This is a genomic window from Halomonas denitrificans, assembly GCF_003056305.1.
Classification (GTDB): domain Bacteria; phylum Pseudomonadota; class Gammaproteobacteria; order Pseudomonadales; family Halomonadaceae; genus Halomonas; species Halomonas denitrificans.
This window is the reverse complement of sequence record NZ_PYVX01000003.1, coordinates 277,343-392,224: the sequence shown is the minus strand read 5'-3', so window position 1 is coordinate 392,224 and position 114,882 is coordinate 277,343. Positions and strand designations below refer to the sequence as shown.

Here is a 114,882-nt window from a genome sequence, read left to right as displayed (position 1 = left end):
GCCCGGATGCCGAGGGAGTCGGCCACCAGCACCCCCACCACGCCGAACAGGAGGATGCCGCCTATCTTGATGCCCCCCAGCACCGACGCGACGCCCTGGATCAGCGTGTTGGCGGAGAGGTTGATCAGGAAGGCGGCGATCAGCAGGCCCACCCCCAGCGACGGCACCCACAGCGACCGGTTGACGCCATCGAACAGCTCCAGGGCGTAGGAGCCGAAGGTTCTCGCCAGGAAGCTCTGGGCGATCACCATGGAGAAATACATCAGCAGCGCATGGAAGGCGGTGGGCAGCCTGGGCCCGTAGGCCTTGTGGAGGTACATGCCGATGCCGCCGGCGGACGGGTAGGCGTTGGACAGCTTGACGTAGGAGTAGGCGCTGAAGCCGACGATCATCGCCGCCGAGAGGAAGGCCAGAGGGAACAGCTCGCCGGTCATGTCGGCCATCTGGCCGGTCAGCGCGAAGATGCCGGCGCCGATCATCACCCCGGTTCCCAGGGCGATGGCCCCGGTGAGCGAGAGGCTGTCGGCCTGATACTCGGGCAATCTATCCATGCACACCTCATCTCGTCATGGGACGCGGCACCGCCCGCGTCCGAATGACCCGCGTGGCCGCCGACACGCCCGGGCGATGTTCCCACCTCGACATGCGGCACCCCCCATCATCGACGACCGGGGCGGCTTCGCGTCACAGGATGAGCGACTTCAGGGGCATCCACAGCCCCATGCCGATCATGACCAGGTTCTCGGTCAGCGAGACGAAGCCCAGGGGAACGTTGCTGTTGCCGCCGACGCAGGCGCACTTCAGCTCGCGCTTGTCGAGATAGACGGCCTTGAAGACAGAGACGGCGCCCACCGTGCCGATGAACAGCGCCAGGGGGGCGGCGAGCCAGATCAAGGCGCCGGCCAGCATCAGCACCCCGGCCAGGGTCTCGGCGAAGGGGTAGACGTAGCCGTAGCGGACGTGGCGCAGGGCAAGCAGGTCGTAGTTGAGGAACATGGTGCTGAAGCTTTCGACGTCCTGCAGCTTCTGGAGCCCCAGCAGGGCCATGGCGGTGGCGACCGCATACTCCAGCATGCGCCCCGAGACGAGGGTGCCGTCGGCCGTCCAGCTCACCGCCAGGCCGATCAGCAGGGCGGTCGCGAAGATGGCGATGACCGGCTGGTAGCTGGTCTCCTGCTCGCCGGGCACGCGCATGCCGAGATACTCGCGGACCTCCTCGTAGCCCCCCACCCGCGTCTCGCCGATGTAGACCTGGGGCGTGGTGTCGACGCCGGCCTCCTCCTTGAACGCCTCGATCGCCTCGCGCGAGTCGAGGGTATGGTCCTCGACCCGATAACCCTTGCGCTGGAGCAGGTCCAGGGTCTTCAGGCCGAACGGGCAGAGGTGCTCGTCGGTCTGCATGCGGTAGAGGCGCGCGGTCTCGAGCGTGGAAGACGATGCCGAAGTAGCGTGGCTCATGATCATCGGTCTCCTTGCCAACACGAAGTGCTCGACGGGGCGCGCTTCTCGCCACCAGGGGGGCACGACTCGCCCCCGGCAAGAGCGGCGCCCGTCACGATATCCCTAGCCTAGAACCCTTGTGTGACCCAAGGGTCAAGGCGGGGCGCGCCGAGGCGGGTCACAGCAGCAGCCGGACCCCGGCGACGAGGCCGCTGTCCTCGGTGGCATCGCCATCGGCCCGGGACAGGTCGGCAGTATCGCCATACTGCTTCTCCCAGTAGGCCCCCAGGTAGGGCGTGACGCGGCGCATCACCGCATAGCCCAGGCGCAGGCCGAGACGCACCGAATTGAGCCCCTCGCCGACGCCGAATTCCTCGACCTCGCTGGCGGCCAGGAGGATCTCGGTGCGCGGCTGCAGGCTGAGGCGCTGGGTCAGGTGCAGGTCGTACTCACCCTCGAGGCTCGCCGAGAGATCGCCCGCGTCGCTGAGGCGCAGTGCCACGTCGGTCTCGATGCCGTAGGGCATCACCCCCTGCAGGCCGACCACGCCATAGCCGCGCTCGGCGTGGTCGTCCGAGACCACCCCGCCCTGATAGCCCAGGCCGCCCTGCAGCTCCCAGAAGTCGGCGATCAGCCGGCTGTAGCGCAGCTCCAGCGATTCGAATTCGGCGTCCTCGCCGTCGCCCTGGACGTTCTCGCCCTCCGACTTGAGGTAGACCCGGTTGACGTCGCCGCCGTACCAGGCCTGCAGATCCCACACCAGGGCCTGCGGCCCCTCATCGGGCAGGGCATACTCGAGGCGGTCGACCAGCACCATGCCCAGGGGATGCTTGACCATGGGGGGCGGCCAGTCGGCGGGCGCGGCATAGCCATCCTCGGCCTGGGCGGCGGGCAGCGCCAGCAGGGCCAGGGCGCCGCCGGCCGCGATCATGACGTGTCTGGTGTTCATGCGTTCTCCTTGCGAAACCTGATGGACGAGAGCGGGCTCACGAGACCTGGACGACCCGGAACATGCCGGCCTTCATGTGATAGAGCAGGTGGCAGTGGAAGGCCCAGCTGCCCTCGGCATCAGCGGTGATCAGCGCCGAGACGCGCTCGCCGGGCTTGACGTTCAGGGTGTGCTTGCGGGGGATGAGCGCGCCGTGGCCGTTCTCGAGTTCCATCCACATGCCGTGGAGGTGGATCGGGTGCTCCATCATGGTGTCGTTGACCAGGACCAGGCGCAGGCGCTCGCCGTGCCGGAAGTGCAGGGGCCCGGTCATCTCGCTGAAGGTCTTGCCGTCGAAGGACCAGATGTAGCGCTCCATGTTGCCGGTGAGGTGCAGCTCCAGCTCGCGCTCGGGCTCGCGGCGGTCCGGCCAGGGGGTGAAGGCCTTGAGATCGCCGTAGACCAGGGTGCGACGCTCACCCGGCGTGATGCCGATGCCCGCCTGGCCATAGCGCGAACCCGGCTGTGCCGTGCCGGCCGCCAGCAGGCCGTTGGCGCCCAGCCGGCGCCGTTCCCCGGCCATGCCCGCCATGGTGCCGTGATCCATGCTCGGCATGCCCTGGGCGCCGGCGGTGCCCGTGCCCGCCATGGCGCCGTGGTCCATGCCCGCCATGCCCTGGGGGCCGGCATCGCCCATGCCCGCCATGGCGCCGTGGTCCATCCCCGCCATCCCTTCGGCACCTGAATCCTCCATGCCCGCCATGGCGCCATGATCCATGCCCGGCATGGCGTGGGCGCCCATCGCCTCCATGCCGCGATCGGCGATGGTGCGGCGCTCGGGGAGTGGCGCGCTCATGCCCTCGCGGGGCGCCAGGGTGGCGCGGGCGTAGCCGCTGCGATCCATGGTCTCAGCGAAGATGGTGTAGGCCGTGTCGTCCTCGGGGGCGACCAGCACGTCATAGGTCTCGGCCACGGCGATGCGGAACTCGTCGACGGGGACCGGCTGCACGGGCTGGCCGTCGGCCGCCACCACGGTCATCTTGAGCCCCGGGATGCGCACGTCGAAGTAGGACATCGCCGAGCCGTTGATCACCCGCAGGCGGATCCGCTCGCCGGCCTTGAACAGCGCCGTCCAGTTCTCCTCGGGGGCGTGCCCGTTGAGCAGGTAGCTGTAGGTGCTGCCGGTGACGTCGGCGATGTCGCGGGAGCTCATGCGCATCTTCGCCCACATGCTGCGCATCTCGGCGGTGGCGGCGAAGCCCTGCTCGCGCACGTCGGCGAAGAAGTCGGCGACGGTGCGCTCCTGGTCGTTGTAGTAACCCTCGGCGGTCTTGAGGTTGCGAAAGACCGTCATCGGATCCTCGAAGGTCCAGTCGGTGAGCAGCAGCACGTGCTCGCGGTCGTAGCGGAACGGCTCGCGCTTCGCGGCATCGATGATCAGCGGACCGGCATGGCCCAGCTGCTCCTGCAGGCCGGAGTGGCTGTGGTACCAGTAGGTGCCGTTCTGGCGTACCGGGAAGCGGTAGGTGAAGGTCTCGCCGGGGGCGATGCCGGCGAAGCTCACCCCCGGGACGCCGTCCATGCCGGGCGGCAGGATCAGGCCGTGCCAGTGGATGGAGGTGGGCTCCTCGAGCAGGTTGGTGACCTTGAGCACCGCCTCCTGCCCCTCCCGGAGGCGGATCAGCGGCCCGGGACTGGTGCCGTTGATGGTCATCGGCCGGGCCGAGCGGCCGTCGATCGGCAGCGTCTCCTGGCGGATGGCCAGCGCCACCTCGGGCCCCTCCTCGGCGCCCTGGGCATAGACGCTGCTGCGCCCCCAGGGGTCGGCCCAGCTCGGACCAACCCCCAGGGCGGCGGCCGAGCCCAGGCCCAGCGCCGCCCCGCCCTTGAGGATCTGCCGACGCGTCAGCGGGTGATGGATGACTCCGGAACCTGGCATGGGGGGAACTCCCGTCGATGGCTGATGCCGCCATCCTGACGGGCCAAGCTGAATCGCCGCTGAATCGCGCGCGACGAGACGATCAGGGCCGGCTCGCCTCGAGCGGCACCCGGATCGTCACGCGCAGCCCGCCCAGGGGGCTCGGCGCGAAGTCGACCCGCCCCGCGTAGCGGGCCAGCAGCTGGTGCAGGATCGAGAGCCCCAGGCCGTAGCCGGGACGGCGCTCGTCCAGGCGGGTGCCGCGCTGCCCCAGGCGCGCCAGGTCCGCCTCGGCCACCCCCGGCCCGTCGTCCTCGACGCGCAGGGTGAGGCCCTGCGCCAGGCACAGCCGGCAGTGGACCTCGCCGGCGGCCCACTTGCCGGCGTTGTCCAGCACGATGCCGAGCATCTCGGAGAGGTCCTGGGATTCGATCGGGACGCGAAGATCCCGCTGGGCGGGCAGGTGCAGGTCGAAGCGCGTGTCGGGATAGAGGGTGCGGAACATCTCGACCAGCCGCGTGCCGTCGCGGCGAAGCTCGGCCATCTGCCCGGCCTGGGGGCCGGCGATTCGCGCGCGGCGCAGTTCGGCATCCAGCTGGCCGTGCACCGCCTCGAGCCGCTCCACCATCCGCCGGCGACGGGTATCGTCGATGGGGCGCGCGCCGCGCAGCACCTGGGTGACCGCCGCCAGCGGCGTCTTGAGGGCGTGGGAGAGGTTGGCCACCGAGTCGCGGGAGCGCTGCAGGCGGGCGTCGATCTCGTCCATGAAGTGGTTGAGCTGGACGACCAGGCCGTCCAGCTCGGAGGGCACGTCCGGGGAGAGCCGCTCGCGCTCGCCGCGGCGCAGCTCCCCCAGCTGGTCGCGCAGCCGCGTGAGGGGGATCAGCCCCCGATTGACCGCCAGCAGGTTGAGCGCCACCAGCATCACCAGCACCGCCGCGGCGATGCCGCCGACCCACCAATGCAGCCGGTGGAGGCCCGCCTCGACCTGGGAGAAGTCCTCGCCGATCAGCAGCACGCCGGGCTCGCCGTCGAGCATGAACGCCTGACGATGGACCAGCAGGTGCTGGCCATCCTCGCGCACCTCGACCAGGCGCCTGGTCGAGGTCTCGAGCAGCGGCTCAAGCGCCGCCTGCCAGTGCGGGTCGGAGGCCGACAGCTCGTCACCGAGGCGCAGCACGTAGAGGTGGTGGAAGACCTGGAAGCCGCGACTGGCCGACTCCAGCACGCCGGCAATGCCGCGCTCCTCGCGGCGCAGCTGCTCGATGGCGTGGGCCGCCTCGCGCTCCAGGCGCGCGCCGAGGAAGTCGCGGGCCAGGTCGTTGAGCAGGATGCCGTGCAGCAGCCAGGTCATCCCGGTCACCACCAGGGCGATGCCCGACAGCCAGGCGAGCAGCCGAACGCGCAGACTGCGCCGATCAACGCGCCACGAAGACATAGCCCTGGCCGCGTCGGGTCTGGATGATCGCCTTGCCGAGGTAGCGCCGCAGCCGCGCGATGTAGACCTCGATGAGGTTGGGTGCCGCGGCGTCCTGCTCCAGGGCGTAGAGCTGATGGAGCAGCTGCTCCTTGGAGAGCACCCGCCCGGGATGGTGCATGAAGTAGCGCAGCAGCAGGAACTCGGTGCCGGTGAGCGACTGCCAGGGGCCGTCGTCGAGGCGCACGCAGCGATTCGCCTCGTCCAGCGAGACGCCGCTCCGGGTCAGCTGCTGGGAGAGTCGCCCCGACTTGCGGCGCAGCAGCGCCATGATCCGGGCGATGAGCTCGGCGTCGTGGAAGGGCTTGGTCAGGTAGTCGTCGGCGCCGCTCTCGAGGCCGATCACCTTGTCTTCCCAGGTGTCGCGGGCGGTGAGGATCAGCACCGGCAGATCATGCCCGGCCTGGCGCCACTGCTTCAGCAGCGCCAGACCCGAACCGTCCGGCAGGCCGAGATCGAGGATCGCGAGCTCGTACTGCTCGGTGGCCATGAGCGAGCCGGCCACGTGCAATGACGTGGCCAGATCCGTGCGATAACCGTTGTCCCTGAGGCACTCGACCAGGCTCTCGGCCAGCAGGTCGTCATCTTCGAGAAGCAACAGTTTCATGGATGGTGCATCACCCCTGGAGATCGATGTTACCCGACATGCCGGACTCGTAGTGGCCGGGGATGTTGCAGGCGTATTCGAGGCTATCCACATTCTCGGGGGCGGTCCAGACGAGTTCGGCGCGCTCTCCCGGGGCCAGGGTCACGGCGGGCATCTGGCCGCCGTGCTTTCCCTCGGCCATGTCGTGACCGCCATGCCCTTCGTGGCCATGGCTACCGCTCATCTGCTGCATCATCTCGCGGTGAGCCGCCTGCGCCTCGGCGTCGCCGATCACGAACTCGTGGGCTAGATTACCGGTGTTGGTGATCTCGAAGCGGATCGTGGCGCCGGGCGCCACGTCCAGCGATTCGGCGTCGAACCACATGTCGCCCGCCTCGAGCTGGATGGTGCGGTCGATCTCGGCGTTGCCGGCCGGCGCATGGGAACCACCGTGCTCGCCGGCGGCGAAGGCGGTGCTGGTGACGAGCCCCAGGGTCAGGGCCAGTAGCGTCTTGCGCATCGCGGGTACCTCTCGCGTCGTATCGGGGAGTGTCCGTTGTACCCTAGCAACCTGAAACGAGACTGAAACCGGGTATCGACATCGGGCCCCGCGAGATCCTTGACCTCTGGGCGACCCAATGGTTGTAAGCTCATAACGAAAGTTGCCAGCGTCTTCCCCTCAGGGGGAGTCGACGTTCCTACCATACGCACGATGAGGAGAACGATCATGGTCAGATACCAGCGGGTCATCGCCATCGCCCTGGCTGCCGGCCTCGGCATCGCCGCCAGCGGCGCCGCTTCCGCTCACGGTTCGTCCCAGGGTCACCCGGGCGCTGGCGGCATGATGGGCTACGGCCAGCAGGGCGGAATGGGCCCCGGCATGATGGGCCACGGCCAGCAGGGCGGCATGGGCCCCGGCATGATGGGCCACGGCCAGCAGGGCGGCATGGGCCCCGGCATGATGGGCCACGGCCAGCAGGGCGGCATGGGCCCCGGCATGATGGGCTATGGCCAGCAGGGCGGCATGGGCCCCGGCATGATGGGCTATGGCCAGCAGGGCGGCATGGGCCCCGGCATGATGGGCTACGGCCAGCAGGGCGGCATGGGCCCCGGCATGATGGGCTACGGCCAGCAGGGCGGCATGGGCCCCGGCATGATGGGCTACGGCCAGCAGGGCGGCATGGGCCCCGGCATGATGGGCTACGGCCCGATGCAGGGGCTCGAGCTCGAGCCGGAGCAGCGTCGCGAGATGCGTGAGCTGATGCAGCAGCATCGTCCCGCCCAGTTCGATCGCATGGGGCAGATGATGGACCTGCGCATGGCGCTGATGGAGGAGCTGCATGCCGAGGCGCCCGACCCCGACGAGGTCCAGTCGCTTCAGCGCCAGCTGGCCGAGCTGCAGGGCGAGATGATGGCGGAGCGGGTGCGCCTGCACAATCAGCTGCAGGACCTGCTGACCGACGAGCAGCGCCAACAGTGGCGCCAGGGTGGCCTCAACCACCACTACCAGCCCTGACGCGAGGCCCGGCCACGCCGGGCGATGCCCGCTCTCTTGCGCTGGATCAAGGTGGCGGATCGCCCGGCGGGCGCACAATGAGGCGGCCACCACGAGGTAATCCATGACCGCACCGGCTCGACATCCGCATCCCCGACCCGGCCAACGCCTGCTGGCGCTGCTGCTCGCGGTGCTGCTGTCGGTGGCGAGCCTCTCGGGCCATGCGACGACGGACGCCTGCGCCAGCGACTGCGGGATTCCCCAGGCCGAGATGCTGGCGGGGGGCGATCTGGATTGCGGCACCTGCGCGGCCGTGGCCACGGCGCCCGTCGTGGCCGCCCTGCCGGCCGCCACGCCGCTCGACGCCACCGGCCCGGCGCTGGTCGATCACGCGCCCCTGCCGGCCCGGCCCCCTCCCAGACCCTGACGCGACCTCCGCCTTGACCGGGGCGCCGGCCTCTCGCCCGCCACCGGCCCCTTTCGCACTCTCGTCAGGAGTCACCTCATGATGACCACCGACTGCTTCGCCCTGATGGGCTCCATGGGCTGGATGGGCTGGCTGATGCCGCTCGCCGTCCTGCTGCTGCTGGGCCTCGGCATCGCGGCCCTCGCCAAGTACCTGTTCACGTCACGCCGTTCCCAGGAGGATCGCTCATGAGCCGCCATGCCACGCCGCTGCTGCTGTCCGCCGCCCTGCTGCTGGGCGCCGGCAGCGCCCAGGCCGCCCTGCCGTCCCAGGCCACTCTCTACAAGAACCCGCAGTGCGCCTGCTGCGACGGCTATGCCCGACACCTCGAGACGCTGGGCGTCGAGGTCAGCGTGGTCGATGACCGGCCGCTCGGCCGGGTCAAGCAGGCCACCGGCGTCCCCTACGGGCTCGGCTCCTGCCACACCATCACGATGGGCGACTACGTGATCGAGGGGCACGTGCCGATGGCGGCCGTACAGCGGCTGTTCGAGGAGCGCCCGGCGATCGACGGCATTGGCCTTTCGGGCATGCCCGTCGGTACCCCCGGCATGCCCGGCCCCCAGCGCTCGCCCTACGAGGTCTACCAGTTCACCGACCGTCAGGACGCGCCCTTCATGACGCTCTGACGCGGTCGTTCACGCCCCCAACGAACTCGCCCCGGCAACTGCCGGGGCGAGTTCGTTATCGCGTTCACCGGGGGCCTCAGGCCTCGGCGGTGATCCGCCGGCGGCGCCGGGCGCGCTGGATCATGCGGTAGCGCGAGCGGATCTCGTCGCGCTCCATGTAGCAGCCCTGCAGCCAGCGGCGGCCGGTGCTGCCCTCGAAGGCGTCCCGGGCATGCAGCAGGCGACGGTTGTCGAAGATCACCAGGTCCCCGGGGTGGTAGGTGAAGCGGATCGCGAAGGCCGGATCGCCAAGCAGGCGCTGCAGGGTCATCAGCGCCTCGTAGGCCGGCTCGACGTCCTCGAAGGCGGTCTGCAGCGGGCCGCGCAGGAAGTCGGCGATGCGCACCTCGAGCAGCTCGCCCCGGGCATCCAGGCGGATCATCGGCTCGAACCAGACGTAGTCGGTGGTCTTGGCGGTGTTGGCGTAGCACCAGCGCACCCGGGTCAGGGTCGCCCAGGCGTCGGGGTGACGCTCGCGCAGCGCCTCGGCCACGGCGAAGCCGTCGAGCATCACCGCCTGGCCGCCTTCCACGCTGTTCTCCAGGCAGTGCAGCATCTGCAGGCCGGGATGGTACTCGCGGGTCGGCAGGTCGGTGTGCGGCGGCAGGGCGATGGAGGTGTAGGCGTTGGAGTCCGGGTCCGGCTTGGCCTGGACGTTGAACAGGCCGCCGAAGTTGGTGTCGCGGATCGGCCCGATGCGATGGGCGATGGCCTCCAGGGAGCCCGGCTCGGTGGGCAGGTCACGCAGGCGCACCAGGCCCTTGGCGAGCACGCTCTCGAGCGCCGGGGCGAGGATCGCCTCCTCGGCCTCGCTGTCGGGCGCCGTGTCGAGCAGCCCGGCGGCGGAGAGGGTGTCGGGGCCGGCCTCGGGGCCGCCCTGCCAGTGGGTCACCGGTACCAGCGGCGCCTCGGGATCCTGGAGGTTGTCGTAGTCGTGGGCGCGCAGCCAGCCGGGGTGGAAGCGCAGGCGGCGATCCTCCACGGCGAAGTCCACGCAGAGCGCGCCGGCATCGTCGATCTCGGCGCCCTCGACCTCCGGCCAGGCGGGCAGCGTGGAGAGGTCCAGGATGCGCTCCCGGGTCGCCGGGTTGACGGTGGTGTCGTCGGCGGCGTTCTCGCGCAGCCAGACGCTGTGGTAGCGGCTGACCCGGCCGTCGCTCCACTGCACCGTCACCAGGCGCGGCGTGAAGGAGACGCTCTCGAGGTCGGCCTCGATGGGCCAAGCGTCGTAGTCGGGGGTAAGCGGTAGCGTGGTCATGTCGTGACTCCCGTTGGCATTGAGCATGCCCACAGGATGACAGCCGACGCAGGATGCGATGCGACCCGATTCGACACCCACTGTGCACGATTCGACAATCAGGCCGGATCGGCCCCCCGGCGCAGCTGGCTCGGCGTCACGCCGTGGTGGCGGCGGAAGGCGCGGGTGAAGCTCGAGGCGGAGGCGAAGCCGCTGGCCAGGGCGATCTGGGTGATCGGATGGCGCGTCTCGCGCAGCAGCCGGTGGGCGTGGGCCAGGCGGCGCTCCACGTAGAAGCGCTGGGGGGAGCAGGCGAGGTCCCGCTCGAAGAGGCGCTCCAGGCGGCGCCAGCCGAGCCCCAGCTCGTCGGCCAGCGCGCGGATGCTCAGCGGCGCCTCCAGGTGATCCTCCATCAGCACGATGGCACGATGGATCAGCGGGTCGAGGCCCTGGCCCGGCAGGCCGCGCTGGCGACTCGCCGGCTGGCGCCCCTGGTGGTGGACGAGCTGCTCGCGGACCCGGTCGGCCAGGTCGTCGCCGTGGCGCCGGCGGATCAAATCGAGGCTCATGTCGATGGCCGCGCTGCCGCCGGCACAGGAGAAGCCGGTCGAGGTGACCTCGAAGACCGACTCCACCGCCTCGATCTCGGGGAAGCGCTCGCGGAACTCCGGCAGGCTCTCCCAGTGCAGGGTCACCGTCTGGTCGGCGAGCAGGCCGGCGGCGGCCAGCACGAAGCAGCCGGTGTCCATGCCGCCCAGGGTGACGCCCTGGGCGGCCCGCTCGCGCAGCCAGTCGAGCAGCGCCGCGTCGATGGCGGCCTCGGGGGCGAAGCTCGCGCAGACCGCCAGGCTCGGCGACAGCGGCGCGTTCTCAAGGCTCGCGTCGGCGGCCAGGGTCATGCCGTTGGAGGCCTCCACCGGCCCGCCGTCGCGGCTGATCACGTCCCACCGGAAGAGCGTCTGCCCGCTGATGCGGTTGGCGATGCGCAGCGGCTCGATGGCCGAGAAGAAGGCCACCATGGCGAAGCGCGGCAGCAGCAGGAAACCGAGACGCTCCGGGGAGAACGCGGGGGGCTTCAGTCGCATGGAGCACCTGGGAAGCGGGATCGAGGGCCGATTGTAGGCGGCCGGGACGCCACAACGGAAGCGGCCGAGATCCCGGGGGATCTCGGCCGCCTTCCTCGCATCGCGCGCTCGCGCGACGTCAGGTCACTGGCGCTGGGTCGCGCCGATGCGGCGTCGCGACTCGCGAAACAGCGAGAGCAGCACGCCGGCGGTCATCACCAGGATCACCACGCTGAGCGGCAGGGCCGCGGCGATCAGCGCGGTCTGCAGCGCCTTGAGGCCGCCGGCCAGCAGCAGCGCCGCGGCCACCAGGCCGATCACCACGCCCCAGAACACGCGGAAGCGCTGCGGCGGCTCCTCGTTGCCCAGCGACAGGATGGTGGTCAGCACCAGGGTGCCGGAGTCCGAGGAGGTGACGAACCAGCTCATCAGCAGAAACACCATCAGCGCCGAGAGCACCCAGCCGAAGACGCCGGTGCCGGCGATGCCGTCGGCGCTGGCGAACAGCGCGGCCGGCAGGTTCCAGGCGTTGACCAGCTCGATGATGCCGCCGCTGCCCGGGCCGCCGGCGGCGGTGAGCTCCTGGTGCAGGGCGTTGCCGCCGAAGATGATCAGCCACACGAAGATGATCATCGTCGGCACCAGCAGCACGCCGAGCACGAACTCGCGCAGGGTGCGGCCCCGGGAGATGCGCGCGATGAAGATGCCGACGAACGGCGCCCAGGCGAGCCACCAGCCCCAGTAGAAGATGGTCCAGCCCTGCTGCCACTCGGTCGTGCCGGGATCATCGGCGAACCACAGCCCCATGGGGATGAAGTTGATGGCGTAGTCGAACAGGGTCTCGCCGAAGGCGCTCACCAGCCACAGGGTCGGGCCGCCGATCAGGAAGACGCCGACCACGAACACCGAGGTCCAGATATTCATCTCCGAGATGATGCGGATGCCGCGGCGCACGCCGGTGACGGCGGAGACGATCGAGACCACCGAGATCAGGGCGATCAGGATCAGCTGGGTCGGCAGGCCCGAGGCGACGCCGATCAGGCGCTCCAGCCCCACGGCCATCTGGCTGACCCCGAGCCCGAGCGAGGTAGCAACGCCGAACACGCAGCCGAGCACGCCGAGGATATCGACCAGGTGCCCCATCGGGCCGAAGATGCGCTCGCCGATGAACGGGTGGAGCGCTGAGCGCAGCGCCAGGGGCAGCCCCTTGCGGTAGGCGAAGTAGGCCAGCGACATGCCGACGATCACGTAGATCGCCCAGCCGTGCAGCCCCCAGTGGAACACCGAGACGCGCAGCGCATCGATGGCCCGCTCGTGGTTCATGGCGGCGGCGCCGGCCATGTCGGCGTGGGGGTTGTTGGGGTAGCCGAAGGCGCCGGTGTTGTCGAAGTAGAAGACCGGCTCGGCGACGCCGAAGAACAGGATGCCGATGCCGATGCCGGCGGAGAACAGCATCGAGAACCAGGCGAAGTTGCTGAAGTCGGGCCGGCTGTCGTCGGGGCCCAGGCGCACGCTGCCGTGGCGGCTGAGCACGATGTAGGCGCAGACCACCAGCAGCAGCATCACGGTGATCAGGTAGTAGCCGCTGAAGGTGCTCTCGATCCAGGCGCGGGTGGTGCCGAACAGGCCACCGGCCAGGTCCGGCATCACGCCGGTGAAGAGCACGAAGCCGAGCACCAGCAGCGCGGCGGTGATGGTCATGCCCTTGTGCATGCCGCTGAAGAAGCCCTCCTGGGAGAGCTCGGTGACCATGTAGTCGGTGGAGGTCTCCACCTCATGACTGGCACGGCGTGTCGGCGGGTTGGGGGGAGTTGAAGTAGCGATAACGTCATCCTCTTGAGCCGGGCCTCGGGCCGGCGATCCCGTTAGCCGCCCGGCCGAGGCCGGGCGGTACCTCTTTGTTGTTCTTGGCGTCGGTGCCGAAGACGCTCAGCGCTTGGGGGGCAGCCCGATGCGACGCCCGGCGAATTCCGGCCAGTCGCCCTCGGCGGCGGTGGGCAGCGTCTCGATGACGCTGGCCACCGCCTCCGGGAACGGCGCCGGGCGACCGGCGTCGCTGTCGATGCCCATCAGCATCTGCTCGCTGGTGGCCAGCAGGGTGCCCTCCGTGTCGTACATCTCGAAGAAGACGTGCAGGCGCTTGGCGTCGCGCGCCAGCACCGTCACCTCGACCGCCAGCGGCTGGCCCTCGTGGGCCTCGCGCCGGTAGCAGAGATGCGTCTCCAGGGTGTAGATCGTGTAGCCGTGGCGGGTCCGACCGGCCTCGTCGAGGCCGATGGCGTCCATCAGCGCCTCCACGCCCAGCGAGAACACCCGCGCGTACTCGGCATCGTTCATGTGGCCGTTGTAGTCGACCCACTCCGGGGCGACGCGGACTTCCATCAGGGCCATCAGATGCGTCCTTCCAGGCCCTCGGCCTCGGGCCAGTACTTCTGCACCAGGTCGAGCAGTTCGACCAGGAAGTCATCGCGGCGACGATCGAGCTCGGCGACCGGGCGGTCGGCGGCCTGATACTCGCAGCCCTCGACCACCTTGTCGATCAGCTCGTCGGTGAGCTCCGGGGCCTCGAGCTTGGTCCAGGGCAGCTTCAGCGCCGGGCCAAACTGCTCGAGCATGTGGCGCATGCCCTGCTCGCCGCCGGCCAGGTGGAAGGTCAGGAAGGTGCCCATCAGCGACCAGCGCAGGCCGCAGCCGTAGACAACCGCGGCATCGATCTCCTCGGTGGTGGCGACGCCATCGTTGACCAGGTGCAGCGCCTCGCGCCAAAGCGCCTCCATCAGGCGGTCGGCGATATGGCCCTCGATCTCGCGACGCACCACCAGCGGGCGCATCGCCAGGTCCTGGTAGAGCGCCTGGGCGGCCTCGGTCTGAGCGGCCTCGGTGGCCTCGCCGCCGACCAGCTCGACCAGCGGCAGCAGGTAGACCGGGTTGAAGGGGTGGGCGACGATCACCCGGCCCGGGGCCGTGGTGCAGTCACGCTGCAGGTCGGTCGGCTTGAAGCCCGAGGTGGAGGAGCCGATGATCGTGCCCGGCGCGGCCGCGGCGTCCAGGGCGGCGAGGATCTCGCGCTTGAGCTCGAGGCGCTCGGGGACGTTCTCCTGGATCAGGTCGGCGCCCTCGACGGCCTCCTCGAGGCTCGCGACGAAGCGCAGCCGCTCGGGGCTCGCGCCCTCGGCCAGGCCCAGCTTCTCGAGCGAGCCCCAGGCGTTGTCGACGAAGGCGCGGGTGCGCGCTTCGGCGCCCTCGGCCGGGTCGAAGGCGACCACGTCCCAGCCGCGGGCCAGGGCCCGGGCGATCCAGCCGTTACCGATGACGCCGGTGCCGATGACGGTCAGCTGCTGGCTCATGCTTCACCTCCCACGATCTTGCCGGTGTTCGGGTCGCGCAGCTTGAGGTGCGCGCGGGTCTCGGCCGGGGTCATGATGCGACCGCCGAGGTTCTCGATGATGGTGCCGGCCTTCTCGACCAGGCCGCCGTTGGTGGCCATCACGCCCTTCTCGAGGTAGAGGTTGTCCTCCAGGCCGACCCGGGCGTGGCCGCCGAGCAGCATCGCCTGGGCGACCATGGGCATCTGGTGGCGACCGATGCCGAAGGCGGCCCAGTTGGCGTTCTCCGGCAGCTTGTTGCGCATCGCCAGCATGGTCTCGGGATCGGCCTCGGCGCCCCACGGGATGCCCAGGCAGAGCTGGAACAGCGGGTCGCCGTCGAGCAGGCCTTCCTGCTGCAGCTGGCGGGCGAACCAGACGTGGCCCAGGTCGAAGCACTCGAGCTCGGGCTTGACGCCGGCGGCCTGCACCAGGCGGGCGTGCTCGCGCAGCCAGTCGGCGGTGTTGACGTAGACCATGTCGCCGAAGTTGAGGCTGCCGCAGTCCAGGGTGCAGAGCTCGGGCAGCAGCTCGCCCACCGGCGCATGGCGCTCGGCCGGGGTCTGGATGTCGGTGCCCGGGCCGCCGCGGGTCGGGTCCTCGGCGTCCGGCACCCAGTCGCCGCCGCCACCGGCGGTGATGTTCATGACGATGTCGACGTCGGCCTCGCGGACGCGCTCCATCACCTCGCGGAAGTGCTCGGTGGAGTGGCTGATGCCGCCGGTCTCGGGGTCGCGCACGTGGATGTGGGCGACGCTGGCGCCGGCGCGGGCGGCCTCGATGCAGTTGTCAGCGATCTGCTGCGGCGTGACCGGGACGTTGGGGTTCTTGCCGGCGGTGTCGCCGGCGCCGGTGACGGCGCAGGTCAGGATGACGTTGCGGTTCATGATCGACCTCCAGGGTTCTGGGCTAGGAATGGCCACAGTGTGGGGGCATCCCGCCGGGCTGACTCGACTTAAAGCGACCATAAATACACACAAAGCGACATCACCACCCCGAAATTCCCCGTTCGCCACGGAGCGGCGGCCGCAAACTCGGCAGCTCGCGCGCCCTCCCGTAGAATGGGCAGCGTCGCGACGGCGCGAGGGCGAACGACGATTCCCGCGATCGCGGGCGGCCCAGCCCCGGCCATTCTCGACATCGAGCCACATCACCACGGAGCGCCGCATGGCAGCACGGAAAGGCCCCAAGTCCTACGTCGTCTGGGTCGGGCGACAGACCGGCATCTTCAGCACCTGGGACGAGTGCAGTCGCCAGGTGAAGGGTTATCCCAAGGCCCGCTACAAGTCCTTCCCCTCCCGCGAGGAGGCCGAGGCCGCCTTCGCCAAGGGGCCGGGCGGCGCCGCCCCGGCGCGCAAGCCCCGGACGGCGAGCGCGACCGTCACCAAGCCCGCGACCTCACGCCGCCCCAAGGCGACGCCGTCCCAGGACGCGCCGGCCCAGCGCTACGACATCGAGATCTACTGCGACGGCGCCTGCGAGCCCAACCCCGGCGATGCCGGCTCGGGCATGGTGGTCTACCGCGAGGGGGTCCTCGCCGAGCTGTGGTACGGGCTGCACAACCCCCAGGGCACCAACAACACCGCCGAGCTGAACGCCTTCCACCAGGCGCTGCGGGTCGCCGAGCAGGAGATCGCCCGGGGCGCCTCGGTGCGCATCCACTGCGACTCCACCTACACCATCAACGCCATCACCAAGTGGGCCGGCGGCTGGAAGCGGCGCGGCTGGAAGAAGGCCGACGGCCAGGCGATCAAGAACCCGGAGATCATCCAGCCGACCCACGCCCTCTACGAGCGGCTCAAGGCGAAGGTCGCCATCGCCCACGTCAAGGGCCACGCCGGAGTGGAGGGCAACGAGCTGGCCGACCGGATGGCGATGTACGGCGCCGACCAGCGGGAGCCCGCCTTCACGCGCTACCAGGGCAACCAGGACGTGGCCGAGGTGCTCAGGCTCAAGCGCGGCTGAGCGCCCCCGCGGGGATGGCCCGCGGCGCGCGATCCCGGCAACGAAGAAGGGCCTGCGACGATGTCGCAGGCCCTTTTGCTTCTTCCTCACCTCTTTAGCCGCCCTGGTCGGTCGGGCGGCGTCCCTACTCGGCGGTGGCCAGCAGGCTGGCGTTGCCGCCGGCGGCGGTGGTGTCGATGCAGAGGTGGCGCTCCACCGCGTAGCGCTCCGGCGCGATGGTCTGGGTCTCCAGCGGCACGATGGGCCCGTCGCGCTCGGCGAGCGCCAGGCGCAGCTCGCGGGTCCAGTCGCTGCTGCCGGCGGCGGCCACCGCCACGATGCCCTCGAGCGCGGTGAGCGTCTCGGCCTCGACTCGGCCGTCACGCCCGGCGACCGGCGCCCCGGCCTGCTGGAGCGGCTGCACGGCCTCGGCCGCCCCCGGCGCGACGATCAGCGCCGGGCAGCCGGCCCCGAGGGCCTGCACCGCCTGGGCGACGGCGATCTCCAGCGTCGGGCCGAGGCAGAGCACCGGCCCCTTGGGGTACATCGCCAGCCGGTTGCTCTCCCCGGTCGGCCCCGGCAGCGTCTGCGGCGTCATGTCCAGGGACGCGGCCTCGGCCAGCGCCTTGCGGATCACGCCGCGCTTGCCGGAGAGCGCCCGACGCAGCACCTCGACCCGATCGGGCCGCGCCGCCCAGTTGCGCGGGTCGAGCCCGTCGAGGGCCGACTGCAGCTCGCCGAGCGCCACGGCCTTGCCCGTCGGCGCCTCGTGATGCTCGACCTCGGCGGTGCGACGGAAGCGGGTGACGTAGAGCGGCCCGCCGGCCTTGGGCCCGGTGCCCGAGAGCCCCTCGCCGCCGAAGGGCTGGGAGCCGACGATGGCGCCGATCTGGTTGCGGTTGACGTAGACGTTGCCGACGTGGATCCGCTCGACGATCTGCTGCACGCGATCGTCGATGCGGGTGTGCAGGCCGAAGGTCAGGCCGTAGCCCTTGGCGTTGATCGCGTCGACCACCTCGTCGAGCTCCCGCGCCTTGAAGGTGGCCACGTGCAGCACCGGCCCGAAGATCTCGCGCTCGAGGTCCCCGATGCCGCCGACCTCGACCACCGCCGGGGTGACGAAGGTGCCGACGTCCGGCGCCGGCAGGGTCTTCAGCAGCTTGCCGGCCTTCCGCTGGGCCTCCACGTAGGCGCCGATGTCGGCCTGGGCCTCGGCGTCGATCACCGGCGAGACGTCGGTGTCGGTGTTCCAGGGGTCGCCGATCACCAGCGCGTCCATGGCGCCGTCGAGCATGGTCAGGAGCCGCTCGCGCGCCTCCTCCTGGACGTAGAGCATGCGCAGCGCCGAGCAGCGCTGGCCGGCCGACTGGAAGGAGGAGATCAGGATGTCGCGCACCGCCTGCTCGGTCAGCGCGCTGGAGTCCACGATCATGGCGTTGAGCCCGCCGGTCTCGGCGATCAGCACCGCGTCGGGCCCGGCGTTCTGGGTCAGCGCCTTGTGGATGATCTGCGCCACCTCGGTGGAGCCGGTGAAGCAGACGCCGGCGATGCGCGGATCGCTGGTCAGGGGGCCGCCCACTGTCGGCCCGTCGCCGGGCAGCAGCTGCAGCGCCGCCTCGGGCAGGCCGGCCTCGCGCATCAGCTCGACGGCTCGGGCGGCGATCAGCGGGGTCTGCTCGGCGGGCTTGGCGAGCACCGCGTTGCCGGCCCCCAGCGCGGCGGCGATCTGGCCGGTGAAGATCGCCAGCGGGAAGTTCCAGGGGCTGATACAGACGAAGATGCCCCGCGCGCTGCCGGGCTCCTCGACCTCGAGGCGCTCGCTCTCGTTGGCGTAGTAGCGCAGGAAGTCCACCGCCTCGCGCACCTCGGCGATGCCGTCGAACATCATCTTGCCGGCCTCGCGGGTGGCGATCACGGTCAGCTCGGCGATGTGCTCCTCGTAGAGATCGGCGGTGCGACGCAGCACCTCGGCGCGCTCGGCCACCGGCCGGGCCGACCACTCCTTGAAGCCGTCCTCGGCGGCATCCAGCGCGGCCGCCACCTCCTCCTTGGTCGCCTCATGGACCTGGCCGACCACCCGTGACGTGTCGGCGGGGGAGAGCGCATCGCGCGCCTGCCCCTGGGGCGACGGGCTGCCGGCGAGCATCGGCCCGGCCGTCCAGGTGGTGTCGGCGAAGGCCTCGCGGGCGGATATCAGCGGCAGGATCGAGGCCGGCTCGTTGATCCGGTAACCCCGGGAGTTCTTGCGCTCCGGGGCGAACAGCTCGCCGGGCTGGCGGATCGTCGGGCTGGCGATGGCATCGCCCAGGCGCTCGAGCTCGGCCACCGGGTCCTTGGAGACCTCGCTCGGCGGGATCGAGTCGTCCACCACCTGGTTGACGAAGGAGGAGTTGGCCCCGTTCTCCAGCAGGCGGCGCACCAGGTAGGCCAGCAGGTCGCGGTGGGCGCCGACCGGCGCGTAGATGCGGCAGTGGGTGCCCTCCGCCTGCTTGACGATATGGTGCAGCGACTCGCCCATGCCATGCAGGCGCTGGAACTCGTAGCTCTCCTTGTCGTTGCCGGCCATGGCGATGATGGCGGCGCAGGTGTGGGCGTTGTGGGTCGCGAACTGCGGGTAGATGCGATCGCGCCGCTCGAGCAGCATCCTGGCGCAGGCCATGTAGCTGACGTCGGTGTTGACCTTGCGGGTGAACACCGGGAAAGTCTCGACGCCCATCTCCTGGGCCAGCTTGATCTCGGTGTCCCAGTAGGCGCCCTTGACCAGGCGCACCATGATCTTGCGGTCGTAGCGCTCGGCCATCTCGTGGAGGGCCTCGATCACCGGCGCGGCGCGGCGCCCGTAGGCCTGCACCACCACCCCGAATCCGTCCCAGCCGTCGAGACCCGGATCGGAGAGCAGCTCCTCGATGACGTCCAGCGACAGGTCGAGCCGGTCCTGCTCCTCGGCATCGATGTTGAAGCCGATGTTGGCCTTGGCGGCCTGCTTGACCAGCTCCCGGGCGCGCGGCACGAGGTCGCTCATCACGGTGTCGCGGTGGGTGTACTCGTAGCGCGGGTGCAGCGCCGAGAGCTTCACCGAGATGCCGGGGCTGCCGCGCACGTCGCCCTTGGCCTGCTTGGCGATGGCGCGGATCGCCTTGGCGTAGGCGTCGTGATAGCGCAGGGCGTCGTCGTCGGTGCGCGCCGCCTCGCCCAGCATGTCGTAGGAGTAGGTGTAGCCCTGCTTCTCGAGCTCGCGGGCGTTCTTCATGCCCTCCTCGATGGTCTGGCCGAGCACGAACTGGCGGCCGAGGATCTTCATCGACTGGCCCACCGCGGTGCGCACCACCGGCTCGCCCATGCGGCGCACCAGGCCGCGCAGTGCGCGCACCGGCCCCTTGGGATCGTCCTCCAGCACCTTGCCGGTGAGCATCAGCGCCCAGGTCGAGGCGTTGACCATCGACGAGGAGGACTTGCCGAGGTGCGCGCCCCAGTCGGAGGGCTCGATCTTGTCGTGGATCAGGTCGTCGATGGTCTCGGCGTCGGGCACCCGCAGGAGCGCCTCGGCCAGGCACATCAAGCCGACGCCCTCGGCGGTGGAGAGCCCGTATTCGGCGAGAAACGACTCCATCATGCTCGGCGAGGTCTCCTTGCGTACCCGCGCCACGTAGTTGGCACCGGCCTCGGCGACCCCCCGGCGCTCCTCCTCCGACAGCTCGATACGCTCGACCAGTGCCTTGAGCACCTCGGCCTCACCGGCCGCATAGTGGGCGCGAATCCGTTCACGCAGCTCGTTCACGGGCCTTTGCTCGTTGCCGTCCAGGCCTCTGATTGCGTCATTCACATCGATTCTCCTGCCGCTGCGACGTGGCGCACGGCCGGTGACCCGGCGCGCGCAGCCATCGCCATTGTCGAAAGCCATTCACTAAGCGTAGGCGCCATGGCTCGGCTTGCCTAAGGCGCCGAGGGGCGCGTAACGACACTGAATAAACGCTCGACGCGCCGCTAGTCGTCGATCGACAGCGGGCGATGCTCGGCGAGAAAGTCGATGAGCGACTCGAGGGGCATGGGATGGGCGAAGTGGAAGCCCTGGAAGAGATCGCAGCCGTGGGCCAGGAGCAGGCGATGCTGCTGCTCGTGCTCGATGCCCTCGGCGACCACCCTGAGCCCGAGGTGGTGGGCCATGGAGATGATGCCCTGGATGATCGCCGCGTCCTCGGCGCTGTTGGTGACCTCGCTGACGAAGCTGCGGTCGATCTTGATCCGGTCGATGGGCAGGTTCTTGAGGTAGCTGAGGCTGGAGAAGCCGGTGCCGAAGTCGTCGATGGCCACCCCCACCCCCATCGTCCGGAGGGCATGCAGGATCTCGATGGCGCCCTCGGTATCGTCCATCAGGATGCCCTCGGTCAGCTCCAGCGACAGCTGGGGCGCCGGCAGCCCGGTGACCGCCAGGGTCTCGCGCAGGTTGCCGAGAAAGCTCGCGCGGTGGAACTGCAGCGGCGAGAGGTTGACCGCGACGTTGAGGCTGCCCTGCCCCACCCGGTCGAGCTGACGCAGGTCCCGGCAGGCCCGGGTCAGCACCCACTCGCTGATCGGGATGATCTGACCGGTCTCCTCGGCCAGGGCGATGAACTGGGCGGGCGAGACATAGCCCCGCATGGGGTGGCGCCAGCGCAGCAGCGCCTCCACGCCCGCCACCTGCCCCCCGCGATCGATCAGCGGCTGGTAGTGGAGCTCGAAGGCGTGCGTCTCGATCGCCTCCTGGAGCTCGTTGCGCAGCGCCACGCGATCGCCCATCCGGTGGATGATCTCGGGCGTGAACCACTGGCAGGCGTTGCGTCCCTGCCGTTTGGCCCGGTACATGGCCATGTCGGCCTGCTGGATGAGTTCGAGGGGCTGGGCACTCTCGGCGCCGCTCACGGCGATGCCGATGCTGCACGACAGCGAGAGCTCGTGCTCGCCGACCCGATAGGGCCGGCTGACGATCGACAGCAGCCGCTCGGCCACCTCCATCGCCTGGCCGCCGTCGTGCAGGTCCGGCAGCAGCACCACGAACTCGTCGCCCCCCAGGCGCGCCAGGGTATCGCCCGGCCGCATCGCCGCCGACAGGCGCCGCGCGACCCCGCGCAGCAGCTCGTCGCCGACGGCATGCCCGAGGCTGTCGTTGATCGGTTTGAACTCGTCGAGGTCGAGGAAGAGCACCGCCAGCCGCTTGCCCTGGCGCCTGGCCAGATCGACGTCATGCACCAGCCGGTCCTCGAGCAGGGTGCGGTTGGCCAGCCCCGTCAGGGCATCGTGGCCGGCGTGATAGGCCAGGTGCGCCTCGTAGGCCTTCTGTTCGGAGATGTCGTGCTGGATGCCGACATAGTGGGTGACCGCTCCCTGCTCGTCGCGAACCGGGGAGATGTAGAGATCGTTCCAGAACGGCGTGCCGTCCTTGCGATAGTTGCACAGGGTCACGTGCACCTCGCGCTGCTGCGCCAGCTCGCGGCGAATCTTCTGCACCGCCGCCGAATCGGTCTCGCTGCCCTGCAGGAAGCGCGCGTTGCGCCCGATCACCTCCGCCCGGGCATAGCCCGTCATGCGCTCGAAGGCGTCGTTGGCATAGATGATCGGCAGGCCGGGCACGCCCGCATCGGCGATCAGCACGCCGTTGACGCTGGCCTCCACGCCGCGCTCCAGGATCCGCAGCCGGGTCTCGTACTCGCGCCGCTGGGTGACGTCCTTGGCGATGCCGTAGATGCCGGTGATGCAGCCATCGACCACCACCGGCAGGGTGGTGAGGTCCAGCCGACGCAGGGTGCCGTCGCGATGGGGCACCTGCAGCTCGTAGCGGCTGGGCTCTCCGGCCCCCGCACGCTCGAAGGTCTGCTGCACCTCCGCCAGGTCCTCCGGGCGCAGGAACTCGGAGAAGTGGCTGCCCAGCAAGGCGTCGAGGGCATGGCCGGTCAGTGCGGCACAGGGGGCGTTGGCGGTGACGAAGTGGCCCTCCAGGTCCATGGAGAAGACCGCATCCGGGTTGTAGGTGAACAGCGAGCGATAGCGCTGCTCGCTCTCCCACAGCGCGCGGCGATCCTGGGCGCGCTCCATGGCCAGGGCCACCAGGTCCACGGCCTGGGCGATGCGCTCGAGCTCGTGGCTACCCGGGGTCGCCGGGCGTCGGTAGTAGGTGGCGAAGGTGCCCAGCAGCCGGCCGTCCCGGGCGATCACCGGGTAGGACCAGCAGGCCCTAAGCCCCTCGCGCTCGGCCAGGTCGGCAACGCCCGTCCAGCGGGGGTCCAGGGCGAGGTCCTCGCAGACCACCAGCTCGCGGCGATGGGCGGAGCTGCCACAGGCCCCGACGTCCGGTCCGATGGCCACCGTGGCGATCGCCTGCCGGTAGGCGGCCGAGAGGCGCTCGCCGGCGACGAGGTGCAGCCGCCTGCCCTCGCCGTCGGCCCGCATGATCGAGCAGATCCCGCCCTGCAGCTGGGCCTCGAGCATCTGGCAGATGGCCTCGAGGGTGCGATCGAGCGGCACCTCCTCGACGATCATCGCCTGGATGGCCTGCTGCTGCTCGAGCTGTTCCCGCGCCGCCATCAGCGCCCGGGAGCGCCCGACCACCAGGCGCACCATGCCCAGGCTGAAGACCAGCAGGTAACTCAGCGTCAGCCCGCCCATCGCCACGGCCGCAGGCACCATGCCGACCTGCCACCCTTCGATGCCGGGCCAGGTCTGCACGGAGGGACTGAGCATCGTGCCCCCGGGCAGGCCGAGGTGGCGAGACGCGAGGACGGGCGCGCCGCTCACGTCGCCCGCGACCCGGCCCGAGCCGGCCAGGGCGGTGAGCACCTCGCCGTCGCGGGCCAGGGTCAGCTGGAAGTCACCCAGCTGCACGCGCAGCTCGCGATCCAGCAGGGTGGCCATGTCGAGCACGGCCACCAGCTGCTGGTCGCGGCTCGGGATGGCGATCGCCAGGATCGCCAGATCCGGGGTCGCCGCGTCGGGCACCATCATGCGCGGCTGGGGAAAGGGCAGGCTCAGCCAGTCGGCGACGCGCTCGGTCCGGGTCCAGCGCGACAGCCGGCGCCGCACCTCGTCGCTGCGCGACTCGAGCCAGTGCCAGCCGCGGCGAGCCTCCAGCAGACCGATGACCTGGAGGGTGGGGATATCACGCAGGTAGCTCGCCACGTCGCGCGTGCGCACTGCGGGCTCCAGCCCCCCCACGGACGCGTCCAGCCGCTCGGCCATGCGCTGCATCTGCTGCAAGTGAGAGCGCATCAGTTGCTCGGCATTGAGGCGGACGTTGTCGAGCACGTGCTCCGCCTGCTGGTGCATGCGCTGCTGCTGCTGGCCGCTGAGCAGGAACCAGGCCAGGCTGCTGACCAGGACGCCGGCCAGGCCGGCCATGACCGCCGTGCGTCCCAGCTGCAGCGGCGAGCCGTGCCGACGGGCGCTCGCCGCCAGCATGGCGGCGCCATAGAGCAGCGCGAACGGCGCCACCAGCCAGGGCGAGGCGGTCAGCGTCGGCAGGCCCCATCCCGCCTCGGGCGCGACCAGTCGACCGCCCGCCACCAGGCACCCGAACCCCAGCAGCAGCAGGCCGACCAGCCGCCAGAGCCCCGGTCGCCATCCTCCTGCTCGGCCGAGGCCTGGCCGACCGGTCCCCGCGACCACACAGAGGGCCGCCATGACCAGCATGGCGGCCGACCAGGAGGAGACGCGCGTGCCGCCCGACAGCCAGGAGACGCCCTCCTGGCTGTCGCCGAGCAGCGCGTTATGAAACAGGGTGTAGAGCATCAGGGCCAGCAGCGCGCCACCGGCCGCCAGGCGCAGGTGCCGCCACTGCTGCACCACGGCCAGCAGGCCGGCGCCGGCGAACAGCGCCGCCAGCGAGGCATCGAGCACCAGCAGGGTGGGCATCGGAAAGGCCGCTACCTGCACCACGCCGATCAGCCCCATCACGATGAAGGCGGCCGCGACCATCAGCAGACCGCTGTCCAGGGCGATGTCGCGGGTCTTGAAGGGCATGACGGAGTGCTCCCTGCACGTGGCATCGGCCGGCCTGGCGCGGCGCGACCCGGTCACCACCCTATCCCGGTGGTGGGCGGGATGAGGGGCGGCGGCTGGGCGCCGTCTCATCCGATCGGCGAGGGCGTCTCCCTGCCGCTCGCTTCACCCGAGAATCGTCGGGCATCTTCGCGGTATCGTAGCCGAACATCGCTCAGGATGCTCGCTATCCGGCCACCTCGTGGCCAACGCAAGGAGAGGGCGGCTCAGCAGGCCTCGAGCCGGCGAATCGCGCAGAAGCGTCCGGCCTCGGTGAAGGTCAGCCGGAAGCGGCCGTGCACGCCGTCGCGGGTCACCACGCGCCGCAGCGCCTCGGCGGGGAACGCCACCCGGCGCCCATCCAGGCTACGGGTCTGCACCTGGGTCACCTGCCCGGTATAGTGCGCCAGGCAGGCCTCGTAGGAGAGCTCGATCACCACGTCGATGCTGGGCATGGGGTCCGCCGAAGGGTCGTTCTCGCTGGATTCGCCACTACTCTAACACTCCTAACGGCGCCGACCGCGGGCACCCCGGCCGCCTCAAGTTCCCAGGCGATCCGCCGAAGAAGGGAGCGATATCCTTTCCGGAGACGCCACCATCATGCTCACCCCCCTGCGCCTGGCCTGCCTGCTGCTGGTCCTGCTGAGCCTGACCGGCTGCGCCCACCAAGAGCGCGCGCTCCACAACGCGCCCCCCGCCCCGGGGCTCGACGAGGCCCTCGAGACGGCCGCGCACGAGCTGGTCGAGGCCTTCCCCGACCTTCCGGACCAGGGCCCGATGATCACGGCCTCGTTCATCGACGTGGCGGGCGGCGCCCCCTCGACGGCATTCAGCCGCATCGCCGCGGAGCTCTCGGCCGCGGCACTGGCACGGGCCGGCATGCCGGTGCGCGAGGTGCTCCTCGACGGCGGGCAGCTGCTGGTCATGGAGGGCGGCGACGGCCTGCTGACGCGCCGGGTGAGGAACCAGGGCGCCAGCGCGGGCGCCCGGACGATGCTGCTCGGCACCTACGCCCGCGGCCAGGAGCGCCTCTTCCTGGCGCTTCGCGTGGTGGAGCTGCGCACCGACCGGGTGCTGGCGAGCCGCGGCCTCTCGCTGCGCCTCGACGACGACCTGCGGACCCTGCTGCGCGCTCGCTGAGCCCACGCGACTCCCGAGCTGCGCCCACGCCGACTCCGGGTCAGCGCGCCTGGATCACCACCTCCACCCGACGGTTGCGGGCGCGCCCCTCGGCGGTGGCGTTGCTGGCCAGAGGCCGGGTGTCGGCCAGGCCCACGGCGCGCAGCCGGGTCGGGTCGACGCCGGCCGCCACCAGCGCCTCGACGATGGCGATGGCGCGCGCGCTGGAGAGCGCCCAGTTGGAGGGGAAGCGCTCGGTGCGGATCGCGCGACTGTCGGAGTGGCCCTCCACCGCCACCTCGCCCGGGTGGCGCCGCACCATCTCGGCGAGCCGCGACGCCACCAGGGCGCGACCCTCCTCGGTCAGCTCGGCCTCCGCGGTCGGAAACAGCAGGCGATCCTCGACCCGCAGCCGCACCCCCTCGGGAATCCGCGACACCTCCATGCCGTCGAGATCCGCCAGATACGGGGCCTCCTCGAGCGCCTCACTCACCGCCCGCGCGCCCTCGATGGCGGCCGCATTGACCGCCTCGACGCCCAGCGGCGGCGCGTCGGTGAGCACCACCAGGTAGTCGGACAGCGGCCGGGTGAGATCGACGCCGGCCGACATCAGCCACTGCGGCCCGTCGACGGGGCGCGCGCCCTGCACCTCACCTTGCCCCCCCGGCCGCACCAGCAGCGCCGGGGGCGGCGCGGGACGCGCCGCCGGCAGGCCGGCCACCCCGAGGGCGGCCGTGATCGCACGGGCCGACAGGGCCCCGGGCGCGGCGGCCTGCGCCTCTCGCTCGGCGTTGATTCGCCGCAGCGGTTCGGGCAGCGGCACGCCGAGTTCGAGCGTCGTCGCCGGCTCGGCGGCCTCCGGGGACGCGGCCCCGGCGCCCAGCTCGCCGAAGGTGATGATCAGCACCAGCAGGGCCACCAGCAGGGTCATGATGTCGACGTAGCTGACCATCCAGCCGCTGGCGTCATCCTCCGCCGGCAGGGGACGCATCAGGGAGTCGTGGCGGCCTGGCCCGCGGTGCTCGTCGATCATGGGGTCCCCTCCGGGCGCTCCAGTGGCGGATGACAGAAAGCCGCCAACCTTAGGCCCGGGCCGCCGCGGACACAACCGTTCGCGGCGAGGGCGAAGGACGAGCCGCCACTCTTGTACAAGACCTTTACGTTTAATTTGCTCATATAAAGTCTGCCGACAGTCGGCCGATAGAAGAAGGCGTCATGCCCAGTCCTCGACCATCGCCCCACGACCACGCCACAAGGAGTCCCGCCATGCCCTCGTCTCGGACCTCTCCCCCTACGCTCCAGGCCGGCGATGATCACCGCCAGCGCATCGACCAGCTGATGTGGCTGCTCGCCGGCCTGCACCTGGCCCTCTGCCTGGCCGTGGGCCTCTTCAACGGCACCCTGGCGCTGGCCCTGGCCTTCGGTGCCATCGCCTTCCCGCTGGTGGCGCTGCTGCAGTGGCGACTGCCGACGGGGGCCGGCGGCTTCCTGATGGCGGCGCTGTTCATGGGGCTCTCGGCGCTGCTCATCGAGCAGAGCGGCGGACGGATCGAGGCCCACTTCAGCATCTTCATCATGCTCTCGGCGCTGATCCCCTACAGCGAATGGCGCGTGATCGTGCTGGGCGCCGCGGTCATCGCCGTGCACCACGTGCTCTTCACCTGGCTCCAGTACCTCGGCGTGGTGCACCTCTATGCCGGCATGGCGCACCAGGACGCGACGGCCCTCGTCGTCTGCCTGCTGCAGCACGCCGGCGCCGTGGTGGCACAGGCCGTGGTGCTGGGCTACCTCGCTCGCATGCTCGATCGCCTGGTACAGGACGGCCTGCGCGTCGCCCGCTTCGCCGAACAGGCCGGCCAGGGGCGGCTGGACATCCTCTTCAGCGACGCCGAACGGCGCCGCGCGACCCTCTCCGCCGTCGCCACCATGCAGCAGCGAGTGGCCTCCACCCTGCTGACGGCCCAGGCCACCGGCCGCGAGGTACACACCCTGAGCGATGCGCTGTTCGCCGGCCAGGCCGACCTGCGGCGCCAGGCCGAGCGCAACGCCGCCCAGGTCGAACGCGTCTCGGCCAGCGCCACCGAGCTCAGCGCCACCACTCGCGAGAGTGCCGGCGAGGCCAGCCGGGTCCGCGAGCTGGCGGGCGAGGCCGCCGAACATGCGCGCGGCGGCCATCAGGAGGTGCTCGCCCTCGAGCACTCCATGCAGGAACTCTCCACCAACGCCGCCGGCATCGCGGCGCTGCTCGGCGACATCGACGAGATCACCTTCCAGACCAACCTGCTGGCGCTCAACGCCTCGGTGGAGGCCGCCCGCGCCGGCGAGCAGGGACGCGGCTTCGCGGTGGTGGCCGGCGAGGTGCGCCAGCTGGCCCAACGCACCAAGGAGACGGCCGAGCAGATCCGCTCACGCATCCAGCACAACGACGAGAGCGTGCAGGCGGGCGTCAGTCGCACCCGTGTCGCGGGCGAGGCCATGACCCGCGTGCTGGGCGCCTTCGACCAGGTCGCCGAACGGCTGCGCGAGATCGACGGCGCCAGCCAGCAGCAGCACCGGGGCATCGAGGAGCTGGAGAACAGCGTGCTCGAGATGCAGGGCTCCCTGCGACACTCCGCGAGCGCGCTGGACGAGGCCCACGCCACCGCCGAGAAACTGGGCGAGGCGGCCGGCGCACTGATGGACGCGGTGGGCTCGTTCCGCCTCGGCGCACCTGCGGCGGGCGATCAGCGGCAGAAGGGCCAGATCTCGAGCAGCCCATCGCAGCGGAACTCCGCCTCGCAGGCGGCCAGCTGACTGCGATAGCGGGCGGCGGTGCGCGCGACCTGGCCGGCCGCGCGCTGGACGGCGGGCTTGCCCCGCCAGGAACCGCGCCGATAGCCGCCCAGCCCCTCGTGGTAGGCGAGGTAGAGGTGGCGAGGGTTGTGCAGGGAGACGCCGGTCATGCGACGGGTGCGGGCGTTGTACCAGCCGATGAAGTCGGTGGCGTGCTTCATGTGGGTGCGTCGCGCGAACAGCCGCCCGGCGTCCGCCTCGTACTCGCCCCACACCGGGTCCTGGGCCTGGGCATAGCCGTAGGCCGACGAGGGCCGGGTCCAGGGGATGAAGCCGAGCAGTTTCGTGCGCGGCGGCTTCACGTGGCTGCGAAAGCTGGACTCCCGCTGGATGAAGGCCATCTGGGTGGCGATGGGCGTGCCCCACTTCTGCTCGGAGGCCCGGGCGTAGTCGTACCAATCCGGCTGCTCGCGGAAGATCTCGCAGACGTTCGACTGACGCTCGGGCGGCGCCGGCGCCAGCATGGCGCAGCCGGTGAGCGACAGCAGCAGCGCGAACGCCGCCAGGGGCCTCAGGCCCGTGATCCACAACGTCTTGCCTCTCATGATCCTGACCTGTCTCCCATGACGGTTCTGGCTTTCGGGGCGCGTGCGCGGTCGCGCCTATTCTTCAGCCCCTCGCTGCCCCGGCTCGGCCTATCGGCCCATGCGCCCGAGGCGTGAGGCGGCAGCAGGCATCGAGACGCTCTCTTGCGTCTTCCGATGCACACGGTAGCACTGCTTGCCGGCCTCCTTGGCCCGGTACATGGCCTGGTCGGCGTGGCGCAGCAGTTGGTCCTCATCGCCGCCGGCGGCCGCGTCGTAGTAGGCCACGCCCAGGCTCGCGGAGACCTGGAGCGGGCACCCGGCGATCTCCACGGGCGCCGCGGTGGCCGCCAGCAGCCGCTCCAGTACCCGCTCGCCCTCCTCGTCGCTCGCCAGGTCCTGCAGCACGGCCACGAACTCGTCGCCGCCCAGGCGAGCCAGGGTGTCGCTAGCGCGCAGCTCGCCCTGCATCCGCTCGGCCAGGGCCACCAGCAGGCGATCGCCCATGTGATGGCCGTGGGTGTCGTTGATCGCCTTGAAGCCGTCCAGGTCGATGAAGACCACGGCCAGGCGCTGGCCGCCGCGGTCGACCTGGGCCATGGCAACGCGCAGCCGGTCGGCGAGCAGGGTGCGATTGGGCAGGCCGGTGAGGGCGTCGTGCTGGGCGGCGTGGGTCAGGGCGCGCTGATGCTCCTTGAGGCGGGTGATATCGGAGAGCAGGCCGACATAGCGCTGTACCTCCTCCGCGCCGTCGGTGACGGCGCTAATGGTGAGCCGCTGGGGGTAGATCTCGCCGTTCTTGCGGCGATTCCAGACCTCGCCGTCCCAGTGACCGGTGCGCTGCAGCTGCTGCCAGAAGTCCGCGTAGAAGGCCTGGGGATGACGGCCGGCGCCGAGCAGGCTGGCGTTGCGCCCTACCGCCTCGTTGCGGGCATAGCCGGTGATCTGGCTAAAGGCGTCGTTGACCTCCAGGAGCTCGCCGTCGGGCGAGGTGATCATCACCCCCTCGTGGGAGTGGGTGAAGACGCCGGCGAGCAGGCTCAGGCGCGCCCGCTGCTGGCGGAGCTGCCGATTGCGCCGGGCGAGCATCAGCAGCAGCACCGCGACCAGGGCACCGGCGGCCGCGAGGCCGAGCAGGAAGCCGGCGTAGCGCTGCCAGATGTCATGCCAGGTGAAGTCGGGCACGGCCTCGAAGGGGGGCAGGCGCAGGCGACGCGCCAGGTTCTCCACGGGCAGGTAGTCCTGGGGCGGAGCGAAGCCGGCGATCATCGCCGCCCGGGCGGCAGGATGCTCGGGCTCGAGGGTGAACAGCGCCACGGCGATCCGCCGCACCGTCTCCGGCGCCACCTGGGGCATCACCACCAGCGGCCACTCGGGATAGAGTCGCGTGGAGACGGCGAAGGGAAAGCTCGCCAGCTGCTGGGCATGAATCACCTCCAGCTGGCCCGGGGCGAGTTCCCCCTCGGCGATCAGCCGCTCGAGGATGCCGGTGCGAATGAAGCCGACCTCCGCCTCGCCCGCCAGCACCGCCGCCACCACGGCATCATGACTGCCGGCGATCACCGGCGTGATGTCGCGTCGCGGATCGATGTCGGCATCCATGAGCTCCAGGGCGTGGGTCTGGTAGCCGCCCAGGAAGCGCCGTCCCGGCATGGCGATGCGCCGCCCCGCGAGATCGTCGAGCTCCTGGATCGCCGCGTTGCCCGCCGCCTTGATCATCGTGCCCCCCAGGCTGCTGACGGGCTGGCCGTGCTGGGCGTTGATGACGGTCGCCAGCGCCCCGGTGAGGCTGTTGCGGCTGCGGATCTCGAGGTAGTGGCTGGGGTTGGTCATCAACAGGTCGAGGCGACGATGGGAGATCGCCTCCTCGATCTCGTCCAGGCTCATCACCTCGAGCGCGACGCGGTGATCCGGCAGCCGCTCGCCGAGGTACTCGGCCAGCGGGCGATAGCGCGCCTCCATCACCGCCTCGGGCCGATAGGCGAAGACGCCCAGCCTGAGCGTCTCCTCCGCCAGGAGCGGGGCGGGCAGCAGCGTCAGCGCGACGAGCAGCAGGCGGCGACCGAGGTTCATGCGACCGCGCCGATATCGGGCAGGTAGCGCGGGGTCGAGAGCGCCTTCAGGTCGTCCGGCCGCGGCAGCTGCCCGTTGGCCACCATGACGTCGTTGAGCAGCCGCGCTGCCCTTGCCAGATCACCTTGCGGTCCGAAATAGTCCCGGTTGCCGCCAGGCCCCGGCAGCTCCAGCCCGGCATAGGAGGCGCGCACCTCATCGAAGCCGAGCCCGCGCCAGGCGCCGATGCGGCGCATGGCATCCTGGGGGCTGATCCGCAAGTGATCGAGCCCGCGAAAGTGGCCGGCCACCAGCGCGCTCACCGCCCCCCTGCGCCAGCGAAGGCGGTCCTGGCGCACCGCCAGCACGTCGAGGATGACGTCCGGGAACTGGCTGCTGTCATAGAGGCTCACCGCCCCCTCACGCAGCAGGCGGCTGGCGGTGGGCTCATAGGTGATGGCCGCCTCGATCTCCCCCGCCCGCCAGGCGTCCAGCTGCTCGTTGGGGGCCAGGTCGACCACCTGGAGATCATCGCGTCGCAGGCCGGCGGCGGCGAGGAACTGCGACAGCACCAGGTTGCCCACGGCCGTGCGCTCCACGGCGATGCGCCGGCAGGCGAGCCCCCTCGGGGACGCGATGCCCGGCCGGGCCAGCACCATGTCGGCGCCCACCGAGTCGTCGCAGACCGCGACCACCGTCAGTGGAATCCCTTCCGAGCGCGCCACGAGCACCTCGTCCAGGGTCAGGGCGGCCCCGTCGAGCTCACCACGGCACAGTCCGGCCAGGGAAGCCCCGGCATTGCCCCCCTCGCGGAGCACCACCTCGTCCGACAGCCAGCCGAAGGCCCGCGCCAGGTAGAGCGGTTCGTAGCCGGGCCAGGGATGGAGGCCGATGGTCAGCGGGCCACCGGGCGAACACCCCGCCAGGCACAGCGGGGCGGCCGCCAAGGCGGTCAGGATTTTCAGGAGGTCACGTCGATGCATGGGGTGTCATCCGCGGAGTTCCGTGGTGCCGAGCGGGACGGTCAAGGATATTCGCTGAACATGGCTCTCTATCCGACGAACACCTCTAAAGCACCGGCGTATATTACCCATACAGGCCCTTTGATTCGCATTCACCTCAATTAGATATAGCATCTAGAGAAGCGACGCTCACTGCTCGAGCATGCGCAGCGTGTGCGCGCTCTGGTCCCTGACGGCGCGAGCGAGAATGGTGTGACGCCGCTCGATATCCTCCAGCATTTTTTGGACGGCATGCCGGTTTCTTCGCTACGTGTAGGGTCCCGGATGATCAACATGCCGGGATATCACAGCTAGCAGAGGATAACTCCTGTAGCTCAGCTGATCATCCGGGACCCCGCACTATATTTACCAAGCGGTTAGGCGATCGTGGAAATTCGAAAGCTATGAAAAATCTCTAATCCTAGGTATTTATTCAAAAAAACTCATAACCAAACTTAAAAACTCACCTCCAAAATAGTCATTCATGACCTTCAACTGTCTTGAACTACAAACCCCACCTAGAGACAACCGATTTGACATCAATCCTTTTTTGCATTAGACAGCAAAGAAGGGGTCTTCACCCCCAAGTCGTTAATGCAAAATCCGTCAAAGTCTTCATGAAGGTTTTCATACCTCAAGAAAGCTGCCTTATGTCTCTCGCCGCCAGAATATATATCTATATTCTTAGCTATCAGCATCCCGCCACTCTCGACCTGCTTAGCAAGAAAACGCCTCATCTGAGCTATCTCAGCCAACACCTCACTTCCCAACTGACACCCTCTAAAACTTAGCTGCATATTCGCCAAAGAAAGGATCTTGCTGTATGGTGAACGCTCCACATAAATAACAGAAACATTTTTGCCAACCCCGCCACCCATACTTTAATCAACTTACCGGCAAGGCATGTAGTTATAAAAATGGGCATACGAACCCCCTGCAACAACACCTCTCTCAACTTTCTCTAAATACTTACTTTCCGCAGACTTATCGTAAGAAAAGTTGCGACCCCCTCTTCCTTTTTTAAGCCTTGCCTTTTCATCAAAGGGGGTGATCGGCGTGACGATATTTCCCTCAGAATACAACTCAGCAAGGGCCAACTCCACACTGCCCCTCCAGCCTTCCTAGCTTTTAAAAACTGTGTTTCCTTGAAAAAACCATATCATTTACTCACACTCAGACCAAAGACTTCCTGATAGATTCTATGCGGAGATATTCAGATAAAAACTCCGAATTACCATCAATCGCTTTCTTTACATCCTCTAGGGGGATGTTGCGTCGCTTTTCCTCGACACGCTCATTAGCATGTTCGATCTCGGAAATATCGACTCCTAAAAACTCTTCCACACTGTCTTTTTCACCATTCTCGATATCAAAAAAGATGAAAGATCCGTGCCGCCCCCTCAGCATGTCGAATGCCAAGCGGTTCCACCCAAGGCAATAAGCCACAGAGTTATAGAGCTCATCGTTCGTCGTCATTTCTGGAAGCAGGCTCTGCGCAAGGCGTATACTCGGCGAGTAGGACACCTCAGCCATAGCACCAAAGTCATAAAACGACTTTATGACCTTCAAGGGGTCTCTAAGCAAGTAGACAATCTTGGTTTCGACTGGGAGCTTGTCGATGAACGGTACGATCATCCAGGATGACTCCCCCTCAACGACCTCATCTATCGTCATGTTATCAACATGCTGGTGAAGCTCATGGACTGGCACATCAGACAGCTTCCAGTTAAAAATCTCTTCATGCCCTATCTTCATTCCAGAGGAAGACAGCATGCTCGCCATAGCCTTTGTCCCACTGCGACCACACCCAGTGACCACAACACCCAAGTCAGTTGCAGATTTTTTCCCGTCTCTGGAGACCGTCACCTTTCCACGTTTCTTCTCGAAGATATAAAAGTCAGCGAATGATGTTTCATTTTGATCGCTGCCTTCAGAAAACGGATATCTGTTGGGGATATGCTTGATCATTTTCCAATCATGAGCATAGGCGTCCACCCAATCCGTAAACCTTCTTTTACGCACGTGCTTGGACGATGTCAACTCTTCCTTATTGGCCGAATAAATCACACAATATCTAGTGGAGGAAGAAAACAGCCTCTCCATATAATCATGATAAATCTCATCGTCGACCAAGTGGTAAATCACGTCCAGAGAAAGCACCAACTCGGCAGTCTCGGGCAACGCAACGAAGTCATCTAGAACAAGAAACCTCTTACGGCTGTCGCTGACGTATTTTCTCTTGCAGATATCGACAGCTGTCGGTGAAACATCCACCCCTAGGTAATCAACAGGCTTGATCAATCCAATTTGATTACCATCACCGCAGCCAAACTCTATGACATTGTTGATCGAGTTTCTTGCGATAAAACCATTAATCACTTCAGCCTTGAAAGATGCCAATCTACCGTAAGATCCTGCGCCGGAAGTCCCCCCCATCCTGTAGCGCTGATCCCAATAGCGGGAAACAGAAAACTCTTGCGAGGATGTCTGTTTATGCACCCCCTCCCACAGCCCACCATATGCATTCAGCATCTTCCTTATTTTTTCATCATTTCCTCCGCCCTGCAGATTTGTTTTCCAAAGGGGTTCAGCACCTTGGCGAGGCCATTCTATTAAATTAAATTTGTAGCTCGACTTCTTCGCTTTAGCGCCATTAAGCGACATCATCCAATACAGCCAAACGTCATCCGCATCCGGACAGAGTTTCATGAAGGAACTGGACTTGATGACATCATCGTGGAAAACGCCTGGAGGATACAGCGCCCCGGCACCACAGGTGGGGAAAATCATTCCATCAACGACTTCATCGTTCCCCACCTGCCACTTCCAGTGACGATAGGAAACTGGTTCGCCCTTTCCATCAAGCTTTATTTTATGAGCTCGATGACTGACGACGGTTTTATAACTTCCATCCCAGCTAGCGACAAGCCCATCGAGCCAGCCCGGCTCGTAGTAGAGATCATCATCCGCCGTCACGATGAAGCTGTCAGTAAACTCTCTAAGCACCGGCACGATCTTCTTGTAAGAGCGTAGATCCTCACAGAACCTGATGCTTAAGCCATACAGCTCAAGTTCCCAGACCTCATCAGGCAGATCACCTTTTTCCTCTTCAGCGATCCATAGAATCAGAAGGTCAGGGCTGGATCTCTGCAACAATAAGCTGCGCAATGTCAGATGTAGGTTGTCAAAACGTGCCTTGTAAGATGTCAGAGATACCACCAAGTGGCCCGGCAAGCCATGACTGGCGATCATGACGGGCACCTGAATCTGGTCGAGGTGGCTCATGAGCTCTCTAACATTTCCAAACTCATACGCCCTTTTTCCAGGTTTTTTGGAAGAAGCATTTACCAAGCCTTCCTCCTCGAGATATGTCCTGGCGATGTCCTTTCCGACTTCAGCTAGCAGTGCATAGGCCATATCCTTGATCCCCAGAATGGCGTGCGACAGGTAGGCAAGCTTTTTACACTGACCGGCCGTCAGACCCTTCGCACGCTCTTGACTCGGCAAGAAAAGTATATCTGCGCTATGCAGCTCAGAGGCTTGTTGTTTCTCCTTAGCCACCTCGTCAGGAAAGCGGCTTTCATTATGTCCATTGATAAAACAGTGAAAGCGAAATCCATAACGTTTGAGAAGGGCATGGACTCGAGAGAAGTCAGGCTGATTCTCTAGGGTTGGCTGAAAGGCGACATGCACTTGAACAGCCAAGGTGTTCCGTAGCGCCTTAGCGGCATTCCTCAAGATGCTTACGCTATCGTGACGAGCATCCAGTGCTAGCAGGTCGATGTTGGGGAGCCCCTCGATACAGTCGAGAGCCACAGTGGGAATTGCGTGAGCTTCGAGTTCACCCTCATGTCCAAGCGGGCTCAGCGATGTAGGTTCAAGCCCTTCCCCAACATGCAGTGTCGCGGGCTGCCCATCGCCCAGTGCCGTATAGGGGAAGTGTTGAATCTCACCATACTGGGCGAGGTGATCCACCGACTCCAACTTGCCGGCAGGATCGAAGCTCAGCATAGCCACCTGACCACTGCCCAGCAGCTCACGGGCATCAGGCCTGGAGGCCAGAACAGCGCCATTATCCACGGAGAGGATGGGACTCTCGAGCTGCCAATCGAAGCCCTGATTAGAGGGCGCAAGGGTCAGCTTGGTAGGCGCCTCCTCATCGGCAAACTGAGCCGCACCGCTCTTGTTAAAGCTCAGAGCTTCAGGAGCCTTGCCTTCACAATGGCGCTGCCAGATGGCACGCAGTGCCGTGGTCAGATGCTTGGCGAAACGAGGTCCGTCGCAGACAGGCGAATCCAACAGTATGGTGCGAAGAGCAGCGCGGATATACGCCAGGTTTGGTAGGTCATCGGCCAGCTCCTTCGCTCGAGCACGGAAATCCTCCCAGCTATCGGTGACCAACTCGGACAGCCCCGCATTAACCAGGTGGGTAGCGCTATGTCGGCCGGCGAAGGTCGGGCCCGTCTTCGTGACCACCGGCACCCCCATCAACAGCGCTTCGCAGGTCGTCAAGCCCCCGGAGTAGGGCCAGGTATCCAATGCGATGTCGATACGCTGATAGGTCTCCATGAACTCCTGATGCTGGGCGGGCCCTTCCATAAGGAGTCGGTCCTCGTCGACACCAAGTTGGCTGAAGGCTGCAGCGATCTTGTTGCGGAATCTTTCACTCTCGAACTGGATCCCCCGCAGTAGCAGCTTGCTGCCGGTTACTTCCTTAAGCAGCTTCGCCCACTCTTTAAGCAGTGGAGCCGAAAGCTTGGCAGGGTTATTTAGACACCCGAAAGTGATATATCCATTGCCTAGAGCAGGCAGCCCGTTGCAGTCCGGAGTATAATCGGGCACCTGATAGCAGATATAATCGTCCGGCAGTCGGATCAACTTCTCCACGTAGCGCCCGTCTACATCTGCTGGCGTCTCGATGTGGTCGCTCAGCAGATAATCGACGCTATCTAGCCCAGTCGTATTAACGAGACAACCTACCCATTTAACAATAAGCGGAGCAGGCTCTCGAGTCAGAGTACGATAGCGGCTCCCATCCCCCGCACCGTTGAGATCGATCAGGATATCGATTTCATCATCGCGTATCTGCTGATCCAGCTGACTATCACTCAACCCCTCGATAGATTTCCAACGATGTGCCAACACCTGTATTTTTTGGGTCAGAGTATCGATGTACTGATTGGTACTATAGAACACCAATTCGAACTGATCGTAGGGTAGTCTCTGGAGTGCAGGAAGGATCATCTGCCCGACCGGATGCATTCTGAATCCGCCGGACAAGAGACCAATACGCAATCGCTTTCTGGAATCTATAGTCGTCGTGGCTCGACCTTGAGATGACCGTTCTGCGAAGTTATCGTCCCACTCGACAGCCATACGGAATAGCGAATCGGCATCGTATTCGGGATTATAATGCGACGACATCCAGAAATTAGAGTGCACCTTCCCATTTGAAGGATCGAGTTCTATTTCATTATGGTAATGTTTTTCAGCCTCATCATACTCCCCCTCTTTGGTGAAGAGAGAAGCAATATGATTATGAACTCCCACTCTACGAGGATTGACGTCTTGGAGCTTACTCAAGGTGGTCAGCGTTTCGTCATGCTTCTGTAGCTGATCTAGGATCCGAGACCGCCACAGCAAGGCCTCCTCATGGCGTGGGTCCAGTGCGATAGCTTGGTCATTGACCTCCAGGCCTCGACTATTTTGACCGAGCTGATGGTAGGCACGGCTTAGCCACGCCAGCGCCATGCCGTGCTCGGGCATTTCTTGCACCACCCCTTCCAAAACAGTAACGGCTAAAGAGGCCTTTCCCGCCAGTACCTGATATTGAGCGAGTTTTAATCGCTGCCCAGCACTGGGGTGCTCGAGCAGATCGACCGCCTTCTGCATCGCCTCGACCGCCTCCACCAACCTGTCCAGTCGCCCTAGGGCATTGGCATGCAGCTCGTGGACTTGGGGAGATGCCGGAGAACGCTGGACCAAAGCCTCAGCGATCTCCAGCGCACGCGGATAATCCTGCTGCGTGAAAGCGGACTCGAAGCCCCCCAAATCAGCATGCCTGCTCACATCATGCCGTTCATGCAGAACCTTGTGCTTTGAGGGGCGACTCGCCTGTGTCTTGGCCATGAGAGCATCACCTTGCCGGTCGATTTCGAAGGGTATGGGGGTATGCTGTCTACGGTAGCGCCTCTAGGACCACGGCACTCACGCGAATAACCCATAAGACTGGCCACTTTTCCGTTGTTGCCCTGCGCCTCAGTCTCTCCACAACGAAACGAGGCTGGCCCAAAGGGCCAGCCTCGTAACTCAACGGCTCTGCGCCGCGCTGCTGGGAAACGCTTAACCCAGCAGGGAGAGCACGCTCTGCGGCGTCTGGTTGGCCTGCGCCAACATAGAGGTACCGGCCTGCTGGAGGATGTTGGCCTTGGTCATGTTGGACACCTCCTTCGCATAGTCGGCGTCCTCGATGCGCGAGCGCGCCTCGGTCAGGTTGGTGCTATTGCTCTCGAGGTTCTGGACCACGGAGTCGAAGCGGTTGAGGGTAGCACCCAGTGTTGCGCGCTGGTCATCAATCTGCTGCAGCGCGGAGTCTACGGCGGTGATGGCGCTCTGTGCGTTCGTGAATGTGTCAACGGTCAGGGCGTTGACACTCAGGTTAGTAGCGGTCATCGCCACTGTACTAACATCGATCTGGTCAGCAGCGGTAGTATTGGCACCAATCTGCATGCTCAGGGTGGCAGAGTTGCTCAGCAGCTCAGTGCCGTTGAACTTGGTAGACTCGGCGATACGGGTAATTTCTGCAGTACGCTCGTCGATCTCCAACTGGATGGAGGAGCGGTCAGCCGCGGAGTTGGTGTCGTTGGCCGCCTGAACCGACAGTTCGCGGATACGCTGCAGGTTGTCGCTGATCTGGTCCAGGCCGCCTTCCATGGTCTGCACCAGGGAAATGCCGTCATTGGCGTTGCGGCTGGCTTGGCTCATCCCGGTGATCTGGGCGCTCATGCGGTTGGCAATGGCCTGACCGGCGGCGTCGTCGGCGGCGCTGTTGATGCGCATGCCGGAGGAGAGGCGTTCCTGTGCCTTGGCCAGCATGCTCTGTGATTCACGCAGGTTGTTCTGGCCGATCAGGGCGGTGATGTTGGTATTGATCACGGACATGGTGAGTACCTTCCTAGCAGTTGAGGGCTCCAGCGGCGGAGGCCCGCTTCGGGTCTTGGTTGACGGCCCGATGTTGGGCCCTGCCACAACGGCGCCGTTGGCCGTTACTCTCTATAACGGAACGTGGCGAGGAAACTTTAGGGACCGGCAAGCATTTTTTGGTTTTTCGCAGAGAGCTAGAGAATGGGGCGCTCCCGAACCAGCCAGAAGGCCTGGCCAAGGCGGCTGTTGCGCAATATGAATGGCTTCTGCAGGGCAGCAGAAGCCACTAAACGCATCGCCCCGGCCATCGTCACGATGGCCGGGGCGATGCGTGCTCATGGGGGCAGTGTCTTCATGACTTCTGCTGGTTGAGCGCACTCAGCTGCTGGGAGAGATAGGCACTGGTGGAGTTCATCTGCGCGATGAGGCCGTCAAGCTGGCTGAACTGACTCCGATAGCGCTCCAAGGTGCGATTGATGTGTTTCTCGGTTCGATCATAGCGATCCTCGATGCGATCGATCCGGCTCTCGCCGCTGTCGATGGCACGCTCGATCATGCCATCGGTGTCGAGCATGTTGTCGAGGCTGGACGCCAGACGCCCCGCGAAGCCGCCATCCTCGGTAGTACCGGCGAAGAAGCCCTGCAGCCCTTCGGGGTTGTCGGCGATCACCTGATCCAGCTTGTTCTCGTCGAGTTCCAGACGTCCGCTGTCATTCAGGGAGATACCCACCGACGACATGATCTCCAGGTCGCCGCTGCGGATCGGGTTGGTCAGGTCGCGGTTGAGCCGCGACTCGATGGTACGCACCGTGCGATCGCCCACCAGCTCGCCGGCGGTTTCCACATCGCCGGTAGCCTTTGTCATGCGGCCGACAGTCGACTTCATCTCGTTGTAGGCCGAAACGAAATCCTGCACCGCTTCCTTGAGCGACTCGGTATCGGGAGACACCGCCAGGCTGAAGGTCTCGCCGGAGGCTGCGGGCTCCAGCTGCAGCGTCACGCCCTCGATGGCACCTTCCACGGTATTGCTGGCGCTGGTGATGGCGATGCCGTTGATGTCCAGCTCGGCATCACGCCCTGCCTGGAGGGTCGCGGCATCCTCGGCCAGGGAAGCATTGGCGAAAGACATGCTTTCAATACCGGCATCGGCACCACTCTCTTGCGAGCTGAGCACCAGCCGAGAGCTGGTACCATCGTTGATGATGGAAGCATCGACTCCGGCAGTATCATCCGCGTTGATGGCATCGCGGATATCTTCAAGGGAATCCCCTTCCGCTAGACTGATAGGGCCGCTGGTGCTGCCATCGCCGAAAGTGAGCGTCAGGCTATCTCCCCCGGCTCCAACCAGGGCGGCGGTGGGATCACTCACACCCGTGCTGGCCAGGCTGCCGGTGCGGGCGGTCTGGTTCACGGTGATCTCGTAGCTCCCGGGGCTCGCCTGATCGCTGACGGTAGCGGTCATGCCCTCACCCAACACGTTGGCGGTCAGGTTGCTGAAGGTGGATGCGTCGTTGAGCGTATCCACCGCCGCCTGGAACTTCTCCAGACCGGACTGCAGGCGACCGAAGGCCGAGATCCTGGCCTCCTCTTCCGCCTTCTGCTCGACGATCGGAGCGAGCCGCTGCCGCTCTGCCGAACGCAGCTGATCGAGCAAACTGCCGAGATCGAGCCCCGATCCGACGCCAAGCGCTGAAATGCTTGCCATGAAATAGCCCCTTCGTGAGCGATGATGATGGTCTGATCAGGGATATCGGCCACCACAGCACTAACTTTAGCTCTCTCGTCTCGACGCCAGCGGCGCTGCCAACCGTAGGCCAAGTGCGCCGCGCTGCGCGTCATCCGGAAGCAGGTTAGCCTGCCCTTGCTGACGGCACCAAACACGACGACGCCCGCGGCGGTGTGCCGCGGCGGTGTGCCGCGGGCGTCGTGCATCGGGCCAGTGTCTCAAGCTGCGGCGGGTGCTCAGGCCCGCTCGGCCTCACGGTCGGAGTGGTTGGCCGAGCCGCCCAAGCCCGCCGTATAGCGCTGGCTCAGCGTGAAGCCGCTCACCGTCTGGGCGAGGCGGTTGGCCTGCTCCTTGAGCTGCTCGGCGGCGGTGGTGGACTCCTCCACCAGGGCGGCGTTCTGCTGGGTCATGCGATCGAGCTCGCTGACGGCCACGTTGACCTGGCCGATGCCGTCGCTCTGCTCGCCGGTGGCGGCGGTGATCTCGCCCAGCACGTCGGCGACCCGTGTGACGCTCGCCACCAACTCCTGCATGGTCTCGCCGGCGGCTCGCACCTGGCTGGCGCCCTGCTCGGTGCGCTCCGCGGAGGTGTCGATCAGTTCCTTGATCTGCTTGGCGGCGTCGGCCGAGCGGCTGGCCAGCTGGCGCACCTCGTCGGCGACCACCGCGAAGCCGCGTCCGGCCTCGCCGGCCCGGGCGGCCTCCACCGAGGCGTTGAGCGCCAGCAGGTTGGTCTGGAAGGCGATGCCGTCCATCACGCCGACGATCTCGCTGATCTCCCGGGAGGAGTCGGTGATGCCCTGCATGGTGGTCACCACCTGATCGACGGCCTCGCCACCACGCTTGGCCGTGTCGGCGGCCGACTCGGCCAGACCGTTGGCCTGACGGGAGGACTCGGCGGTGTGCTCCACGGTGCTGGTGATCTCCTCCATGGAGGCGGAGGTCTGCTGCAGGCTGGAGGCGGCGTTCTCGGTGCGCCGAGAGAGATCCTGGCCGCCCTGGGCGATCTCGGTGGCCGCCACGTGCACCGATTCGCTGCTGTCGCGAATCGTCAGCATCACCGTCTCCATGCGCGAGACGAAGCGGTTGAAGGCGTTGGCGATCTGCGCCACCTCGTCGCGCCCCTCCTCGGGCAGGCGCCGGGTCAGGTCACCGCTGCCGCTGGCCACGCTCTCCATGGCATCACGCGCCGCCAGCAGCCGGCGGAAGACCACCTTGAGCAGCGTCCCCAGCAGCAGCGCCGCCAGCAGGCCGACCACCGCGAGGGTGATCGCGGAGGCGCTCATCACCCCGCGCAGCCCGGCGGTGGCCTCGTGCTCGTCGAGGACCACGCCCAGTTCCCAGTCACTGCCGGCGATGGGGGTCACGGCGAGACGCTTGTCGGCCCCGTCGACGACCACCGGCTGCCAGGCCTCCTCGGCCCCGCCCAGCGTGGTGATGAAGCCGGGCGTCATCGCCGCGCTCATCCGGGTCAACGGCTCGAGGGTCAGGTCACCATCGGGGTGGGCGATCAGGGTCTCGCCCTGGCTGCTCAGGAAGGCGAAGCTTGCGGGCGTGGGGCGGATCGCGGCGACCTGCGCGATCAGCTTATCGATCACCACGTCGCCGCCGATCACCCCCACCAGCCGGCCATCACGCTCGACCGGGGTGGCGACGGTGACCACCATGCCGCCGGTGTTGGCGTCGACGTAGGGCAGCGAGACGATGGTCTCGTCGCGCTCGGTGGCGGCGAGGTACCAGCCGCGCTGGCGCGGGTCGTAGTCGTCGGGCGGGACCCAGCCGTCGGAGGAGACCAGGGAGCCGTCGGGCCGGCCGAAATAGGCCGACAGGAAACCGCCGGACTCGGCCAGCTGGATCAGCGCCTGGGTCGAGGCCTCGCCCATGACCGGCTCGCGGGCCGCCTCGACCATGCGGGTGCGGGCGGCGATCCACTCCTCGATGGCCTGGGCATTGCCGCGGGCGACGGAGTCGAGCTGCTGGGCGATCTGGCGATCGTTGTGGGATTGAACGGTGAAGTAGCTAGCCGCGCCGTTGGCGATCAGCGCCACGGCGATCACCGCCAGGGTGGCAAGGAGGATGCGCAGTCTCAGGGAAGTCAGCATGATCACTCTCGTGGAGGGGTTATTGTTCACGCCGGCCCCGGGTGCCAGAGCCGGCGTCCTCCGGCTTATCGGCGCTTCCCGCCGAGACTTGAACGAGGCCAGGGGCCTCGACGCCGCGGCGAAAACTACAGAAAAGACTAATAAATTCTGCCACTGGGGATTGGAGGCCGCGCCGCGGGCTGGCAACATGCCTGTCTACGCCTGAACGGCGTCGCCACCTTCGTGAAGACGAGCACAACCCGAGCGGTAACCAGCCTGACCTTCCTCGAGCCCCTGACAGCCGCCCTGCGGCGCCACCTGCTCTCCCTGCGCGGACGCCTGCTGCTGGGCGTCGCGGCGGTGTGGGGGGTGCTGTGCGTGATGCTGCTGGCCTTCGGCTGGCAATCGGGCACCCTGCTGGTCGAGGAGTCCAACCGGGTGCACCTGCGCTACGAGGCCGAGCTGGTGCGCAACGCCATCACGCAGAAGATCGAGCAGCGCCTGGAGGCGCTGGAGCGTCTCGCCGCGCAGTTTCCGCACGCCGCACCCGGCGACCTGGCCAAGCGCGGCCACGAGGAGATGCTCACCCTCTTCGAGGGCCTGGTGCTGGTCGATGACCAGAACACCATCGTCGACAACTGGCCGACCCTGGCCGGGCGCAACGGCCTCGACATCGGCCATCGGGCCTATGCCCGCCACATGCGCCACGTGCAGCGCCCCCACGTCAGCGACCCCTTCGTCGGCATCGTCTCCGGCAAGCCGATCGTCATGATGCTGGTGCCCCGCCGGGACGCCCAGGGCCGCTACACGGGCTTCCTGGGCGGGCTGGTGGAGATCGAGCGCAGCGAGCTGTTCGAGGACTTCAAGCGCCTGCGCCTGGGCGATGCCGGTCACGTGGTGGTGGCCACCGCCTCGGGCCAGCTGCTCTACCATCCTGACCAGCGCGGCGGCCAGCCCGCGCTCACCGCGGCGCTCAACGATCCCGGTCTCGACCTCGCCCTGCTCGGCTGGGAGGGCGAAGCGCTCGGCGAGGCCGGCCAGGACGGCGAGGCCCTCAAGGCCTATCGACAGATCTGGCCCGCCGACTGGGTGGTCGGCGTCTACCTGCCCCTCGACCAGATCTACAGCCCTCTGGCCAACGTGATGCGGAGCATCACGCACCGGGCCTGGTGGGCCCTGGGCCTGCTGCTGCCACTGATGGGCGCGCTGATCTGGCTCTCCCTGCGCCCGCTGACCCGCCTGGCCCAGCAGATCCGCGAGCTGAGCCTGGGACGCCGTCGCCGGCTTGAGATCCCCACCCAGATGACGGAGCTGCGCCGCGTCATCGATGTCTTCAACGAGCTGGAACAGCAGCGGCTGCAGACCCTCGAGGACCGGCAGCAGCGCGAGGCCTTCCTGAGAGGCATCCTCGCCGCCTCGCCCCAGGGCATGTTCGTCACCGACACCCGCGGCCGGCTGACCTTCGTCAACCAGGCCCTGAGGGCGATGCTGGGCCTCACCCCGCCGATCCGGCTGGCCACCTGGGCCAGGCGCCTTCACGAGCAGGATCGCGCCCCGGTGCTGGAGGCCTGGCGGGCGAGCCTGCGCGAGCATCATGACCTTGAGCGCCAGTTCCGCTACGTCGCCGAGAGCGGCGAGATGCGGTGGCTCGACGTGCATACCAAGGCGATCCACCTGGACGGCGAATTCATCGGCCTGGTCGGGGCCGTACGCGACATCACCCAGCGCCAGCACGAGGACGCGCTGCGCCGCTGGGAGGCGGAGCACGACCCGCTGACCGGCCTGCTCAACCGCCGCGGCTTCGAACGCCGCCTGGAGGAGGCCTTCGCCGCCTGGGAGAAGGCCGACACCCCCTCGGCGCTGCTGCTCTTCGACCTGGACCACTTCAAGACCATCAACGACGAGGGCGGCCACGCCCTGGGCGACAGCATGCTGCGCCAGGTGGCCGCCGCGATGGGAGCCGTGACCCGCAGCAGCGACCACGCCGCCCGCCAGGGCGGCGACGAGTTCGCCCTGCTGCTGCCGGGCTGCGAGTGGCCCCGCGCCATGCGCATCGCCGAGGCGCTGCGGGCACGCATCGCGACCCAGGGCCTCGAACAGCACGGCCGGGTCTGGCGAGTCACCGTCAGCATCGGCGTGAGCACCTTCCAGCGGGGCGACGAGAGCGTGGACGACGCGGTGCGGCGTGCCGACGCCGCGAGCTACCGCGCCAAGGCGCAGGGACGCGATGCCGTGATCAGCGACTGACCCGGTCCCCGCGCCGCTCGACGAAGAGGCTGTTGCCCGCCAGGCGCTTGGCCTGCCCCTTGAGCTCGGCCAGGGCGTTGGCGATCTCCATCGCGGTCAGCCCTGACCCCTGCGGCACCGGGTAGTAGGCCATCGAGAGCGTCATCAGCGGCACGGCCTCCTCGGGCCGGTCGCGACCGGAGAGCCCACCGGCCCGGCGATCCACCTCGTCATAGAAGGTCGGAATGAAGTGCGCGAAGCGCTCGAGGATCGCCTCGCAGCTCACCCGGGCATCCTCGGGGTCGAGCACCAGCATGAAGTCGTCGCCGCCCACGTGGCCGACGAAGCCCGCCTCGCCGACCACCTCCTGCAGCAGCCGCCCCAGCGCCAGGATCACCTGGTCCCCCTGGGCATAGCCGTAGGCGTCGTTGTAGGCCTTGAAGCGGTCCAGGTCGGCATAGACTGCGACGAAGGGCCCGCCGCCGGCCAGCCGCGCCGCCAGGGTGTCGTTGATCGCCTCGTTGCCGGGCAGTCCGGTGAGCGGGTTGGCCTGGCGGGCGCTGCGCACCTGCAGGGCGGTGATCTCGCGCAGCAGGTCGATCACCTGGCCGAGCCCGCGATAGCGCCCGTCGGCATCGACGATGACGAAGTCGTCCTGCCCGCCCTGGGTCGAGCCGGTGATGTGGCGGCTGAGTGCCTCCAGCGGCATCGACTCCTCGGCAACCCGCAACCGCCGGTCCATCACCGCATCGATGGGCCGGCGGGCGTGCAGGGAGTGACTGAAGGGGTTGGTGAAGAGCGACAGGAAGGCATGCTGGCGCACCACGCCCACCGGGCGCTGCTCGGCGTCCAGCACCGCCAGGCAGCGCAGTTCGGGATCGCTGCGAAAGCGTGCCACCACCTCCGGCACCGGCGTGCCCTGGGCCACCGGCGCCAGGTGGCGGCAGAGCATGGCGGCGCTGCCGCCGACGCCGCCCGACACCGCCGCCGGCCTCGGCGCGGGCTGCTCGAGCCGTCGCGGCGGCTCCCGAGAGGGTCGCGCGAAGTGATAGCCCTGCATCAGCCCGCAGTTCATGCCCCACAGGCAGCGCTGCTCGCCGGCGGTCTCGATGCCCTCGGCGATCACCCGGCAGCCCAGGCTGCGCGACACCTCGAGCAGCGAGTGCAAGAACTGCCCCTTGCCGGGGTCGCGGTCGACCTCCTGGACGAAGTGGCGATCCACCTTGACGAAGTCGGGGCGCAGCTCGGCCCAGTGGCGCAGGCTGGAGTAGCCGGCCCCCAGATCGTCCAGGGCGACCTGGAAGCCCATGCGCCGGTAGTGATCCACGGCCTGGCGCATCAGCGCGTAGTCGTGGATCGGCAGGTGCTCGGTGAGCTCGATCACCACCCGCTCCGGCGACAGCCCGACGCCGGCGAGGAAGGCGCGGGTCAGCCCCTCGCGAAAGTCCTCCTCGAGCAGCGAGGTCGGCATGACGTTGAGGAACAGCCGCCCCGGGAGGTCCTGGGCGGCGAAGGCCTCGATGGCCAGGCGCCGGCAGAGCAGGTCGAGCTCCACCAGGCGTCCCGTCAGCCGCGCCGTGTCGAACAGCGTCACCGGCGAGCGCAGCGGCGAGTCCGACGGCCCACGCGACAGCGCCTCGTAGCCGAAGATCCCCTGGCAGCCGGCATCGACGATCGGCTGGAAGAGCGGAGTGATGGCGCCCTCGCGCAGGATGCGGTCGAGCTCCCGGGCCTCGCGATCGATCATCGCCTCAGCGGCGCTGCCCGGAGTCGCGGCGCTGTCGTGCATGGCGGGCTCGTCCATCAGGCGGGCTGCGCCATCGGGCTCTGGACGGTGCGCGTCTCGGTATCGTCGAGCGTCGGCGCGGTATCCGAGGCGGCCTCGTCGTCCGGCGCGCTCACCATCGGCAGGCAGAAACGTGCGGTGAAGGCCCGCATCCGCTCGGCCTCCTCCTCGAGGGCCAGCGCGGTGCGCCGCGCCTCGGCCACCCGCTCGGTATTGCGCTGGGTGACGATGCCCATCTGGTGCATCGCCTGGTTGATCTGGTCGAGCCCGCGGTGCTGCTCGGTGGCGGCGTGGTCGATCGAGCCGATGCGCTCGCTGAGGCCGCGGATGGCGGTGACGATGGCCGCCATCTCCTCGCTGGCCCGGCGCGACAGCTCGTCGCCCCTTGCGACGCTGGCCCGGGAGGCCTCGGTGAGCCCGCGAATCTCGCTGGCCGAGCGGGCGCTGCGCGAGGCGAGCTGACGCACCTCGTCGGCCACCACCGCGAAGCCGCGACCGTGCTCGCCCGCCCGGGCGGCCTCCACCGAGGCGTTGAGCGCCAGCAGGTTGGTCTGGAAGGCGATGTCATCGATCAGGCCGACGATCTCGCCGATGCGGGTCGAGCGCTCGCGGATCTCGCCCATGGTCTCGATGAAGGCGCTCATCCCCTCGCTGCCGCGGTGGGCGCGTTCGGTGGCGTGGTCGGCCAGCTCGTTGGCCTCGCGCACATGGCCCGCGGTATCGGCGACCGAGGCGGTCATCTCGTCCAGGCTGGCGGCGGTCTGCTCCAGCGACGCCGCCTGCTGCTCGGTGCGTGCCGAGAGCTCCTGGTTGCCCTCGTTGAGGCGCGCCGCCGTCTCCAGTACCGCACCGCCGCCGTCGCGGATGCGCTCGACGGTCTCCGCCAGGGCCCGGCGCATGCCGCCGAGCTCGGCATAGAGCTGGCCGATCTCGTTGCTGCCCCGGGCCTCCACGGGGGTCGAGAGGTCGCCGTCGGCGATGCGCCGGAAGTGTCCGGTGATGCGCGACAGCGGGCGGATGACGTTGGCGCGCACGCCCCAGACCACTCCCAGCACCAGCGCCAGCGCCCCCGCCAGGGCGGCGACCAGGGCCAGGTTGAGCCAGCTCGCCATGGCGTCGAAGCGCTCGGCCTGAGCGTCACCGCGGGCGGCCGACGCATCGAAGAAGGCCTCGGCACCGTCCATGAAGGCCTGGCTCATCTGGGCCAGCCGCGCCTTGCCGGAGTCGTAGCCGCCCAGATCCTCCTCCTCCAGCAGCATCAGCTGCAGCGAGAGCCCCGTACCGAGCAGCGAGTGGAAGCGCTCGGCCAGCGCCTCGACGTCATCGTCGCCGGCCGCGGCCTGGAAGCGCTCGAAGGCCGCCCTGGCCGCGTCCATGTCGGCCCGGGCCTGATCGATGACCGGCCCGGGCCGGTCGAAGGAGGGCACCCTCAGCAGGTGGGCGGCGCGCTCCATGGCGACCTGGGCCCTGAGGGTTGCGATATAGGCCTGGTGGAGCGCCCGGGACTGCTGCCCCTGGACCTCGCGCAGGTCGGCGAAGGCGGTGCGGCCGTGGTGGTTGGCGTAGAGGCCGAGCGCCCCGGTGCCAAGGATGATCGCGCCGAAGGCGATCAGCACCAGGCTCCAGCTGAGCCGGATGGTCAGTCGATCGAGCAGTCGCATCGGAAGTCCTGTCGCTGGGGGTCGGGCGGCCGGCGGGCGGCCTGGCACGGGTTATATCAGCGATTTATGACATTCCGATGGCATGGCCACCGCGGCTGCGCGCCCCTCAGGACGAGGTGCCGGCGCGCAGCAGGTAGCGCTCGGCGAAGGTGGTGGCCTCGACCGGGCGGCCGGTGAGGTAGCCCTGGATCAGGTTGACGTGATAGCGGGAGAGCGCCTGCAGCTGCGCCTCGGTCTCCACGCCCTCGGCCACCACGCGCAGGCCGAGCTCCTTGGCAAGGCCCGTCACCGCGGCGACGATGGCCGAGCTGCCGCGGCTCTCGCCGAGCTTCTGGATGAAGCTGCGGTCGATCTTGAGCGTCGTCACCGGCAGCTCCTGCAGGTAGCTCAGCGACGAGTAGCCGGTGCCGAAGTCGTCGATGGCGATGCGACACCCCAGTTCGCGCAGGCCCGTCAGGGTGTGGATCGCCTCCTGTTGCTTGTCGAGCAGGATGCTCTCGGTGAGCTCGACCCCGAGCTGCCCCGGCGGCAGCGCATAGGTGGCATAGAGGCCACGCATCTGGGCGACCAGGTCGCTCTGCCAGAACTGGCGCGCCGACAGGTTCACGGCGACCCGCGGCGGCGCGAGACCGGCGGCCAGCCAGTCGCGCAGCTGGGCGGCGACCAGGTGCATCAGCCGCTCGCCCAGCGGCAGGATCAGCCCCGAGCGCTCGGCCAGGGGAATGAAGTCGCCGGGGGAGACGTGGCCAAGCGTCGGATGGTGCCAGCGCAGCAGGGCCTCGGCGCCCTGCACCTCGCCGCTGTCCCGGTCGATGAGCGGCTGATAGTGCACCCCCAGCCCCTCCCCGGTCTCGGCGGTATTGCGCAGCGCGGTCTCGAGCTCCAGGCGCCCGCGATCCTCGCGATGCATCTCGGCGCGAAACAGCCGGTAGGTGTTGCGGCCCTCCTGCTTGGCGCGATACATGGCGGAATCGGCCTGGCGCACCAGCGTCTCGACCCGGTCACCGTCGTCCGGATAGAGGCTGATGCCCAGGCTGCAGCCGACGCGGAAGACCTGCCCTCCGATCTCGAAGGGGGAGCTCACCGACTCGACGAGGCGGCGCGCCACCCGGGTGACCTCTTCCACCTCCTCGACCTCGTTGAGCAGCACGATGAACTCGTCGCCGCCCTGGCGGGCCAGGGTGTCGTCCTCGCGCAACTGGCCGCGCAGCCGCTGGGAGACCTTGAGCAGCAGCTCGTCGCCCACGGCGTGGCCCAGGGCGTCATTGACCTGCTTGAAATGGTCGAGATCGAGGAAGATCACCGCCAGCCGCTGGCGATGACGACGCGCATGGCGGATCGCCAGCTCCAGGCGGTCCTCCAGCAGGCGTCGGTTGGGCATCCGGGTCAGGGGGTCATAGTAGGCCAGGCGACGCACCTGCTCCTCGTTCTCACGGATATTGGTGATATCGCTGAAGAGCGCCGCATAGTTGCTGATCTCGCCCTGGTCGTCACGAATGGCGGTGATGGTCAGCAGCTCCAGGTAGAGCTGGCCGTTCTTGCGGCGGTTCCAGACCTCGCCGCGCCAGTAGCCGTGTTCCTGCAGGGCCTGCCACATGCGCTGGTAGAAATCGGGCCCGTGACGGCCCGAGGAGAGCATCGCCGGCGTGCGCCCCGTGGCCTCCTCGAGGCTGTAGCCGGTCAGGTGCGTGAAGGCCGGATTGACGAACTCGATGCGGGTCCGGGCATCGGTGATGATGATGCCCTCCAGGGAGGAGTCGATCACCCGCTCCGCCAGCTGCAGGTTGCGCCGCGACTGGGCCAGGGCCTGGTCGCGCTGCTCCAGGGCCTCGCGCAGGTCCTCCAGGTAGAGGTGCTCGGCACCGGCCAGCAGCTCCTGGAACCCCAGCAGGCCGACGACCTCCCCCGCGCCGTCGAGCACGCCCAGGTGACGCACCCGCCGGTCGATCAGCAGGTCCCGAGCGTGGATCAGCGCCTCATCGACGCCCACCGTCAGCAGCGGCCGGCTGGCCAGCTCCCCGGCGGCGGTGGCGCCGGGGTGGCGGGCCACGAAGCGCACCAGGTCGCGCTCGGTGAGAATGCCGAGCTCGCCGTCACGGCAGGTCACCACGGCGGCGTCGCAGCCGCTGCGGCGCATGCGCTGCGCGGCCTCGCCCAGCGACAGCTCGCCCGACAGCAGCAGGGGTCGCTTGCGCATCGCACCGCCCACCTCGCGCAGGCGCAGGTAGGGCTCCAGGCCCTGGTTGAGGGCCATGTCGGTCTGGGAGAGCAGGCCCAGGGGGCCACCGTCGTCGTCCACCACCAGCAGGTGGCGACGCTGCCCGGTGCTGAAGCGCAGGGCGGCCTCCCCGACCGGCGTGCTCCGGTGGATCGTCACCACCGGGTGGCTCATCACCGCCTCGATGGGCCGCTCGACCTGCTCGGGGTGAGCGAAGTCGACGAACAGGCTGTCGTGTTCGGTCCAGATGCCGACCGGCTGGCCAGCGCGCACCACCAGCATGGCACTGAAGCGACGCTCGGCCATGCGGGCCGCGGCCTCGCACAGCGGCGTCTCCGGCGCGCAGGTCAGCAGGCCGGTGTTCATGATCCGCTCGACGGGAAGCTCTTGCGTCATGGGATCTCGTTCCAGGAGGCGGCGCGCCGTGAGGCAGCGCGGCCTGATATTAAAAAAAAGCGATAAAACTTACCCAGCACGACCGGGAAAGTAAACGCCGCAGCGGCCGAGCACGCGATTAAAGTCGCGGCGCCCCCTGGTCGATAGGAACAGTAGTGCGTCATGGCCGGTCGGCAGGCATGACGCCGACATCATCAGGTGATGACTTTCGAACAAGACCACAAGAGTAGCCACTCATGACCTCCCCCCTTTCCGAGCTCACTGCCTCAGCCCAGGGCGCGCCCACCTCACTGACGGCCCGCCAACGACTGGAGAGCCTGCTGGGCAACCTGCCCTCCCAGGGGGGCACGGTGACCCGGGGCGGGACAGGTGGTGCGCAGGTCATCGGCCGAGACGCGCTGGTCGCACCGATCCAGCGCATCAACGAGGTGATGCGCCCCTACGGCGTGGAGTTCGAGCTGAGCGAGGCGACGTCGCGGCTCGTCACGCGCATCGTCGATCGCGAGAGCGGCGAGCTGATCCGCCAGATTCCGTCGGAGGAGGTGCTGCGGATCGCCGAGCGCCTCGACGAGCTGCAGGGACGACTGATCCGCCTGGAGGCGTGATCAGATCTGCATGTTCATGATGTCCTTGTAGGCCGTGACCAGGCGGTTGCGCACCTGGATGCCCATCTCGGTCGCCACGCTCGCCTTCTGCATGTCGACCATCACATCGTTGAGTTCCACCCCCGGGGTGCCGGCCTGGAAGGCCTCGGCCTTGGCACCGGCCTCGAGCTTGAGCTCGTTGATGCGGTGGATGGCCGACTGCAGCTCGCCGGTGAAGCCGCCGCCCCCCACCTGGGTGTCGACGCGCTGGCCGCTGGCCGGCTGCGCCGCGGCCTGGCTGGACAACGACTGCATCTGGGAGAGGATCGACTCGATCGCGGGCGCGCTCATCACAACCACCTTGGCCTGTAGGTCACGGAAATGGGACAGGCAGGCTATCAGCCCCTGTCCCGCGGCCAAGCCGCCAATTGCCTCATAAAAACGGGGCTTTTCTGGCCTTTAGGGTGACAGCCGGGGCGGATAATGACCGCCATCAGAGTTCCGCCCACTCCAGGGGCGGCCAACCGCGATGGACGGACAGCACTCGATGTCTTCTTCCTTGATGAATTTCGCTCACGCCTCCCGCCACCCCGGGAGGCCCGCATGAGCAGTGGCGCCTCCGCCACCAGCAGCCCGTCCGGCCAGGGCGCGGCAGGCTTCTCACGCCTGAAGGATCAGCTGCGCGGCAACCCGATGGTGTTCCTGCTGATCGCGGGCGCCGCGGCGATCGCGGTCGTGATCGCGCTGTTGATGTGGGCCCGCAGCCCCGACTACCGCGTGCTCTACAGCAACCTCAGCCAGGCGGACGGCGGCAGCATCATCGGCGAGCTGGATGCCCGTGGCGTGCCCTACCGCTTCAGCCAGGGGGGCCAGGCGCTGCTGGTGCCCGCCGACCGGGTGCACACCCTGCGCCTGCAGCTGGCCGAGCAGGGGCTGCCCAAGGGCGGCAACGTCGGCTTCGAGCTGATGGAGAACCAGGCCTTCGGCATCAGCCAGTTCGCCGAGCAGATCAACTACCAGCGCGGCCTGGAGGGCGAGCTGTCGCGCTCCATGGAGTCGCTGGGGCCGGTCAATCGCGCCCGGGTGCACCTGGCCCTGGCCAAGGACTCGGTGTTCGTGCGCGACCGCGAGCCGGCCAAGGCCTCGGTGGTGCTGACCCTGCACCCCGGCCGCGTGCTCGGCGAGGGGCAGGTCAACTCCATCGTGCACATGGTCTCGAGCAGCGTGCCGGACCTGGCCGCGGAGGCGGTGACCGTGGTCGACCAGGACGGCCGCCTGCTGACCGCCCCCGAGCGCAACGGCCTGGGGCTGGACGGCACCCAGCTGGACTACGTCGCCGAGGTGGAGCGCTCCTACCAGCGGCGCATCGAGTCGATCCTGGCGCCGATCCTCGGCAGCGAGAACGTCAAGGCCCAGGTCACCGCCCAGGTGGACTTCTCCCGCCGCGAGGAGACCTCGGAGCGCTACGGTCCCAACCAGCCGCCCAACGAGGCCGCCGTGCGCAGCCGCCAGAGCAGCGTCAACTACAGCGGCAGCGACGACCTGGCCGGCGGCATCCCCGGCGCCCTGAGCAACACGCCCCCCGGCATCGCCCCCTCCCCGGTGGAGAACCCGCCCGAGGGCGACGAGGGCGCCGAGGACGAGCAGGCCGGCGAGGAGACCCTGGCAGCGACCCGCAACCTCAACCGCGACGACGTCATCAACTACGAGGTCGATCGCCAGATCTCCCACGTCCAGCATCGCCGCGGCCAGGTGGAGCGGCTGTCGGCCGCCGTCGTCGTCAACTATCGCGAGACCCCGAACGAAGAGGGCGTGATGCAGCCCACCGCGCTCAGCGAGGCCGAGATCGAGCAGATCGAGCGCCTGGTCCGCCAGGCGATGGGCTTCTCCCTGGCGCGCGGCGACGAGATCGCCGTGGTCAACAGCCCCTTCACGCAGTCGGGCCCGGAGATCGAGCCCCTCGCCTGGTGGCAGCAGCCCGACCTCCAGCGCCTGGCCGCGACCCTGGGCCGCTACCTGCTGGTGGGCCTGGCGATCCTGCTGCTCTACCTGCTGATCCTGCGCCCGCTGGTCAAGCGCGCCAGCCAGGCGCCGCAGCCGGCCGTCGCGCCGCCCTCCTCCACCTTCCAGGCCCGGGTCGGCGAGGGCGACGAGGAGCGCGCCCCGGCCGACGACAAGGAAGACGACTCCACCTATGAGAAGCCGCGACGCACGCGCAAGGCCTCGGCCTACGAGGACAACCTCAGGGACCTTCGCGAGATGGCCGACGAGGACCCGCGCATGGTGGCGATGATCGTTCGCGGCTGGATGAACAAGCATGAGTAAACTTCAGGAAATGAGCGGCGCGCGTCGCAGCGCGATCCTGCTGCTGGCCCTGGAGGAGGACAGTGCGGCGGAGGTCTTCAAGTACCTCTCCCCCTCCGAGATCCAGCAGATCAGCATGGAGATGGCGCGCCTGGACCAGGTCTCCCACGACGAGATGCGCCAGGTGCTGCAGGCCTTCCACGACGAGACCGAGGAGTTCATCGCCCTCAACCTCAACTCCAGCGAGCACATCCGCTCGGTGCTGACCAAGGCGCTCGGCAGCGACCGCGCCTCCAGCCTGATCGAGGACGTGCTGGAGACCAGCGGCTCGGGTTCCGGCATCGACGCCCTGAACCTGATGGAAGCCTCGATGGTCGCCGAGCTGATCCGCGACGAGCACCCGCAGATCATCGCCACCGTGCTGATCCACCTGGAACGTCACCAGGCGGCGGACGTGATGGCACTGTTCGACGACAAGCTGCGCAACGACGTGGTGCTGCGCATCGCGACCTTCAGCGGCGTGCAGCCCGCCGCCCTGCAGGAGCTCACCGAGGTGCTGACCAACATGCTCGACGGTCAGAACCTCAAGCGCAGCAAGATGGGCGGCGTCCGCACCGCGGCCGAGATCCTCAACCTGATGAACTCCAACCAGGAAGAGGCCGCCATCGAGACGGTGCGCTCCCACAGCGAGGACCTGGCCCAGAAGATCATCGACGAGATGTTCCTGTTCGAGAACCTCATCGACCTGGACGACCGCAGCATCCAGATGATCCTCAAGGAGATCGACACCAACTCGCTGGTGGTGGCCCTCAAGGGCGCGCCGGAGACGCTCATGGACAAGTTCATGCGCAACATGTCCCAGCGCGCCGCCGACCTCATGCGCGAGGACATGGAGGCCCGCGGCCCGATCCGCGTCTCCCAGGTGGAGACCGAGCAGAAGGCCATCCTGCAGGTGGTGCGTCGCCTGGCCGACGGCGGCGAGATCGTGCTGAGCGGCGGAGACGACACCTATGTCTGATCCCGACGCCTCCCGCCGGGACGACGCGCCCTCGCCCTGGCGCCGCTGGCAGATGGGCGAGCTCAAGGCGCCGCCGCGTCAGGAATCGAGCGAGCCGGAGAGCGCCCAGGAATCGCAGCGCTCCGCCGAACGGCGCGAGGCCGTGCGCCGCCAGGCCGAACTCGAGGCGCTGCGCGAGCGGGTGCGCCGCGAGGCCCACGAGGAGGGCCTCGCGGCCGGTCGCGAACAGGGCCGCGCCGAGGGGCTGGCCCAAGGGCTCGAGGAGGGGCGCCGGCAGGCGCAGGAGGAGCTGGACGCGCGCCTCGCCGAGACGCTCACCCCGCTCGCCAAGCTCGCCGGCGCCTTCGGCGAGGCCCTGGAGACCCTCGACGAGACCGTCGCCGAGGACCTGGTCGACCTGGCGCTCACCACCGGGCACCAGCTCGCCGGCGAGGCCCTCAAGGCACGGCCCCGCCAGGTGCTGGAGATCGTCCGCGCGCTGCTGCACACCGAACCACCGCTGGTCGGCCAGCAGCGCCTCTGGCTGCACCCCCTCGACCACAAGCTGGTGCAGACGCACCTGGGCGACGAGCTCTCGGCCGCCGGCTGGACGCTGCAGCCCGACGACCAGCTGAGCCGCGGCGGCTGCCGGGTCACCAGCGCCAACGGCGAGCTCGACGCCACCTGGGAGAGCCGCTGGCAAGCCGTGAAGGCCCAGGTTCGCCATCGCCGCCCGACCGCACAACGCCCGCGAGGAGACGACTGCCAGTGACCGAGTCGCTGTCCGCCAACGCCCACCAGGCCCACTGGCAGCGCGCCCTGCGCGGCGTGCGCGCCCGGGTGGCGCCGCTGCCGCCCTGCCGCACCAGCGGCCGGGTGGTGCGGGCCACCGGCCTGGTGATCGAGGTGGTCGGCCTGCAGGTGGCGCTGGGCAACGCCTGTCGCATCGAGTTGCCGGCCGGGCAAGGCGAGCCGCGCCGCTACGCCGAGGCCGAGGTGGTGGGCTTCTCCGGCGAGCGGCTCTACCTGATGCCGCTGGCCGAGATCACCGGCCTGATGCCCGGCGCCCGGGTCTTCGCGCTCTCCGACGGGCCGCACGACAGCGCGCGGCGCTTCCCCCTCGGCGAGTCGCTGCTGGGGCGCGTGGTCGACGGCAACGGCGTCCCCCTGGATGGCCTGGCGCCGCTTTCCGAGGCGCCCCGCGCCCCGCTCTCCACGCCGCCGCTGAACCCGCTGGCCCGCGCGCCCATCGAGGAGCAGATCGACGTCGGGATCCGCGCCATCAACGCCCTGCTCAGCGTCGGCCGCGGCCAGCGCATGGGGCTCTTCGCCGGCTCCGGGGTCGGCAAGTCGGTGCTGCTCGGCATGATGGCACGCTACACCCGCGCCGACGTGATCGTGGTCGGCCTGATCGGCGAGCGGGGCCGCGAGGTGCAGGACTTCATCGACAACATCCTCGGTGAGGAGGGCCTGCGCCGCGCCGTGGTGGTGGCGGCTCCCGCCGACACCTCGCCGCTGCAGCGCCTGCAGGGCGCCTCCTACGCCACGCGACTGGCTGAGGGCTTCCGCGACCAGGGGCGCAACGTGCTGCTGATCATGGACTCCCTGACCCGCTACGCCATGGCCCAGCGCGAGATCGCCCTGGCCGTGGGCGAGCCGCCGGCGACCAAGGGCTACCCGCCCTCGGTCTTCGCCAAGCTGCCGAGCCTGGTCGAGCGCGCCGGTAACGCCGCGCGCGGCGGCGGCTCGATCACCGCCTTCTACACCGTGCTCACCGAGGGCGACGACCAGCAGGACCCCATCGCCGATTCGGCCCGCGCCATCCTCGACGGCCACATCGTGCTGTCGCGCACCCTGGCGGAGGCGGGCCACTACCCGGCGATCGACATCGAGGCCTCCATCAGCCGGGTGATGACCGCCGTCGTCGACCCGCAGCAGCAGCGCCAGGCCCAGCAGTTCAAGGGGCTCTTCTCCCGCTACCAGCGCAACCGCGACCTGATCAGCGTCGGCGCCTACCACCCAGGCAACGACCCGCAGCTCGACGAGGCGGTGCGGCGCTATCCCCAGCTCGAGGGTTTCCTGCAGCAGCACATCGAGGAGAGCAGCAGCATGGACGACGCCGGCCAGGCCCTGGCCGGCGTCCTCGGAGGAGAGCCATGAGCCGTGATCGCACCTCGCTCGACACCCTCGTCGAGCTCGCCCGGGAGGCCCGGGACCAGGCCGGCCAGACACTGGCCGGCGAGCAGCGCACCGCCAGCCAGGTCGTCCAGCAACTCGACTCGCTGCACCGCTATCGCCAGGAGTATGCCGACAAGCTGAACGCGGCGATGCGCGACGGCATCGACCCGGCCACCATGCGCAACTACCAGCAGTTCCTCGCCTCCCTGGACGACGCCCTGGTACGCGCCCGCCAGGCCCTGGCCGCCCAGCAGCAGCGGGTCGAGCGCACCCGCCAGCACTGGCAACAGCAGCAGCAGCGCCTCTCCTCCTACGACACCCTGGCCGAGCGCCGGGAGGCGGTCAGGCGCCGCGACGAACAACGCCGGGAACAGCACGTCAGTGATGACCTGGTCAACAACCGACTGGTCCGCCAGCGCTCGTCCCACTTCGAGCACTGAGCCGACAAGGAGACTGTCGATGGATATCCAGCTGCTCATCAACGCCCCCGGCAAGGCCGGCGGGAGCCGCCCCGGCGCCGGGGCATCCCCGGCGCCGGACGACGAGTTCGCCCGCCACCTGGCCGGCGCGAGCCAGGCCCAGGGGAACGGTGCCGGCAAGGCCGACATACCGACATCCCAGGCGTCGACCGGGCAGGCCGGCGCCTCGCTCACGCCGCCGGCGACCCAAGGCCGGGGCGAGACGCCCGCCGATGCCGCCACCGGCGACGAGGCCCTCAACGCCCTGACGCTCGGCGCGACGGGCCCGGCCGGAGACGCCGCTGGAGCCCTCGCGCTGGCCCCGCTGGTCGACGCCGAGATCGGGGCGGAGGTTGGCGTCGAGGCCGGCCGGGGCAGCGGGACGCGCCTCTCGGCCGAAGAGATCGAGGCCGCCCTTCGGTCGCTCGAGCAGGGTGAGCCGCGGCCCGGCACCGACGACCAGAACAGCGGCGTCTGGGACGCGCTGCGGAAGCGACTCGCGTTGATCGAGCAGGCCGGTCGCCCCGAGGCAGACGACGCCCTCGCGCTGCTGCCCCTGAGCGCCGCAGGCACCCCGGCCGGCGCTCAGGGGCCGGGCACGGCGAATCCCGCCGCCCCGGCACCCGGCGGGGCCGGCCAAGCCGTCCGCATCAACCCGCTGCTCGAGGCGATCGCCGCCGAGCGCCGCGCCTCCGCCACGCCGTCACCGTCGAGCGCGACAGCGCTCTCCACCGCGGCCGAGCGCCTCACGGCTCAGGGCAGCGGCCAGGCCACCGCGGCGAGCGAGGAGACCCTGCGCCTTGCGGCCGCCGGCGATGCCCTGCTGGCCCAGCGAGGCGAGACGTCACGGGCGGCCGGCGGCCTGGAGCTAGCCGGCCAGGGCGCGGCGAATGCGGTGACCGGCGCCATGATCGGCGCGGCGGGCGGCGGCACGGCCGGGGCGTTGGCCGGCAGCGCCGCGACGCCGGCCCAGGCCAGCCTGCCGGCGCCGGTGGCAAGCCCCGCCTGGTCCCAGCAGCTGGGCCAGCAGCTGGTGCGCCTGAGCCAGCACGGCGGCGAGCAGCGCGTTGAGCTCAAGCTCCACCCGGCGGAGCTCGGCCCGCTGTCGGTCTCGCTGAAGATGAGCGACCACGGCGCCCAGGCGCAGTTCATCTCCGCCCACGCCCAGGTGCGCCAGGCGCTGGAGCAGGCGATCCCGCAGCTGCGCGAGGCGCTGGCCGAGCAGGGCATCAGCCTGGGCGAGACCTCGGTGGGCGAGCAGCGCCAGGGCGGCAGCGAGGGCGACGGCGCCCCCGGCCGGCCCGGCGAGCGGCAGGCCTCGCCGGGGAGCGACGCCGCCGAGGAGGGGACGACCGTCGCCCTCGAGGAGCGCGGGGTCCGGGAACGCGCCCTGGACGGGCGCGTCGACCTCTACGCCTGAGCGGCGCCCGGGCCGGGCGCCAAACGCGCAAGATAGGCGCAATCAACGAGCCTGTTCGGATCATCATGATCCCTTCACGACCCGCATACTGCGGCGTCAGCGTCGGCAACCTACTGCAACCTAGGAATGAGAATGGCGAAATCCAGCGGCGGCTCCCGCAAGCTCCTGTGGACGATGATGGTGCTGCTGATCCTGTCGAGCTCGGCGGCGGCGGTGGCCCTCTACATGGTGCTCAGCCAGCCCGACGGCGAGGCGCGCTCGGCGGTCAACGTCGAGGCGGAGCCCGAACCGCCGGCGCCGATCTTCCTGCCGATCAAGCCCTTCACCGTCAACCTGGCCGACGACGAGTACGGAGCGCGCCTGCTCTACACCGGCCTGTCGCTGAAGCTCGGCGATGAGCGCAGCCAGGGCGTGCTCGAGCAGCACATGCCCCAGGTGCGCAGCCGCCTGCTGATGCTGTTCTCCGGCAAGCAGGCCAGCGACCTGACCTCACCGGGCGGCAAGCAGCGCCTGGCCGAGCAGGTGATCGCCGCCCTCGAGGCGCCTATGTCGGACAACCAGCCGGAGCTGGCCATCGACGACGTGCTCTTCACCGAGTTCATCGTTCAATAGGCCGAGGGTAGCCAACACACATGTCCCAAGACGACCTGCTGTCCCAGGATGAGATCGACGCCCTGCTCAAGGGCGTCAGCGGTGACGACGAGCCGGAGACCAACAGCGGCGGCACGTCTCGCGTGCGCCCCTATGACCCGGCCTCCCAGCACCGCATCATCCGCGAGCGCCTGCATGCCCTGGACATCATCAACGAGCGCTTCGCGCGGCACTTCCGCATGGGGCTGTTCAACCTGATCCGCCGCAGCGCCGACATCACCGTGGACTCGGTCCGCTACCAGAGCTACAGCGAGTTCTCCCGCAACGTGCCGGTGCCGACCAACATCAACATGATCGCCATGAAGCCGCTGCGCGGCTCGGCGCTGATCGTGTTTCCCCCGAGCCTGGTGTTCATGGTGGTGGACAACCTGTTCGGCGGCGACGGGCGCTTCGTGACCAAGTCCGAGGGGCGCGAGTTCACCAACACCGAACAGCGCATCATCCAGCGCCTGCTGCACCTGGCCATCGACGCCTACAGCGAGTCCTGGAAGTCGGTCTATCCCCTGGAGATCGGCTTCTTGCGCTCGGAGATGCAGTCGAAGTTCGCCAACATCACCAACTCGCCCAACGAGATCGTGGTCAATACCAGCTTCAACCTCGAGGTGGGCAACCTGGCCAGCAGCTTCCAGATCTGCATGCCCTACGCCATGATCGAGCCGCTGCGCGACCTGCTGACCAACCCCCTGAGCGACGGCAGCAAGGATCAGGACGGCACCTGGACCCGACGCATCGCCGGCGAGATCCGCCACTCCGAGATCGAGCTGGTCGCCAACTTCATCGACATCCCGAGCCGCATCGACCACGTCATGGCCCTCAAGGCCGGCGACGTGCTGCCCATGGAGCTTCCCGAGACGGTGACGGCCAGCGTGGACGGCGTGCCGGTGATGGAGTGCGAATACGGCAGCCAGAACGAGCAGCACGCCCTGCGCGTGCTGCGCATCTTCGACCATGCCGCCGGCCATGCGCCGACCGACGCCTTCGTGAAAGGCGCCAGGCCGCAATCCAAGGAATCCTCTCATGACTGATCCCAACAAGCCCGATCAGAACATCAGCGACGACGACTGGGCCGCCGCCATGTCGGAGCAGCACGACGAGGCGCCCGGCGCCGACGACGACCCCTGGGCGGAGGCGATGGCCGAGCAGGCGGCCGCGGAGTCCGCCGAGCCGGATCCGCAACCGGAGGCCGAGGCGCCCGCCGCCAGATCCGCCGGCAGCAGCGTCTTCCAGCCCCTCGAGGCGAGCCAGGGCACGGCCGCGAGCCGCGACCTCGAGATGATCATGGACATCCCGGTCAAGCTCACCGTGGAGCTCGGCCGCACCAAGCTGACCATCAAGCAGCTGCTGGAGCTCGCCCAGGGCTCGGTGATCGAGCTGGACGGCCTGGCCGGCGAGCCCATGGACATCCTCATCAACGGCTACCTGATCGCCCAGGGCGAGGTCGTGGTCGTCGAGGACAAGTACGGCATCCGTATCACCGAGATCATCACCCCCTCCGAGCGGGTCCAGAAGCTCAACCGATGAGCGCAGGCGCAACCGACACGTCTTCCGCGGGCCTGGACGCCGCCGTCGCCGGCGGCGAGTCGCTGATCGGCATGGCGACGCTGGGCAAGACCGCCGCCGCCCTGGCGCTGATCCTGGTCATCATCCTGGTGGCCACCGCCCTGCTGCGCCGCTGGGGGCTGCCCCACCAGCGCCACGGCCGCCACCTGAGGGTGGTCGGCAGCGCCGCGGTGGGCACCAAGGAGCGCGTGGTGATCGTCGAGGTCGAGGGGACCTGGCTGGTGCTCGGCGTCGGCGGCGGCCAGGTCAACAAGCTGCACGACCTGCCGGCGTCGGCCGAGCCCCGGGAAGGCGCCCCGGCGGGCGGGCCGGGCTTCGAGCCCGGTGACGCCTTCGCCACGCGGCTCGCCAAGGCGATCCGCCACAACGCCGGCCTCGGTGGACGGGGCCAGGCATGAGGGGCAGGGTGTCGCGCCGAACGCTGAAGACCCTGGCCGTGGCGCTGCTGCTGGCCGCGCCGACCCTGGCCCTGGCCCAGCAGATCCCCGGCATCGTCAGCCGCCCGCTGGAGGACGGCGGGCAGCAGTGGTCGCTGTCGCTGCAGACCCTGCTGCTGCTCAGCTCGCTGGCCTTCCTGCCGGCGGTGCTGTTGATGATGACCTGCTTCACGCGCATCATCATCGTGCTGAGCCTGCTGCGCACCGCCATGGGCACCCAGGCCACCCCGCCCACCCAGGTGCTGCTGGGGCTGGCGCTCTTTCTCACCCTGTTCATCATGGCCCCGGTGCTCGACCAGGTGCACGCCCAGGCCTGGGCGCCGCTGGCCAACGACGCCATCGGCTTCGACGAGTTTCTCGCCCGCGCCCAGGGCCCCTTCCGGGAGTTCATGCTGGCCCAGACCCGGGAGCCGGACCTCGCGATGTTTGCCCGCCTGGCCGACATCGGCGAGCTGCAGGGGCCCGAGGACGTGCCGATGCGGGTGCTGGTGCCCTCCTTCGTCACCAGCGAGCTGAAGACCGCCTTCCAGATCGGCTTCACGATCTTCATCCCCTTCCTGATCATCGACCTGGTGGTGGCGAGCGTGCTGATGTCGCTGGGGATGATGATGGTGCCGCCGATCACCATCTCGCTGCCGTTCAAGCTGATGCTGTTCGTGCTGGTCGACGGCTGGCAGCTGATCATCGGTTCGCTGGCCGAGAGCTTCTATCTGTGATGTCACACCGCCCGATGCCACGCGCGAGGAGACCACGATGACACCGGAAGAGGTGATGAACATCGCCTACCAGGGCATGCGCGTCACGCTGCTGCTGGCGGGCCCCATGCTGCTCACCGCCCTGGCCACCGGCCTGCTGGTCAGCCTGTTCCAGGCGGCCACCCAGATCAACGAGATGACGCTGTCGTTCATCCCCAAGATCCTCGCCGTGTTCGCCGTGCTGGTGCTGGCCGGCCCCTGGCTGCTCACCCTGATCATGAACTTCACCCGTGAGCTGTTCGGCAACATCCCCGCGATGATCTCGTGACCCTCAATGGTTTTTTGAAGGGCAGCACCCGCTGATGGTGGAGGTCACCTTCGCCCAGCTGCACGGCTGGCTCGTCGCCTTCCTGTGGCCCTTCGCGCGCATCACCGCGCTGATGCTCAGCGCTCCGCTGTGGGGCCACTCCAGCGTGCCGCGCCAGGCCAAGCTGGGCCTGGCCGGCGCCGTGGCGGTGGTGATCGCCCCGGTGCTGCCGCCGATGCCCGAGGTGCCGCTCTTCTCCTGGGCGGGCTTCGGCATCCTGGTCGAACAGCTCCTGATCGGCGCCGCCATCGGGCTCACGGTCAAGGTGATGCTCAGCGTGGTGCAGGCGTCGGGCGACTTCATCGGCCTGCAGATGGGGCTCGCCTTCGCCACCTTCTTCGACCCCTCCAGCGGTACCAACATGGTGGTGCTGTCGCGCATCCTCTACATGGTCACGCTGCTGATGTTCCTGGCCTTCAACGGCCACCTGATGGTGCTGCAGGTGTTGATCACCAGCTTCGAGACCCTGCCGATCGGCATCGGCCGCTTCAACCCGGAGGCCTTCGTCATGCTGGCCCGCTACGGCGGCACCATCTATACCGCCGGCCTGCTGCTGGCCCTGCCGCTGGTGGCCTCGCTGCTGATCATCAACCTGTCGCTGGGCATCCTCAACCGCTCGGCCCCGCAGCTCACCGTCTTCAACATCGGCTTCCCGACCTCGCTGACGGTGGGCCTGATCCTGCTGATGGTGCTGATGACCGACCTGGCGAGCTTCCTGGAGCGGCTGTTCGGCCAGGGACTGGCCTTCCTGCAGAACCTGCTGGAGACCCTGGCGCCGCTGCCGGTCGCCGGCTGATAAGACAACGCCCCGGCCGGGACGGCGCGGGGCGTTGGGGCCTGGAGGGCGTTGGAGGCCTAGAGGAACTGGAAGAGCGACATGCCCTTCATGTCGGCGAAGGCCTTCTGGGAGGCCTGCAAACCTACCTGGCGCAGGCTGTACTCGCCGATCGCCTCGGCGTAGTCGAGATCGACCAGGTCGGAGAGGGTCTGCTCGTAGTTGAGCATGCGGTTTCCGCTGACGGAGTCGACCACGTCCAGCTCGTTGAGGCGTGCGCCGACCGAGGCGCGGGTGGTCAGGACGTTGTCCAGGCTGTTGTCGAACTCACTCATCGCCTCCTTCAAGGTGCCATGAAGGACACCCTTATCAGTCGGAGGATTCTCGAGCACATCCAGTGCTTTCTCGAAGGTCTTGAACAAGTCGGTGTTGGCCGCGTCGACATCCCCGGCAGCACTCAGGAATATGGACTGGCCGTTCTCAGTCACCTTCATTAATCGCGAGGCATCGATACGTTGCTCGCGGATATTAGTATCGCCCACGTACTCAATTTTACCGTCCTGCCTGACGAAGGGCTCGGTGCTGTCCTGGTAGCCGCCGAACAGGAAGCGCCCGTTGCCGTCGGTGGCATTGGCCTGGCCGATAACTGTCTCGTAGACGCCGCGCAGCTCCGAGGCCACCGACTGGCGATCGGCGTCGCTCAGGGTGTCGTTCGAAGCCTGAATGACCAGCGTCTTGGCGCTGGCGATGGCATCATTGACGCTGTTGAGCACGCTCTCGGTCTGGGACAGGGAGTTACGCGCGCTGACCCGGGCATCCGTGAACTGCTGAGTGACCGCCCGGGCCTGGTCGACGCCCACGGCCCGGGACGCGGCCTGAGGGTCGTCGGAGGGGTTGACCACGCGACGGCCGCTGGCGATCTGCTGGCTGACCTTGAGGAAATCGCCCTGCTGGCGATTCATGGACGAGACGCTCTGCTCGAACATGGTGACGCTGCTGATACGCATCTAGGACTCTCCGACAATCAGTTGCGCAGACCGAGGATGGTGTCGATGACCGTCTTCCCCGTATCGATGACCTTGGCGTTGGCCTGGTAGAACTGCTGGTAGCGGATCAGGTTGGCCGCCTCCTCGTCCAGGTTCACGCCGGACTCGGACTGCTGAACCGCCTTGAGCTGGTCGGTCAGACCCTGCTGGGCGTCCAGGTTGACCTGCACGATGTTGGTGCGGTTGCCGACGTCGCTGACCATGGCACCGTAGGCGCCGCTCAGGCTGGCCAGGCCGCCCACGATGCTTTCATCCTGCAGGTCCTGCAGGGCCAGGGCGTTGCGGTTGTCGCCACTGCCGGTGGCATCGGCCTTCAGGCTCACGGTCTGGCCATCCTCGAGCTCGCCCAGGGTCAGGGTGACGCCATCCAGGGTGATCTCATCCCCCGATTGAAGGTTGGCGAACGAGGGTCCGGCCGTCCCCGTGGCATCCTCGGTAGCGAGGGTGAAGGTGCCGTCGCCGTTGTCCGTGACGGACAGGCTCCAGGGGGCATTTCCCGACGCCAAGGCGTTGCCGGGCTCGGCCTGGAGATCCGCGATGGCAGCGGTATCCCCGCCGAGCCCGACGAGGTTGCCCGCGGCGATCTTGTCCAGGTCGGAGATGGCGCTCTCCAGGCTGCCGGCGGCGCGGCGCACCGGCTGGACCTCGAAGCGGTCGTTGTCCTGCAGGCCCGTCGCGGGATCGAGGGTCAGGGTCACGCCGCCGAAGCTCAACTCGCCATTCGCGGCATCGAAGGTGACGTCGTCGGAATCCAGCACCCGACCGCTGTCCTGGCGCGTCACCTCGAAGGTCGGCGGCGTCGCGGTGGCATCGGTCACGCGCACCGAATAGTCGGTCGCCTTGAGGCGATCGATGTTCTCCACATCGAAACGCGCCTCCGTGACCTGGGCACTCCCGGCGTTGCCGCCGTCGGCATAGGCCCGGGGCTGGCCGATCTCGAAGAAGGCGCCGCCCTGCTCGCCGTCGAGATCGACGCCGTTGGCGTGCTGCTGGTTGAACGCCACGGCCAGGGAGACGGCCATCTGGCCGATCTGGTTCTGGGTCTTGTCCAGGGTCTCGGCGCGGAAGTCCATCAGCCCGCCGAGGGTGCCGCCGGTGACGGTGTCCTCGTCCAGGGCCACCAGGGTCCCGGCGGAGTCGCGATAGCCCAGCACGGTGCGCTGGGGATCGGCGGGGGAGTCCATCGCCTCGAGCTTGAACTGCTGGGTGCCGGCCACCAGCGGCTGGCCGTTGGGCAGGCTGACGTTGTAGGTCTTGCCGTCCTGGATGTTGAGGCGCACGTCCAGGCGCTCGCTGAGCTCGTTGACCAGCCGGTCACGCTGGTTGAGCAGGCCGTTGGGCGCCTCGCCACTGCGCGCCCGGGCCAGGGCGATCTCGCGGTTGAGCCCGGCGAGCTGCTCGGTGGTGTTGTTGATCTGGGTGACCTCGTCGGCGATCTGGCCGTTGATGCCCTCCTGCATGTCCTGCAGGTAGCCGTCGAAGGAGCGGAACTGGGCGCTCAGGGTATCGGCCGAGCCGAGCACGCCCTGCCGGGCCGCCGGATCCGAGGGGGCGCTGGCCAGGTCCTCCAGGGAGGAGAAGAAGTTCTGCATCAGGGGCGCGAGGCCGGCCTCGCGATCCGCCAGCAGGCTGTCGATCTGGCCGACCTGGTTGGCGTAGGTTTCCAGGGCGCTGGACTTGCTGGTGGCGGCGTTGAGCTGCGAGGCGACGTAGTCGTTGAACTGGCGCTGGATGTCGTTGACCTGCACGCCCCCGCCGCCGGTGGAGCTCTGGCCGAGAATCGTCACCTCGCGGTTGTAACCCGGAGTGAAGACGTTGCTGATGTTGTTGCTGGTGGTCGCCAGGGCGTTCTGGGCCGCGTTGAGGCCGCTCAGTCCTGTGGAGAAGATACTCATGGCGTGATTTCCTTAGGCCGATAGCCGTCTTATCGGCGGGGCGGCGGCACTCTTGAGCGCCGAATCAGTACGGGGTGGCGTAGGGCGAGACGGGGCCGCGACTCGCGAGGGTCGTGTCGCCGGCCAGCGGGCCGAGGGTATCCATCACGGCGATCAGCTTGTCGGCGTAGGCCGGGTCGGTGGCATAACCGCCCTGCTGAAGGGCCCGGGCGGCCTGGTCGGCGCTGCCCGCCGTCACCACGCCGGCGTAGCGCGGATTGTCACCGATCAGGCGGGCATAGTCGGTGAAGGCCTCCTCGAAGGAGCCGTAGACTCGGAAGCGGTCGCGCACGGCCTGGCGCCGGCCGTCGATCACCTCGTGGGTGAGGATCTCGGTGGTCTCGCCCCGCCAGGTGCTGCCGGCCTTGATGCCGAAGAGGTTGTGGCTGTTGCCGCCGCCCGGGGTGGCGATCTCGTGTCGGCCCCAGCCGGTCTCCAGCGCCGCCTGGGCCAGGATCAGCTCGGCCGGCACGCCGGAGGCGCGGCTGGCCGCCCGGGCGGGCGCCGCCAGGCGCTCGAGGAAGTCACGCACGTGGGCCGGCCGCTCGTCACGGAGCCGAGAGGCGGTGTCCGCCGGGGCGTCCGTCTGCAGTGCGTCGAGGAAGGAGCGCGGCATCGAAGCGGCATCCGCCTCGCCGTCCCCTTCCGGGCGCAGGGCGTTCTCGAGGGGGCGCGGCGTGCCGCGGGGAATGCCGGCGATCAGCGCCTCGAGTTCGCCGTCGCGGGCCGGCGTCGCGCCGCCGAAGCGACCGTCGAGCTGCGCCGTCAGCCGCTCCGCCAGGCCCACACCACTCTCGGCGATGCCCTGGGACCACTGCTTGTCGAGCAGCTCCTGGAAGTACTCCGTCTGGCGATTGTCGAGCAGCCCCGAGGAGGGCACGGCATCGCGCATGCTCTTCATCATCATCTGCACGAACAGCGCCTCGAACTGCCTGGCCGCGGCGTCCAGCCCCTCGCCCGGGGTCTGGCGGGCGCTGTGCTTGATCCGCTCGAGGCCCTGGACGTCGAGGGCGAACTGCCCGCTCATGGTGTCGGGAGCGTTCAGGCTCATCAGATGATCTCCAGCTCGGCGCGCAGCGATCCGGCCGCCTTGAGGGCCTCGAGGATCGACATCAGGTCATTGGGCGTGGCGCCCAGGGAGTTGAGGGCATCCACCACGTCGAGCAGGTTGGCGCCCTCCACCACCTTGAGGGTGCCGGGCTGCTGCTGGATGCTGATCTCAGTGTCCTCGACCACCACGGTCTCGCCGCCGCCGAAGGGGTTGGGCTGGCTGACGCCCACCTCGGTGTCGATGACGATGGAGAGGTTGCCGTGGGCCACCGCGGCCTGGCGCAGGGTGACGGCGCCGTTGAGCACGATGGAGCCGGTGCGGGAGTTCAGCACCACCCGCGCCGGCGCCTCGGTGGGCGTGACCTCGATGTTCTCGATCCGCGCCATGAAGTTGACCCGGGCGTTGGCGTCCCGGGGGCCGTCCAGGGCGATCACCCGGCCGTTGCGGGCGGCGGCCACGGGGCGGCCGAACTCGCGGTTGATGGCGCTGACCACCCGCTGGGCGGTGCCGAAGTCGCTGCTGTCGAGCTCCAGCTCGAGCAGGCCGCCGTTGGCCCCCAGCGCCAGCGGCACCTCGCGCTCCACGGTCGCACCGCCGCTGATCCGCCCGCCGGCCTGCTGGTTGATCTGCACGCTGGCACCGCCGGCGGAGGCCCCCGCGCCGCCCACCAGCAGGTTGCCCTGGGCGATGGCGTAGGTGTCGCCGTCGGCGCCCTTCAGCGGCGTCATCAGCAGGGTGCCGCCGCGCAGGCTGTCGGCGTTGCCGACCGAGGAGACCACCACGTCGAAGCGCTGCCCGGGGCGGGCGAAGGGCGGCAGGTCGGCGGTGACCATCACCGCCGCCACGTTGCGCAGCTGCATGTTGGTGCCGGGGGGCACGGTGATGCCCAGCTGCGAGAGCATGTTGGTCAGGCTCTGGCCGGTGAAGGGCGCCTGCATGGTCTGGTCGCCCGTGCCGTCCAGGCCGACCACCAGGCCGTAGCCCACCAGGGCGTTGTCGCGCACCCCGGCGAAGCCGGCCAGATCGCGCAGGCGTTCGGCCTGGGCCGGCAGCGCGACCAGGCAGCCCAGGACCAGCGCCAACGAGCGGACCATCAGTGACGCGCGGCGGGACATCGTGCGGACTGTGCCGAAGTTCATGCGATCACCATCAGAAGGGTGAGACGTTGAGGAAGAAGCGCTGCAGCCAGCCCATGTGCTGCGCCTCGTTGATGTAGCCGTTGCCGACGTACTCGATGCGCGCATCCGCCACCGAGGTCGAGGGCACGGTATTCTGGCCGGTGATGGTGCGCGGATTGACCACCCCGGCAAAGCGGATGAACTCGGTGCCCTGGTTGATGGCGATCTGCTTCTCGCCACGCACCCGGAGGTTGCCGTTGTTCATCACCTCGACCACCGAGACGGTGATGGTGCCGGTGAAGGAGTTGTTGGCCTCGGAGCCGCCGCCCCCCTCGAAGTCGCTCTCGCCGGAGGCGGAGATGTCGAAGCCGAGCGCGGCCAGCTGCTCGATGGCATCGGCCTGCTGGTCGAAGCCGAGGCTCGAGGAGCCGTTGCGATCGGCGTTGGAGCGGGCGTTCTTGCTGGCGCTGACCTCCTCGTCCAGCACGATGGTCAGGATATCGCCCACCATGCGCGGCCGCCGGTCCTCGAACAGCGGCTGGTAGCCGCGGTGCGCCTGATAGATGGAGCCGTTGGCCCGCGGGGCCGGCCGGTCCGGGATCATGATCTGCTCCTGCTCGCCGACCACCGAGGCGCGCGGCACCTGGGCACAGCCGCCCAGCAGCACCAGCACCAGGACACAGAGCCCGCGCAGGCACCGCCCGCTGTCGAACATTCCGGCATTCATGACTACTCTCCTTCTCTCACCCGCGCTCCTCCCTCGTCGTTACAGCTGGGCGAGGCGCGCCAGCATCTCGTCGCTGGTCTTCACGGCCTTGCTGTTGATCTCGTAGGCCCGCTGGGTCTGGATCATGCTGACCATCTCTTCCACCACGTTGACGTTGGACGTCTCCACGTAGCCTTGGAACAGGCGTCCCGCGCCGTTCAGGCCGGGGATGCCCTCGTTGCGGGGGCCGGAGGCGGTGGTCTCGGTGTAGAGGTTGCCGCCGATACTCTCTAGCCCGGTGGGATTGACGAAGGTGGAGACGGTGATCTGGCCCACCTCGTTGGACTGGGTGCTGCCCGGCTGCTTCACCGACACGATGCCGTCCTCGCCGATGCTCACCGACAGCGCGTTGTCGGGGATGATGATCGCCGGCTCCAGCGGATAGCCGTTGGCGGTGACCATCTGGCCGTTGGCATCCAGCTGGAAGCTGCCGTCGCGGGTATAGCCGGTGGTGCCGTCCGGCATCAGCACCTGGAAGAAGCCCTGGCCGTTGATGGCGAGGTCGCGGGAGTTGCCGGTCTGTTCAAGCCCTCCCTGGGTGTGCAGGCGCTCGGTGGCCACCGGGCGCACGCCGGTGCCGACCTGCATGCCCGACGGCAGGCGGTTCTGGACGTCGTTCTGGGCGCCGGGCTGGCGCAGGTTCTGGTAGAGCAGGTCCTCGAACACCGCCCGGGACTGCTTGAAGCCGTTGGTGTTGACGTTGGCCAGGTTGTTGGAGATCACGTCCAGCTTGACCTGCTGGGACTCGAGGCCGGTCTTCGCCGTCCACAGTGACTTGATCATCTAGGCATTCCTCGTGTTCGGGGCATCTCAGCTCAGGGAGAGCAGGCTGTTGGCGCGCTGGGCGTTCTCGTCGGCGGTGCTGATGACCTTGGTCTGCATCTCGTAGCGCCGCGCCACGTCGATCATCGACACCATGGCGTCCACGGCGCCGACGTTGCTGCCCTCCAGGGCACCGCTGACCAGCCGGGCCTCGTCGTCGGCGGGCAGCGCCGCCGGGGCGCCCTCGCCGCCGGGCGGGGCCCGGAAGAGGCCGTCGTTGCCGCGGACCACGCCCGCCTCGCCGGGCGTGACCAGCTTGAGGCGGCCCACGGCCACCAGGGCGTCTGGCCCCTGGCCCTGGGCGATGGCGCTCAGGGTGCCGTCGCTGCCCACCGAGAGCTGGGCGCCCAGCGGCACCTGGATGGGGCCGCCCTCGCCGATCACCGGGCGGCCAACGCTGGTCACCAGGCCGTCGCTGTCCACCTGGAGATCGCCGCGGCGGGTGTAGGCCTCGGTACCGTCCGCCGCCTGCACCGCGAGCCAGGCATCGCCCTCCATCGCCACGTCGAGCGCCCGGCCGGTGCGGTTCATGGGGCCGGGCGCGAAGTCCGCCCCCGGCGTCGAGGCGGCCACCGAGACCCGCGTGGGCAGGGCGCCGTCGCCCTGTACCGGCACGGCGCGCATGGCGTGCAGCTGGGCGCGAAAGCCGACGGTGTCCACGTTGGAGAGGTTGTGGCTGACCACCGACTGCTGCTCCATGCTCTGCCGGGCGCCGCTCATGGCGGTGTAGAGGATGCGATCCATGGCGCGACTCCCGCCTTAGCGACTCAGGTTGATCGAGGCCTGGAGGACCTCGTCCTGGGTCTTGATGGTCTGGGAGTTGGCCTGGTAGGCGCGCTGGGTGACGATCATGTCCACCAGCTGCTTGGCCAGATCCACGTTGGAGGTCTCGATGGCGCCGGACTGGATGCTGCCCAGCACGCCGGTGCCGGCCTCGCCCAGCAGCTCCTGGCCGGAGGCCGCAGTAGCGGTCCAGGCGTTGTCGCCGACCGACTGGAGGCCCTCCGGGTTGCGGAAGTTGGACAGCGTGATCTGGCCCGCGGGGCGCGACTGCTCGTTGGTGTAGTTGCGCGTCACGGTGCCATCGTCTTCGATGGTGATCCCCACCAGGGCGCCGGAGGTATAGCCGTTCTGGGTCAGGTCGCTGGCCCGGGAGTTGTTGCCGAACTGGGTGGAACCGGCCAGGTTCATGTCGAAGGTCAGATCCTGGGGCTCGTCACCCAGGAAGTCGGCGGAGGCGAAAGTGTAGGTCTGGTCGCCGCCGGCGGTCAGCTGGCCGTTGTTGTTGAAGGTCAACGTCCTCTCCTGCGGCGCCGGCGTTGCAGCTCCGTCCATCAGCGCCTGACCGTCCATAGCGATACGCGAGGTCCACTGGTTGGGACCCGTCTTCTCGTAGTAGGCGGTGATGTTGCGGGGATTGCCCAGGGAGTCGTAGACGGTGAAGTTGTTGGAGTAGTGGTAATCGATGGCCACATCATTGCCGTTGACGTCGACCAGCGTGGTCTGGCGCAGCTCTTCGCCGACGACTTCCCGGGCATCCAGATTGAGGGTGGTGGACACGTCGGTGGTGGCGCTGGCGGGCATCTCCTCGGACGGCACCTGCAGCACCTGGGGCTGGCCGCCGGTCTCGACGTTGCCGGCTGCGTTGAGGCCGTAGCCCATGATCCGCGCGCCCTGGGCGTTCTGCAGGTAGCCGTCCGGTGTCATGGAGAGCTGGCCGTTGCGCGAGTAGACCACCTCGCCATTCTGCTGGAAGCGATAGAAGCCCTGACCGCTCACCGCCAGGTCGAGCTCGCGACCGGTGGCCTCGATGTTGCCGGCACCGAAATCCTGAAGCACCTGGGAGACCTTGGTGCCCAGGCCCGTGGAGCCGGCGAAGACGTCGGCGAACTGGGCACCGGCACTCTTGTAGCCCACGGTCTGGGAGTTGGCGATGTTGTTGCCCAGCACGTCGAGGCTGGAGGAGGCGGCGTTCAGGCCGCTGAGCGCTTGAGAGAAACCCATGTCACTGTCCCTGCGTTGGCTGAGTATCGAACGGAGAACGGCTCGTGATCGAGCGGCCCGTCATCAGAGGATCTGCTTGATATCCGAGAGCCCGACCCGGCCATAGACGGCCCCCAGATCGAGCTGCACCTGTCCGCCATTGGTCGGCGGCGTGACGCTGCCGACCACGGCGTAGTTGAGGGTCTCGACGGGCACCGCCTCGTCCCCTCGGGTGGCCTCGACGCTGACGCTGTAGGCGCCGTCGGCGGCGGTCTGGCCGTCGCTGGTCTGGCCATCCCAGCTGAAGGACTCCACCCCGGCCTTGGCCGAGCCCATCTCGTAGCGGTTCACGACCTGGCCGGACTGGTTGGTGATGGTGACGATGACGTTGTCGGCGGGCTGATCTAGCTCGATGCCGAAGGGCGTGGTGGTCACCTGGGCCTCCTCGCCCTCGGCCGCCTCGCCCTGGCTCAGCAGCACGCGATCGCCGGGCACCAGCACGCCCTTGCCGATCAGCGAGGTGGCCTGCAGGGCCTGACCGGCGTCGATCTGGCCGGTGATCGCCGCCATCGACTCGTTGAGCTCCTCGATGCCGCTGACGGTGTTGATCTGCGCCAGCTGGGCGGTCATGTCCTCGTTCTTCATCGGACTGAGCGGGTCCTGGTTCTGCAGCTGCGTCACCAGCATGGTCATGAAGTTGTTGCGCAGTTCGTCCGACTGGCGGGCGCTCAGGCTCGCGCCACCCGCGGCGCCGCCGTTGATGCCATTGATCACGCCGCTATCGATAGTGCTCGCCATGTGGTTATCCCTCGCCCAGGGTCAGTGTCTTGAGCATCAGCTGCTTGTTGGTGTTCATCACCTCGACGTTGGCCTGGTAGGAGCGCGAGGCGGAGATCATGTTGACCATCTCGCCCACCGGGTCGACGTTGGGCATGGTCACGTAGCCCGCGTCGTCGGCCAGAGGATGCCCGGGGCGATACTCCTGGCGCATGGGCGAGGGGTCTTCCACCACCTCGCGCACCCCCACGCCGCCGATGCCGTCGCGGGTCCGGGCGCGGGTCTCGAACATCACCTGCTTGGCCCGGTAGGCCTCGCCGTCGGGGCCCGCGACGCTGTCCGCGTTGGCCAGGTTGCTGGCGGTGACGTTCATGCGCTGCGACTGGGCGCTCATGGCCGAGCCGGAGATATCGAAGATGGAGAACATCGACATGGAATCCCTCCTGGATTATTCGGGCTGCATGGCCTTCTTGAGGCCCTGAATGCGGCTGTTGAGCATCGTCAGCGCCGCCTGGTAGCGCACCGAGTTGTCGGCGAACTGGGTGCGCTCGCGGTCCATGTCGACGGTATTGCCGTCGAGGCTCGGCTGGGCCGGCACCCGATAGAGCAGGTCGCGAGAGCCCGACATCGGCCCCCGGCCCTCGAGATGGCGCGAGGAGGTCCGCGACAGCGACAGGCCGTCGCTTCCGCCCTGCTGGACGGCCTTGTTGAGCTCGCTGGCGAAGTCCATGTCGCGGGCCTTGTAGCCTGGCGTGTCCGCATTGGCGATGTTGCTGGCCAGCACCTTCTGGCGCTCCTGGCGCAGCCCCAGGGCCTGCTGATGGAAGTTCAAAGAGGCTTCGAGCCGATCGATCATCTCGGCGCTCCCCGCAAAAGGTATGAGTCGACGGTGGAGAATAGCCAAGCGCCTGTCATGACAAAGGCACGAACAGCCGACATTCGGATAGCCAATTCACGAGTTTCGCCGCGAGGACGACCGCTAGAATCGTGGCATCACTCTCAAGCCTGGCCCCGACATGCTGCGCCACCGCCGATCACTTTGCCGCCTCCGGCACGCCGCTCGCCTGCTGGCGATGGCCCTGCTGCTGGCCGGGCCGAGCCACGCCGCGGCGGGCGCCGAGGCAGAGGCCCTGCTGGCGAAGGTCCACGACTTCCTCTCTGAGCGTGCCGCGGGATCGGGCGACGAGATCGCCGTCGAGGTGCATCCGCCGCGGGCCGCCCTACCCGCCTGCCCGGAGCCCGACATCTTCCTGCCCCGGGCCGCCAACAGGCCGGTCGGGCGCGTCTCCGTGGGAGTACGCTGCGACGCCGACAACCGGGTGCGCTACCTCCAGGCCGAGATCCTCGTCACCGGGCGCTACGTGGCACTGGCGCGGGACGTGCGGGCCGGCGAGACGATCCGCCCGGAGGCCCTGGCCGAGGTCGCCGGCCGCCTGGATCGGCTGCCCCGCCAGGCCGTGCTCGATCCCGACCGGGCGATCGGCCAGCAGGCCACCCGCCACCTGGCGGCGGGCCAGACACTGCAGCGCTATCACCTGCGCCCGCGGCCGCTGATCCAACGAGGTCAGCAGGTGGTGATCGAGGCGCGCGGGGCGGGCTTTCGGGTGACGCGAAGCGGCGAGGCGCTGGGAGCGGGAGGAAAAGGAGAGCGGCTGCGCGTGCGCCTCGCCGATCGCGAGATCCTCGAGGCGAGGGTCGTCGGCGAGGGGCGCCTGGTCGTGGACTTTTAGGCGCTGCGCTCACACACTCATCCACCCAAGCTCGCCGCAACGCGATACGCCGCGTTAAAGTTCGCGAATCGACGGCCGATACCCTTCATCAACACATCGGTCACGAGGCCATCACCGTGAAAATCGACAACCTCCATCCCCTGCCGCGTCCCGGCCAGGCGGAGCCGCGTGACGAGAGCCGCAAGGCGCAGGGCGCGACCCCTGCCCTGCATCAGGACGCCGCCCCCTCTGCCACGACCCACCTGAGCCAGGGTGCCGCGGATGCCAGCCAGGACATCGACACCGCCCGCGTCGAGGAGCTGCGCGAGGCCATTCGCGAGGGCCGGCTGGACGTGCGGGCCGAGCGCATCGCCGACGGCCTGATCGCCAGCGTCCAGGACCTGCTGAGCGGCGAGGATTCCCAGGCATGAGCCTCTACCGCCTGCTCGAAGAGCAGCAGTCTCGGCTCGAGGCGCTGACGCAACTGCTCGAGCACGAGCAGGAGCAGCTGCTGGAGGGTGAGATCGATGGCGCGCGACTCGAGAAGATCGCCCAGGAGAAGTTCCGCCTGCTCCTCAGCCTCGAGGAGACCGAGGGCAACCGGGCGAGGGTGCAGCGCAAGCTCGGCTACTCCGATGACGCCAGCGGCGCGCGCCAGGCGGCCGAGGAGGCGGGCTGCCTCGAGCAGTGGCAGGCCACCCTCGACATGGCGGCCCACACCGCCCGACTGAACGAGCGCAACGGCCGCCTGATCGGCCTGCGCACATCACACAACCAGCAGATGCTGGACTACATCCATCGCATCGCCGAGAAATCCGTGTACGCCCCCGACGGGCGCGCGACCATGGGGCAGCGGCGGCTGAACACCTCCGCCTGAGCAGCGCGCCGCTGCCGGCCTCCCCTGCTCCCTCACCGACCTGCCACCCCTGCCTTACGGCTCCATGGGCACCGGCCCGTCGGGATGATCCCCCAGCCATGTCACCAGCGCGTCGGCCGCCATCGGCGGCCCCAGCAGGTTCCCCTGCACCCGGTCGATGCCCTTGTTTCGCGCCGCGGCGAGTTCGTCGACCGTTTCCACCCCGACCATGGTGCTGCCCAGCTGCAGCGCCTTCAGGCATTGCGACAGTGCGCTGAGCGCCTGGCGAGCGAAGGGGCTGCTGTCCTTCAGGCCGTGCACCAGCTCACGGCCGATCTTGCCCCGGGTGACCGGCAGCATCGCCAGCCTTATCAGGTCGACCGGGGCCCCGCCCAGGTTGTCGACCACCAGCTGCACACCCATGCGGGAGAGACGGCGCAGCAGAAGACTATGGGTATCGGCCTGGCTGGAGAGCACTCGCCCATCGATCTCCAGCGCCAGCCAGCCAAGCTCGCCACAGCTCTGACGCAGGAAGCGATCCAGGGGGCGGCCATCGAAGACGCTCTGCTCGAGCAGGCTGGCATCGAGGTTGACCGATATCGTCAGCTCCGAGAGCGGGGCGCCGGCGACCTGCCAACGTTCGTGCTGCTCAATGACCTGCTCGATGACCCAGCGGTCGAGCCGGATCATCTGCGCCATCTCGACCACCATCGGCAGGAACTCGTGCGGTGGCAGCATGCCCCGCTCGGGATGCCGCCAGCGCACGAGAGCCTCGGCACCGACGCAACCGCCGCTGGCCAGGTCGATCTGGGGCTGGTAGGCGACGACGAAGTGGCGACCGGGGCAGAGCAGGGCCTCCTGCAGGCTATGCCGCAGCGCCATGCGCTGTGACAGCATCTGCTTCAGGCCCCGATCGAAGAAGGCATGGCCAGCCGGATAGGCCTGACCCAGTGCCTGACCGGCACGCCCCATCAACTGCTCGGACGTGATGCCATCCTCTGGATAGATGGCGATGCCGATGGAGAGGGTCAGCAGCAGCGGCGGTCGTCCCAGAGAGAAAGGCGCCTCCATGGCCTCGAGGCAGCGCAGCGCGGCAGCCTGCAGGCTCTCCGGGGAGACCGGGTGCTCGATCAGTACCGCCCAGCGATCGTCGCCCAGGTAGGCGATGCTGTCCTCGCCGCGCAGGGTGCCCGTCAGGCGGCGGCTGACCTGCGCCAGCAGGGTCTGCATCGCTTGCTCGCCATAGGCCTGGCGCACCTCATCGGCACGATCGAGCCGAACCAGCAGCACGGCCAACGGCTGATCGTGGCGATCCGCTCGCTCGATGGCATGACGCAGGCGATCCTCGAACACCCACTGGCTGGCCAGGCCGGTACTCGGGTCCGAGAAAGGCGGCACCTCCTCCGCCTGGCCGCCATGGAGATCCACGAAAGCCAGCAGCTTGGCCACGCCTGCCGGCGCACTCTCCGGGATCACCTCGGACATCAGCACCATTCTCGACGCCTCGAGCCCGTCGCTGGCGAGCCAGATGCGCTGCCAGCGAGGCCCCTCCGAGAGAACCTCCACCTCTCGCTGCACCGGCAGCCAGGAGACCATCCGCACGATGTCGGTCAGCCGCCGGCCAATGAGGTCGTCCCCTCCCATGCCAAGCATCCCCAGAAAACCGGCATTGGCCCACAGCACCTCATCCTGCACATCGAGCATCACCAGGGCCATCGGCGCATGCTCGAGCAGCAGTCGAGACAGCAGGGCAGGATGCTGCATCAGCGTCGCGGTCCCCTGGCTTCCCTCGCCAGAAGGCGACTGTGGTGGTGATCCAGCACCATCGTGTGACATGGGAAACTCCCGTTAAGGATAGTGAGCCTCGATGACTCGTAGACTATAGGAGGTTAGGACCACCGTCAGGACCATCGTCAACAAATATCGACCGCCATCCCCCGGACTTGAGGCGCCAGGCGAGCCGCCGACTCAAGATGGGCGCCGGCCGGCCGATAGAGATTTCAGGAAAAACCGGCGAGCAAGGGGCAAGGATGGCGCAGCAAGAGGATGGCTACACCCGCGTGGAGAGTCCTGCGGAGATCGAGACACTGCTGGAGACGCTGATCGAGCCCGGCGGGGCATCCCTGCAGGTAGACGCCCCGGGCAGCAAACCGCTTCCGGTGCTGGTGGCGGAGCAGCAACCCGATGCCGCCCTCCTGACGCTGGATATCAGCGCCATCCGCGAGATCGCCAGCGAGCTGATGCGTGGCCAGGCATTCCGGCTATTGGGCCAGGCCCAGGGCAAGATGCTGCGCACCCCGATGCTGACCATGCACGAGTGTCACGAGGAAAACGGTCGCCTGGTCTGCACCTGCCCCTTCCCCTACCACCTCGAGGTGCTGCAACGCCGCACCTCCTTCCGGGCTCGACTGCGACTGGGCATGGAGGTGGGCGCCATCCTGCGCGACGACCACGGGGGGGCGGTCCAGGGGGACCTGAAGGACCTCTCCCTGGAGGGCTGCCAGCTGGAGCTGGCGCTCTCCGCCGGGGGGCTGCTGGCGAACGCCGACCGCCCCCTGGAGGTGGAGCTCTGCTTTCCCAACGAGACCCGCTTCGTGGTGCGCGCCTCGCCGCGCCACCGGCAGGTGGACACCGAGCGCCAGATCGTCCTGGCGGGATTTCGCTTCGAGGCCACCAACGGTGAGCAGGAGCGCCAGCTCTGGTACTTCGTGCGCGAGATCGAACGCGAGTCCGCGCGCTACGCCGAAGGCAGCGAGGCCTCCCGCCTGCCATCACTGCTCTTCCAGACCCAGGCCGCCACGCCGCCCACCGTGGGGCGGCGCATCAGCCAGGCCTATCCCACGCCCATGGCCAAGCGGCTGGCACGCATCGCCGGTTACCTGGATGCCCAGCTGCTCGAGATTCAGCAGGGCGGCGAGGTGGACCCGGTGCAGCTGTCGCGGCATGCCGACCGCCTGCTGCAGCTGCATGACGAGGACCGTGACGGCCTGCTCTTCGCCACCCGCTGCCTGCAGCACGAACCCCGGCTGGTGCGCCACTGTCTCGCGGTGAGCGTCTTCCTGCTGGACCTGGCGGGACGACCGCCCATCCCCCGCGAGGTGAGCAAGGCCATGGTGGCGAGCGCCATGGTGCACGACCTGGGCAAGGCGCGATGGCCGACCGAACTCTGGCAGGTACCACGCCCCGATGAGCGCCAGCGCCGGCACATGCACGGCCACGTGGAGGAGCTGATGGGCCGCATGGGGCGCTGTCACTGGCTCTCGGCCAGCATCCTCGACTCGGTGGCGCACAACGTCAACGAGCGCCTGGACGGCAGCGGCTACCCCCGCGGCCTCACCGCCGATGGCCTGCACGAGCTGGCACGAGCCGCCGCGGTGGTGGACGCCATCGACGCCATGCGGCGGGACCGGCCGGATCGCCCCGCCTGGCGGATCGACGCCATCTACCGCCACCTGCTGCACCAGCCCGAGCGGTTCGACCAGCGCTGGGTCAAGCGCTACATCCAGCGCTTCGGCCTGCATCCGATCGGCTCGCTGGTCCGCTTCGACGGCGGCCAGCTGGCCTGGATCCAGGCCCTCGATGCCGAGGGACAACCCACCCAGGTCCAGCTGACCGATGCTTGCGAGCCTCCCGGCCCGGCCCTCGGCGAAATCCTGCGGGGCACCGCCATCCAGCGGCTCGGCAGCCTCCAGGAGGAGCTGCCGGTATCGAGCTAAAGTCGCCGTCACGCCGGCCGATAAAGAGAAATACCCCGTTTGGCAAGGGCTACTCATGGCCATGCCGACCGAGATCCTTGTCAGACTGATGGTATTGCCGGAGAGCATCATGACGACACCGTCACCGTGGACCACGGCACGACTCTCCCATCCCCGGCCATCCGTCACGGCCCCAACGAGAGGAGCAAACACCCCATGAGCGCCATGCGAGGAGCCGCCGCCTATGGACGCGGCGCCAGTGCCTACGCCAAGGTCGGCGTCGAGAGCGCCGTGATGTCGGCGAGCCCCCACCAGCTGATCGTGATGCTGTTCGACGGCGCCCTGGCGGCCATCCGCACCGCCCGCATTCACCTCGAGGGGGGCAACGTCGCGGAGAAGGGCAAGGCGATCTCCAAGGCGCTGGACATCGTCAACAACGGCCTGCTGGCCGCCCTGGACGCCGAACGCGGCGGCGAGATCGCCGAGCGCCTCGCCTCCCTCTACGACTACGTCGCACGCCTGCTGCTCTCGGCCAATCGCCACGACGACGTCGAGAGCCTCAACCAGGCGGAAGCGCTGCTGACCGACGTCGCCTCGGCCTGGCGGGAGATCGACGGCCAGGCGTCGGCAGGATGAGCATGGAGCACGGTGGGGAAGCGGCCGGCCAGCGGGCCCTGGTCGAGCACTATGAGGCATTGCGCTCGCGCACCCGCCAGATGCTGGCGTCGGCGCGCGACGCCGACTGGCCGACGCTGATCGACCAGCAGGAGGACTACCTCATGCAGGTGGAACGGCTGGCGACGCTGGAGGCCGAACGCCAGCTGGATGCCGCGAACCGGGCCCGCAAGGCGACGCTGCTCGAGGAGATCCTGGAGAACGATCTCGAGATCCGGACGCGCCTGATCGAGCGGCGCGACGAGCTGGGCGAGCTGATCGGTGCCGCGCAGCGGCAGCGCAAGCTGCACCGCGCCTATGACGTCAGCGATCCGGGCCACGGCAGCCGCGCCCGGTGAGCGGCATCACCCCGCTGCTGGACACCCTGCTGCACCAGGTGCTGGGCAAGCGGGTCGATACTCAACCGCCCCAGGATCTCAACCAGCCGGTCAAGCCGACCTCGCCCGCCGACGCGCCCAAGGCCCTGCACAGCGACTCGCGGCTCGATGCCCGTCCCCGGCCGGCGCCCCTGCCGGAACTGGGCCGCACAACCATCGAGCAGGGAGATCGCGCCTCACGATCGCTACCGGGGCCGGGCCAGCCCCCCACCTCGACACAGACCCACTTCAGTCGCTCGGCGCTCACCATCGCCGACCTGCTGATGCGCTTTCCCGCCCCGCCCTCCTCGGTGAGACCACCGACGCCGCTGATGGCCACCAAGCAGGCGCCGGACCCGATCAAGGTGGCGACTCGCCTGGAGGAGAGCATCCGCCATAGCGGACTCTTCTACGAGTCGCACCTGGCCCGCTGGTTCAAGGGGGAAATGTCACGCCAGCAGCTCGAGCGGGAGCCGCAGATGTGGCGCACCCTGCAGTTCGTCCTCACGGGCACGAGACAGGGCGACGCCGCCCCGAGCGGGCTGGCCGGTCCTCGCGACCTGCCCTTTCTTCCCGGCGCCCCCCTGCCCCGCGGGGCGCATGCCCCGCCGAAGGCTCCGCCGGCTGGCACGCCCTCCGCCTCACCGCCCCCGACCAACGCCGCGCCCCCGTCCCCCGCGACGGTACCGGCCAGCCCGACGCCATCGGTCGCCGGCACCGAGCAGGGCGCCGTCGCGCGCGAGCCGCTGGCCGAGTCGCTGCCGCGCCATCCTGCGGGCCCGCCGGTGCACGAGAGCCTGCAGGGCATCGTCCGTCACCAGCTCGAGATGCTGGTGACGCCGGCCCTGCGCTGGGAGGGCGACGTCTGGAGCGGGCTGTTCATGGCGCTGATGATCCCGCTGCCACCGGGCCACCAGGAGCCTCCGGGAGGCGAGGAGGCGTCCCGGGGCCGGGACGACGAGCAGCGCGGCTGGCGCTCGGAGATCGACCTGGATGTCGACGGCCTCGGCCGCCTGAAGGCCTCGCTCTGGATGGACGCTGACCGCGTGGAGATCGACCTGCGCCTGGCCCGTGAGTCGACTCGACAGCGGCTCGAGGGGGACCTGGAGAACCTCCGTGCCCGGCTGGCCGGCCACGGCTTCACGACGGTCCTGGTCGAGCTGGGCCCGCTGGACGAGGAATCGGCACCATGAGCAATCAGGATCCCCGTAAGCGTCGCCAGGCCGTGGCCCTGGCCTATCACGATACGAATGACGCGCCACGTGTCGTGGCGCAAGGATATGGCGAGCTGGCCGAGCGTATCATTGCAGAGGCCCGACGCCAGGGCGTCCATGTCCATGATGCACCGGAGCTGGTCGGCCTGCTGATGCAGCTGGACCTGGATGAGGCGATCCCCCCGCGGCTCTACCAGGTCATCGCGGAACTGCTGGTCTGGGTATACGAGCGAGCCGCGGAGAAATGAACGGGAAGGCCGTAGCGTGATAGACCACCACAATGGGTATCATAGCGATAACTATTGTAAACTTTTGTAAAATACTAAGTCTAATTTAATTCATGAGATACAGTCAAAGAGGCATGATTTTTCTCATCTTTTTTATTAGATATTGCCAATTCATCCATCCTGACCCGACCCGCCGACGCTAGAGACCGATTGCATCCCCCGCCCAGCCGCTGACAATACGTGACGATCAAGAGAGCGTGCCGGCAGTTGACCGGCTGCTGGCGCACGGCGCGGACCTGCCTCACGAGGGCAGCAACCATGCCATCACGATGGAAGGCCGACGGGACAATGGACAACAACAGCGTCATCGACGAGATCCATGAACTGAATCTCACCTATCTTCTGCTCGCTCAGCGTCTGCTCAACGAGGATCGGGACTCGGCCAAGTTTCGCCTCAAGATCGACGATGAGATGGCGGACCTGCTGCAGGAGCTCAACGCACGCCAGCTCACGCGGCTGTCGCGCGTCAATCAGCTGCTGTGCCACTTCGGCCACGACAGCGCCGAGCAGCTGCGCCAGCTGACCCAAAACCCCCGGGAGCAGGGACTCGCCCAGTTCCACGCCTCGCTGCTGATGGCATCCCGCCCGGCAGCCTCGACCGTGACGGAGCGCTAAGGGATGTCCAGCAAGAGTCTGCTCGTGGAGATGCAACAGGTGCAGCTGGCCATCGACCTGATCGAGCTCGGCGCACGCCTGCAGGTGCTCGAGACCGAGACCGACCTGAGCCGCGCCCGGCTGATTCGCCTGTTCAAGGAAGTGCGCGGCATGTCGCCGCCCAAGGGCATGCTGCCCTTCTCCACGGACTGGTTCATCACCTGGATGCCGAACATCCACTCGTCGCTGTTCTACAACATCTTCCTGCGCCTGCAGAAGGATCAGGGCTGCGAGCGCATGGAGGCCTTCATCAAGGCCTATCGGCTATACGCCGAGCAGGTGGCGATCGACGGCGCCGAGACGGTGCTGGGCCTGACTCGCGCCTGGACCCTGGTGCGCTTCTTCGAGAGTGACTTGCTGCAGCTCTCGGCGTGCACCCGCTGTGCCGGCCACTTCGTGGCCCATGCCCACAGCCCGACCCACGACTATGTCTGCGGCATCTGCCAGCCCCCCTCGCGCGCCGGCAAGACCCGCAAGCGTCGCCAGGGCGTGGCGGACCGCGTCGCCGCGGGCGCGACGTCGGCCCCCCTCGACCATCGCCTGGCCTGAGCCGCCCCTCAGGCCCGCTCGTACCGACGCCCCTCCCGTTCCGCGACAACTTTCGCCCGCCTCCTCAAGTCTCGCCCACAACCGCCGATATCCGATGCAGACCAACATTCATCGTCTCGCTAGGGATACCGGCCGTGTTGATACCCATCGGATACCTCGTCGTCCTCCTCTCCGTGTTCGGAGGCTTCGTCCTGGCGGGCGGCCACCTCGGTCCGCTCTTCCAGCCGACGGAGTTCCTGATGATCGGCGGCGCCGGCATCGGCGCCTTCATCGCCGCCAATAACGGCAAGGCCATCAAGGCGACCTTTCGCATCTTCGGCCGGCTGCGCCGCTCCAACCAGTACGACAAGGCGCTCTACATGGACCTGCTGGCGCTGCAGTACAAGATGCTCTCGAAGATTCGCCGCGACGGCATGCTCGGCATCGAGCGCGACATCGACAATCCTGCCGACAGCCCGCTGTTCAACGAGCATCCCCGCGTGCTCGCCGACCCGCTGATCATGGCCTTCCTCACCGACTACCTGCGCCTGATGGTGAGCGGCAGCATGGACCCCATGGAGCTCGACGAGCTGATGCTCCACGAGATCGAGGCCTTCGAGCAGGAAGCACATATTCCCGCCGATGCCATCGCCAAGGTGGGGGATGCCATGCCGGCCTTCGGCATCGTGGCCGCGGTGATGGGGGTGGTGAAGGCGCTGAGCACCGCCGATGCCGCGCCCGACGAGATGGGCCAGATGATCGCCCACGCCCTGGTCGGAACCTTCCTCGGCATCCTGGCCGGCTACGGCTTCGTCAACCCGCTGGCGAGCCGGGTCGAGCGCCAGGCCAAGGAGGTGGAGAAGATCCTCCAGTGCATGCGGGTCACCCTGCTGGCCAGCCTGCACGGCTATGCCCCCCAGCTCGCCGTGGAGTTCGGCCGCAAGGCGCTGCATACCGAGGAGCGTCCCGGTTTCAGCGAACTCGAGGAGTACGTCCGCAATGCCAAGGCGGGTGAAGGGGTCGCATGAGCTCGAATCGCAGACCCATCATCATCCGCCGCAAGAAGGTCATCCATCGACACCACGGCGGCAGCTGGAAGATCGCCCTGGCGGACTTCATGACGGCCCTGATGGCGCTGTTTCTGGTCATGTGGATCCTCTCGCAGTCCGATCCCCAGCAGCGCGAGGCCGTCTCCGAGTACTTTCGCACCCCGCTGCTGACCGCCATCACCGGTGGCGATGGCGCGGCGCGCAGCCCCAACGTGATCCCGGGCGGCGGGCCCGACCCGGTGCACGCCGAGGGCGAGCGAGCGCGCATCGACCTGCGCACCCAGACCCGCCCCAGCGATCAGCAGCGCCGCGCCTTTCGCGACCTTCAGCAGCGCATCGAGACCGCCATCGCGGCCGACCCGGACCTGCGCCAGCTGCAGCAGCAGCTGCGCTTCGACATGACCCCCGAGGGCCTGCGCATCCAGCTGCTCGACACCGAGCAGCGACCGATGTTCGAGCTGGGCAGCGCGCGGGTCGCGCCGTACATGCGTGACCTGCTGCGCACCATGGCCCCGCTGCTCAACGAGTTGCCCAACGACCTCAGCATCAGCGGCCACACCGATGGCCTGGCCTACCTCAACGGCTATCGCGGCTACAGCAACTGGGAGCTCTCGAGCGACCGGGCCAACGCCTCGCGCCGGGAGCTGGTGGCCGGGGGGCTGAATCCGGCCAAGCTGCTGCGGGTCTCGGGGTTCGCCGACCGGGTGGTGATGCCCGGCACCGACGCCAGCGACCCCGTCAATCGACGCATCGAGCTGCTGGTGCTGTTCCGCGAGATCGCCACGCGCATCCGCTCGCCGGGCGTGCTGGACGGGGCCGGCACGCCGTCACCGCTCGGCCGGCAGTCAGGCAGCAGCGGGGGCGACGAGGCGCCGGTGGAGCGATTCACCCGCAGCCTGCAAGAGGCGCTCGGCACCGAACAACCACGGCCCTGAGGGGCGACAACCATTCCTGGGTGGGGACACGCGCATGGATATCACCGATTTCTATGACACCTTTTTCGAGGAGGCCGAGGAGCTGCTCGCCGACATGGAGCGCCATCTGCTCGAGATCGACCTCGAGGCGCCGGACGCCGAGCAGCTCAACGCCATCTTCCGGGCCGCGCACTCGATCAAGGGGGGCGCCGGCACCTTCGGCTTCGACGTGCTGCAGAAGACCACGCACCTCTTCGAGAACCTGCTCGATCACACGCGTCGCGGGGAGCTGACCCTGCGCCGGGACATCGTCGACACCTTTCTGGAAACCAAGGACATGCTCCACGACCAGCTGGATGCCTATCGCAACGAGGAGGTCCCCGACCAGGAGGCCTTCGCGCGGATCTGCCAGACCCTTCAGCAGCTGGCGCTGGAGGAGATCGGCCAGGAGCTCGAGGCGGCCAGCGGCACGCCGGCCGCCCCGACACCCGCGGCACCGGCAGCACCGGAACCGGAGAAGCCAGCCGCGAGTGACAGCGAGCCGGCCGAGTCCGCCTCGGGCGAGCAGACGCTGATCGTGGCCCTGCTCAACGTCGGCGAGAAGGATCGCGGCCTGCTGGTGGAGGAGCTCGATCAGCTCGGCACGGTGCAGGCGCAGCACGGCGACGAGGCCCGCTACGAGGTCACGCTTCAGACCGCGACCGACCGCGACGACATCGAGGCGGTGATGTGCTTCATCGTCGAGCCCGAGCAGCTGGAGATCCAGGCCGCCGCGCCGGCGCCTGCCGCCCAGGCCGCCGCGACCCCGCCGCCGGCAACCGCTGCGGTCACCCCCGCCTCGCCGGCCGACGATGCTCCCCCCGCCGCCAAGACGGCGGAGGCCGCGACAGCGGCCCCCAAGAAGGACGAGAACAAACCGGAGGGGGGCAAGCCCAAGGCGAAGAAGGCCAAGGCGGGCGGCGAGTCCAGCTCGATCCGCGTCTCGGTGGACAAGGTCGACCAGATCATCAACCTGGTGGGCGAGCTGATCATCACCCAGTCGATGCTCGACCAGACCGTCAGCGAGCTGGACGGCGTCACCCACGGCGGCCTGCTCAACGGCATGAGCCTGCTGCAGCGCAACGCCCGGGACCTCCAGGAGGCGGTGATGTCGGTGCGCATGGTGCCCATGGACTACGTGTTCAGCCGCTACCCGCGCCTGGTGCGCGACCTGGCCGGCAAGCTCGACAAGGACGTGGAGCTGGTCACCGAGGGCGAGTCCACCGAGCTCGACAAGAGCCTCACCGAGCGCATCATCGACCCGCTCACCCACCTGGTGCGCAACAGCCTGGACCACGGCATTGAGGACCCCGACACCCGCGAGGCGGCCGGCAAGCCGCGCACCGGGCGCCTGACCCTCTCGGCCCAGCACCAGGGCGGCAACATCCTCATCGAGGTGATCGACGACGGCGCCGGCCTGGATCGCGACAGGCTGCTCGCCAAGGCCCGCGACAGCGGCCTGGCGGTCTCCGACACCATGAGCGACGACGAGGTGTGGCAGCTCATCTTCGCCCCCGGCTTCTCCACCGCCAAGGAGGTCAGCGACGTCTCCGGCCGCGGCGTGGGCATGGACGTGGTCAAGCGCAACATCCAGGGCATGGGCGGCCACGTCGAGATCATGTCCCGCAAGGGCCAGGGCACCACCACGCGCATCGTGCTGCCGCTGACCCTGGCGATCCTCGACGGCATGTCGATCCGGGTCGGCAGCGAGGTCTTCATCCTGCCGCTCTCCACCGTGCTCGAGTCCCTGCAGCCCTCCCGCGAGGACCTCTACGCCATGGCCGGCGACGACGTGGTGCTCAAGGTCCGCGACGAATACCTGCCCGTGGTCGCCGTGCACTCGGCGCTGGACGTGGCGGACGCCAAGACCGAACTCGACGAGACCATCGCGGTGATCGTGCAGGGCGAGGGGCGCCGCTACGCCCTGCTGGTGGACGACCTGATCGGCCAGCAGCAGGTGGTGGTGAAGAACCTCGAGACCAACTATCGCAAGGTGCCGGGCGTCTCGGCGGCGACCATCCTCGGCGACGGCAGCGTGGCGCTGATCCTCGACATCGCCGACCTGCACCGCCTCAACCGTGCCAAGAAGGAGGCGCGTCGCCCGCAGCACGCCGCCACCGATCACTCAACGCTGTTCCGCAAGGAGGGAGAACCATCATGACCAGCCTGACACGCAACGCCGACCACGCCGCCTCCGAGGCCCACAACCGCGAGTTCCTGGTGTTCTCGCTGGGCGAGGAGGAGTACGCCATCGACATCCTCAAGGTGCAGGAGATCCGCGGCTACGAGAACGTCACGCGCATCGCCAACGCCCCGGCGTTCATCAAGGGCGTGACCAACCTGCGCGGCATCATCGTGCCGATCGTCGATCTGCGCATCAAGTTCCACCTCGACACCGTCGAGTACGGCGGCCAGACCGTGGTGATCGTGGTCAACGTCGGCGAACGGGTGGTGGGCATCGTGGTGGACGGCGTCTCGGACGTCATGACCCTCACCCCCGAGCAGATCAAGCCGGCCCCGGAGTTCGGCGTCACCCTCTCCTCCGACTTCCTGAGCGGCCTGGGCAGCCTCGAGGACCGCATGCTGGTGCTGGTCGACATCGACAAGCTGCTGACCAGCGAGGAGATGGCCCTGGTCGACTCCGTCGGCGAGTGATCCTCGCCCGACGCCACCCATGACTCGATGACCCAACGACCCAACGACCCAACGACCCAACGACCCAACGACCCGTGAGGGGACGGCACAATGCGGCAACTGACAACAACACAAAAGCTGTGGGGATCGCTCGGACTCATCTGGCTGGCCATGCTGCTGATGGTCGGCTGGAGCGCCTGGGAGACGCGCCAGACCATGCTCGAGGAGCGCCGCGCGGCGCTCGAGGTCTACATCGACCTGGCGATGTCGACCCTCGAAGGCCAGGCCGAGCGAGTCGCCGCCGGCGAGATCGACCCTGAGACGGCCAAGGCACAGGCCGCCTCGCTGATCAAGGCCATGCGCTACGACGAGGGGCGCGGCTACTTCTACATCTTCAACGACGACTTCGCCCTGCTCAGCCACCCCCGCCTGCCGGAGGGCACCGAGGTGGGCGACTTCCAGAACGTCGAGGACCGCTACCTGTTCCGCGAGTTCGCCGAGGACGTCGCCCAGGACGACGGCTACGTCGACTACCTCTGGGAGCACGAGGAGGGCAGCGAGCCCATCCCGAAATCCTCCTACCACGAGCGCTTCGCTCCCTGGGACTGGATCATCGGCACCGGCGTCTACATCGACGACATCGATGCCGCCTTCATCGCCTCGCTGACCCGCACCCTGCTGGCCCTGCTGGTCATCGGCGTGCCGGTGAGCCTGCTGATGGTGATGGTGATCCGTGGCGTGACCCGCGCCCTGGGCGGCGACCCGCGCTACGCCGCCGAGGCGGTGGGCACCATCGCCGACGGCGACCTCACGCGGGAGGTGCGGCTGCGCGACGGCGACACCGGCAGCCTGCTCTACGACATCGAGCGCATGCGTCGCGCCCTGGCCACCACCATCGGCGAGATCCATCGCGACAGCCACGATGTGAACGCCGAGGTGGTCGCGCTCGGCGCCGGCAATGACGAGCTGGCCACGCGCACCGAGCAGCAGGCCGCGGCCCTGGCCGAGACCGCCTCCAGCATGGAGGAGCTGACCACCACGGTGCACCACAACGCCGAGCACACCGAGCGGGCCAGCACCCTGGCCGGCGACACCGCCGCGAACGCCGCCCGCGGCCGCGCGGCGATGGAGGACGTGGTGGGCGCGATCACCGAGATCAACGACAGCGCCACCCAGATGAACACCATCGTCGACACCATCGACGCCATCGCCTTCCAGACCAACATCCTGGCGCTCAACGCCTCGGTGGAGGCGGCGCGCGCCGGCGAGCACGGCCGCGGCTTCGCCGTGGTCGCCGAGGAGGTGCGCAACCTGGCCAGCCGTTCGGCCACGGCGACCCGCGAGATCAAGGCGCTGATCGAGCACTCCGACGCCAAGGTCGTCGAGGGCACGCGCCGGGTCAAGGAGACCGACGCGCTGATCGCCGGCATGGCCCGGGACATCGATCAGCTCAGCGGCCTGATGGACGAGATCTCCACCGCCACCCGGGAGCAGAGCCAGGGCATCGAGCAGGTCGGCGTGGCCGTCACCCAGATGGACCGCATGACCCAGCAGAACGCCGGCCTGGTGGAGGGCAGCACCGACACCGCCCGGCGCCTCACGGCCAAGGCGGGGCACCTGCGCGAGCGGGTGGCGCACTTCCGCGTCGACACGGCCGGCGGCGAGGACACCGCGCCAGCCTTCCAGCCCGCCACGCCCGCTAGGCGCGAGGCCCGCGAGCCGGCCGAGGCCTGACCGGCCCTTCGATCACCGGGGCGGCCGCGGCCGCCCGACCACAGGAGAATCGTGTGAAGCTTCTCGACAACATGACCGTTCGGGTCAGCTGGAGCCTGGTGCTCGCGGTCTTCGCCGCCCTGATCCTGGTGCTGAGCGGCCTGGGCCTCTACAGCGTGCGCTACAGCGAGGAGTCGCTGCAGACCCTCAACCGGGTCAACGTGGATCAGGTCTCGGCGCTGAATCGCACCAATACCCAGATGCTGTTCACACAGATGGAGCTGCGCAACCTCCACGCGCGCCTCGCCCAGGCCGTCTGGCCCGACGAGCGGGAGGCGGTGAAGGCCGAGGCCGAGGCGGTGAGCGAGGAGCTCGACGCGGTCGAGGCGACCTTCCAGGAGTTCCTCGCCCTGCCGCGTCAGGCCGAGCAGCAGACCAGGATCGCGGCGGTGGAGGCGAGCTTCACGGCGCTGATGAACGAGGGGCTGCGGCCGCAGCAGCAGGCGCTGGCCGAGGGCAGCGCCGAGGCCTTCTCCAACCTGCATGGCGAGGTGGAGACGCTCACCCAGGCCTTCTACGACGATGCGGTGACCTTCTTCGTCAGCGCCGAGCAGAACGGCCGCGCCCTCTACAGCGGCTTCTTCGACCAGGTCGGCCTGCTGCAGCTGCTGATGATCGCCGCCCTGATCATCGCCGCCCTGACCATCGTCGGCGTGCTGTGTGGCGTGACCGTCAACGTCATCCGTCCGCTGGGCCGGCTGGTCGGCTACTTCGAGCGCATGGAGCAAGGCGACCTCGCCCAGGAGATCCCGCGCCGGGGCAACAACGAGATCGGGCGGCTCTACGCCTCGCTTGCGCAGATGCAGCACGGTCTCGCCGAGACCGTGGGCCGGGTACGCTCCAGCGGCGAGGCGATCTACCAGGGCTCCCAGCGCATCGCCAGCGGCAACAACGACCTCTCCTCGCGTACCGAGCAGCAGGCCGCGTCCCTGGAGGAGACCGCCTCCAGCATGGAGGAGCTCTCCTCCACCGTGGGGCAGAACGCCGAGAACGCCCAGCAGGCCAGCCAGCTCGCCGCCGAGGCCACCCGCACCGCCCGCCAGGGCGGCGAGGTGGTCGGCGAGGTGGTCGCCACCATGCACGAGATCAGCCAGGGCTCCCACCGGGTCGCGGAGATCATCGGCACCATCGATGCCATCGCCTTCCAGACCAACATCCTGGCGCTCAACGCCTCGGTGGAGGCGGCCCGGGCCGGCGAGCACGGCCGCGGCTTCGCCGTGGTCGCCCAGGAGGTGCGCAGCCTGGCCAGCCGCAGCGCCGATGCCGCCAGCGAGATCCGCGGCCTGATCCAGGCCTCGGTCCAGCAGGTCGATGCCGGCACCGCCCGCGTCGACCAGGCCGGCCAGACCATGGAGGAGATCGTCCAGGCGGTGCAGCGGGTCAGCGACATCATGGACGAGATCGCCGCCGCCTCCAGCGAGCAGAGCAACGGCATCTCCCAGGTCAACGAGGCCGTCACCCAGATGGATCAGGTCACCCAGCAGAATGCCGAGCTCGTCCAGCAGGCGGCCAGTTCCGCCAACCAGCTGGAGGCCGAGGCCAGCCGGCTCAAGGTCGCCGTCACGCGCTTCCGGATCGGCCAGGCGGACGCCGCCTCCGAGAGCGAGGGTTCCGCGGACGCCGCCGAGAGCAACGGCCTGGCGCGCTGGATGCCGTCGCTGATGCCGGCCCAGGCGCCGGAGCGACGCGTCACGCACCAGAAACACGACGGGCAGGAAGCGCGTGACGACGAGTGGGAGTCGTTCTGACGCGCCCCGGGTCGCGAGGCCGCCAGCGGCGGCAGACCATAAAAATTAAAACGCCTAGCCAATTACCTCAGCAGGGGATATCGCATGCGTAACAACCAGCCGGTCACCCAGCGGGAACGCCCGCTCCAAGACGAGCACTTCCTGATCTCGCGCACGGATCTCAAGGGGCGCATCACCTACGCCAACCCGGCCTTCATCGAGGTCAGCGGCTTCTCTCAGGAAGAGCTGATCGGCGCGCCCCACAACCTGGTGCGCCACCCCGACATGCCCGAGGCGGCCTACCAGGACCTCTGGGATACCCTGGCGGCCGGGGAGCACTGGAAGGGGCTGGTCAAGAACCGCCACAAGAGCGGCGACCACTACTGGGTGGAGGCGAGCGTCTCGCCGGTGGTCGAGGACGGCGAGGTCGTCGGCTACGCCTCGGTACGGGTCAAGCCCAGCCCCGAGGCGGTCGAAAAGGCCGAAAAGGCCTACGCCCTGATCCGCGCGGGCAAGGGTCGCCGCTACCTGCTGGATCGCGGCCAGCTGCGCCGCCGCGGGCTGGCCGGCCGCCTGTCGCGCCTCAACCTGCGCACCCTGCGGGCCCGGGTGGTGACCATGGTGGCGGTGGCCGGCCTGCTGCTCTCGGCGAGCGGCGCCATGGGGCTCTACGGGCTGCAGGTCTCCGGCGAGCGGCTGCAGACCCTGGACCGCGACGGCCTGCAGGACGTCGCCCGCCTGCAGCAGATCGACCAGCTCGCCACCCGCGCTCACCAGCGGCTGGCCCGCGGCAAGCGCTTCGAGCTGATCGAGAACCAGGAGCAGAACGCCGCGCGGCTCGAGGAGACAAAGGCCTCGCTGGCGGCGATCTGGAGCGACTATCGGGCCCGGGAGGTCAACCAGGGCGGCGAGGCCGACGTCTTCGATGCGGCGCTGACCCGCTACCTCGAGGAGGGCCTGGGACGCGCCGTCTCGCTGTTCCAGACCGAGGAGAAGTTCGAGATGTTCACCAGCCTGCCGCCGCACATCGAGGAGATGCAGGCGATGGGCGAGGCGCTCTCCGAGGAGGTGAACGCGCTGATCGAGAGCAAGCAGGCCGGTGCGGCGATGCTGGCCGACGAGGCCCGCACCGAGCAGCGGCAGATGCTGATGGCCCAGGCCGGCATGCTGGCCCTCGGCCTGCTGGCGCTGATCGTGATCGGTGTGCTGACCCTGCGCGCCATGCTGCGCCCGCTGCATGACGCCCGCGCCTTCACGCTGCAGATCGCCTCGGGCAACCTCGCCGCCGACGTGCCGCCGCGCCGGCGCGACGAGCTCGGCCACCTGCTGGAGGCGCTGGACATCATGCGCAAGAGCCTCGGCAGCATCGTCGGCGACGTCAACAGCGGCATTCGCGTGGTGACCCCGGCGGCCCGGGACATCGCCTCGGGCAACGAGGACCTCTCCGCGCGCACCGAACAGCAGGCCGCCTCGCTGCAGCAGACCGCCTCCAGCATGGAGGAGATGACCACCACCGTGCAGCACAACTCGGACAACGCCCGCCAGGCCAGCGGCCTGGCCTCCGAGAACGCCGAGCGCACCCAGGAGACCGGCGCGCTGATGCACCAGGTCGTCGAGACCATGGGCGAGATCACCGCCGGCTCGCGCAAGATGACCGAGATCATCAACGTCATCGACTCCATCGCCTTCCAGACCAACATCCTGGCGCTCAACGCCTCGGTGGAGGCGGCACGCGCCGGCGAGCAGGGGCGCGGCTTCGCGGTGGTGGCCGGCGAGGTGCGCAAGCTAGCCGGCCGCAGCGCCGACGCCGCCAGCGAGATCCGCGAGCTGATCGACGGCTCGTCCCGCCAGATCGACGACGGCGCCGAGCTGGTGCGCCGGGCGGAGAGCTCCCTCAATGCCGTCCTCGAGGCCTCCACCCGGGTCAACGACATCATGGGCGAGATCACCGCCGCCTCCGAGGAGCAGAGCAACGGGATCGGCCAGATCAACCAGGCGGTGGTGGAGATGGACCAGGTGACCCAGCAGAACGCCGAACGGGTACAGGCCACCGCACGGGCCGCCGGCGAACTCGAGCACCAGGCCGACCTGCTGGGCACGGCCATCGCCGCCTTCCGCCTGCGCGGCGCGGGTCCGGAGCGGGCGCCCTCCCTGGCCGAGCGGCGGGCACGTTCCGCGTCCTCAGCCGCGTCCACATCATCACCCTCCGGCCGTGATGCCGAGCCGGTCACGCACCGGCCGCCGGCCCGCCAGCCGGAGACCGTCGAGGAGTGGGAGGAATTTTGAACGAGCCCCAACGCGTCGAGATGCCACCGGAAGAGGGCGGCTGGGGAGGGGGTCGGCTCGAGCGTGATCTCGAGCTGACCGACACCGATTTCGCCAGGATCCGCCAGCTGATCTACCAGCGGGCGGGCATCGTGCTCGCCGAGCACAAGCGCGAGATGGTCTACAGCCGCCTGGCGAAGCGCCTGCGTCACCACGGCCTGATTCGCTTCGCCGACTACCTGGCGCGCCTCGAGCGACAGCCCGAGGCGCGCGAGTGGGAGGCCTTCACCAATGCGCTGACCACCAACCTCACGGCCTTCTTCCGCGAGGCGCACCACTTCCCGCTGCTCGCCGAGCACGTCAGGGCGCGTCCGGGCAGGGTGCGGGTCTGGTGTGCCGCGGCCTCGACCGGCGAGGAACCCTATTCCATCGCCATGACGCTGATGGAGACGCTGGGCTCGCGCGCCGCCCAGGCCGAGATCGTGGCGACCGACATCGACACCGATGCCCTGGCCCGGGCCCGGGCCGGCATCTACCCCCTGGAGCAGGTGTGCAAGCTCGACGAGGCGCGCACCAAGCGCTTCTTCCAGCGCGGCAAGGGGGAGCACAAGGGCTTCGCCCGGGTTCGCCCGGAGGTGGCCAGCATGATCGAGTTCCAGCCGCTCAACCTGCTCGCCCCCCAGTGGCCGGTGAGCGGCCCCTTCGATGCGATCTTCTGTCGCAACACCATGATCTACTTCGACAAGACGACCCAGAAGCGGATCCTCGAGCGCTTCGCGCCGCTGCTCAAGCCCGACGGCCTGCTGTTCGCCGGCCACTCCGAGAGCTTTTCCTACATCACCGACGCCTTCCGCCTGCGCGGCCAGACCGTCTATACCCGGGCGTCCGTGCGCTGACCGCTAAAGTCCTGCCGCCCGCGGCCGATAGAGGTGGCATGGTCGGTCCGCGCGGCCACCCCGCGGGCCGCCAGACAACAGGAGAGATCCCTTGAGCGCCAAACCCATCAAGGTGCTGTGTGTCGATGACTCGGCGCTGATACGCGACCTGCTGACGGACATCATCAACCAGCAGCCGGACATGGAGGTCGTGGCCGTGGCCCCCGACCCCCTGGTGGCCCGCGACCTGATCAAGCGCCACAACCCCGACGTGCTGACGCTGGACGTGGAGATGCCGCGCATGGACGGCCTCGACTTCCTCGAGCGCCTGATGCGCCTTCGCCCCATGCCGGTGCTGATGGTCTCCTCGCTGACCCAGTCCGGCTCCGAGGTGACGCTGCGCGCCCTGGAGCTCGGCGCCCTGGACTTCGTGGCCAAGCCGTCGCTCGGCATCCGCCACGGCATGATGGAGTACGCCACGGAGATCGCCGAGAAGCTGCGCGCCGCGGCACGCTCGCGGCCGCGCCAGGCACGCCGCCCGAATACGCCCGGCCCCCAGCCGCTCAAGGCGCCGATGGTCTCCAGCGAGAAGCTGATCATCATCGGCGCCTCCACCGGGGGCACCGAGGCGATCCGCCAGGTGCTCGAGCCGCTGCCGGCCAACAGCCCGGCGATCCTGATCACCCAGCACATGCCGGGGGGCTTCACCCGCTCGTTCGCCGAGCGCCTCGACCGCCTGTGCCAGATCAGCGTCAAGGAGGCCGCCGACGGCGAGCGCATCCTGCCCGGCCACGCCTATATCGCGCCCGGCGACGCCCACCTCAAGCTCGCCCGCAGCGGCGCCAACTACGTCGCCAGGCTCGACGACGGCCCGCCGGTCAACCGGCACCGCCCCTCGGTGGACGTGCTGTTCCACTCCGCCGCCGGCCAGGCGGGGCGCAACGCCATCGGCTTGCTGCTCACCGGCATGGGCAAGGACGGCGCGGCCGGCCTGCTGGAGATGCGCCAGGCGGGCGCCGCCACCCTCGCCCAGGACGAGGCGAGCTGCGTGGTCTACGGCATGCCCCGCGAGGCCGTCGCCCTGGGCGCGGCGGGCGAGGTACTGCCCCTGGAAGAGATCGCGCCGCGCCTGCTCTCCCTGGCCGCGGCCTCGGGCCGCGCCCAGCGGGTCTAGGCGCAGCGCTCCATATCGTCACCGGGCGAGCCGCCCGGCCCACACACGGAAGGAAATGCCGGTATGACACGTCTCTTGCGCAACATCAGCATTCACGCGGCCATGGTGGCCGTCCTGGTCTGCTTCGTGGCCTTCATCGCCGCGGTGGCCATCATGGGGCAGGTGACCAGCCGCTCGGCCGACAATACTCTGACGACCCTCGACCAGATCAACGTGGCCCAGCTCAACGAGATCAACCGTGCAGATGCGTTGATGACCGGCACCCTGCTGGACCTCGAGGTGGCGGCCAACCACTTCATGTTGGGCCAGCAGGCACAGGCCGAGGTACACCGGGCCGCGGCGGCGGATCAGCTCGCCCGCGCCGAGGAGCGCTTCGAGGCCTTCGCCAGCGTGCCGCGCACTGCACAGGGCCAGGCGCTCGGCGACCGGGTCGAGGCCACCTTCGCCGAGATGCTCACTCTCACCCGCCGGCAGTACCAGGCCCTGGAACAGTGGAACACATCCGAATTCAATGCCCTGCGGGAAGCGATGGACGCGTCGGCCGACGCCCAGGATGCGACGCTCACCGAGTTCGTGCGCTACGCCGATGAGCGCGGCGAGCAGATGCTGGCCGAGCATCAGGCCACCTCGACCCTGCTCCAGCGCGCCCAGCTGGGCGTCCTGGCCCTCGTCGCGCTGCTGGTAGCCCTGATCTATGTGGGCCTGCGCAACATCGTCATCACCCCGCTGCGGGTCGCGGTGGAGAGCCTGGAGAGGATCGCCAAGGCCGATCTCTCCGGCGAGATCCGGGTGCTGAGCCGCAACGAGATCGGCCAGCTCTTCACCGCCATGCGCGACATGCAGCAGAGCCTGATCCGCATCGTCACCGACGTGCGCGATAGCAGCGGCTCCATCCACGTCGGCAGCCGCGAGATCGCCAGCGGCAACAACGACCTCTCCTCGCGTACCGAACAGCAGGCCGCCTCCTTGGAGGAGACCGCCTCGAGCATGGAGGAGATCACCGCCACCGTGCGCCAGAACGCCGACAATGCCCGCCAGGCCAACGGCCTCGCCCAGGAGGCGACCCAGACCGCCGAGCGCGGCGGCGAGGTGGTCGAGCAGGTGGTGCAGACCATGCACGGCATCGCCGGCAGCTCCCAGAAGGTCGCCGACATCACCGGGGTGATCGACTCCATCGCCTTCCAGACCAACATCCTGGCGCTCAACGCCTCGGTGGAGGCGGCCCGGGCCGGGGAGCACGGCCGCGGTTTCGCGGTCGTCGCCGAGGAGGTGCGCAACCTGGCCAGCCGCAGCGCCGATGCCGCCAAGGAGATCAAGGGGCTGATCGAGGGCTCCGTGAGCCAGGTGCAGGAGGGCTCGGCGCTGGTCGAGCAGGCCGGCACCACCATGCAGGACGTGGTGACCTCGGTGCGCCGGGTGACCGACATCATGGACGAGATCTCGGCGGCCTCCCAGGAGCAGAGCGACGGCATCGAGCAGGTCAGCCAGGCCGTGGGCCAGATGGACCAGGTGACCCAGCAGAACGCCTCCCTGGTGCAGGAGGCCTCGGCCGCCGCCGCCTCCCTGGAAGAGCAGGCCGATCGCCTCGAGCGGGCGGTGGCGGTCTTCAAGCTGGCCGAGGGCGAGCGCGTCACCGCGCCGGCCAAGCCCGCCCCGCGCGTCGAGGCGCCCGCGGCCGATCACCGGCCGAGCACCCCCACTACTCGCCGACCCGCCCGCCAGGCGGCCGCCGAGGAGGAGTGGGAAGAGTTCTGATTCGTTCGCTGTAAACGCGGCCGGCACCGACGTGCCGGCTTCCGCATGCCATGACAGAAAGAGGATATCCGATGGCAGACAAGAACATGAGCATCCTGGTGGTGGATGACTTCCCGACCATGCGCCGCATCGTGCGCAGCCTGCTCAAGGAGCTCGGCTTCACCAACGTGGAGGAGGCCGAGGACGGCCAGGACGCCCTCAACAAGCTCAAGGCGGGCGGCTTCGAGTTCGTGGTCTCGGACTGGAACATGCCCAACCTCGACGGCCTGGAGATGCTCAAGCAGATCCGCGCCGACGACGACCTCAAGGCGCTGCCGGTGCTGATGGTCACCGCCGAGGCCAAGAAGGAGAACATCATCGCGGCGGCCCAGGCGGGCGCCAACGGCTATGTCGTCAAGCCCTTCACCTCGGCCACCCTGGAAGAAAAACTCAACAAGATCTTCGAAAAACTGGGCATGTAAGGCGGCCGGCAGGCCCGGCACCAAGGAGCGAGGATGATGAGCAACGAGATGCCGTCTCAGGACCCCCCTCAGGAGTCCAGCGACGAGCTGGTACAGCGCATCGGGCAACTGACGCGCATGCTGCGCGAGAGCATGCGCGAGCTGGGACTCGACAAGGAGATCGAGCGGGCCGCCGAGGCGATTCCCGACGCCCGTGACCGCCTCAGCTATGTGGCGACCATGACCGAGCAGGCGGCCGAGCGCGCGCTCAACGCCATCGACCGGGCCCAGCCGCTGCAGGACGACCTCAGCGAGCGGGCCGAGGCGCTGGACGCCCGCTGGGCGCAGTGGTTCGCCGAGCCCAAGGAGCTCGACGAGGCGCGCGAGCTCGTGCAGGACACCCGGCAGTACCTGGGCGACGTCCCCCAGCGGACCCAGGCGACCCACCAGGAGCTGCTCGAGATCATGATGGCCCAGGACTTCCAGGACCTGACCGGCCAGGTGATCAAGAAGATGATGGACGTGATCCGCGAGATCGAGCACCAGCTGGTGCAGGTGCTGATCGACGCCGTGCCCCAGGGCAAGGCCCGCGAGGACCTCCAGAAGCGCGCCGCGGACCAGTGGCACAGCGACGACCGGCGGCGCGAGGAGGGGCTGTTGAACGGTCCCCAGGTCAAGCCCGAGGCCGAGGGCATCGTCACCGGCCAGGACCAGGTCGACGACCTGCTGGACGAGCTCGGCTTCTAGCCTCGCCCCTCCTCCCCGCCGTTTCCAAGAGGCCGAGAGTCGCGGATAAGACCGCGATTAGCGGCCCTTTTTGACGCATCACCCCTTCCCCCCCAGCGACACAATGGCCAGGGTCCGCACGACCGTCCGGTGAATGGCCATGGCCGACCAAGACAGCGATCAGGAAAAGACGGAAGAGGCCACCCCTCGACGACTGGAGAAGTCGCGCGAGGAGGGCCAGGTCGCCCGTTCCCGGGAGCTGGCCACCTTCATGCTGCTGCTGGCCGGCGTGGCCGGGCTCTGGTCGATGGGCGGCCTGCTCTACGACCAGCTGGGCGTAGTCATGGAGCAGGCCTTCCTGTTCGAGCGGCGCCAGGCGCTGGAAACCACGCCGATGCTCGCCAACGCCCTGAACCTCGGCGAGCGCACGCTCTACGCCCTGATGCCCCTGTTCCTGCTGCTGACGGTGGTGGCCCTGGTCGCCCCGGCACTGCTCGGCGGCTGGCTGATCTCGGCCAAGTCGCTCAAGCCGCAGCTGGGCAAGCTCAACCCGCTCAAGGGCCTGAAGCGGCTGTTCGGCGTCCAGGCGCTGGTGGAGCTGGCCAAGGCGATCGCCAAGTCGCTGCTGGTGGGCAGCGTGGCCGTGACGTTCCTCTACCTGAACCGCGGCGACTTCATGGCGCTGATGGACCAGCCGATCCAGCAGGCGCTGGCCAAGGCGATGGGCATGGCCGCCGAGGCCAGCGGGCTGATGGTGCTGACCCTGCTGGTGGTGATCCTGATCGACGTGCCTTACCAGCTGTGGAGCCACGCCAAGAAGCTGCGCATGAGCAAGGACGAGGTGAAGCGCGAGCACAAGGAGTCCGAGGGCGACCCCCAGGTCAAGGGGCGCATCCGCCAGCAGCAGCAGGCCATGGCCCGCGGCCGCATGATGAGCAAGGTGCCGGAGGCCGACGTGATCATCACCAACCCCTCCCACTACGCCGTGGCGCTCGAGTACCAGGAGGCCGGCATGTCGGCGCCGCGGGTCGTCGCCAAGGGCGCCGACGAGGTGGCCGCCCGCATCCGCGCGCTCGGCGAGGAGCACGGCGTGCCCCGGCTGGAGGCCCCGCCGCTGGCCCGGGCGCTCTACCACCACGTGGATCTCGACGCCGAGATCCCGGCGGACCTCTACACCGCCGTGGCCGAGGTGCTGGCCTGGGCCTTCGGCCTGAAACGCGCAGCCAAGGAGGGCGGCGAGGCGCCGCCCTCTCCCGAGAATCTTCCGGTGCCGGCCTCCCTCGAGGTCCCGGCCCGCGACGCCGACACTGACGAGGCAGGTCCATGAAGGCCTTGATGAACCAATACCTGGGCCAGCGCGACTGGATGGCCAACGTGCCCATGAAGCTGCTGGCGGGCCCGCTGCTGATCCTCATGATCCTCTCCATGATGATCCTGCCGCTGCCGCCCTTCGCCCTGGACCTGCTGTTCACCTTCAACATCGCCCTGGCGATCATGGTGCTGCTGGTCAGCATGTTCACCCAGAAGCCCCTGGACTTCGCCGCCTTCCCGGCGGTGCTGCTGTTCACCACCCTGCTGCGGCTGTCGCTCAACGTCGCCTCGACCCGCATCATCCTGATGGAGGGCCACCAGGGCGGCGACTCGGCGGGCAAGGTGATCGAGGCCTTCGGCGAGTTCCTGGTCGGCGGCAACTTCGCCGTGGGCCTGGTGGTGTTCCTGATACTCGTGATCATCAACTTCATGGTCATCACCAAGGGCGCCGGGCGCATCGCCGAGGTCGGCGCCCGCTTCATGCTCGACGCCATGCCGGGCAAGCAGATGGCCATCGACGCCGACCTCAACGCCGGGCTGATCGGCGAGGACGAGGCGCGTCAGCGCCGTGCCGACGTCTCCCAGGAGGCCGACTTCTACGGCTCCATGGACGGCGCCAGCAAGTTCGTGCGCGGCGACGCCATGGCCGGCCTGGTGATCATGGTGGTCAACGTGATCGGTGGCCTGCTGATCGGCATGCTCCAGCACGACATGGGCTTCGGCGACGCGGCGCGCACCTACACCCTGATGACCATCGGCGACGGCCTGGTGGCCCAGATTCCCGCCCTGGTGATCTCCACCGCCGCCGGCGTCACCGTCTCCCGGGTCACCACCGACCAGGACGTCGGCCAGCAGATGATCAGCCAGCTGTTCGTCAATCCGCAGGTGATGATCCTCGCCGCCGCGGTGATGGGCCTGCTGGGCCTGGTGCCGGGCATGCCCAACCTGGTGTTCCTGATCTTCACGGCGCTGCTGGGCGGGCTCGCCTGGTGGCTGATCCGTCAGAAGGAGCGGCAGCTGGTCGAGCAGGAGATCGCGAGCGAAGCGCCCCCCGCCCCCGAGGCCCCGGAGGCGAGCTGGGAGGACGTGCAGCTGGTCGACACCCTGGGCCTCGAGGTCGGCCACCGGCTGATCCCGCTGGTGGACGCCCGCCAGCAGGGCGAGCTGCTCGGCCGCATCAAGAGCGTGCGCAAGAAGTTCGCCCAGGAGGTCGGCTTCCTGCCCCCGGTGGTGCACATCCGCGACAACCTGGAACTCGGCGCCAACGCCTACCTGCTGACCCTCAAGGGCGCCGAGATCGGCCGCGCCGAGGCCTTCCCCGGCCAGTGGCTGGCCATCGACCCGGGCCAGGTGACCGGCGAGCTGAAGGGCGTGATGACCCAGGACCCCGCCTTCGGCCTGCCGGCCGTCTGGGTCGACAGCAGCCAGCGCGAGCACGCCCAGGTCTACGGCTACACCGTGGTGGACGCCAGCACCGTGGTGGCCACCCACCTCAACCACCTGCTCCACCGCCACGCCGCCGAGATGCTCGGCCGCGCCGAGGTGCAGAAGCTGCTCGACAAGCTCAAGGAGGAGCAGCAGGGCCTGGTGGAGGACGTGGTGCCCAAGGCCATCTCGCTCACCGTGCTGCAGCGCCTGCTGCAGAACCTGCTCGAGGAGGAGGTCTCGATCCGCGACATGCGCACCATCCTCGACGCCCTGGCCGAGCACGCCCCGCAGCAGCAGGATCCCCACGAGCTCACCGCCCTGGTGCGCATCGCCCTGGGCCGCGGCATCACCCAGCAGTGGTTCGCCGGCCGCGAGGAGCTCAAGGTGATCGGCCTGGACAGCCAGCTCGAGCAGATCCTGACCCAGGCGATGAACGGCAACGGCGCCCTGGAGCCCGGCCTCGCCGAGACCCTGATGACCCAGACCGAGCAGGCCCTCGAGCGCCACGAGGCCAGCGGCGAGCCGCCAGTGCTGGTGGTGCAGCACAACCTGCGGGCGATGCTGGCACGCTTCCTGCGCCGCCGCCTGCGTCATCTGGTGGTGATGTCCCAGGCCGAGATTCCCGACGACCGCAGCCTGCGCGTCACCACCCTGGTAGGAGGTCGCTGATAGATGAGCGTCATTCGCTTCGTGGGCCAGACCAGCCGTGAGGCCATGCGCCAGGTGCGCGAGTCCCTCGGCGACGATGCGCTGATCCTGGCCAACCGTCACACCGAGCAGGGCGTCGAGATCCTGGCCATGGCCGACGACGCCGTGGAGGGGATGACCGCCGCGCCGGCACCGGCCGCCGCGGCCCCGTCGACATCCGAGTCAGCGCCGCGCCGCGAGCCCTCGCCGGCGTCCCCGGTCGAACCGCCGCCCCTGCCGGCTGGCGAGACGGCCGACGGCCAGGCCCTGCAGCGCATGAGCGAGCAGCTGCTGCGCGAGATGCAGGACATGCGCACTCTGCTGGCCCGGGAGCAGGCGCGCCAGGCGCCCGCCCCGGATGGCCGCACGCGGCTCAAGCACCTGCTGCGGGAGGCCGGCTTCGGCGAGGCCCTGGCCGACGACCTGCTCGCCGCCCTGCCCGCCGAGCTCGACGACGCCGAGGGCGGCGCCCGGGACGACGAGCGCCCGCTGGCCTGGCTGCAGCGCCGGCTGGCATCAAGGCTCGCGGTCCTCGAGGAGGAGGAGACCTTCTTCGGGCCGCCCGGGGTCATCGCCCTGGTGGGGCCCACCGGGGTGGGCAAGACCACCACCACGGCCAAGCTGGCGGCGCGCTTCGTGCAGCGCCACGGCGCCGATCGGGTCGCCCTGGTCACCACCGACAGCTTCCGCATCGGCGCCCACGAGCAGCTGCGCATCTACGCCGAGATCCTCGGCATCCCGATGCACGCCCTCGCCCCGGACCAACCGATCGACAGCCTGGCCCCGCGGCTCCGGGGGCGGCGCTGGGTGCTCATCGACACCGTGGGGATGAGCCAGCGCGACCAGCGCGTCATCGAGCAGATCGCCCAGCTGCAGGGCGGGCGCGTCCCGGTGCGGATGGTGCTGGCGCTCAACGCCGCCAGCCAGCCGGAGACCCTGGAGGAGGTGGCGAGCCGCTACCGCCAGGCCGCCCACGCCGCCGGGGCGAGGCTCGACGACTGCCTGCTGACCAAGCAGGACGAGGCCGGCCGCCTGGCACCCGCCCTCGAGACGATCCTGCGCCACGGCCTGCGCCTCGCCTTCATCTCCCACGGCCAGCGCGTTCCCGAGGATCTCGCCCTGGCCGATCCCCGGGCGCTGGCCATCCAGGCGCTCGCCACCCGGTCGCCCCTGCCCCTGGACGAGACCGCGGCGGCCCCGCGGCCCCGGGCGATGGCCGGCGACCTGCTGGGGCAGGGGCGGCGGCTCGCCGCCGCCCTGGGCGGGCTGCGTCGCGGCCTGACGGGATTCCCCGACCTCGAGGCGGCCTGGGACCTGGCCGCCCTGCCCGAGGAGCTGCAGGCCTCGCGCCTGGAGGCGCTGCTCACACAGGCAGGCGAGCGCCAGGCGCGCGTGGCCACGGTGTGGGCGCCGCGACGCTCGATGAAGGGGCGCGACTGGGCGATGCCCGACCTGGGCCTCGATGCCCGGGGCCACTGGCTGGGGCTGGCGGACCTGCACCATCGCCAGCCCGCCGGTCAGGCCAACCGCCTGGCCCGGGCCCGGGAGACCCAGGGCGTGAGGGTACACCTGCTGCCCGGCCTGCCGGACGCCGAGACCTGGCAGTGGCTGAGCGAGGACGGGAGCCTCTGGTCGAGCCAGGTACGCGCCGGCCAGCGGGTCCGCCACGGCGGCGAACGACACGCGCTCGCCGAGCTCGCCGCGCTGGCGAGCCCCGCCACCCGGGTCGACGCCCGCCTGGCCGGCCGGCCCTGTCGCGTCGTGCTGTCACGCCTCGACGTGACGGCCGCGCCGAACCGCGCCAGGGATGCCGACGAGGAGACCGCGCTGGCGGCCTGGTTCGCCGAGCTGCGCGACCCGGAGAGCGGCAAGCCGCAGGGGCGACGCTACTGGCTGACGACCTGTGATCACCCCGAGGATGCCGTGCCGCTGCTGCTGAGCCACCTCCAGGCGGAGGGCATCACCCGGCAGACCAAGCGCACCGAGGAGCGCCTGGCGGCGCTGCTGCCCGCCCAGGCGCGCCCCGAGCTGCGCCTGCTGCTGGCCACCGGCCTCGCCGCCCAGGCGAGCCACCTCGACCACGCCGACGACGAGGCCGGCCGGGACCTGCGCGCGGAGCTGCTGGGCCTGGTGGGCGGCCGCCGCCGGCGCCGCGACGCCGCCCTGCTCGAGGCGCTGCTGAGCCTGTTCAGCGCCCGGGACGCCATGCGCCAGCTCGGCGCCGCCAGCCGGGAGGAACTCGCGTGAACGCCGTCGACCAGGCCGCGGGCCTGCGCCAGTGGGCCGGCACGCAGTGCGCCCCCGAGGCGCCCCGCGCGCATGCCGCCCCCTCCCGTGGCACCCACGCCGGGGCGCCGCCGAGAACCCTGGTGGTGGTCGGCCTGCCGGGCGCCTCCCCCGACCAGGCGCGCCGGGTCGTGACGCTGCTCGAGCACTGGGCGGCCCGGGGGCAGCGCTGGGTGAGCGACCCCGCCCGGTGGCGGGTGGTGCCCCTGGCGGTCACCAGCCCGCATCTGCCGGCGCTGCTGGATCAGCAGTCGCGCTGGGCGCTGTGGGTGGGCAGCGACCCGGAGGCCTTTCGCCGGGCCTTCGCGGTGCTCAGGCGGCTCCACGAGCGACAGGGGCCGCGCCGGCTGCTCGCCGTGCACGCCCCCGAGCTGCCCCGCCAGGGGCTCTTGAACAACCTGCGCCAGGCGGCCTGGGGCTGCCTGGGCATCGACCTGCTGGTGATGGCGCCATGAGGCCGGTCACGCCTTTCATCCCGGGGCGGCGTGGCTGGCCGGCCGTGGCGCTGCTGCTGGCGCTCGCCGCCGGCGAGCTTCAGGCCGCCGGCAGCTGGGTCGCCGAGGCGCCGGGTCTGGCGGTCAGCCTGGCCGGTCGCGAGACGGCGTCCGCCGCCCTGCAGACGGGCGGCACGCCGCCCGAGGACGCGACCATCACCAGCGTCGCCTGGCGCTACCGGACGCCGCCGGGACGCGACCTGAGGGCCCGGCTCTGCCACCCGGCGGGCTGCGTGACGCTGCCCGCCAGGCGCGGTACCACCCGCGCGCTGGCCGGACTCGCGGCCGACGCGCCGCTGGCGTTCCGCTTCTCGCTGCCCCGGGGCGAGCGCCCGGTCCGGGTCGGCGGGCTGCAGGTGATCGTGAACCATCGGTAAAACCGAACCCGGCGGCGCCCCCGCAGCGCGGGGCCGCCGCCGACCAGCTGTGAGGCACGAGGATGTATACCGCACAAGGGAAGATCGATCAGAGCGCGCTGCTGACGGAGTACCTGCCGATGGTGCGCCGCCAGGCGCTCGCCCTGCAGGTTCGGCTGCCCGCCAGCATCGAGCTGGACGACCTGATCCAGGCCGGCACCGTGGGGCTGCTGGAGGCCATGGGGCGCTTCAATGCCGGACAGGGCGCCAGCTTCGCGACCTTCGCCAACCAGCGGATCCGCGGCGCCATGCTCGACGAGCTGCGCAGCCGGGACTGGCTGCCGCGCAGCGTGCGGCGCAGCGCCCGCGCCGTGGACGCGGCCGTGCGCCGGCTGGAGCAGGAGCTGGGGCGCGCCCCCGAGGAGACGGAGATCGCGGCGGCCCTCGAGATGCCCCTGGCCGACTACCGACGCCTGCTCAACGACACCAACAGCGGCCAGCTGCTGCCCTTCGAGGAGCTGATGGCCGAGGGCGGCGAGTCGCGGCTCGAGAGCCGCGCCCAGGAGAGCCCCTTCGCGCAGCTGCTGGATCAGGAGAAGCGCCAGCAGCTGGTCGAGGCCATCGAGGCGCTGCCCGAGCGCGAGAAGCTGCTGATGGCCCTCTACTACCAGGAGGAGCTCAACCTGAAGGAGATCGGCGCGGTGCTCGGCGTCTCGGAGTCCCGGGTCTGCCAGCTGCACAGCCAGGCGGTCAGCCGCCTGCGCGGGCGCCTCGCCGAGACCGGCTGACGCGGCGGCTCGGCCAGGGACAGAGACAGGCCATGATAGAGGCGCTAGAGGCGTCCCATCAGGGCCGCGGTCTTCTCCAGGGCATCGAGGTAGCAGGCCTGCAGCCGCTCGGCCGGGTGGTCGGGCTCGCTCTCCTCGGCGGTTCGCTCATGCTCCTCGCAGAGCGCCAGGATGGCGCCGAGGGGCCCCTCGTGGCACGCGAGGGCGCGCTGGACGGCATCGGAGAGCGGCACCTGGGCCAGCAACGTCGCCTGATCCTCCTCGAGCAGCGCCCCCATCATCGAGAACAGGCCCGTGGTGAAGGCGTCCTCGGGGTCGATGTTGCGGAAGGGCTCGGCCAGGTTCTGGCACATGAAGCCGCGGATCAGCGCCAGGCGCAGGGTGATCCGCGACGAGGGCAGGTCGCTGGCCAGCGACATCGTCATCACCAGCCGGCGCAGCTCGTTGAGGCCGAGCACCTGCATCGCCCGCTTGAGGTCCGACGACGGCTGGCGCTGGCCGAAGTGGCTGGCGTTGGCACGATGCAGGATGGCGACGTGCAGGTGGGGCATCTGCAGCAGCAGGTCGTGGAGGCGCAGCAGGTCGGCGTCCTCGCGGTAGAGCTCGTTGATCAGCCGCAGCTGGGCGGCCCGGTTGCCGTGGCGACCGCGCGGCCGGGAGGCCTGGTAGTGGGGCTGGGAGAGGTAGCGCCCGTTGATGAAGTCGCAGCCGAGCTCGAGGCACTGCTCGAGGCGCTCATGGTCCGGGATGTGCTCCGCCAGCAGCCGATGCCCGCGCGCCTTCAGGGTCCGCAGGCGCTCGAGGTCGAGTGGCTTGGAGGCATCGATCTCGATGAGGTCGGCCACCGCCGAGAGCGCGGCCTCCAGGGGATGGCCGGTCGGGTCGGGCACGGCGATGCGATAGTGGCGCTCGGCGATGCGCTCCAGGCACTCGATCACCGCCGGGGTGATCTCGAGCGTCGCCGGCACGCCGATGATCACCTGCTCGGGCGGCGTCGGCAGCAGTTCCGGGCGCATCAGCCACTCGCCGGGCAGCTCGATGAGCAGGGCCCGGGAGGCCAGCCGCTGCGGCTCGTCCAGCTCGTAGAGCACGGCACTCAGCGCCTTGGCCATGTGGCCGACCGGGTCCTCGTCCCCGTCGCCATGGTGCTGGTAGACGAGCCGATCGGCGACGTGCCGATAGTCGGCGTCGTGGATCGGGTGCAGTGCGATGGTGAAGCGTTCCGTCACGCCCTGGCCTGTCATGCGGTATCACTCCCTGCGACTGATGCCTGCCATACGTATGGTGGATACCCATCGTCAGCAGATTTTATGATGCCAAGAATATCACCCCAGTCCGAGGACTGTCCGTGCCCTGATGCGGCAAGATTAAAGTATCCTGCGCGGCGTCCGATAACCCCTGTATTTCCCCCACCCTCTACGGTCCGGAGCCGTCAATGAACCCCTCGACACTGATCGGCATACTGGCCAGCTGCGTGCTCCTCGCCAGCGTCCTGTTCTTCACCGCCGAGTCCCCGCAGAGCTTCATCAACCTGCCGGGTCTCGCCATCGTCGTGGCCGGCACCCTGGCGGCGACCTTCATCAGCTATCCCCTCAAGGAGGTGCTGCGGGTCGTGCGCCTGGTGGCCATCGTCTTCCGGCGCGAGAACACCTACATCCGCGATGACATCACCGAGCTGGTCGACCTCTCCCGGCTGTGGCTCAAGGGCGACGTGCGCTCGGTGGAGAAGGCACTCGAGCACACCCGCAACCCCTTCCTGCGCACCGGCATCCAGCTGGTGATCGCCAACACCAAGGAGGAGGAGATCTTCGACCTGCTGCGCTGGCGGATCTCCCGCCTCAAGGCGCGCGAACACGCCGAGGCCCAGATCTTTCGCACCATGGCCACCTACGCGCCGGCCTTCGGCATGATCGGCACCCTGGTGGGGCTGGTGAACATGCTGGAGGTGATGGAGGCGGGGGACCTGCACGTGATCGGCCCGCGCATGGCGGTGGCGCTGCTCACGACCTTCTACGGCATCCTGCTGGCCAACCTGGTCTTCAAGCCGATCGCCGTGAAGCTCGAGCGGCGCACCGAAGAGCGGCTGATCGCCATGAACATGGTGCTCGAGGGCATCTCGCTGATCACCAAGCGGCGCCTGCCCTCCTTCATCGAGGAGACCCTGAACTCCTTCGTCGCCAACTACCACGACGAGATCCGCGACCCGCAGAGCCCCGCCGAGCGTCGCGAGAGCGGCGAGAAGGGCCCGGGTGACAAGGACCGGGGCGAGCAGGGCCAGCATGCGTAACCGGGAGATCAGCGAGGCGCTGAGCCCCGCCGGCCAGGGCGAGGGTGACGGCGAGAGCTGGCTGATGAGCTACCTGGACGTGCTGACCCTGCTGATCACCCTGTTCGTGCTGCTGCTCTCGATGGCGGGCAACGGCCAGGCCGAGAGCGGCAGCCAGTTCGCCGGCCCGGCGGTGTCGTCCGCGGCCTACGCCTCCTCGCTGGCGGTGGCCGGCGGCATGGCCCCCCGGTCCGCCGGCCTCAAGCCCCGCCACGAGGGCCTGCAGCCGCGCTTCAAGGGCCTCGAGATGGAGGGGGTCAGCGTCGCCGAGGGCAAGGGTGGCATCACCCTGCGCATCGACAACAACCTGCTGTTCGCCAGCGGCCAGGCGCGCCTCACCCCCCGGGGGGAGCGCGTGCTGCAGGGCATGGTGGAGACGCTCCAGACCTTCGACGGGCGCATCTCGGTCGAGGGACACACCGACAACGTGCCGATCGCCACGCGCCGCTTCCCCTCCAACTGGGAGCTCTCCACCGGCCGCGCGATCTCGGTGCTGCGCCATCTGGTGAAGAGCGGCCTGTCCGAGTCGCGCCTGCGGGCCATCGGCTACGCCGACACCCAGCCCCTGGAGAGCAACGACAGCCGCGAGGGACGCGCCGCCAACCGTCGGGTCGAGCTGCTGCTCACCAGCGACGCCTGAGACACCCGAGATCGCACGGCACCATGCACACCACAAGGACAAGAGATGAGTCACTGCGCACGAGTCGAGGGGCACTGCGGACGCTGCGAGGGGGAGCTCCCCTTCGCCTTCACCATGGCGTTCCAGCCGATCGTCGACATCCGCGAGGCCCGCGTCACCACCTTCGAGGCGCTGGTGCGCGGCCCCCAGGGGGAGTCGGCCTGGAGCGTGCTCTCCCAGGTGACGGGGGACCTGCTCTACCGCTTCGACCAGGCCTGCCGGGTGCGCGCCATCGAGCTGGCCAGCCGCCTGGGCATGCGCCAGAACCTCTCGATCAACTTCCTGCCCAATGCCGTCTACGAGCCCGAGGCATGCATCCAGGCCACCCTCGAGGTGTGCCGGCGCGTGGGCTGGCCCACCGAGCGGCTGGTCTTCGAGTTCACCGAGACGGAGCGCGTCACCGACCGGCGCCACCTGCATCGCATCATCGAGAGCTACCGCTCCATGGGCTTCACCACCGCGCTGGACGACTTCGGCAACGGCTACGCCAACCTGGACCTGCTCACCGACCTCAAGCCCGACCGCCTGAAGGTCGATCGGGAGCTGGTGATGGGCTGTGACCGGGACCCCCGGCGCCAGGCGCTGATCCAGGCGGTGAAGGGGCTGGGCGACGACCTGGGTCTCTTGCTGATCGGCGAGGGGGTCGAGACGCGGGAAGAGGCCCTCTGGCTAGCGCGCCTGGGCATCACCCGCCAGCAGGGTTATTACTTCGCCAGGCCCGCCGTCGAGTCACTGGGCGGGGATCTCGGGCCGCTGCTGCGCGAGCTGCGCGACGAGAGCGAGGGCGTCCGCCAACGCCGCGCCGCGCCAGCAGCGCGGGGTTGATCGTCTCGGGCGAGGCGCCACGTGCCGGACCGCGATCCGGCCGGTGACCCGGAAAAGCCGCCCTCGACGGCATGCCCGATGATCACTCAGCGGTCGAACACCACCGTGCGACCGGCGTGCAGGAAGACGCGGCGCTCCACATGCAGGGCCACCGCTCGGGCAAGGGTCAGACACTCGACGTCGCGCCCCTTGGCCACCAGGTCCTCCGGGTAGTCGGCATGACTCACCGGCGCCACGCCCTGGGTGATGATCGGTCCCTCGTCCAGGTCGTCGTTGATGTAGTGGGCCGTGGCGCCGACCAGCTTGACGCCCTTCTCGTAGGCCTGGTGGTACGGCCGCGCGCCCTTGAAGCCCGGCAGCAGCGAGTGGTGGATATTGATCGCCCGGCCGCTGAGCCGCTCGCACATCTCGCTCGAGAGCACCTGCATGTAGCGCGCCAGGATCACCAGCTCGGCGCCGGTCTGCTCGATCACCACCCAGACCTGCGCCTCCTGCTCCGCCTTGGTCTCGGCGGTGATAGGGAGGTGGTGGTAGGGGATATCGTGCCATTCCGCCAGGGTCGCCAGGTCCGGGTGGTTGGAGACGATGGCGCGGATATCGATGGGCAGCTGGCCGACACGGTAGCGGTAGAGCAGGTCGTTGAGGCAGTGATCGGCCTTGGAGACCATGATCACCACCGGCAGGCGGCGCCCCGGCGGGGTCAGCTCGAAGCTCATCTCGAACTCGGCGGCGCGCTTGGCGAAGCCGGCCTGGAAGGCCTCGGCATCGAAGTCCTCGGCCTCGGGCCGGAACTCCGTGCGGATGAAGAAGCCCCCACTCTGCCGATCGTCGAAGGTGTGCTGCTCGGTGATGTAGCAGCGCTGCTCCTTGAGGAAGCGGGTGACCACGTCCACGCTCCCCAGGCGGCTGGGGCACTGCGCCGCCAGGATCCAGCAACGGTTGTTGTCTTGCATGATTTCTCTCCTGAGCGGGGCCGGCGATAGCCGGCCCCGTCGTGGTCAGCGCTCGACGCCGATGCCGTACTCCTCACCGGCGTCGAGCAGCCAGCGGTAGGTGTAGTCGGCAAAGCTGCGGCGCACCACCAGCTCCCAACGGGACTCGCTGGGCCGACGCAGGATGACCGTGGCCTTGGCGAACACCGTGGTGACCCCCTTGCCCTCCGGGAAATGGCTCGGATGGACGTCGTAGCTCACCGACTTCATCAACAGCTCCCGGGCCGCCTCGCCCTCGAGCTCGACCAGGGTCTGGCCGCCGCTGACGTTGCTGATGGCGAAGTGGGCATCGCCCAGCGCCTTGCGCAGCCGCTGCTCCAGCTCGAACTCCTCGCCACCGGGCACGATGACCAACCACTCGTCCGGGGAGAGCCACTGAATGGAGCGCTGGCCCTCGGCGTCCTGCACCAGTCCCTGGGGCTGGCCGGGCAGCGAGATGTCGAGCGCCTCGCGGACCGCCTCGTCCAGCACGATGGCCCCGCCGCGCAGCACCAGGTGACCGAGGAAGGGCCGCTCGCGCAGCACCACCCGGCTCCTGGCAGTGGGGGCCGGAGCCCCCGAACGACGATAGGAATAGGCCAGCGGCGACTCGACCGGAATCTTGGTCTCGGTACGGGTATCGAACGTTGCGACATTAGACATTTTGACGCTCTCCCTTGGGGTCGAGGAAGATGGTGCTGACGATCTCGGCCTCATGGACCTGGCCGTCGGCCATGGGCAGATAGACGGTCTCGCCCATCTTCTGCTGACCGCCCTTGACCACCGCCAGGGCGAAGCCTGAGTCGAGGGTCGGGCTGTAATAGCTGGAGGTCACGTGCCCGACCATCGGCATGGGGATCGCGTGGTTGGGGTCGAGGACGATCTGCGCGCCTTCTTCCAGTACCACCTTGGTATCCTTGGGCTTGAGGCCCACCAGCTGCTTGCGGTCGGTACGCGAGGTGTCGGGACGCGACAGGGCGCGCTTGCCGATCCACGGAAACGGCTTGTCGTAGCCGATCGCCCACTGCATGCCCAGGTCCTCCGGGGTCACCGAGCCATCGGTGTCCTGGCCGGCGATGATGAAGCCCTTCTCGGCACGCAGCACGTGCATGGTCTCGGTGCCGTACGGCGTCAGGCCGTACTTGTCACCATGGGCGAACAGCGTCTCCCAGACGTGCATGGCATAGTTGGCCTGGACGTTGATCTCATAGGCCAGCTCGCCAGTGAAGGAGATGCGGAACACCCGCGCGGGCACCCCGGCCACCTGGCCTTCGCGCCAGTCCATGAACTTGAAGCTGTCCTTGTCCAGGTCGATGTCGGTGACCTCGGCCATCAGCTTGCGTGCCTCGGGGCCGGTGACGGTCATGGTCGCCCAGTGGTCGGTCACCGAGTTGAAGTACACATCGAGCTCCGGCCACTCGGTCTGGTGCCAGATCTCGAGCCACTCCAGCACCCCGGCCGCGCCACCGGTGGTGGTGGTCATCAGGAAGTGGTTTTCGCCCAGGCAACTGGTGGTCCCGTCATCGAACACCATGCCGTCATCCTTGCACATCAGGCCATAGCGGACACGACCGGGATCCAGCTTGGCCCACTTGTTGGTGTAGACCCGGCCCAGGAACTCGCGGGCATCCGGGCCCTGGATGTCGATCTTGCCCAGCGTCGAGGCATCGAGGATGCCGACCTTCTCGCGCACCGCCAGACACTCCCTGGCCACCGCCTCGTGCATGGTCTCGGTCTTGCCGTTGACCTTGCGCGGGAAATACCAGGGACGCTTCCACTGACCGACGTCCTCGAACTCGGCACCGTGCTCCACGTGCCACTGGTGCATGGCGGTGTAGCGCTCGGGATCGAACAGCTCACGACAGTGACGGCCGACGATGGCACCGAAGGCCACCGGCGTGTAGTTGGGGCGAAACACCGTGGTGCCGACCTCGGGGATCGTCCGGCCCAGGCAACGGGCGGCGATGGCCATGCCGTTGATGTTGCCGAGCTTGCCCTGGTCGGTGCCGAAGCCCATGGCGGTATAGCGCTTGACGTGTTCGATGGACTCGAAGCCTTCGCGAGTGGCCAGCTCGATGCCCGCCGCGGTGACATCGTTCTGCAGGTCGACGAACTGCTTCGGCGCCCGCAGGGTCGGCTTCTCGTGGGGCACCTGATAGAGCGCACAGGCCGCACCATCGCGACGCGCCGCGACCTGGGGCAGCCTGACGTCGGCCGCCTCGAAACCGGCTTCCTGAGCGGCGTTGGCGCCAGCGGTGAGACCATCGGCCAGCACATCGGCGGTGGCATAAACGCCCCGGGCACTCCCGGCGGCGGCGACACCCTTCACCAGATTGGGCACGAAGCCGAGGAGGTCATCACTCCAGGTCGGCCGGGCCCCGGTGTGGGAGGCCAGGTGGATGACCGGGCTGTAGCCGCCGGAACTGGCGATGGTGTCGCAGTCCAGGGTCGTGGCCTCGCCGATCACGCGGAAGCCCTCGGCGTCGATCTTCGCCACCCGGGCACCGCGGACGCGGTTTTCGCCCTTGGCCTCGATCACCGCGCTGCCGGTGATGATCTTGATGCCACGACCACGGGCCTGCTCGACCAGCTCGCCGTCCGGGTTGGCCCGGGCGTCGACGATGGCGACCACGTCGCGACCGCTCTCTGCCCAGTCCAGGGCGGCACGGTAAGCGTGATCGTTGCTGGTAGAAAGCACCAGCTTGTTGCCCGGCACCACGCCATAGCGGCGGATGTAGGTGGAGACCGCGCCGGCGACCAGGTTGCCCGGCACGTCGTTGCCCGCGTAGACCAGCGGCCGCTCATGGGCACCGGTGGCCAGCACGACACGACCGGCGCGTACGCGGTGCATCCGCGCACGCACCTGGCGACGCCCCTCCTTGAGCGGTGCGGTATCAGCCAGATGCTCGGTGCGCCGCTCATGCAGGGTCACGAAGTTGTGATCGTGATAGCCATTGGCGGTGGTTCGCGGCAGCAGGGTGACGTTGTCCATGCCGGACAGCGCCTGGAGCGCCTCGGCCACCCACTGCTCCGCCGGCTGGTCATCGAGCAGCTCGCGGGTATCCAGCAGCGAGCCGCCCATCTCCTCCTGCTCATCGGCCAGGATCACCCGGGCCCCACCTTGTGCGGCAGCCAGCGCCGCGGCGAGGCCCGCCGGGCCCGCACCGATCACCAGCACGTCACAATGCTGGTGCAGGTGGTCGTAGATGTCCGGGTCGTTCTCCATGGGGCTGCGGCCGAGACCGGCACTCTTGCGGATGTACTTTTCGTAGGTCATCCACATGGACGCTGGCGCCATGAAGGTCTTGTAGTAGAACCCCGGCGGCATGAACTGGCCTCCCAGCTTGCCCACCAGGCTCATCATATCGCGCTGGACATTGGGCCAGCCGTTGGTGCTGCGGGCCTCCAGGCCCTCGTACAGGGCCTGCTGAGTGGCCCGTACGTTGGGCACCTGACCCGCCTCTGTCTTGCCCAGCTGGACCACCGCATTGGGCTCCTCGGCGCCAGCGGCGACGATGCCGCGAGGACGCGAGTACTTGAAGCTGCGGTTGACGATATCGACGCCATTGGCGAGCAGTGCCGAGGCCAGGGTATCCCCGGCATGGCCCTGATAGGTCTTGCCGTTGAAGGTAAAGCTCAGCGTGCGGGAACGGTCGATGCGACCGCCCTGCGACAGGCGGTTGGACTGCTGTGCGTTGCGTGTCATACCTTGGCCCCCCTGGAGTCTTTCACCGCGCTGTCGCTGGCGCCCACCGCCTGCTGGCCGCCGTCGGCCACCTGCACGCCCGCCGTCTTCTCGGCGCTCGCCAGGCTCTCGGCAGTGACCGATGGCTGCTCGCCGATCTTGTAGGTCTCGAGGATGTCGTAGGTCACGGTGTTGCGGGTGACGTTGAAGAACTTGCGGCACCCCACGGCATGTACCCACAGCTCGTGATGAATGCCACGCGGGTTATCGCGGAAGAACAGGTAGTCGCCCCACTCCTCGTCGCTGCAGGCGTCCGGGTCCTGGGGACGGGCGATGTGCGCCTGGCCCTTGGGGTGGAATTCCTCTTCCTCGCGGTGTTCGCCGCAGTAGGGGCAATGGATATAGAACATGTCGGCTC

At 68.7% G+C, this 114,882-nt stretch carries 98 protein-coding genes (1 of these 98 running past the window's edge); 53 read left to right on the top strand and 45 right to left on the bottom strand.

Annotation, left to right across the window (positions count from 1 at the left end; all coding sequences use genetic code 11):
• The 7 genes from C9F13_RS11210 to C9F13_RS11180 form a co-directional block, all read right to left on the bottom strand.
• Nucleotides 1-551, bottom strand: partial view of an APC family permease gene (locus C9F13_RS11210; protein WP_108446340.1) — the 5' portion only. It extends 814 nt beyond the left edge of the window; the window shows 551 of its 1,365 coding nt (coding positions 1-551); it begins with the start codon at nt 549-551; the stop codon falls past the left edge of the window.
• A 133-nt stretch (nt 552-684) separates the two neighbouring features.
• A complete protein-coding gene (locus tag C9F13_RS11205) occupies nt 685-1,458 on the bottom strand; it encodes a glutaredoxin family protein (RefSeq protein WP_108446447.1) in 774 nt (257 codons plus the stop codon).
• 160 nt (nt 1,459-1,618) lie between these two features.
• Nucleotides 1,619-2,389 (bottom strand): copper resistance protein B, encoded by a 771-nt coding sequence (locus C9F13_RS11200; RefSeq protein WP_108446339.1) that lies wholly within the window; start codon nt 2,387-2,389, stop codon nt 1,619-1,621.
• A gap of 37 nt (nt 2,390-2,426) precedes the next feature.
• Entirely contained in the window at nt 2,427-4,307 is a 1,881-nt protein-coding gene (locus C9F13_RS11195) for a copper resistance system multicopper oxidase (protein ID WP_108446338.1), read from the bottom strand.
• 82 nt (nt 4,308-4,389) lie between these two features.
• Nucleotides 4,390-5,724, bottom strand: coding sequence for an ATP-binding protein (locus C9F13_RS11190; protein ID WP_108446337.1), 1,335 nt, complete (start codon nt 5,722-5,724; stop codon nt 4,390-4,392).
• Nucleotides 5,705-6,370, bottom strand: coding sequence for a response regulator transcription factor (locus C9F13_RS11185; protein ID WP_108446336.1), 666 nt, complete (start codon nt 6,368-6,370; stop codon nt 5,705-5,707). The genes C9F13_RS11190 and C9F13_RS11185 overlap by 20 nt, the downstream gene beginning before the upstream one ends.
• A 10-nt stretch (nt 6,371-6,380) precedes the next feature.
• Complete coding sequence (locus C9F13_RS11180; protein ID WP_108446335.1) at nt 6,381-6,869, bottom strand: cupredoxin domain-containing protein; 489 nt, start codon at nt 6,867-6,869, stop codon at nt 6,381-6,383.
• 207 nt (nt 6,870-7,076) lie between these two features.
• Between C9F13_RS11180 and C9F13_RS11175 the strand changes: the two genes are divergently transcribed.
• From C9F13_RS11175 to C9F13_RS11165, 4 genes are all read left to right on the top strand, one after another.
• The gene (locus C9F13_RS11175) at nt 7,077-7,865 is read left to right on the top strand and encodes a Spy/CpxP family protein refolding chaperone (protein WP_245888764.1); all 789 of its coding nucleotides are present in this window, start codon (nt 7,077-7,079) and stop codon (nt 7,863-7,865) included.
• 103 nt (nt 7,866-7,968) lie between these two features.
• Nucleotides 7,969-8,271: a hypothetical protein gene (locus C9F13_RS11170; RefSeq protein WP_108446334.1), complete on the top strand. Its 303-nt coding sequence runs from the start codon at nt 7,969-7,971 to the stop codon at nt 8,269-8,271.
• A gap of 78 nt (nt 8,272-8,349) precedes the next feature.
• On the top strand, nt 8,350-8,502 hold the full coding sequence (locus C9F13_RS17585; RefSeq protein WP_170121144.1) for a hypothetical protein: 153 nt from the start codon (nt 8,350-8,352) through the stop codon (nt 8,500-8,502).
• A complete protein-coding gene (locus C9F13_RS11165) occupies nt 8,499-8,939 on the top strand; it encodes a DUF411 domain-containing protein (protein WP_108446333.1) in 441 nt (146 codons plus the stop codon). Before C9F13_RS17585 ends, C9F13_RS11165 begins: the two co-directional genes overlap by 4 nt.
• A gap of 76 nt (nt 8,940-9,015) precedes the next feature.
• Here the strand turns inward: C9F13_RS11165 and C9F13_RS11160 are convergent, their stop codons facing one another.
• From C9F13_RS11160 to C9F13_RS11135, 6 genes are all read right to left on the bottom strand, one after another.
• The gene (locus C9F13_RS11160; RefSeq protein WP_108446332.1) at nt 9,016-10,236 is read right to left on the bottom strand and encodes a TauD/TfdA family dioxygenase; all 1,221 of its coding nucleotides are present in this window, start codon (nt 10,234-10,236) and stop codon (nt 9,016-9,018) included.
• Between the two features lie 98 nt (nt 10,237-10,334).
• Nucleotides 10,335-11,300 (bottom strand): GlxA family transcriptional regulator, encoded by a 966-nt coding sequence (locus C9F13_RS11155; protein WP_108446331.1) that lies wholly within the window; start codon nt 11,298-11,300, stop codon nt 10,335-10,337.
• 123 nt (nt 11,301-11,423) lie between these two features.
• Complete coding sequence (locus tag C9F13_RS11150) at nt 11,424-13,031, bottom strand: BCCT family transporter (protein ID WP_108446445.1); 1,608 nt, start codon at nt 13,029-13,031, stop codon at nt 11,424-11,426.
• Between the two features lie 177 nt (nt 13,032-13,208).
• Entirely contained in the window at nt 13,209-13,670 is a 462-nt protein-coding gene (locus C9F13_RS11145; protein ID WP_108446330.1) for a thioesterase family protein, read from the bottom strand.
• On the bottom strand, nt 13,670-14,626 hold the full coding sequence (locus C9F13_RS11140; RefSeq protein ID WP_108446329.1) for an L-carnitine dehydrogenase: 957 nt from the start codon (nt 14,624-14,626) through the stop codon (nt 13,670-13,672). Before C9F13_RS11140 ends, C9F13_RS11145 begins: the two co-directional genes overlap by 1 nt.
• On the bottom strand, nt 14,623-15,531 hold the full coding sequence (locus C9F13_RS11135; protein WP_108446328.1) for a beta-keto acid cleavage family enzyme: 909 nt from the start codon (nt 15,529-15,531) through the stop codon (nt 14,623-14,625). The genes C9F13_RS11140 and C9F13_RS11135 overlap by 4 nt, the downstream gene beginning before the upstream one ends.
• A 280-nt stretch (nt 15,532-15,811) precedes the next feature.
• On the opposite strand from C9F13_RS11135, the gene C9F13_RS11130 reads away from it, so the two are divergent.
• Entirely contained in the window at nt 15,812-16,609 is a 798-nt protein-coding gene (locus tag C9F13_RS11130) for a ribonuclease H family protein (protein WP_108446327.1), read from the top strand.
• 124 nt (nt 16,610-16,733) lie between these two features.
• Here the strand turns inward: C9F13_RS11130 and putA are convergent, their stop codons facing one another.
• From putA to C9F13_RS11115, 3 genes are all read right to left on the bottom strand, one after another.
• The gene (putA, locus tag C9F13_RS11125) at nt 16,734-20,366 is read right to left on the bottom strand and encodes a bifunctional proline dehydrogenase/L-glutamate gamma-semialdehyde dehydrogenase PutA (protein WP_245888763.1); all 3,633 of its coding nucleotides are present in this window, start codon (nt 20,364-20,366) and stop codon (nt 16,734-16,736) included.
• 206 nt (nt 20,367-20,572) lie between these two features.
• On the bottom strand, nt 20,573-24,577 hold the full coding sequence (locus C9F13_RS17695) for an EAL domain-containing protein (protein WP_245888762.1): 4,005 nt from the start codon (nt 24,575-24,577) through the stop codon (nt 20,573-20,575).
• A 245-nt stretch (nt 24,578-24,822) separates the two neighbouring features.
• On the bottom strand, nt 24,823-25,050 hold the full coding sequence (locus C9F13_RS11115; RefSeq protein WP_108446326.1) for a DUF2835 domain-containing protein: 228 nt from the start codon (nt 25,048-25,050) through the stop codon (nt 24,823-24,825).
• 145 nt (nt 25,051-25,195) lie between these two features.
• Here C9F13_RS11115 and C9F13_RS11110 point away from each other — a divergent pair, with 145 nt between their 5' ends.
• Nucleotides 25,196-25,735 (top strand): FlgO family outer membrane protein, encoded by a 540-nt coding sequence (locus C9F13_RS11110; protein WP_108446325.1) that lies wholly within the window; start codon nt 25,196-25,198, stop codon nt 25,733-25,735.
• Between the two features lie 40 nt (nt 25,736-25,775).
• On the opposite strand, the gene C9F13_RS11105 is transcribed toward C9F13_RS11110, so the two are convergent.
• A complete protein-coding gene (locus tag C9F13_RS11105) occupies nt 25,776-26,747 on the bottom strand; it encodes an OmpA/MotB family protein (RefSeq protein ID WP_108446324.1) in 972 nt (323 codons plus the stop codon).
• Nucleotides 26,748-26,980: 233 nt separating this feature from the next.
• On the opposite strand from C9F13_RS11105, the gene C9F13_RS11100 reads away from it, so the two are divergent.
• Nucleotides 26,981-28,507, top strand: coding sequence for a methyl-accepting chemotaxis protein (locus C9F13_RS11100; RefSeq protein WP_108446323.1), 1,527 nt, complete (start codon nt 26,981-26,983; stop codon nt 28,505-28,507).
• Here the strand turns inward: C9F13_RS11100 and C9F13_RS11095 are convergent.
• The 7 genes from C9F13_RS11095 to C9F13_RS11065 form a co-directional block, all read right to left on the bottom strand.
• Nucleotides 28,438-29,091: a transglycosylase SLT domain-containing protein gene (locus C9F13_RS11095; RefSeq protein WP_108446322.1), complete on the bottom strand. Its 654-nt coding sequence runs from the start codon at nt 29,089-29,091 to the stop codon at nt 28,438-28,440. The genes C9F13_RS11100 and C9F13_RS11095 overlap by 70 nt on opposite strands.
• 90 nt (nt 29,092-29,181) lie before the next feature.
• On the bottom strand, nt 29,182-31,143 hold the full coding sequence (locus C9F13_RS11090) for a PhnD/SsuA/transferrin family substrate-binding protein (RefSeq protein ID WP_211310947.1): 1,962 nt from the start codon (nt 31,141-31,143) through the stop codon (nt 29,182-29,184).
• Complete coding sequence (locus tag C9F13_RS11085) at nt 31,140-32,105, bottom strand: ABC transporter substrate-binding protein (protein WP_108446321.1); 966 nt, start codon at nt 32,103-32,105, stop codon at nt 31,140-31,142. The genes C9F13_RS11090 and C9F13_RS11085 overlap by 4 nt, the downstream gene beginning before the upstream one ends.
• Before the next feature lie 1,191 nt (nt 32,106-33,296).
• Nucleotides 33,297-38,252 carry an O-linked N-acetylglucosamine transferase family protein gene (locus tag C9F13_RS11080; RefSeq protein ID WP_108446320.1) on the bottom strand — a complete coding sequence of 1,652 codons (4,956 nt, stop codon included), beginning with the start codon at nt 38,250-38,252 and terminating at the stop codon, nt 33,297-33,299.
• A 213-nt stretch (nt 38,253-38,465) separates the two neighbouring features.
• A complete protein-coding gene (locus tag C9F13_RS11075; RefSeq protein ID WP_108446319.1) occupies nt 38,466-39,284 on the bottom strand; it encodes a flagellin N-terminal helical domain-containing protein in 819 nt (272 codons plus the stop codon).
• Between the two features lie 334 nt (nt 39,285-39,618).
• Entirely contained in the window at nt 39,619-40,971 is a 1,353-nt protein-coding gene (gene fliD / locus C9F13_RS11070) for a flagellar filament capping protein FliD (protein WP_108446318.1), read from the bottom strand.
• A 257-nt stretch (nt 40,972-41,228) separates the two neighbouring features.
• Nucleotides 41,229-43,094: a methyl-accepting chemotaxis protein gene (locus C9F13_RS11065; protein ID WP_108446317.1), complete on the bottom strand. Its 1,866-nt coding sequence runs from the start codon at nt 43,092-43,094 to the stop codon at nt 41,229-41,231.
• Nucleotides 43,095-43,316: 222 nt separating this feature from the next.
• Between C9F13_RS11065 and C9F13_RS11055 the strand changes: the two genes are divergently transcribed.
• Nucleotides 43,317-45,320 (top strand): sensor domain-containing diguanylate cyclase, encoded by a 2,004-nt coding sequence (locus tag C9F13_RS11055; RefSeq protein WP_108446315.1) that lies wholly within the window; start codon nt 43,317-43,319, stop codon nt 45,318-45,320.
• Here the strand turns inward: C9F13_RS11055 and C9F13_RS11050 are convergent.
• The 3 genes from C9F13_RS11050 to C9F13_RS11040 all read right to left on the bottom strand — a co-directional run bounded on the left by C9F13_RS11050 (nt 45,310) and on the right by C9F13_RS11040 (nt 51,360).
• Complete coding sequence (locus tag C9F13_RS11050; protein WP_342747800.1) at nt 45,310-47,088, bottom strand: EAL domain-containing protein; 1,779 nt, start codon at nt 47,086-47,088, stop codon at nt 45,310-45,312. The genes C9F13_RS11055 and C9F13_RS11050 overlap by 11 nt on opposite strands.
• A 14-nt stretch (nt 47,089-47,102) precedes the next feature.
• Nucleotides 47,103-48,746: a methyl-accepting chemotaxis protein gene (locus C9F13_RS11045; protein WP_108446314.1), complete on the bottom strand. Its 1,644-nt coding sequence runs from the start codon at nt 48,744-48,746 to the stop codon at nt 47,103-47,105.
• 106 nt (nt 48,747-48,852) lie between these two features.
• Entirely contained in the window at nt 48,853-51,360 is a 2,508-nt protein-coding gene (locus C9F13_RS11040; RefSeq protein WP_108446313.1) for an EAL domain-containing protein, read from the bottom strand.
• A gap of 236 nt (nt 51,361-51,596) precedes the next feature.
• Here C9F13_RS11040 and C9F13_RS11035 point away from each other — a divergent pair, with 236 nt between their 5' ends.
• The gene (locus C9F13_RS11035) at nt 51,597-51,965 is read left to right on the top strand and encodes a flagellar protein FlaG (protein ID WP_108446312.1); all 369 of its coding nucleotides are present in this window, start codon (nt 51,597-51,599) and stop codon (nt 51,963-51,965) included.
• On the opposite strand, the gene fliE is transcribed toward C9F13_RS11035, so the two are convergent.
• Nucleotides 51,966-52,295: a flagellar hook-basal body complex protein FliE gene (fliE, locus tag C9F13_RS11030; protein ID WP_108446311.1), complete on the bottom strand. Its 330-nt coding sequence runs from the start codon at nt 52,293-52,295 to the stop codon at nt 51,966-51,968.
• 252 nt (nt 52,296-52,547) lie between these two features.
• Between fliE and fliF the strand changes: the two genes are divergently transcribed.
• The 13 genes from fliF (at nt 52,548) to fliR (ending at nt 63,807) form a co-directional block, all read left to right on the top strand.
• Nucleotides 52,548-54,269, top strand: coding sequence for a flagellar basal-body MS-ring/collar protein FliF (gene fliF / locus C9F13_RS11025; protein WP_108446310.1), 1,722 nt, complete (start codon nt 52,548-52,550; stop codon nt 54,267-54,269).
• A complete protein-coding gene (gene fliG / locus C9F13_RS11020; RefSeq protein ID WP_108446309.1) occupies nt 54,262-55,266 on the top strand; it encodes a flagellar motor switch protein FliG in 1,005 nt (334 codons plus the stop codon). Before fliF ends, fliG begins: the two co-directional genes overlap by 8 nt.
• Nucleotides 55,259-56,017 (top strand): flagellar assembly protein FliH, encoded by a 759-nt coding sequence (locus C9F13_RS11015; protein WP_108446308.1) that lies wholly within the window; start codon nt 55,259-55,261, stop codon nt 56,015-56,017. The genes fliG and C9F13_RS11015 overlap by 8 nt, the downstream gene beginning before the upstream one ends.
• Nucleotides 56,014-57,405 (top strand): flagellar protein export ATPase FliI, encoded by a 1,392-nt coding sequence (gene fliI, locus C9F13_RS11010; RefSeq protein ID WP_281261069.1) that lies wholly within the window; start codon nt 56,014-56,016, stop codon nt 57,403-57,405. Before C9F13_RS11015 ends, fliI begins: the two co-directional genes overlap by 4 nt.
• Entirely contained in the window at nt 57,402-57,863 is a 462-nt protein-coding gene (gene fliJ / locus C9F13_RS11005) for a flagellar export protein FliJ (RefSeq protein ID WP_108446307.1), read from the top strand. The genes fliI and fliJ overlap by 4 nt, the downstream gene beginning before the upstream one ends.
• Before the next feature lie 19 nt (nt 57,864-57,882).
• Nucleotides 57,883-59,301, top strand: coding sequence for a flagellar hook-length control protein FliK (locus C9F13_RS17635; protein ID WP_108446306.1), 1,419 nt, complete (start codon nt 57,883-57,885; stop codon nt 59,299-59,301).
• Nucleotides 59,302-59,433: 132 nt separating this feature from the next.
• Nucleotides 59,434-59,913, top strand: coding sequence for a flagellar basal body-associated protein FliL (gene fliL, locus C9F13_RS10995; RefSeq protein ID WP_108446305.1), 480 nt, complete (start codon nt 59,434-59,436; stop codon nt 59,911-59,913).
• 20 nt (nt 59,914-59,933) lie between these two features.
• Nucleotides 59,934-60,977 carry a flagellar motor switch protein FliM gene (fliM, locus tag C9F13_RS10990; protein WP_108446304.1) on the top strand — a complete coding sequence of 348 codons (1,044 nt, stop codon included), beginning with the start codon at nt 59,934-59,936 and terminating at the stop codon, nt 60,975-60,977.
• Nucleotides 60,970-61,473 carry a flagellar motor switch protein FliN gene (fliN, locus tag C9F13_RS10985; protein WP_108446303.1) on the top strand — a complete coding sequence of 168 codons (504 nt, stop codon included), beginning with the start codon at nt 60,970-60,972 and terminating at the stop codon, nt 61,471-61,473. The genes fliM and fliN overlap by 8 nt, the downstream gene beginning before the upstream one ends.
• On the top strand, nt 61,470-61,910 hold the full coding sequence (fliO, locus tag C9F13_RS10980; protein WP_108446302.1) for a flagellar biosynthetic protein FliO: 441 nt from the start codon (nt 61,470-61,472) through the stop codon (nt 61,908-61,910). The genes fliN and fliO overlap by 4 nt, the downstream gene beginning before the upstream one ends.
• Nucleotides 61,907-62,665, top strand: coding sequence for a flagellar type III secretion system pore protein FliP (gene fliP, locus C9F13_RS10975; RefSeq protein ID WP_108446301.1), 759 nt, complete (start codon nt 61,907-61,909; stop codon nt 62,663-62,665). Before fliO ends, fliP begins: the two co-directional genes overlap by 4 nt.
• Nucleotides 62,666-62,702: 37 nt before the next feature.
• Complete coding sequence (gene fliQ, locus C9F13_RS10970) at nt 62,703-62,972, top strand: flagellar biosynthesis protein FliQ (RefSeq protein ID WP_108446300.1); 270 nt, start codon at nt 62,703-62,705, stop codon at nt 62,970-62,972.
• Between the two features lie 34 nt (nt 62,973-63,006).
• Nucleotides 63,007-63,807: a flagellar biosynthetic protein FliR gene (gene fliR / locus C9F13_RS10965; RefSeq protein WP_108446299.1), complete on the top strand. Its 801-nt coding sequence runs from the start codon at nt 63,007-63,009 to the stop codon at nt 63,805-63,807.
• Between the two features lie 59 nt (nt 63,808-63,866).
• On the opposite strand, the gene flgL is transcribed toward fliR, so the two are convergent.
• The 11 genes from flgL to flgB form a co-directional block, all read right to left on the bottom strand.
• Entirely contained in the window at nt 63,867-64,793 is a 927-nt protein-coding gene (gene flgL / locus C9F13_RS10960; RefSeq protein WP_108446298.1) for a flagellar hook-associated protein FlgL, read from the bottom strand.
• 17 nt (nt 64,794-64,810) lie between these two features.
• Nucleotides 64,811-66,727: a flagellar hook-associated protein FlgK gene (gene flgK, locus C9F13_RS10955; protein ID WP_108446297.1), complete on the bottom strand. Its 1,917-nt coding sequence runs from the start codon at nt 66,725-66,727 to the stop codon at nt 64,811-64,813.
• Nucleotides 66,728-66,791: 64 nt separating this feature from the next.
• Entirely contained in the window at nt 66,792-67,817 is a 1,026-nt protein-coding gene (gene flgJ / locus C9F13_RS10950) for a flagellar assembly peptidoglycan hydrolase FlgJ (RefSeq protein WP_108446296.1), read from the bottom strand.
• On the bottom strand, nt 67,817-68,911 hold the full coding sequence (locus tag C9F13_RS10945) for a flagellar basal body P-ring protein FlgI (RefSeq protein ID WP_170121146.1): 1,095 nt from the start codon (nt 68,909-68,911) through the stop codon (nt 67,817-67,819). Before C9F13_RS10945 ends, flgJ begins: the two co-directional genes overlap by 1 nt.
• Before the next feature lie 55 nt (nt 68,912-68,966).
• Entirely contained in the window at nt 68,967-69,650 is a 684-nt protein-coding gene (locus C9F13_RS10940) for a flagellar basal body L-ring protein FlgH (protein WP_425432886.1), read from the bottom strand.
• A 51-nt stretch (nt 69,651-69,701) separates the two neighbouring features.
• A complete protein-coding gene (flgG, locus tag C9F13_RS10935) occupies nt 69,702-70,484 on the bottom strand; it encodes a flagellar basal-body rod protein FlgG (RefSeq protein WP_108446293.1) in 783 nt (260 codons plus the stop codon).
• Nucleotides 70,485-70,511: 27 nt separating this feature from the next.
• Nucleotides 70,512-71,267, bottom strand: a complete 756-nt coding sequence (locus C9F13_RS10930) for a flagellar basal body rod protein FlgF (protein ID WP_108446292.1) — start codon at nt 71,265-71,267, stop codon at nt 70,512-70,514.
• 15 nt (nt 71,268-71,282) lie between these two features.
• Complete coding sequence (flgE, locus tag C9F13_RS10925; RefSeq protein WP_108446291.1) at nt 71,283-72,527, bottom strand: flagellar hook protein FlgE; 1,245 nt, start codon at nt 72,525-72,527, stop codon at nt 71,283-71,285.
• Nucleotides 72,528-72,590: 63 nt separating this feature from the next.
• Nucleotides 72,591-73,304, bottom strand: a complete 714-nt coding sequence (flgD, locus tag C9F13_RS10920; RefSeq protein WP_108446290.1) for a flagellar hook assembly protein FlgD — start codon at nt 73,302-73,304, stop codon at nt 72,591-72,593.
• A 4-nt stretch (nt 73,305-73,308) separates the two neighbouring features.
• Entirely contained in the window at nt 73,309-73,716 is a 408-nt protein-coding gene (flgC, locus tag C9F13_RS10915; protein WP_108446289.1) for a flagellar basal body rod protein FlgC, read from the bottom strand.
• A gap of 15 nt (nt 73,717-73,731) precedes the next feature.
• Nucleotides 73,732-74,139: a flagellar basal body rod protein FlgB gene (flgB, locus tag C9F13_RS10910; RefSeq protein WP_108446288.1), complete on the bottom strand. Its 408-nt coding sequence runs from the start codon at nt 74,137-74,139 to the stop codon at nt 73,732-73,734.
• Nucleotides 74,140-74,299: 160 nt separating this feature from the next.
• Between flgB and flgA the strand changes: the two genes are divergently transcribed.
• From flgA to C9F13_RS10895, 3 genes are all read left to right on the top strand, one after another.
• A complete protein-coding gene (gene flgA / locus C9F13_RS10905; protein ID WP_108446287.1) occupies nt 74,300-75,013 on the top strand; it encodes a flagellar basal body P-ring formation chaperone FlgA in 714 nt (237 codons plus the stop codon).
• Between the two features lie 116 nt (nt 75,014-75,129).
• Nucleotides 75,130-75,423 carry a flagellar biosynthesis anti-sigma factor FlgM gene (gene flgM, locus C9F13_RS10900; RefSeq protein ID WP_108446286.1) on the top strand — a complete coding sequence of 98 codons (294 nt, stop codon included), beginning with the start codon at nt 75,130-75,132 and terminating at the stop codon, nt 75,421-75,423.
• Complete coding sequence (locus tag C9F13_RS10895) at nt 75,420-75,869, top strand: flagella synthesis protein FlgN (protein WP_108446285.1); 450 nt, start codon at nt 75,420-75,422, stop codon at nt 75,867-75,869. Before flgM ends, C9F13_RS10895 begins: the two co-directional genes overlap by 4 nt.
• A gap of 54 nt (nt 75,870-75,923) precedes the next feature.
• Here the strand turns inward: C9F13_RS10895 and C9F13_RS10890 are convergent, their stop codons facing one another.
• Nucleotides 75,924-77,612, bottom strand: coding sequence for a GGDEF domain-containing phosphodiesterase (locus C9F13_RS10890; RefSeq protein ID WP_170121143.1), 1,689 nt, complete (start codon nt 77,610-77,612; stop codon nt 75,924-75,926).
• 266 nt (nt 77,613-77,878) lie between these two features.
• On the opposite strand from C9F13_RS10890, the gene C9F13_RS10885 reads away from it, so the two are divergent.
• From C9F13_RS10885 to C9F13_RS10765, 25 genes are all read left to right on the top strand, one after another.
• Nucleotides 77,879-79,564 carry an HD domain-containing phosphohydrolase gene (locus C9F13_RS10885; RefSeq protein WP_108446283.1) on the top strand — a complete coding sequence of 562 codons (1,686 nt, stop codon included), beginning with the start codon at nt 77,879-77,881 and terminating at the stop codon, nt 79,562-79,564.
• Between the two features lie 195 nt (nt 79,565-79,759).
• The gene (gene fliS / locus C9F13_RS10880; protein WP_108446282.1) at nt 79,760-80,179 is read left to right on the top strand and encodes a flagellar export chaperone FliS; all 420 of its coding nucleotides are present in this window, start codon (nt 79,760-79,762) and stop codon (nt 80,177-80,179) included.
• The gene (locus C9F13_RS10875; RefSeq protein WP_108446281.1) at nt 80,176-80,556 is read left to right on the top strand and encodes a flagellar protein FliT; all 381 of its coding nucleotides are present in this window, start codon (nt 80,176-80,178) and stop codon (nt 80,554-80,556) included. The genes fliS and C9F13_RS10875 overlap by 4 nt, the downstream gene beginning before the upstream one ends.
• A complete protein-coding gene (gene fliK, locus C9F13_RS10870; RefSeq protein ID WP_108446280.1) occupies nt 80,553-81,767 on the top strand; it encodes a flagellar hook-length control protein FliK in 1,215 nt (404 codons plus the stop codon). Before C9F13_RS10875 ends, fliK begins: the two co-directional genes overlap by 4 nt.
• Nucleotides 81,764-82,036: an EscU/YscU/HrcU family type III secretion system export apparatus switch protein gene (locus C9F13_RS10865; protein WP_108446279.1), complete on the top strand. Its 273-nt coding sequence runs from the start codon at nt 81,764-81,766 to the stop codon at nt 82,034-82,036. The genes fliK and C9F13_RS10865 overlap by 4 nt, the downstream gene beginning before the upstream one ends.
• A 327-nt stretch (nt 82,037-82,363) precedes the next feature.
• Nucleotides 82,364-82,690 (top strand): flagellar transcriptional regulator FlhD, encoded by a 327-nt coding sequence (flhD, locus tag C9F13_RS10860; protein ID WP_108446278.1) that lies wholly within the window; start codon nt 82,364-82,366, stop codon nt 82,688-82,690.
• A gap of 3 nt (nt 82,691-82,693) precedes the next feature.
• A complete protein-coding gene (gene flhC, locus C9F13_RS10855; RefSeq protein ID WP_108446277.1) occupies nt 82,694-83,278 on the top strand; it encodes a flagellar transcriptional regulator FlhC in 585 nt (194 codons plus the stop codon).
• A gap of 134 nt (nt 83,279-83,412) precedes the next feature.
• Entirely contained in the window at nt 83,413-84,285 is an 873-nt protein-coding gene (gene motA, locus C9F13_RS10850) for a flagellar motor stator protein MotA (protein WP_108446276.1), read from the top strand.
• Nucleotides 84,282-85,241 carry a flagellar motor protein MotB gene (gene motB / locus C9F13_RS10845; RefSeq protein ID WP_108446275.1) on the top strand — a complete coding sequence of 320 codons (960 nt, stop codon included), beginning with the start codon at nt 84,282-84,284 and terminating at the stop codon, nt 85,239-85,241. The genes motA and motB overlap by 4 nt, the downstream gene beginning before the upstream one ends.
• A gap of 34 nt (nt 85,242-85,275) precedes the next feature.
• A complete protein-coding gene (gene cheA, locus C9F13_RS10840) occupies nt 85,276-87,420 on the top strand; it encodes a chemotaxis protein CheA (RefSeq protein ID WP_108446274.1) in 2,145 nt (714 codons plus the stop codon).
• Entirely contained in the window at nt 87,417-87,914 is a 498-nt protein-coding gene (cheW, locus tag C9F13_RS10835; RefSeq protein WP_108446273.1) for a chemotaxis protein CheW, read from the top strand. Before cheA ends, cheW begins: the two co-directional genes overlap by 4 nt.
• A 90-nt stretch (nt 87,915-88,004) precedes the next feature.
• Nucleotides 88,005-89,627, top strand: a complete 1,623-nt coding sequence (locus C9F13_RS10830; RefSeq protein ID WP_108446272.1) for a methyl-accepting chemotaxis protein — start codon at nt 88,005-88,007, stop codon at nt 89,625-89,627.
• A 53-nt stretch (nt 89,628-89,680) separates the two neighbouring features.
• Nucleotides 89,681-91,414, top strand: a complete 1,734-nt coding sequence (locus C9F13_RS10825; protein ID WP_245888761.1) for a methyl-accepting chemotaxis protein — start codon at nt 89,681-89,683, stop codon at nt 91,412-91,414.
• An 84-nt stretch (nt 91,415-91,498) separates the two neighbouring features.
• Nucleotides 91,499-93,679: a methyl-accepting chemotaxis protein gene (locus C9F13_RS10820; protein ID WP_108446271.1), complete on the top strand. Its 2,181-nt coding sequence runs from the start codon at nt 91,499-91,501 to the stop codon at nt 93,677-93,679.
• A gap of 20 nt (nt 93,680-93,699) precedes the next feature.
• Nucleotides 93,700-94,554 (top strand): CheR family methyltransferase, encoded by an 855-nt coding sequence (locus tag C9F13_RS10815; RefSeq protein ID WP_108446438.1) that lies wholly within the window; start codon nt 93,700-93,702, stop codon nt 94,552-94,554.
• 91 nt (nt 94,555-94,645) lie between these two features.
• Nucleotides 94,646-95,707: a protein-glutamate methylesterase/protein-glutamine glutaminase gene (locus tag C9F13_RS10810; protein WP_108446270.1), complete on the top strand. Its 1,062-nt coding sequence runs from the start codon at nt 94,646-94,648 to the stop codon at nt 95,705-95,707.
• Between the two features lie 63 nt (nt 95,708-95,770).
• The gene (locus C9F13_RS10805; protein ID WP_108446269.1) at nt 95,771-97,462 is read left to right on the top strand and encodes a methyl-accepting chemotaxis protein; all 1,692 of its coding nucleotides are present in this window, start codon (nt 95,771-95,773) and stop codon (nt 97,460-97,462) included.
• Between the two features lie 71 nt (nt 97,463-97,533).
• Entirely contained in the window at nt 97,534-97,923 is a 390-nt protein-coding gene (cheY, locus tag C9F13_RS10800) for a chemotaxis response regulator CheY (RefSeq protein ID WP_108446268.1), read from the top strand.
• A 36-nt stretch (nt 97,924-97,959) separates the two neighbouring features.
• The gene (cheZ, locus tag C9F13_RS10795) at nt 97,960-98,649 is read left to right on the top strand and encodes a protein phosphatase CheZ (protein ID WP_425432885.1); all 690 of its coding nucleotides are present in this window, start codon (nt 97,960-97,962) and stop codon (nt 98,647-98,649) included.
• 139 nt (nt 98,650-98,788) lie between these two features.
• Nucleotides 98,789-99,955, top strand: a complete 1,167-nt coding sequence (flhB, locus tag C9F13_RS10790) for a flagellar biosynthesis protein FlhB (protein WP_108446437.1) — start codon at nt 98,789-98,791, stop codon at nt 99,953-99,955.
• Nucleotides 99,952-102,036 carry a flagellar biosynthesis protein FlhA gene (flhA, locus tag C9F13_RS10785; RefSeq protein ID WP_108446266.1) on the top strand — a complete coding sequence of 695 codons (2,085 nt, stop codon included), beginning with the start codon at nt 99,952-99,954 and terminating at the stop codon, nt 102,034-102,036. The genes flhB and flhA overlap by 4 nt, the downstream gene beginning before the upstream one ends.
• Before the next feature lie 3 nt (nt 102,037-102,039).
• Nucleotides 102,040-104,301, top strand: a complete 2,262-nt coding sequence (gene flhF, locus C9F13_RS10780; protein ID WP_108446265.1) for a flagellar biosynthesis GTPase FlhF — start codon at nt 102,040-102,042, stop codon at nt 104,299-104,301.
• Nucleotides 104,298-104,795: a hypothetical protein gene (locus C9F13_RS10775; protein ID WP_108446264.1), complete on the top strand. Its 498-nt coding sequence runs from the start codon at nt 104,298-104,300 to the stop codon at nt 104,793-104,795. Before flhF ends, C9F13_RS10775 begins: the two co-directional genes overlap by 4 nt.
• Complete coding sequence (locus C9F13_RS10770; RefSeq protein ID WP_108446263.1) at nt 104,792-105,211, top strand: flagellar protein FlhE; 420 nt, start codon at nt 104,792-104,794, stop codon at nt 105,209-105,211. The genes C9F13_RS10775 and C9F13_RS10770 overlap by 4 nt, the downstream gene beginning before the upstream one ends.
• Nucleotides 105,212-105,273: 62 nt before the next feature.
• Nucleotides 105,274-105,978, top strand: a complete 705-nt coding sequence (locus C9F13_RS10765; RefSeq protein ID WP_108446262.1) for an RNA polymerase sigma factor FliA — start codon at nt 105,274-105,276, stop codon at nt 105,976-105,978.
• A gap of 44 nt (nt 105,979-106,022) precedes the next feature.
• Here C9F13_RS10765 and C9F13_RS10760 read toward each other — a convergent pair whose 3' ends face one another.
• Nucleotides 106,023-107,222 (bottom strand): EAL and HDOD domain-containing protein, encoded by a 1,200-nt coding sequence (locus tag C9F13_RS10760; RefSeq protein WP_108446261.1) that lies wholly within the window; start codon nt 107,220-107,222, stop codon nt 106,023-106,025.
• Between the two features lie 191 nt (nt 107,223-107,413).
• Here C9F13_RS10760 and C9F13_RS10755 point away from each other — a divergent pair, with 191 nt between their 5' ends.
• The 3 genes from C9F13_RS10755 to C9F13_RS10745 are packed head-to-tail and all read left to right on the top strand — an operon-like array spanning nt 107,414 to nt 109,808.
• Nucleotides 107,414-108,265 (top strand): motility protein A, encoded by an 852-nt coding sequence (locus C9F13_RS10755; protein ID WP_108446260.1) that lies wholly within the window; start codon nt 107,414-107,416, stop codon nt 108,263-108,265.
• Nucleotides 108,258-108,944 carry an OmpA/MotB family protein gene (locus C9F13_RS10750; RefSeq protein WP_108446259.1) on the top strand — a complete coding sequence of 229 codons (687 nt, stop codon included), beginning with the start codon at nt 108,258-108,260 and terminating at the stop codon, nt 108,942-108,944. Before C9F13_RS10755 ends, C9F13_RS10750 begins: the two co-directional genes overlap by 8 nt.
• Before the next feature lie 45 nt (nt 108,945-108,989).
• Nucleotides 108,990-109,808, top strand: coding sequence for an EAL domain-containing protein (locus C9F13_RS10745; protein ID WP_108446258.1), 819 nt, complete (start codon nt 108,990-108,992; stop codon nt 109,806-109,808).
• Between the two features lie 86 nt (nt 109,809-109,894).
• On the opposite strand, the gene purU is transcribed toward C9F13_RS10745, so the two are convergent.
• The 4 genes from purU to C9F13_RS10725 are packed head-to-tail and all read right to left on the bottom strand — an operon-like array spanning nt 109,895 to nt 114,874.
• The gene (gene purU, locus C9F13_RS10740) at nt 109,895-110,761 is read right to left on the bottom strand and encodes a formyltetrahydrofolate deformylase (RefSeq protein WP_108446257.1); all 867 of its coding nucleotides are present in this window, start codon (nt 110,759-110,761) and stop codon (nt 109,895-109,897) included.
• A gap of 45 nt (nt 110,762-110,806) precedes the next feature.
• The gene (locus C9F13_RS10735) at nt 110,807-111,442 is read right to left on the bottom strand and encodes a sarcosine oxidase subunit gamma (protein WP_108446256.1); all 636 of its coding nucleotides are present in this window, start codon (nt 111,440-111,442) and stop codon (nt 110,807-110,809) included.
• Nucleotides 111,435-114,485 carry a sarcosine oxidase subunit alpha family protein gene (locus C9F13_RS10730; RefSeq protein WP_108446255.1) on the bottom strand — a complete coding sequence of 1,017 codons (3,051 nt, stop codon included), beginning with the start codon at nt 114,483-114,485 and terminating at the stop codon, nt 111,435-111,437. The genes C9F13_RS10735 and C9F13_RS10730 overlap by 8 nt, the downstream gene beginning before the upstream one ends.
• Entirely contained in the window at nt 114,482-114,874 is a 393-nt protein-coding gene (locus tag C9F13_RS10725; protein WP_108446254.1) for a sarcosine oxidase subunit delta, read from the bottom strand. The genes C9F13_RS10730 and C9F13_RS10725 overlap by 4 nt, the downstream gene beginning before the upstream one ends.
• Between the last annotated feature and the right edge of the window lie 8 nt (nt 114,875-114,882).

Excerpts from the sequence above, each read along its gene's own strand:
- flgK (WP_108446297.1), bottom strand. The coding sequence starts at position 66,727 with ATGAGTATCTTCTCCACAGGACTGAGCGGCCTCAACGCGGCCCAGAAC.
- C9F13_RS11035 (WP_108446312.1), top strand. The coding sequence starts at position 51,597 with ATGACCTCCCCCCTTTCCGAGCTCACTGCCTCAGCCCAGGGCGCGCCC.
- C9F13_RS11155 (WP_108446331.1), bottom strand. The coding sequence starts at position 11,300 with ATGCGACTGAAGCCCCCCGCGTTCTCCCCGGAGCGTCTCGGTTTCCTG.
- fliM (WP_108446304.1), top strand. The coding sequence starts at position 59,934 with ATGTCCCAAGACGACCTGCTGTCCCAGGATGAGATCGACGCCCTGCTC.
- flgA (WP_108446287.1), top strand. The coding sequence starts at position 74,300 with ATGCTGCGCCACCGCCGATCACTTTGCCGCCTCCGGCACGCCGCTCGC.
- C9F13_RS11180 (WP_108446335.1), bottom strand. The coding sequence starts at position 6,869 with ATGCGCAAGACGCTACTGGCCCTGACCCTGGGGCTCGTCACCAGCACC.
- C9F13_RS11140 (WP_108446329.1), bottom strand. The coding sequence starts at position 14,626 with ATGAGCCAGCAGCTGACCGTCATCGGCACCGGCGTCATCGGTAACGGC.
- flgJ (WP_108446296.1), bottom strand. The coding sequence starts at position 67,817 with ATGAGCCTGAACGCTCCCGACACCATGAGCGGGCAGTTCGCCCTCGAC.
- cheZ (WP_425432885.1), top strand. The coding sequence starts at position 97,960 with ATGAGCAACGAGATGCCGTCTCAGGACCCCCCTCAGGAGTCCAGCGAC.
- flgB (WP_108446288.1), bottom strand. The coding sequence starts at position 74,139 with ATGATCGATCGGCTCGAAGCCTCTTTGAACTTCCATCAGCAGGCCCTG.
- C9F13_RS11205 (WP_108446447.1), bottom strand. The coding sequence starts at position 1,458 with ATGAGCCACGCTACTTCGGCATCGTCTTCCACGCTCGAGACCGCGCGC.
- C9F13_RS10770 (WP_108446263.1), top strand. The coding sequence starts at position 104,792 with ATGAGGCCGGTCACGCCTTTCATCCCGGGGCGGCGTGGCTGGCCGGCC.
- fliO (WP_108446302.1), top strand. The coding sequence starts at position 61,470 with ATGAGCGCAGGCGCAACCGACACGTCTTCCGCGGGCCTGGACGCCGCC.
- C9F13_RS10895 (WP_108446285.1), top strand. The coding sequence starts at position 75,420 with ATGAGCCTCTACCGCCTGCTCGAAGAGCAGCAGTCTCGGCTCGAGGCG.
- cheA (WP_108446274.1), top strand. The coding sequence starts at position 85,276 with ATGGATATCACCGATTTCTATGACACCTTTTTCGAGGAGGCCGAGGAG.
- C9F13_RS11050 (WP_342747800.1), bottom strand. The coding sequence starts at position 47,088 with ATGCACGACAGCGCCGCGACTCCGGGCAGCGCCGCTGAGGCGATGATC.
- C9F13_RS11095 (WP_108446322.1), bottom strand. The coding sequence starts at position 29,091 with ATGAGAGGCAAGACGTTGTGGATCACGGGCCTGAGGCCCCTGGCGGCG.
- flhF (WP_108446265.1), top strand. The coding sequence starts at position 102,040 with ATGAGCGTCATTCGCTTCGTGGGCCAGACCAGCCGTGAGGCCATGCGC.
- C9F13_RS10875 (WP_108446281.1), top strand. The coding sequence starts at position 80,176 with ATGAGCATGGAGCACGGTGGGGAAGCGGCCGGCCAGCGGGCCCTGGTC.
- C9F13_RS17695 (WP_245888762.1), bottom strand. The coding sequence starts at position 24,577 with ATGCCCTTCAAGACCCGCGACATCGCCCTGGACAGCGGTCTGCTGATG.
- C9F13_RS11045 (WP_108446314.1), bottom strand. The coding sequence starts at position 48,746 with ATGCGACTGCTCGATCGACTGACCATCCGGCTCAGCTGGAGCCTGGTG.
- C9F13_RS10750 (WP_108446259.1), top strand. The coding sequence starts at position 108,258 with ATGCGTAACCGGGAGATCAGCGAGGCGCTGAGCCCCGCCGGCCAGGGC.
- flhB (WP_108446437.1), top strand. The coding sequence starts at position 98,789 with ATGGCCGACCAAGACAGCGATCAGGAAAAGACGGAAGAGGCCACCCCT.
- C9F13_RS11110 (WP_108446325.1), top strand. The coding sequence starts at position 25,196 with ATGCTCACCCCCCTGCGCCTGGCCTGCCTGCTGCTGGTCCTGCTGAGC.
- C9F13_RS10885 (WP_108446283.1), top strand. The coding sequence starts at position 77,879 with ATGGCGCAGCAAGAGGATGGCTACACCCGCGTGGAGAGTCCTGCGGAG.
- C9F13_RS10820 (WP_108446271.1), top strand. The coding sequence starts at position 91,499 with ATGCGTAACAACCAGCCGGTCACCCAGCGGGAACGCCCGCTCCAAGAC.
- fliR (WP_108446299.1), top strand. The coding sequence starts at position 63,007 with ATGGTGGAGGTCACCTTCGCCCAGCTGCACGGCTGGCTCGTCGCCTTC.
- flgC (WP_108446289.1), bottom strand. The coding sequence starts at position 73,716 with ATGTCGATGTTCTCCATCTTCGATATCTCCGGCTCGGCCATGAGCGCC.
- C9F13_RS11080 (WP_108446320.1), bottom strand. The coding sequence starts at position 38,252 with ATGGCCAAGACACAGGCGAGTCGCCCCTCAAAGCACAAGGTTCTGCAT.
- C9F13_RS11190 (WP_108446337.1), bottom strand. The coding sequence starts at position 5,724 with ATGTCTTCGTGGCGCGTTGATCGGCGCAGTCTGCGCGTTCGGCTGCTC.
- C9F13_RS10815 (WP_108446438.1), top strand. The coding sequence starts at position 93,700 with ATGCCACCGGAAGAGGGCGGCTGGGGAGGGGGTCGGCTCGAGCGTGAT.
- fliP (WP_108446301.1), top strand. The coding sequence starts at position 61,907 with ATGAGGGGCAGGGTGTCGCGCCGAACGCTGAAGACCCTGGCCGTGGCG.
- C9F13_RS10745 (WP_108446258.1), top strand. The coding sequence starts at position 108,990 with ATGAGTCACTGCGCACGAGTCGAGGGGCACTGCGGACGCTGCGAGGGG.
- C9F13_RS11105 (WP_108446324.1), bottom strand. The coding sequence starts at position 26,747 with ATGATCGACGAGCACCGCGGGCCAGGCCGCCACGACTCCCTGATGCGT.
- C9F13_RS10735 (WP_108446256.1), bottom strand. The coding sequence starts at position 111,442 with ATGTCTAATGTCGCAACGTTCGATACCCGTACCGAGACCAAGATTCCG.
- fliJ (WP_108446307.1), top strand. The coding sequence starts at position 57,402 with ATGAGCCGTGATCGCACCTCGCTCGACACCCTCGTCGAGCTCGCCCGG.
- C9F13_RS11085 (WP_108446321.1), bottom strand. The coding sequence starts at position 32,105 with ATGCATCGACGTGACCTCCTGAAAATCCTGACCGCCTTGGCGGCCGCC.
- C9F13_RS11115 (WP_108446326.1), bottom strand. The coding sequence starts at position 25,050 with ATGCCCAGCATCGACGTGGTGATCGAGCTCTCCTACGAGGCCTGCCTG.
- flhD (WP_108446278.1), top strand. The coding sequence starts at position 82,364 with ATGGACAACAACAGCGTCATCGACGAGATCCATGAACTGAATCTCACC.
- C9F13_RS11150 (WP_108446445.1), bottom strand. The coding sequence starts at position 13,031 with ATGGTCACCGAGCTCTCCCAGGAGGGCTTCTTCAGCGGCATGCACAAG.
- flgD (WP_108446290.1), bottom strand. The coding sequence starts at position 73,304 with ATGGCGAGCACTATCGATAGCGGCGTGATCAATGGCATCAACGGCGGC.
- C9F13_RS11015 (WP_108446308.1), top strand. The coding sequence starts at position 55,259 with ATGTCTGATCCCGACGCCTCCCGCCGGGACGACGCGCCCTCGCCCTGG.
- C9F13_RS10730 (WP_108446255.1), bottom strand. The coding sequence starts at position 114,485 with ATGACACGCAACGCACAGCAGTCCAACCGCCTGTCGCAGGGCGGTCGC.
- C9F13_RS11165 (WP_108446333.1), top strand. The coding sequence starts at position 8,499 with ATGAGCCGCCATGCCACGCCGCTGCTGCTGTCCGCCGCCCTGCTGCTG.
- C9F13_RS10805 (WP_108446269.1), top strand. The coding sequence starts at position 95,771 with ATGACACGTCTCTTGCGCAACATCAGCATTCACGCGGCCATGGTGGCC.
- C9F13_RS11130 (WP_108446327.1), top strand. The coding sequence starts at position 15,812 with ATGGCAGCACGGAAAGGCCCCAAGTCCTACGTCGTCTGGGTCGGGCGA.
- motB (WP_108446275.1), top strand. The coding sequence starts at position 84,282 with ATGAGCTCGAATCGCAGACCCATCATCATCCGCCGCAAGAAGGTCATC.
- C9F13_RS10940 (WP_425432886.1), bottom strand. The coding sequence starts at position 69,650 with ATGTTCGACAGCGGGCGGTGCCTGCGCGGGCTCTGTGTCCTGGTGCTG.
- flhA (WP_108446266.1), top strand. The coding sequence starts at position 99,952 with ATGAAGGCCTTGATGAACCAATACCTGGGCCAGCGCGACTGGATGGCC.
- C9F13_RS11090 (WP_211310947.1), bottom strand. The coding sequence starts at position 31,143 with ATGAACCTCGGTCGCCGCCTGCTGCTCGTCGCGCTGACGCTGCTGCCC.
- purU (WP_108446257.1), bottom strand. The coding sequence starts at position 110,761 with ATGCAAGACAACAACCGTTGCTGGATCCTGGCGGCGCAGTGCCCCAGC.
- C9F13_RS11075 (WP_108446319.1), bottom strand. The coding sequence starts at position 39,284 with ATGTCCGTGATCAATACCAACATCACCGCCCTGATCGGCCAGAACAAC.
- fliE (WP_108446311.1), bottom strand. The coding sequence starts at position 52,295 with ATGAGCGCGCCCGCGATCGAGTCGATCCTCTCCCAGATGCAGTCGTTG.
- C9F13_RS11175 (WP_245888764.1), top strand. The coding sequence starts at position 7,077 with ATGGTCAGATACCAGCGGGTCATCGCCATCGCCCTGGCTGCCGGCCTC.
- C9F13_RS11170 (WP_108446334.1), top strand. The coding sequence starts at position 7,969 with ATGACCGCACCGGCTCGACATCCGCATCCCCGACCCGGCCAACGCCTG.
- flgE (WP_108446291.1), bottom strand. The coding sequence starts at position 72,527 with ATGGGTTTCTCTCAAGCGCTCAGCGGCCTGAACGCCGCCTCCTCCAGC.
- C9F13_RS10755 (WP_108446260.1), top strand. The coding sequence starts at position 107,414 with ATGAACCCCTCGACACTGATCGGCATACTGGCCAGCTGCGTGCTCCTC.
- C9F13_RS10830 (WP_108446272.1), top strand. The coding sequence starts at position 88,005 with ATGCGGCAACTGACAACAACACAAAAGCTGTGGGGATCGCTCGGACTC.
- C9F13_RS11195 (WP_108446338.1), bottom strand. The coding sequence starts at position 4,307 with ATGCCAGGTTCCGGAGTCATCCATCACCCGCTGACGCGTCGGCAGATC.
- C9F13_RS11160 (WP_108446332.1), bottom strand. The coding sequence starts at position 10,236 with ATGACCACGCTACCGCTTACCCCCGACTACGACGCTTGGCCCATCGAG.
- C9F13_RS11200 (WP_108446339.1), bottom strand. The coding sequence starts at position 2,389 with ATGAACACCAGACACGTCATGATCGCGGCCGGCGGCGCCCTGGCCCTG.
- C9F13_RS10930 (WP_108446292.1), bottom strand. The coding sequence starts at position 71,267 with ATGGATCGCATCCTCTACACCGCCATGAGCGGCGCCCGGCAGAGCATG.
- C9F13_RS17585 (WP_170121144.1), top strand. The coding sequence starts at position 8,350 with ATGATGACCACCGACTGCTTCGCCCTGATGGGCTCCATGGGCTGGATG.
- fliG (WP_108446309.1), top strand. The coding sequence starts at position 54,262 with ATGAGTAAACTTCAGGAAATGAGCGGCGCGCGTCGCAGCGCGATCCTG.
- fliL (WP_108446305.1), top strand. The coding sequence starts at position 59,434 with ATGGCGAAATCCAGCGGCGGCTCCCGCAAGCTCCTGTGGACGATGATG.
- fliD (WP_108446318.1), bottom strand. The coding sequence starts at position 40,971 with ATGGCAAGCATTTCAGCGCTTGGCGTCGGATCGGGGCTCGATCTCGGC.
- C9F13_RS11100 (WP_108446323.1), top strand. The coding sequence starts at position 26,981 with ATGCCCTCGTCTCGGACCTCTCCCCCTACGCTCCAGGCCGGCGATGAT.
- cheW (WP_108446273.1), top strand. The coding sequence starts at position 87,417 with ATGACCAGCCTGACACGCAACGCCGACCACGCCGCCTCCGAGGCCCAC.
- C9F13_RS10945 (WP_170121146.1), bottom strand. The coding sequence starts at position 68,911 with ATGGTCCGCTCGTTGGCGCTGGTCCTGGGCTGCCTGGTCGCGCTGCCG.
- C9F13_RS10725 (WP_108446254.1), bottom strand. The coding sequence starts at position 114,874 with ATGTTCTATATCCATTGCCCCTACTGCGGCGAACACCGCGAGGAAGAG.
- C9F13_RS11135 (WP_108446328.1), bottom strand. The coding sequence starts at position 15,531 with ATGAACCGCAACGTCATCCTGACCTGCGCCGTCACCGGCGCCGGCGAC.
- fliF (WP_108446310.1), top strand. The coding sequence starts at position 52,548 with ATGAGCAGTGGCGCCTCCGCCACCAGCAGCCCGTCCGGCCAGGGCGCG.
- C9F13_RS17635 (WP_108446306.1), top strand. The coding sequence starts at position 57,883 with ATGGATATCCAGCTGCTCATCAACGCCCCCGGCAAGGCCGGCGGGAGC.
- C9F13_RS11145 (WP_108446330.1), bottom strand. The coding sequence starts at position 13,670 with ATGGCCCTGATGGAAGTCCGCGTCGCCCCGGAGTGGGTCGACTACAAC.
- cheY (WP_108446268.1), top strand. The coding sequence starts at position 97,534 with ATGGCAGACAAGAACATGAGCATCCTGGTGGTGGATGACTTCCCGACC.
- fliQ (WP_108446300.1), top strand. The coding sequence starts at position 62,703 with ATGACACCGGAAGAGGTGATGAACATCGCCTACCAGGGCATGCGCGTC.
- C9F13_RS10865 (WP_108446279.1), top strand. The coding sequence starts at position 81,764 with ATGAGCAATCAGGATCCCCGTAAGCGTCGCCAGGCCGTGGCCCTGGCC.
- fliS (WP_108446282.1), top strand. The coding sequence starts at position 79,760 with ATGAGCGCCATGCGAGGAGCCGCCGCCTATGGACGCGGCGCCAGTGCC.
- flgG (WP_108446293.1), bottom strand. The coding sequence starts at position 70,484 with ATGATCAAGTCACTGTGGACGGCGAAGACCGGCCTCGAGTCCCAGCAG.
- C9F13_RS10765 (WP_108446262.1), top strand. The coding sequence starts at position 105,274 with ATGTATACCGCACAAGGGAAGATCGATCAGAGCGCGCTGCTGACGGAG.
- flgL (WP_108446298.1), bottom strand. The coding sequence starts at position 64,793 with ATGCGTATCAGCAGCGTCACCATGTTCGAGCAGAGCGTCTCGTCCATG.
- C9F13_RS11040 (WP_108446313.1), bottom strand. The coding sequence starts at position 51,360 with ATGACGCAAGAGCTTCCCGTCGAGCGGATCATGAACACCGGCCTGCTG.
- C9F13_RS10760 (WP_108446261.1), bottom strand. The coding sequence starts at position 107,222 with ATGACAGGCCAGGGCGTGACGGAACGCTTCACCATCGCACTGCACCCG.
- C9F13_RS10890 (WP_170121143.1), bottom strand. The coding sequence starts at position 77,612 with ATGCAGCATCCTGCCCTGCTGTCTCGACTGCTGCTCGAGCATGCGCCG.
- fliN (WP_108446303.1), top strand. The coding sequence starts at position 60,970 with ATGACTGATCCCAACAAGCCCGATCAGAACATCAGCGACGACGACTGG.
- C9F13_RS11185 (WP_108446336.1), bottom strand. The coding sequence starts at position 6,370 with ATGAAACTGTTGCTTCTCGAAGATGACGACCTGCTGGCCGAGAGCCTG.
- flhC (WP_108446277.1), top strand. The coding sequence starts at position 82,694 with ATGTCCAGCAAGAGTCTGCTCGTGGAGATGCAACAGGTGCAGCTGGCC.
- C9F13_RS11065 (WP_108446317.1), bottom strand. The coding sequence starts at position 43,094 with ATGCTGACTTCCCTGAGACTGCGCATCCTCCTTGCCACCCTGGCGGTG.